The organism is Janthinobacterium rivuli (assembly GCF_009208735.1).
In the GTDB taxonomy this organism is placed as follows: domain Bacteria; phylum Pseudomonadota; class Gammaproteobacteria; order Burkholderiales; family Burkholderiaceae_D; genus Janthinobacterium.
In genome coordinates this window covers 1-115,058 of sequence record NZ_WFLJ01000003.1, presented here as the reverse complement: position 1 = coordinate 115,058, position 115,058 = coordinate 1, and the positions used below count along the sequence as shown (strand labels likewise).

The 115,058-nt window shown below is 62.9% G+C and carries 100 protein-coding genes and 2 rRNA genes (1 of these 102 running past the window's edge); 35 read left to right on the top strand and 67 right to left on the bottom strand.

From position 1 onward, the window contains the following. From rsmA to GCN78_RS04800, 4 genes are all read right to left on the bottom strand, one after another. Positions 1-601, bottom strand: partial view of a 16S rRNA (adenine(1518)-N(6)/adenine(1519)-N(6))-dimethyltransferase RsmA gene (gene rsmA / locus GCN78_RS04815; RefSeq protein ID WP_152250684.1) — the 5' portion only. It extends 179 nt beyond the left edge of the window; the window shows 601 of its 780 coding nt (coding positions 1-601); the start codon lies at positions 599-601; its stop codon lies beyond the left edge, outside the window. A 51-nt stretch (positions 602-652) separates the two neighbouring features. Beyond that, positions 653-1,702 (bottom strand): 4-hydroxythreonine-4-phosphate dehydrogenase PdxA, encoded by a 1,050-nt coding sequence (gene pdxA / locus GCN78_RS04810; RefSeq protein WP_152250683.1) that lies wholly within the window; start codon positions 1,700-1,702, stop codon positions 653-655. A 19-nt stretch (positions 1,703-1,721) separates the two neighbouring features. Then, positions 1,722-3,125, bottom strand: a complete 1,404-nt coding sequence (locus tag GCN78_RS04805; protein ID WP_226939467.1) for a peptidylprolyl isomerase — start codon at positions 3,123-3,125, stop codon at positions 1,722-1,724. Between the two features lie 103 nt (positions 3,126-3,228). Further along, a complete protein-coding gene (locus GCN78_RS04800) occupies positions 3,229-5,466 on the bottom strand; it encodes an LPS-assembly protein LptD (RefSeq protein ID WP_152250681.1) in 2,238 nt (745 codons plus the stop codon). A gap of 98 nt (positions 5,467-5,564) precedes the next feature. Here GCN78_RS04800 and GCN78_RS04795 point away from each other — a divergent pair, with 98 nt between their 5' ends. From GCN78_RS04795 to GCN78_RS04775, 5 genes are all read left to right on the top strand, one after another. Then, a complete protein-coding gene (locus GCN78_RS04795) occupies positions 5,565-6,632 on the top strand; it encodes an aminoglycoside phosphotransferase family protein (protein WP_152250680.1) in 1,068 nt (355 codons plus the stop codon). Between the two features lie 74 nt (positions 6,633-6,706). Then, positions 6,707-7,426 (top strand): N-acetylmuramate alpha-1-phosphate uridylyltransferase MurU, encoded by a 720-nt coding sequence (murU, locus tag GCN78_RS04790; protein WP_152250679.1) that lies wholly within the window; start codon positions 6,707-6,709, stop codon positions 7,424-7,426. After that, the gene (locus tag GCN78_RS04785; protein WP_193316625.1) at positions 7,426-8,748 is read left to right on the top strand and encodes an aminopeptidase P N-terminal domain-containing protein; all 1,323 of its coding nucleotides are present in this window, start codon (positions 7,426-7,428) and stop codon (positions 8,746-8,748) included. Before murU ends, GCN78_RS04785 begins: the two co-directional genes overlap by 1 nt. A 9-nt stretch (positions 8,749-8,757) precedes the next feature. After that, entirely contained in the window at positions 8,758-9,900 is a 1,143-nt protein-coding gene (locus GCN78_RS04780; RefSeq protein WP_152250677.1) for a UbiH/UbiF/VisC/COQ6 family ubiquinone biosynthesis hydroxylase, read from the top strand. Positions 9,901-10,010: 110 nt separating this feature from the next. After that, the gene (locus GCN78_RS04775; RefSeq protein WP_152250676.1) at positions 10,011-10,964 is read left to right on the top strand and encodes a GGDEF domain-containing protein; all 954 of its coding nucleotides are present in this window, start codon (positions 10,011-10,013) and stop codon (positions 10,962-10,964) included. A 45-nt stretch (positions 10,965-11,009) separates the two neighbouring features. On the opposite strand, the gene GCN78_RS04770 is transcribed toward GCN78_RS04775, so the two are convergent. Genes GCN78_RS04770 through GCN78_RS04760 form a run of 3 tightly spaced genes read right to left on the bottom strand, consistent with a single transcriptional unit; the run spans position 11,010 to position 13,924 of the window. After that, positions 11,010-12,464 carry an NAD(P)(+) transhydrogenase (Re/Si-specific) subunit beta gene (locus tag GCN78_RS04770; protein WP_152250887.1) on the bottom strand — a complete coding sequence of 485 codons (1,455 nt, stop codon included), beginning with the start codon at positions 12,462-12,464 and terminating at the stop codon, positions 11,010-11,012. 8 nt (positions 12,465-12,472) lie between these two features. Next, a complete protein-coding gene (locus GCN78_RS04765; protein ID WP_035822749.1) occupies positions 12,473-12,787 on the bottom strand; it encodes an NAD(P) transhydrogenase subunit alpha part 2 in 315 nt (104 codons plus the stop codon). Between the two features lie 24 nt (positions 12,788-12,811). Further along, positions 12,812-13,924, bottom strand: coding sequence for a Re/Si-specific NAD(P)(+) transhydrogenase subunit alpha (locus GCN78_RS04760; protein ID WP_099389220.1), 1,113 nt, complete (start codon positions 13,922-13,924; stop codon positions 12,812-12,814). Between the two features lie 412 nt (positions 13,925-14,336). Between GCN78_RS04760 and GCN78_RS04755 the strand changes: the two genes are divergently transcribed. Together GCN78_RS04755 and mnmA are read left to right on the top strand one after the other, a co-directional pair. Further along, positions 14,337-14,816 carry an NUDIX hydrolase gene (locus tag GCN78_RS04755; protein WP_152250675.1) on the top strand — a complete coding sequence of 160 codons (480 nt, stop codon included), beginning with the start codon at positions 14,337-14,339 and terminating at the stop codon, positions 14,814-14,816. A 30-nt stretch (positions 14,817-14,846) separates the two neighbouring features. After that, on the top strand, positions 14,847-15,962 hold the full coding sequence (mnmA, locus tag GCN78_RS04750; RefSeq protein ID WP_152250674.1) for a tRNA 2-thiouridine(34) synthase MnmA: 1,116 nt from the start codon (positions 14,847-14,849) through the stop codon (positions 15,960-15,962). Between the two features lie 164 nt (positions 15,963-16,126). Here mnmA and GCN78_RS04745 read toward each other — a convergent pair whose 3' ends face one another. From GCN78_RS04745 to GCN78_RS04735, 3 genes are all read right to left on the bottom strand, one after another. After that, positions 16,127-16,534 carry a response regulator gene (locus GCN78_RS04745; RefSeq protein WP_152250886.1) on the bottom strand — a complete coding sequence of 136 codons (408 nt, stop codon included), beginning with the start codon at positions 16,532-16,534 and terminating at the stop codon, positions 16,127-16,129. 45 nt (positions 16,535-16,579) lie between these two features. Beyond that, positions 16,580-17,353, bottom strand: a complete 774-nt coding sequence (locus GCN78_RS04740; protein ID WP_070220600.1) for a 5'-3' exonuclease — start codon at positions 17,351-17,353, stop codon at positions 16,580-16,582. A 71-nt stretch (positions 17,354-17,424) separates the two neighbouring features. Next, on the bottom strand, positions 17,425-18,096 hold the full coding sequence (locus tag GCN78_RS04735; RefSeq protein ID WP_152250673.1) for a glutathione S-transferase: 672 nt from the start codon (positions 18,094-18,096) through the stop codon (positions 17,425-17,427). Between the two features lie 164 nt (positions 18,097-18,260). Here GCN78_RS04735 and GCN78_RS04730 point away from each other — a divergent pair, with 164 nt between their 5' ends. The 4 genes from GCN78_RS04730 to nagZ all read left to right on the top strand — a co-directional run bounded on the left by GCN78_RS04730 (position 18,261) and on the right by nagZ (position 23,882). After that, positions 18,261-19,313 carry a YjgN family protein gene (locus GCN78_RS04730; protein WP_152250672.1) on the top strand — a complete coding sequence of 351 codons (1,053 nt, stop codon included), beginning with the start codon at positions 18,261-18,263 and terminating at the stop codon, positions 19,311-19,313. A 2-nt stretch (positions 19,314-19,315) separates the two neighbouring features. Beyond that, on the top strand, positions 19,316-20,326 hold the full coding sequence (locus GCN78_RS04725) for a M48 family metallopeptidase (protein ID WP_152250671.1): 1,011 nt from the start codon (positions 19,316-19,318) through the stop codon (positions 20,324-20,326). Positions 20,327-20,549: 223 nt separating this feature from the next. Further along, positions 20,550-22,160: an FMN-binding glutamate synthase family protein gene (locus GCN78_RS04720; protein WP_152250670.1), complete on the top strand. Its 1,611-nt coding sequence runs from the start codon at positions 20,550-20,552 to the stop codon at positions 22,158-22,160. A gap of 180 nt (positions 22,161-22,340) precedes the next feature. Further along, positions 22,341-23,882, top strand: coding sequence for a beta-N-acetylhexosaminidase (gene nagZ, locus GCN78_RS04715; protein WP_152250669.1), 1,542 nt, complete (start codon positions 22,341-22,343; stop codon positions 23,880-23,882). Positions 23,883-23,927: 45 nt separating this feature from the next. Here the strand turns inward: nagZ and GCN78_RS04710 are convergent, their stop codons facing one another. Continuing rightward, the gene (locus GCN78_RS04710) at positions 23,928-24,908 is read right to left on the bottom strand and encodes an oxidoreductase (protein ID WP_152250885.1); all 981 of its coding nucleotides are present in this window, start codon (positions 24,906-24,908) and stop codon (positions 23,928-23,930) included. Between the two features lie 138 nt (positions 24,909-25,046). Between GCN78_RS04710 and GCN78_RS04705 the strand changes: the two genes are divergently transcribed. Then, complete coding sequence (locus GCN78_RS04705; protein WP_152250668.1) at positions 25,047-25,967, top strand: AraC family transcriptional regulator; 921 nt, start codon at positions 25,047-25,049, stop codon at positions 25,965-25,967. Positions 25,968-26,002: 35 nt separating this feature from the next. Here the strand turns inward: GCN78_RS04705 and GCN78_RS29230 are convergent, their stop codons facing one another. The 4 genes from GCN78_RS29230 to GCN78_RS04690 all read right to left on the bottom strand — a co-directional run bounded on the left by GCN78_RS29230 (position 26,003) and on the right by GCN78_RS04690 (position 28,708). Further along, positions 26,003-26,164, bottom strand: coding sequence for a hypothetical protein (locus tag GCN78_RS29230; RefSeq protein WP_193316615.1), 162 nt, complete (start codon positions 26,162-26,164; stop codon positions 26,003-26,005). Between the two features lie 64 nt (positions 26,165-26,228). Continuing rightward, the gene (locus tag GCN78_RS04700; protein ID WP_152250667.1) at positions 26,229-26,510 is read right to left on the bottom strand and encodes a hypothetical protein; all 282 of its coding nucleotides are present in this window, start codon (positions 26,508-26,510) and stop codon (positions 26,229-26,231) included. A gap of 9 nt (positions 26,511-26,519) precedes the next feature. Next, positions 26,520-28,421 (bottom strand): ferrous iron transporter B, encoded by a 1,902-nt coding sequence (feoB, locus tag GCN78_RS04695; RefSeq protein ID WP_152250666.1) that lies wholly within the window; start codon positions 28,419-28,421, stop codon positions 26,520-26,522. A 2-nt stretch (positions 28,422-28,423) separates the two neighbouring features. Beyond that, complete coding sequence (locus tag GCN78_RS04690; protein WP_152250665.1) at positions 28,424-28,708, bottom strand: FeoA family protein; 285 nt, start codon at positions 28,706-28,708, stop codon at positions 28,424-28,426. Between the two features lie 414 nt (positions 28,709-29,122). Here GCN78_RS04690 and GCN78_RS04685 point away from each other — a divergent pair, with 414 nt between their 5' ends. Then, positions 29,123-29,338 carry a (2Fe-2S)-binding protein gene (locus GCN78_RS04685; RefSeq protein WP_152250664.1) on the top strand — a complete coding sequence of 72 codons (216 nt, stop codon included), beginning with the start codon at positions 29,123-29,125 and terminating at the stop codon, positions 29,336-29,338. A gap of 17 nt (positions 29,339-29,355) precedes the next feature. Then, positions 29,356-30,060, top strand: coding sequence for an energy transducer TonB (locus GCN78_RS04680; protein ID WP_152250663.1), 705 nt, complete (start codon positions 29,356-29,358; stop codon positions 30,058-30,060). 241 nt (positions 30,061-30,301) lie between these two features. Here GCN78_RS04680 and GCN78_RS04675 read toward each other — a convergent pair whose 3' ends face one another. Next, positions 30,302-30,982 (bottom strand): Fe2+-dependent dioxygenase, encoded by a 681-nt coding sequence (locus GCN78_RS04675; protein ID WP_152250662.1) that lies wholly within the window; start codon positions 30,980-30,982, stop codon positions 30,302-30,304. Positions 30,983-31,404: 422 nt separating this feature from the next. Between GCN78_RS04675 and bfr the strand changes: the two genes are divergently transcribed. Next, on the top strand, positions 31,405-31,881 hold the full coding sequence (gene bfr, locus GCN78_RS04670) for a bacterioferritin (protein WP_152250661.1): 477 nt from the start codon (positions 31,405-31,407) through the stop codon (positions 31,879-31,881). Between the two features lie 58 nt (positions 31,882-31,939). Here bfr and GCN78_RS04665 read toward each other — a convergent pair whose 3' ends face one another. Genes GCN78_RS04665 through GCN78_RS04655 form a run of 3 tightly spaced genes read right to left on the bottom strand, consistent with a single transcriptional unit; the run spans position 31,940 to position 37,446 of the window. Beyond that, positions 31,940-33,271: an MFS transporter gene (locus GCN78_RS04665; protein ID WP_152250660.1), complete on the bottom strand. Its 1,332-nt coding sequence runs from the start codon at positions 33,269-33,271 to the stop codon at positions 31,940-31,942. Next, complete coding sequence (locus tag GCN78_RS04660; RefSeq protein WP_226939466.1) at positions 33,268-35,136, bottom strand: alpha-amylase family glycosyl hydrolase; 1,869 nt, start codon at positions 35,134-35,136, stop codon at positions 33,268-33,270. The genes GCN78_RS04665 and GCN78_RS04660 overlap by 4 nt, the downstream gene beginning before the upstream one ends. Positions 35,137-35,151: 15 nt before the next feature. After that, positions 35,152-37,446: a TonB-dependent receptor gene (locus GCN78_RS04655; protein WP_152250659.1), complete on the bottom strand. Its 2,295-nt coding sequence runs from the start codon at positions 37,444-37,446 to the stop codon at positions 35,152-35,154. Positions 37,447-37,487: 41 nt separating this feature from the next. On the opposite strand from GCN78_RS04655, the gene GCN78_RS04650 reads away from it, so the two are divergent. Continuing rightward, complete coding sequence (locus GCN78_RS04650) at positions 37,488-37,718, top strand: hypothetical protein (protein WP_152250658.1); 231 nt, start codon at positions 37,488-37,490, stop codon at positions 37,716-37,718. A gap of 28 nt (positions 37,719-37,746) precedes the next feature. Here the strand turns inward: GCN78_RS04650 and GCN78_RS04645 are convergent, their stop codons facing one another. Then, entirely contained in the window at positions 37,747-38,775 is a 1,029-nt protein-coding gene (locus GCN78_RS04645; RefSeq protein WP_226939465.1) for a LacI family DNA-binding transcriptional regulator, read from the bottom strand. Between the two features lie 7 nt (positions 38,776-38,782). Further along, on the bottom strand, positions 38,783-39,397 hold the full coding sequence (locus tag GCN78_RS04640; RefSeq protein ID WP_152250657.1) for a glutathione S-transferase N-terminal domain-containing protein: 615 nt from the start codon (positions 39,395-39,397) through the stop codon (positions 38,783-38,785). Positions 39,398-39,674: 277 nt separating this feature from the next. Between GCN78_RS04640 and purB the strand changes: the two genes are divergently transcribed. From purB to GCN78_RS04615, 5 genes are all read left to right on the top strand, one after another. Beyond that, positions 39,675-41,054, top strand: a complete 1,380-nt coding sequence (purB, locus tag GCN78_RS04635) for an adenylosuccinate lyase (protein WP_152250656.1) — start codon at positions 39,675-39,677, stop codon at positions 41,052-41,054. A 185-nt stretch (positions 41,055-41,239) separates the two neighbouring features. Then, positions 41,240-41,764, top strand: a complete 525-nt coding sequence (locus tag GCN78_RS04630; protein ID WP_152250655.1) for a cytochrome b — start codon at positions 41,240-41,242, stop codon at positions 41,762-41,764. Positions 41,765-41,807: 43 nt separating this feature from the next. Then, positions 41,808-42,362 (top strand): YceI family protein, encoded by a 555-nt coding sequence (locus tag GCN78_RS04625; protein WP_152250654.1) that lies wholly within the window; start codon positions 41,808-41,810, stop codon positions 42,360-42,362. Positions 42,363-42,510: 148 nt separating this feature from the next. Then, positions 42,511-43,086: a YceI family protein gene (locus GCN78_RS04620; protein ID WP_152250653.1), complete on the top strand. Its 576-nt coding sequence runs from the start codon at positions 42,511-42,513 to the stop codon at positions 43,084-43,086. 165 nt (positions 43,087-43,251) lie between these two features. Next, positions 43,252-43,521 (top strand): GlsB/YeaQ/YmgE family stress response membrane protein, encoded by a 270-nt coding sequence (locus tag GCN78_RS04615; protein ID WP_152250652.1) that lies wholly within the window; start codon positions 43,252-43,254, stop codon positions 43,519-43,521. A gap of 63 nt (positions 43,522-43,584) precedes the next feature. Here GCN78_RS04615 and GCN78_RS04610 read toward each other — a convergent pair whose 3' ends face one another. Beyond that, positions 43,585-44,553 carry an IS1595 family transposase gene (locus GCN78_RS04610; protein WP_152250651.1) on the bottom strand — a complete coding sequence of 323 codons (969 nt, stop codon included), beginning with the start codon at positions 44,551-44,553 and terminating at the stop codon, positions 43,585-43,587. Positions 44,554-44,896: 343 nt separating this feature from the next. Here GCN78_RS04610 and GCN78_RS04605 point away from each other — a divergent pair, with 343 nt between their 5' ends. After that, positions 44,897-47,050: a S46 family peptidase gene (locus GCN78_RS04605; RefSeq protein ID WP_152250650.1), complete on the top strand. Its 2,154-nt coding sequence runs from the start codon at positions 44,897-44,899 to the stop codon at positions 47,048-47,050. A 68-nt stretch (positions 47,051-47,118) separates the two neighbouring features. Here the strand turns inward: GCN78_RS04605 and GCN78_RS04600 are convergent, their stop codons facing one another. Beyond that, positions 47,119-47,691: a hypothetical protein gene (locus GCN78_RS04600; protein WP_152250649.1), complete on the bottom strand. Its 573-nt coding sequence runs from the start codon at positions 47,689-47,691 to the stop codon at positions 47,119-47,121. A 150-nt stretch (positions 47,692-47,841) separates the two neighbouring features. Between GCN78_RS04600 and GCN78_RS04595 the strand changes: the two genes are divergently transcribed. The 3 genes from GCN78_RS04595 (at position 47,842) to GCN78_RS04585 (ending at position 52,815) form a co-directional block, all read left to right on the top strand. Beyond that, positions 47,842-49,530 carry a M14 family zinc carboxypeptidase gene (locus tag GCN78_RS04595; protein ID WP_152250648.1) on the top strand — a complete coding sequence of 563 codons (1,689 nt, stop codon included), beginning with the start codon at positions 47,842-47,844 and terminating at the stop codon, positions 49,528-49,530. Positions 49,531-49,620: 90 nt separating this feature from the next. Further along, entirely contained in the window at positions 49,621-51,771 is a 2,151-nt protein-coding gene (locus GCN78_RS04590) for an FUSC family protein (RefSeq protein ID WP_152250647.1), read from the top strand. Positions 51,772-52,236: 465 nt separating this feature from the next. Then, positions 52,237-52,815, top strand: coding sequence for a YniB family protein (locus GCN78_RS04585; RefSeq protein ID WP_152250646.1), 579 nt, complete (start codon positions 52,237-52,239; stop codon positions 52,813-52,815). Positions 52,816-52,956: 141 nt separating this feature from the next. On the opposite strand, the gene GCN78_RS04580 is transcribed toward GCN78_RS04585, so the two are convergent. From GCN78_RS04580 to GCN78_RS04560, 5 genes are all read right to left on the bottom strand, one after another. After that, positions 52,957-54,423 (bottom strand): amino acid permease, encoded by a 1,467-nt coding sequence (locus tag GCN78_RS04580; protein WP_152250645.1) that lies wholly within the window; start codon positions 54,421-54,423, stop codon positions 52,957-52,959. 418 nt (positions 54,424-54,841) lie between these two features. Continuing rightward, on the bottom strand, positions 54,842-56,272 hold the full coding sequence (locus GCN78_RS04575; protein ID WP_152250644.1) for an amino acid permease: 1,431 nt from the start codon (positions 56,270-56,272) through the stop codon (positions 54,842-54,844). Positions 56,273-56,388: 116 nt separating this feature from the next. After that, positions 56,389-56,847, bottom strand: a complete 459-nt coding sequence (locus tag GCN78_RS04570) for a RidA family protein (RefSeq protein WP_070254760.1) — start codon at positions 56,845-56,847, stop codon at positions 56,389-56,391. 254 nt (positions 56,848-57,101) lie between these two features. Next, the gene (locus GCN78_RS04565) at positions 57,102-58,685 is read right to left on the bottom strand and encodes an ATP-binding cassette domain-containing protein (RefSeq protein ID WP_152250643.1); all 1,584 of its coding nucleotides are present in this window, start codon (positions 58,683-58,685) and stop codon (positions 57,102-57,104) included. 152 nt (positions 58,686-58,837) lie between these two features. Further along, positions 58,838-59,950, bottom strand: a complete 1,113-nt coding sequence (locus GCN78_RS04560) for an NADH:flavin oxidoreductase/NADH oxidase (RefSeq protein WP_152250642.1) — start codon at positions 59,948-59,950, stop codon at positions 58,838-58,840. 160 nt (positions 59,951-60,110) lie between these two features. On the opposite strand from GCN78_RS04560, the gene GCN78_RS04555 reads away from it, so the two are divergent. Further along, positions 60,111-60,683: a glycine zipper 2TM domain-containing protein gene (locus GCN78_RS04555; RefSeq protein ID WP_152250641.1), complete on the top strand. Its 573-nt coding sequence runs from the start codon at positions 60,111-60,113 to the stop codon at positions 60,681-60,683. Here the strand turns inward: GCN78_RS04555 and GCN78_RS04550 are convergent. The 10 genes from GCN78_RS04550 to GCN78_RS04505 all read right to left on the bottom strand — a co-directional run bounded on the left by GCN78_RS04550 (position 60,680) and on the right by GCN78_RS04505 (position 75,663). Beyond that, positions 60,680-61,189 (bottom strand): DUF1993 domain-containing protein, encoded by a 510-nt coding sequence (locus tag GCN78_RS04550; protein WP_086138669.1) that lies wholly within the window; start codon positions 61,187-61,189, stop codon positions 60,680-60,682. The two genes, GCN78_RS04555 and GCN78_RS04550, sit on opposite strands and share 4 nt — an antisense overlap. Before the next feature lie 109 nt (positions 61,190-61,298). After that, entirely contained in the window at positions 61,299-62,273 is a 975-nt protein-coding gene (locus GCN78_RS04545; RefSeq protein ID WP_152250640.1) for a DUF2167 domain-containing protein, read from the bottom strand. Between the two features lie 148 nt (positions 62,274-62,421). Next, positions 62,422-63,435 (bottom strand): succinylglutamate desuccinylase, encoded by a 1,014-nt coding sequence (locus tag GCN78_RS04540; RefSeq protein ID WP_152250639.1) that lies wholly within the window; start codon positions 63,433-63,435, stop codon positions 62,422-62,424. Next, positions 63,435-68,162 carry an NAD-glutamate dehydrogenase domain-containing protein gene (locus GCN78_RS04535; RefSeq protein WP_152250638.1) on the bottom strand — a complete coding sequence of 1,576 codons (4,728 nt, stop codon included), beginning with the start codon at positions 68,160-68,162 and terminating at the stop codon, positions 63,435-63,437. The genes GCN78_RS04540 and GCN78_RS04535 overlap by 1 nt, the downstream gene beginning before the upstream one ends. A gap of 149 nt (positions 68,163-68,311) precedes the next feature. Then, positions 68,312-69,652 carry an N-succinylarginine dihydrolase gene (gene astB, locus GCN78_RS04530; RefSeq protein ID WP_152250637.1) on the bottom strand — a complete coding sequence of 447 codons (1,341 nt, stop codon included), beginning with the start codon at positions 69,650-69,652 and terminating at the stop codon, positions 68,312-68,314. A 9-nt stretch (positions 69,653-69,661) separates the two neighbouring features. After that, a complete protein-coding gene (astD, locus tag GCN78_RS04525; RefSeq protein ID WP_152250636.1) occupies positions 69,662-71,152 on the bottom strand; it encodes a succinylglutamate-semialdehyde dehydrogenase in 1,491 nt (496 codons plus the stop codon). Further along, positions 71,145-72,197 (bottom strand): arginine N-succinyltransferase, encoded by a 1,053-nt coding sequence (gene astA, locus GCN78_RS04520; protein WP_152250635.1) that lies wholly within the window; start codon positions 72,195-72,197, stop codon positions 71,145-71,147. Before astA ends, astD begins: the two co-directional genes overlap by 8 nt. Positions 72,198-72,210: 13 nt before the next feature. Next, positions 72,211-73,242, bottom strand: coding sequence for an arginine N-succinyltransferase (locus GCN78_RS04515; protein WP_152250634.1), 1,032 nt, complete (start codon positions 73,240-73,242; stop codon positions 72,211-72,213). Positions 73,243-73,336: 94 nt separating this feature from the next. After that, complete coding sequence (gene astC / locus GCN78_RS04510) at positions 73,337-74,578, bottom strand: acetylornithine/succinylornithine family transaminase (RefSeq protein ID WP_152250633.1); 1,242 nt, start codon at positions 74,576-74,578, stop codon at positions 73,337-73,339. A 140-nt stretch (positions 74,579-74,718) separates the two neighbouring features. Then, positions 74,719-75,663 (bottom strand): GlxA family transcriptional regulator, encoded by a 945-nt coding sequence (locus tag GCN78_RS04505; RefSeq protein ID WP_152250632.1) that lies wholly within the window; start codon positions 75,661-75,663, stop codon positions 74,719-74,721. A gap of 131 nt (positions 75,664-75,794) precedes the next feature. Between GCN78_RS04505 and GCN78_RS04500 the strand changes: the two genes are divergently transcribed. From GCN78_RS04500 to GCN78_RS04490, 3 genes are all read left to right on the top strand, one after another. After that, entirely contained in the window at positions 75,795-76,229 is a 435-nt protein-coding gene (locus GCN78_RS04500) for a MarR family winged helix-turn-helix transcriptional regulator (RefSeq protein ID WP_193316614.1), read from the top strand. A 45-nt stretch (positions 76,230-76,274) separates the two neighbouring features. Continuing rightward, positions 76,275-76,559: a hypothetical protein gene (locus tag GCN78_RS04495; RefSeq protein ID WP_034778933.1), complete on the top strand. Its 285-nt coding sequence runs from the start codon at positions 76,275-76,277 to the stop codon at positions 76,557-76,559. Between the two features lie 161 nt (positions 76,560-76,720). Continuing rightward, the gene (locus GCN78_RS04490) at positions 76,721-77,566 is read left to right on the top strand and encodes an HDOD domain-containing protein (RefSeq protein WP_152250631.1); all 846 of its coding nucleotides are present in this window, start codon (positions 76,721-76,723) and stop codon (positions 77,564-77,566) included. Here GCN78_RS04490 and GCN78_RS29225 read toward each other — a convergent pair. From GCN78_RS29225 to queA, 9 genes are all read right to left on the bottom strand, one after another. Continuing rightward, entirely contained in the window at positions 77,563-77,727 is a 165-nt protein-coding gene (locus GCN78_RS29225; protein WP_193316613.1) for a hypothetical protein, read from the bottom strand. The two genes, GCN78_RS04490 and GCN78_RS29225, sit on opposite strands and share 4 nt — an antisense overlap. Positions 77,728-77,923: 196 nt before the next feature. After that, positions 77,924-78,550, bottom strand: a complete 627-nt coding sequence (locus tag GCN78_RS04485; RefSeq protein WP_152250630.1) for a glutathione S-transferase family protein — start codon at positions 78,548-78,550, stop codon at positions 77,924-77,926. Positions 78,551-78,624: 74 nt separating this feature from the next. Continuing rightward, positions 78,625-79,326, bottom strand: coding sequence for a helix-turn-helix transcriptional regulator (locus GCN78_RS04480; RefSeq protein WP_193316612.1), 702 nt, complete (start codon positions 79,324-79,326; stop codon positions 78,625-78,627). Then, entirely contained in the window at positions 79,323-80,072 is a 750-nt protein-coding gene (locus GCN78_RS04475; RefSeq protein WP_152250629.1) for a hypothetical protein, read from the bottom strand. The genes GCN78_RS04480 and GCN78_RS04475 overlap by 4 nt, the downstream gene beginning before the upstream one ends. Before the next feature lie 74 nt (positions 80,073-80,146). Then, the gene (gene secF, locus GCN78_RS04470; protein ID WP_152250628.1) at positions 80,147-81,169 is read right to left on the bottom strand and encodes a protein translocase subunit SecF; all 1,023 of its coding nucleotides are present in this window, start codon (positions 81,167-81,169) and stop codon (positions 80,147-80,149) included. Positions 81,170-81,259: 90 nt separating this feature from the next. Continuing rightward, positions 81,260-83,125 (bottom strand): protein translocase subunit SecD, encoded by a 1,866-nt coding sequence (gene secD / locus GCN78_RS04465; RefSeq protein ID WP_152250627.1) that lies wholly within the window; start codon positions 83,123-83,125, stop codon positions 81,260-81,262. Between the two features lie 97 nt (positions 83,126-83,222). Beyond that, the gene (yajC, locus tag GCN78_RS04460; protein ID WP_152250626.1) at positions 83,223-83,555 is read right to left on the bottom strand and encodes a preprotein translocase subunit YajC; all 333 of its coding nucleotides are present in this window, start codon (positions 83,553-83,555) and stop codon (positions 83,223-83,225) included. Positions 83,556-83,751: 196 nt separating this feature from the next. Continuing rightward, complete coding sequence (gene tgt, locus GCN78_RS04455; RefSeq protein ID WP_034745502.1) at positions 83,752-84,891, bottom strand: tRNA guanosine(34) transglycosylase Tgt; 1,140 nt, start codon at positions 84,889-84,891, stop codon at positions 83,752-83,754. Position 84,892: 1 nt separating this feature from the next. Further along, complete coding sequence (gene queA, locus GCN78_RS04450; protein ID WP_152250625.1) at positions 84,893-85,948, bottom strand: tRNA preQ1(34) S-adenosylmethionine ribosyltransferase-isomerase QueA; 1,056 nt, start codon at positions 85,946-85,948, stop codon at positions 84,893-84,895. A gap of 178 nt (positions 85,949-86,126) precedes the next feature. On the opposite strand from queA, the gene recG reads away from it, so the two are divergent. Then, a complete protein-coding gene (gene recG, locus GCN78_RS04445) occupies positions 86,127-88,229 on the top strand; it encodes an ATP-dependent DNA helicase RecG (protein ID WP_152250624.1) in 2,103 nt (700 codons plus the stop codon). A gap of 11 nt (positions 88,230-88,240) precedes the next feature. On the opposite strand, the gene GCN78_RS29870 is transcribed toward recG, so the two are convergent. From GCN78_RS29870 to GCN78_RS04390, 12 genes are all read right to left on the bottom strand, one after another. Next, positions 88,241-88,366: a hypothetical protein gene (locus GCN78_RS29870; protein WP_257620246.1), complete on the bottom strand. Its 126-nt coding sequence runs from the start codon at positions 88,364-88,366 to the stop codon at positions 88,241-88,243. Continuing rightward, positions 88,366-89,580, bottom strand: coding sequence for an MFS transporter (locus GCN78_RS04440; protein ID WP_152250623.1), 1,215 nt, complete (start codon positions 89,578-89,580; stop codon positions 88,366-88,368). The genes GCN78_RS29870 and GCN78_RS04440 overlap by 1 nt, the downstream gene beginning before the upstream one ends. 11 nt (positions 89,581-89,591) lie before the next feature. Next, positions 89,592-90,593 carry a Gfo/Idh/MocA family protein gene (locus GCN78_RS04435; protein ID WP_152250622.1) on the bottom strand — a complete coding sequence of 334 codons (1,002 nt, stop codon included), beginning with the start codon at positions 90,591-90,593 and terminating at the stop codon, positions 89,592-89,594. 3 nt (positions 90,594-90,596) lie between these two features. Then, complete coding sequence (locus GCN78_RS04430; protein ID WP_152250621.1) at positions 90,597-91,412, bottom strand: DUF3025 domain-containing protein; 816 nt, start codon at positions 91,410-91,412, stop codon at positions 90,597-90,599. Between the two features lie 7 nt (positions 91,413-91,419). After that, positions 91,420-92,484, bottom strand: coding sequence for a dihydroorotase (gene pyrC / locus GCN78_RS04425; protein WP_152250620.1), 1,065 nt, complete (start codon positions 92,482-92,484; stop codon positions 91,420-91,422). A gap of 151 nt (positions 92,485-92,635) precedes the next feature. Further along, complete coding sequence (locus tag GCN78_RS04420; protein ID WP_226939464.1) at positions 92,636-94,084, bottom strand: amidohydrolase family protein; 1,449 nt, start codon at positions 94,082-94,084, stop codon at positions 92,636-92,638. A gap of 37 nt (positions 94,085-94,121) precedes the next feature. Next, a complete protein-coding gene (locus GCN78_RS04415; protein ID WP_152250618.1) occupies positions 94,122-94,847 on the bottom strand; it encodes an amino acid ABC transporter ATP-binding protein in 726 nt (241 codons plus the stop codon). A 19-nt stretch (positions 94,848-94,866) separates the two neighbouring features. Next, positions 94,867-95,559 (bottom strand): amino acid ABC transporter permease, encoded by a 693-nt coding sequence (locus tag GCN78_RS04410; protein WP_152250617.1) that lies wholly within the window; start codon positions 95,557-95,559, stop codon positions 94,867-94,869. Between the two features lies 1 nt (position 95,560). After that, positions 95,561-96,310, bottom strand: a complete 750-nt coding sequence (locus GCN78_RS04405; protein ID WP_152250616.1) for an amino acid ABC transporter permease — start codon at positions 96,308-96,310, stop codon at positions 95,561-95,563. A 98-nt stretch (positions 96,311-96,408) separates the two neighbouring features. Next, positions 96,409-97,365, bottom strand: coding sequence for an amino acid ABC transporter substrate-binding protein (locus GCN78_RS04400; RefSeq protein ID WP_152250615.1), 957 nt, complete (start codon positions 97,363-97,365; stop codon positions 96,409-96,411). A gap of 203 nt (positions 97,366-97,568) precedes the next feature. Continuing rightward, entirely contained in the window at positions 97,569-98,537 is a 969-nt protein-coding gene (locus tag GCN78_RS04395) for an IS1595 family transposase (RefSeq protein ID WP_152250614.1), read from the bottom strand. Positions 98,538-98,629: 92 nt separating this feature from the next. Next, positions 98,630-100,480: an ABCB family ABC transporter ATP-binding protein/permease gene (locus GCN78_RS04390; RefSeq protein WP_152250613.1), complete on the bottom strand. Its 1,851-nt coding sequence runs from the start codon at positions 100,478-100,480 to the stop codon at positions 98,630-98,632. Positions 100,481-100,616: 136 nt separating this feature from the next. On the opposite strand from GCN78_RS04390, the gene GCN78_RS04385 reads away from it, so the two are divergent. Together GCN78_RS04385 and GCN78_RS04380 are read left to right on the top strand one after the other, a co-directional pair. Next, positions 100,617-100,982: an acyl-CoA thioesterase gene (locus GCN78_RS04385; RefSeq protein WP_226939493.1), complete on the top strand. Its 366-nt coding sequence runs from the start codon at positions 100,617-100,619 to the stop codon at positions 100,980-100,982. 21 nt (positions 100,983-101,003) lie between these two features. After that, positions 101,004-102,596, top strand: coding sequence for an alkaline phosphatase D family protein (locus GCN78_RS04380; protein ID WP_152250611.1), 1,593 nt, complete (start codon positions 101,004-101,006; stop codon positions 102,594-102,596). Here GCN78_RS04380 and GCN78_RS04375 read toward each other — a convergent pair. Next, the gene (locus GCN78_RS04375) at positions 102,593-103,459 is read right to left on the bottom strand and encodes a LytTR family DNA-binding domain-containing protein (RefSeq protein ID WP_152250610.1); all 867 of its coding nucleotides are present in this window, start codon (positions 103,457-103,459) and stop codon (positions 102,593-102,595) included. The two genes, GCN78_RS04380 and GCN78_RS04375, sit on opposite strands and share 4 nt — an antisense overlap. A gap of 155 nt (positions 103,460-103,614) precedes the next feature. Between GCN78_RS04375 and GCN78_RS04370 the strand changes: the two genes are divergently transcribed. Further along, positions 103,615-104,787 carry an acyltransferase family protein gene (locus tag GCN78_RS04370; protein WP_152250609.1) on the top strand — a complete coding sequence of 391 codons (1,173 nt, stop codon included), beginning with the start codon at positions 103,615-103,617 and terminating at the stop codon, positions 104,785-104,787. Here GCN78_RS04370 and GCN78_RS04365 read toward each other — a convergent pair. From GCN78_RS04365 to GCN78_RS04350, 4 genes are all read right to left on the bottom strand, one after another. Next, positions 104,784-106,466, bottom strand: coding sequence for a long-chain-fatty-acid--CoA ligase (locus GCN78_RS04365; protein ID WP_152250608.1), 1,683 nt, complete (start codon positions 106,464-106,466; stop codon positions 104,784-104,786). The two genes, GCN78_RS04370 and GCN78_RS04365, sit on opposite strands and share 4 nt — an antisense overlap. Before the next feature lie 60 nt (positions 106,467-106,526). Then, complete coding sequence (locus GCN78_RS04360; protein ID WP_152250607.1) at positions 106,527-108,209, bottom strand: long-chain fatty acid--CoA ligase; 1,683 nt, start codon at positions 108,207-108,209, stop codon at positions 106,527-106,529. 276 nt (positions 108,210-108,485) lie between these two features. After that, a complete protein-coding gene (locus GCN78_RS04355) occupies positions 108,486-109,541 on the bottom strand; it encodes an aminopeptidase (RefSeq protein WP_152250606.1) in 1,056 nt (351 codons plus the stop codon). A gap of 2 nt (positions 109,542-109,543) precedes the next feature. Continuing rightward, positions 109,544-111,619: a molybdopterin-containing oxidoreductase family protein gene (locus tag GCN78_RS04350; protein ID WP_152250605.1), complete on the bottom strand. Its 2,076-nt coding sequence runs from the start codon at positions 111,617-111,619 to the stop codon at positions 109,544-109,546. Positions 111,620-111,825: 206 nt separating this feature from the next. Here GCN78_RS04350 and GCN78_RS04345 point away from each other — a divergent pair, with 206 nt between their 5' ends. Further along, a complete protein-coding gene (locus GCN78_RS04345; RefSeq protein ID WP_152250604.1) occupies positions 111,826-113,019 on the top strand; it encodes a M20 aminoacylase family protein in 1,194 nt (397 codons plus the stop codon). A gap of 1 nt (position 113,020) precedes the next feature. Here GCN78_RS04345 and GCN78_RS04340 read toward each other — a convergent pair whose 3' ends face one another. Continuing rightward, the gene (locus GCN78_RS04340; protein ID WP_226939463.1) at positions 113,021-113,923 is read right to left on the bottom strand and encodes an NAD(P)-dependent oxidoreductase; all 903 of its coding nucleotides are present in this window, start codon (positions 113,921-113,923) and stop codon (positions 113,021-113,023) included. Between the two features lie 84 nt (positions 113,924-114,007). Here GCN78_RS04340 and GCN78_RS04335 point away from each other — a divergent pair, with 84 nt between their 5' ends. Further along, positions 114,008-114,580 carry an acyloxyacyl hydrolase gene (locus GCN78_RS04335; protein ID WP_226939462.1) on the top strand — a complete coding sequence of 191 codons (573 nt, stop codon included), beginning with the start codon at positions 114,008-114,010 and terminating at the stop codon, positions 114,578-114,580. A 128-nt stretch (positions 114,581-114,708) separates the two neighbouring features. On the opposite strand, the gene rrf is transcribed toward GCN78_RS04335, so the two are convergent. Beyond that, a 5S ribosomal RNA gene (rrf, locus tag GCN78_RS04330) occupies positions 114,709-114,821 on the bottom strand. A 138-nt stretch (positions 114,822-114,959) separates the two neighbouring features. Continuing rightward, positions 114,960-115,058: ribosomal RNA gene (locus GCN78_RS04325) — 23S ribosomal RNA — on the bottom strand; the annotation flags it as partial.

Below are 115,058 nucleotides of genomic sequence, written 5' to 3'. Positions count from 1 at the left end.
GCGTTGCCTGGTCGCACGCCAGGCGCTCGGCCACGGGGATCATGCGCACGATGGCCGACTCCACTTTCGGCGGCGGATCAAACGCCGTCGGCGGCACGATGAACAGCAGCGACATGTCATAGCGCCATTGCAGCATCACGGACAGGCGGCCATACGCCTTGCTGCCCGGTTCGGCCACCATGCGTTCGACGACTTCCTTTTGCAGCATGAAATGCTGGTCTTTCACCAGCGGCGCGAAGTCCGCCAGGTGGAACAGCAGCGGGCTGGAAATGTTGTATGGCAAGTTGCCCACGATGCGCAGCTTCTGGCCGGCCGGCACGGGAATTTGCGCGAAATCGAATTTCAGCGCGTCGCCCGAGTGGATCGTCAGCTTGGCCGGATTGAAGGTCTTTTCCAGGCGCACGATCAGGTCGCGGTCCAGCTCGACCACATGCATCTGCTTCAGGTGGCGCAGCAGCTGCTCCGTCATGGCGCCCAGGCCGGGGCCGATCTCGACCATGGCATCGTCCGCCTGCGGCGCGATGGCAGCCGTGATGTCGTCGAGGACGAAGCGGTCATGCAGGAAGTTCTGGCCAAAGCGTTTGCGGGCAACGTGTTTCATATTCTGTTTTTCTATTCTAGAGGCGGTGTAGCGGGGTGAAACCGGTGGGTATCAGGCGGCGGTGCTGGCGCGCAGCATGTCGAGCGCCGTTTGCAGCGCGTGTTCCATGCTGTGGCAATCGGCCAGGCCCAGCCCTTGCGCGGCCAGGTCCAGCGCCGTGCCGTGGTCGACCGAGGTGCGGATCAGCGGCAAGCCCAGGGTGATATTGATGCCGCGCCCGAAGGTCGCGTATTTCAGCACGGGCAAGCCCTGGTCGTGGTACATGGCCAGCACACAGTCGGCGTCCGCCAGGTACTTGTGCTGGAACAAGGTGTCGGCCGGATATGGCCCGCGCGCATCGATGCCGCGCGCCTGCGCCGCGGCAATCGCCGGAGCGATGACATCGATTTCCTCGCGTCCCAAATACCCGCCCTCGCCCGCGTGCGGGTTCAGGCCGGTGACCAGGATGCGCGGCGCGGCGATGCCGAATTTCTGTTGCAGGTCGCGCTGGAGTATGTCCAGGGTGACGGCCAGGCTGTCCAGGGTAATGGCGGCGGACACGTCCTTCAATGGCAGATGCGTGGTGGCCAGCGCCACGCGCAGGGTCGGTTCGCCATGGCCGGGTTCGCCGGCCAGCATCATCACCACCTGCGGTGTATTGGTTTTTTCTGCCAGGTATTCCGTATGGCCGGAAAAGGCCACGCCCGCGTCGTTGATCGTGCTCTTTTGCAAGGGTGCCGTGACCATGGCGCCAAACCAGCCGGCGGCGACGCCTTCCACGGCCGCGTCCAGGGTCGCGAGCACGGAACGCCCGTTTTCCTTGTCCAACACGCCAGGAATGACATTGTTGACGGTGGGAATATCGATCACGGCCAGGCGGCCGGGGCCGAACTGGGGCAGGCCGCTGTTGCGCACGGCTTGCAGCGACAGCGCCGCCAGGCGGATGTCCGGATCAATCAGGCTGGCCGTCAGCGCCAGGAAGGCGGCGTCACCCAGCAGGATGCAGTTCACCTCATGCCGCATGGCCCAGGCGGCGCGGATCGAAATTTCCGGGCCGACACCGGCCGGTTCGCCACACGTGATGGCGATGGCCGGGCGGCGGGCAAGGGGCAAGTTACTCATACGCAATGAATCAGCGGCATTACTGGTCATCCGCACGGAATTCGACGTAGGCACGGTCGCGCACTTCGCGCGCCCAGTTTTCCGTCGCTTCTTCCAGCTTGCGTTCGCGCAAGGCGTTGCGCGCGGCGGCGCGCTGTTTCTCTTTGGAGACGTCGTCGCTCTTGCGTTCCAGCACTTCGATCAGGTGGAAGCCAAAGCTCGATTCGATCGGCTGGCTCACTTCGCCCGGTTTCAGCGCATTCATCGCCGTTTCAAATTCCGGCACGGTGTCGCCCGGATACAGCCAGCCCAGGTCGCCGCCTTTGGCCGCGGAACCGTCGTTCGAGAACAAACGGGCCAGGTCTTCGAACTTGGCGGCCTTGTTATCGAGACGCTCTTTCAGTTCCAGCAATTTCCGCTTGGCTTCGGCCGCCGACAGGGTCGGCGTCACTTTCAGCAGGATGTGGCGGGCATGCGTCTGCTGCACGGCGGCCACGGCTTGCGCCTCGGCGGCGCTGCGGCGGTCCACCAGCTTGAGGATGTGGAAACCGGTGTTGCTCTTGATGATGGGCGTGATCTGGCCCGGCTTCAATTTCAGCAACTGTTCCGTGAACAGGGGCGGCAGACGGTCGCTGTTGCGCCAGCCGATATCGCCGCCGCTCAGCGCATCGCTGGCGTCGGAATAGGTGGCGGCCATCTTGGCGAAATCGGCGCCCGTGCGCAACTGGCGGCTGACTTCTTCGGCGCGTGCGCGGCGCGCGGCGATCTGTTCCGGGCTGGAGTTTTCCGGAATGCGCACGAGAATCTGCGCCAGGTTCAGTTCCACCTGTTCGCTGGCGGCCGCTTTTTCCGCTTCCAGGAAGTTATCCACTTCGGAATCGGAAATCTGGATCTTGGCGTCGACTTCATGCTCGCGCAGACGCTGCATGATGATTTCATCGCGGATTTCTTCGCGGAAGGTCGCAAACGGCGTGCCTTCTTTTTCCATCTGGTTACGCATCTCTTGCACCGTCATTTTTTGCTGTTCAGCAATACGACCAATCGCACGGTCCAGGGTCAGGTCATCCACGCGCACGCCCATTTCCTTGGCCAACTGCATTTGTGCGCGCTCGACAATCATGCGCTCCAGCAATTGACGACGCAGGTCGGCGGGGTCGGGCAAGGGCACGTTCTGCGCCTTCATGCGCTGCTCCACGCTCTTGATGCGGGCCGCCACCTCATTGCGCGTAATCACATCGTCATTGACGACGACGGCGATGGAGTCGATGGTCTGGCCACTGCTCGAGGCCGGTGGCGTGAACCCCTTGACTGGTGCAGCTGCCGCAGGCGCGGCAGTTGCCGGCTTGGCGGCAGGCGCTGGCGCAGCCTGTTGCGCCCAGACACTACTGGTCGCGGCGCCGGAAATGGCGCACAACAAAACCGTTGCAATTTTGAGTTGGTGCATACTGGCATTACGCATAATGTGTAGAGCGCTCATGAGTTCAGGTGAATAAAAAAACCGGTTTGTGCCAGCGCCGGGAACACCGGCGGCGGCAACGGTGCCTATCTTAACGGAGTGGCTGGCTCAGTGTCTGGTAACCAGGGATGGTTTTTGTAAAAGTTTCCAAGCCATTCGCGCCCAGACCCAGGCCATTCGACAAGCCCGTCAATTCCAGCTGGAAGAAAATCGGCGTCGAAACAGTCTTGGCCGTCGTCACGAAACGCTGCGCGCCCATGCGGAACACCCAGCAGTCGCCCTTGTATTCCAGGCCGACCAGGCTTTCCAGCATGCTGCGATCCTTGATGGAGTAACTGATGCGTCCCACGCCATACAGGCGGTCCGTCAACGGCCATTGCGTCGACACTTCCGCATTGCGCAAACTGCCGCGCTGGAAACGATTACTAAAATTCAATACTTTTTTGGCGCCTGGCTGATATTGCAAGGTGTAGTTATAGCTCATCAAGCGGCGATCGCTGGGATTGTACTGCACCAGGCTGTCGGCGGTCCAAGTCTCGGACACGCGGCCCGTCGCGGCCAGCAGGATATCCGAGCGCGACTGGTTCACGGGCGTCGTCGAATTGAGTTGCACGCGCTGGTCGACAAAATAAAAACGCTGGCCGAAGGTCAGGCGCATGCGCTCCGTGCCGTCCGACTGCAGGAAGCGCGAGACGACGGCGGCCGTGACCTGGTTTGCGTCGCCGATGCGGTCGCTGCCGACAAAACGGTTTTCCGTGAAGATCTGCGTCAGGTTGAAGGTGCCATCGGCCGTGTCGAAATTCGGAAACTGCGACTGGTCGCGGTACGGCGTATAGACATAGAACAGGCGCGGCTCCAGCGTTTGCGTGCCGCCCTTGGCGCCAAACAGATTCGTGTCGCGTTCAAACACCAGGCCGCTGTCGACCGAGAAGGTCGGCACGGCGCGCGTAAACGAGGTGGTTTTAAACAGCGCCTTGGTCCGAGCGTCATTGTCGAGCTGATACGCGCTGGCATTGAGCATCAGCTTGGGCGTGATGAAGTAGCCAGGGCGCATGATGGGGAAACTCACTTGCGGCACGGCCACGAGACGCGACCCTTGCACCAGGGTCGGGTGGGCGAAACGCGTCGCTTCCGCGTCGAAGGTCCAGTCGAAGCCGCCCCAGACGTCGTATTTGCCGGCATGGAAGTTCACCGCCGGCAAACGGTCATACGGGCGTGGCACGACCACGTTGGGATCGGGATCCTGCAGCACCTGGTAATTCTGCACGCGCGCGGTCAGGCTCCAGTCCTCGGTACGGTAATCGGTGCGCAATTCGCGCAGCAACTGCCGCTCGGTGGCGGTGGCGACGGTTTTCGAAAAATCGTTCGGGTAATTATTGTCGGACGCCTCGCGCAGATCCCAGCTGTAGCTCCAGCCCTTGGCCAGCGCCTGCTCATGCTTGGACTTGATCATGTAGCGGTTGGTCTTGGTCTGCTTGTCGTTCGGCAAAAACTCAAACGACGTTTCACCGCTGTACAGGCCGGCATCCGTCTCGCCCATGTAGCGGCCCGTCGCACCGAGCTGGATGCCGCGCCGCTGGATGTAGCGCGGGTACAAGGTCAGGTCGCGGTTCGGCGCGATGTTCACGTAATACGGCATCAGCAGCTCGAAACCGTTCTTCGAGGCAAAGCCCGGCGTGGGCGCCAGCCAGCCCGAGCGGCGCGCGCCCGACAGCGAAAACGAAATGCCCGGCGTACCCAGGATCGGCACGTCCTTGAAATAGATGATGGTCTTGCTGCCGGTACCCACGTCGCGGCCCGTATCGAGGTTCAAGGTGCTCGATTTCAGGTACCAGTCCGGATTCGGCCCTTCGCAGGTACTGTAGGTGCCGTCGATGACATTGGCTTCGTCGGGATTGATGAAGTCGACGCGCTCGGCCTTGCCCTGGCCGCCACCCACTTCGAAGCGGTACGTCGGGTTGAGCAGGAAACCCTTGCCGGTCTCCATGTTCAGCTTCAGGACGTCGCCCGTGTAGTAATCGCCGAAACGCCACATCTTGATATGGCCCTCGGCGTCGAACTCATCTTCAACTTGTTTGTAACAAGCTGTATCGGCGGTCATTTTTGTGGTTTTTCCGCGCTCGATCACGACATTTTTGTCGAGATTGAGCTCCCTTTCGGGGCGTCCGTTCATGCTGTTCGCCGTCATGACGGTGGGCGCGTCGGGATCTTCCACATGCACCGGGCGTGGCGCTTTCTGGGCGTGGACAGGCACCGTCGTGGCGGCGACGAGCGCGCTGATGGCGAAAGCCCAGCGCTGCGAAGGGGGGGAGGCCGAAAACCAGCTCATGAATTGGAAGGGGCAAGCACCATGACAGGCGATTTTTTGATTTGAATCCCTTATTATATGGGAATCTGCACCATCAACCCGATTCCACAGGCCGCTTAATGTCATTCTCCCCCAATTCCCCTGCCGCGCCGGCCTCCGCCGACGCTCGCCTGACCCTGTTGAAAGCCTGGTTGGCCCCGCTTAACCTCGTCGCGCCCGAATCCGCCCGCCCCGCTTCCAGCGATGCGAGCTTCCGCCGCTACTACCGTCTCGATGTACTGCCAGGCAACACAAGCTTGCCAGGAAAGACACTGATCGCCATGGATGCACCGCCCGAGCGCGAAAACGTGCCCGCCTTCGTCAAGGTGGCCGGCTTGCTGAAAGACGCCGGCGTGTCCGTGCCCGAGATCATCGCGCAAGACCTGGACAGCGGCTTCCTGCTGCTCTCCGACCTGGGCACGACCACCTACCTCGACGCCCTGAACCACGACAATGCCAGCGTGCTGTACGCCGAAGCGCTGGAATCCTTGATGAAAATCCAGCTGGCCAGCCAGCCGGACGTCTTGCCCGAATTCGACCGCGCCTTCATCCTGCGCGAAATGCATCTGTTCCCGGAATGGTTTATTGGCAAGCACCTGGGCGCCACCTTGACGGATGTGCAACAAACCCAGTTGGACAAAGTCTTCGACGCCATCACGGCGAACATCTTGTCGCAGCAACAAGTATTCATGCACCGCGACTACCATTCGCGCAATTTGATGCACATCAACGATGGCTCGATTCCCAATCCCGGCATCCTCGACTTCCAGGACGCCGTCTTCGGTCCCGTCACCTACGACATCGCCTCGCTGCTGCGCGACGCGTATATTCAATGGGATGAGGAACTGGTGCTCGACTGGGTGATCCGCTACTGGCAGCGCGCCAAGCAGCTGGGCTTACCCGTGAATCCCGACATCGACGCCTTCTACCGCGATTTCGAATTCACGGCCCTGCAGCGCCACCTGAAAATTCTCGGCCTGTTCGCGCGCTTGAATTACCGCGACGGCAAGGATCTGTACATGGGCGATCTGCCGACCGTGCTCGATTACGTGCGCAAGACAGCCAACCGCTATACGGAACTCAAGCCGCTGGTGCGTCTGCTCGACGCGCTGGAAAACAAGACGCCGCAAGTCGGCTACACTTTTTAATCGGCGCACCTGACCCGTCCGCTGCGGGGCCACGGCCCCGCCTTTCACTTATTGCACAGAAAACGAGTTCCACCATGAAAGCCATGATCTTTGCCGCAGGCCGCGGTGAACGGATGCGTCCGCTTACCGATACCTGTCCCAAACCGCTGCTGAAAGTGCGCGGCCGTCCACTGATCGTCTGGCATGTGCTGAACCTGGTGCGCGCCGGCATCACGGACATCGTCATCAACCATTCCCACCTTGGCCATCTGATCGAGGAGACCCTTGGCGACGGCAGCGCGTATGGCGCGCGCATCGCGTATTCGCCCGAGACCACGCCGCTGGAAACGGCGGGCGGCATCGCCCAGGCGCGCCATTTGCTGGGCGAGGAACCTTTCCTCGCCATTTCCGGCGACATCTATTGCCCGTATTTCGACTTCAAGCAGGTACTCGACGTGCTGGCCGACAAGGATGTGCTGGGCACGCCGTATCCGGCCGACCAGCGCGACATCGCCTGGACGTACCTGGTGCCCAATCCCGACTTCCATCCCAAGGGCGACTTCGGCCTGACCTTGTTCGCGATCAACAATACGGACGACACCAAGTGGACGTTCGCCAATATCGGCGTGTATCGTCCCGAGATGTTCGACGGCATCGCGCCCGGCAGCCACGCCAAACTGGGCGATCTGCTGCGCCAGTACGCGGACCAGGGCCGCGTGGGCGGCGAAGTCTATCCGGGCGAGTGGACCAATGTGGGCACCCCACAGCAGCTCGACGCGCTCAATGGCGTCACGGCCAAGGCCAGCGCGACATGATGGCCAATTTCGCGGCACGGCGCGCGGCGCTGCTGGCGCAGATGTTGCCGGGCAGCGTGGCCATCCTCGTCACGGCGCCCGAAGTGCCGCGCAACAGCGATTGCGATTATCCGTACCGCCACGACAGCTATTTCTATTACCTGAGCGGCTTTACGGAACCCGACAGCGCCGTGGCCCTGGTGGCCGCCAGCGCCACGGCGCCGGCGCGCGCCATCCTGTTTTGCCGCGCCAAGAACACGGAGCGCGAAATCTGGGACGGTTTCCGCCACGGTCCCGAGGCGGCGCGCGCCAGCTTCGGCTTCGACAGCGCCTTCCCCATCGAGGAACTCGACGTGGAAATGACGCGCCTGCTGGCCGACGCCCCCGCCATTTACTATGCGCTGGGCGGCGGCCTCGATGCACAAGTCAAGGTCTGGCTGCACAACGTGCGGCAAAAGGCCCGCAGCGGCGTCACGGCGCCCGCCATCGCGCACGACGTCCATGGCATGCTCGACGCCATGCGCCTGCTGAAAGACACGCAGGAACAGCAACTGATGCGCCGCGCGGCCGCCATTTCCAGCGCGGCCCACGTGCGCGCCATGCGCGCCACGCTGCCCGGCATGCACGAATATGCGCTCGAAGCGGAGCTGCTGTACGAATTCCGGCGCAGCGGCGCGCAGTTCCCCGCGTATTCCTCCATCGTGGCCGGCGGCGGCAACGCCTGCATCCTGCATTACAACGCCAACGACGCGGCATTGAACGACGGCCAGCTGGTGCTGATCGACGCCGGCTGCGAACTCGATGGCTACGCCTCCGACATCACGCGCACCTGGCCCGTCAACGGCCGTTTCAGCGGCCCGCAGCGGGCGTTGTATGAACTGGTGCTGGCCGCGCAACAGGCGTCGCTGGACATGGTGCGCCCCGGTTTGCCGCACAGCGCCATCCACGAGGCGGCCGTGCAGGTGCTGGCGCAGGGCATGCTGGACCTGGGCCTGCTGAACCGGCAAAAAAGCGGCAGCGCGCAGGACGTCATCGCCGACAAGGCGTATATGCCCTTCTATATGCACGGCACCAGCCACTGGCTGGGCATGGACGTGCACGACGTGGGCGCCTACCGCGACACCGCCGCGCCGGGCAAGCCGTGGCGCGCTTTGGCACCAGGCATGGTGCTGACGGTGGAACCGGGTATTTACGTGCGCCCCGGCGCGGGCGTGCCGGAGCAGTTCTGGCATACCGGCATCCGCATCGAAGACGATGTGCTGGTCACGCCGCAAGGCCATGAAGTCTTCAGCACGGCGCCAAAAGGTGTCGCTGAAATCGAACAACTGATGTCACAGGATTAACGCCGCCGCATGCAAACACCGTCCACTTTCGATCTCGCCATCTGCGGCGCCGGCCCCGTCGGCATGGCGCTGGCCGCCCTGCTGGTGCAGCGGGGCAGCCGCGCCGCCGGCATCGCCCTGCTCGACGCCAAATCTCTCGACCACGCCAGGCGCGACCCGCGCACCATCGCCCTGTCGCACGGCAGCCGCCAGATTCTCGAGGAAGCGGGCGCCTGGCCCGTGGCAGCGACGCCTATCCACCAGATTCACGTCTCGCGCCGCGGCCAGTTCGGGCGCAGCCTGATGGATCGCGGCGAGCATGGCGTCGAGGCGCTCGGTTATGTGGCCCGTTACGGCGCCGTCGTCAGCGCGCTGGCCGACGTGTGCGAACGCCTGGGCGTGGCCAGCCTGCGCCCGGCCCTGGTGACTGCTAGCTGCGAAGACGCCGATGGCGTGTGCGTGCAGATCGAGCAGACCGGCGCCGCGTCCAGCTTGCGCGCCAGCCTGCTGGTGCAGGCCGAGGGCGGCCTGTTCGGCCAGCAGCAGGAACGCGCCGTCAGCCGCGACTATGGCCAAAGCGCCATCATCGCCCACGTGCACACGACTAGCCCCATCGCGCACCGCGCGTACGAGCGCTTCACCGACGAAGGCCCGCTGGCCCTGCTGCCGCAGGACGACGGCTACGCGCTGGTGTGGTGCGTGCCGCCCACGCGCGCGGAACAATTGCTGGCGCTGGACGACGCGGCCTTCCTGGCGCGCCTGGGCGCCGCCTTCGGCAGCCGTCTGGGACGCTTTAGCCACACGACGGCGCGCCTGGCCTATCCGCTGGGCCTGAACGCGCAGGCGAACGGCACGGCGCGCACGGTCGCCATCGGCAATGCGGCGCAAACCCTGCACCCGGTGGCGGGACAAGGCTTGAACCTGGGCTTGCGCGACGCCGCCGTGCTGGCCCGCGTGCTGGCGCAGGACAGCAGCCCGGCCGGGCTGGAACGCTACGCCAGCCTGCGCCAGGCCGACCGCGGACTGACCGTGCGCGTCACCGACACCATGGCGCGCATCTTCACGGGCAGCGCGCCCACGCAAGGCTTGCTGGGACTGTCGCTGGGTTTGCTGGACCTTGTCAGCCCGGCGCGCAAGACGCTCGCCGAGCTGATGATGTACGGCCGGCGCTGAACCTCGGTGATCAGGGCACGGGCGAAAAAGAAACAGGCGAAAGATCCGGCATGGAGTAAACGGCCCGCGGATGCGACAATGGCTGTCACCTGGCTTTCGGCGACCGTTCCATGACAGATGCTTTGACCGCAGCACCGCCTGCCGCTCTTCCCGAAGTACTCTTTTCCCGCCTGCTGGAAGATTCCCTCGACGCCGTCATCATCATCGATGAACAGTGCCGCATCCGCTATATCAACGGCGCCATGCAGGCGTTGTCGGGCTATGCCAGCGGGGAGTTGCTGGGCCAGACCCTGAATGGCCTGCTGCCCGACGCCGTCGGCGCGCAGCACGACAACCACGTGATCAACTACATCCGCAGCTCGCGCACTTCCAGCGTGCTGGGGAAGATACGCGAATTCGCCATCCGCCACCGCGACACGCAGATGATCCCCATCGAAATGAAGGCGCTGGACCTGGGCGTGGTCGACGGCATGCGCTATTTCGGCGCCTTCCTGCTCGACGTGCGCGAACGGCGCGAACTGGCGGCAAAAAACGCCAGTCTGCTGGCGCAGCTGGAACAGCAGGCGCTGCACGATGCGCTGACGTCGCTGCCCAACCGGCGCGCCTATGAAGCGCAGGCCGCGCAGGCGATGGCGCGCGCGGCGCGCAACGGCGCCGCCCTGAGCGTGGGCGTGGCCGACCTCGATCACTTCAAGAAGATCAACGACCGCTATGGCCATGCCGTGGGCGACGCCGTGCTGCGCACGGTGGCGCAGGCGCTGCGCGACACGGGACGCATCACCGACGTGGCGGCGCGCCTCGGCGGCGAGGAGTTCGGCCTGCTCTTCCCCGACGCCAGTCTGCAGCAGGCGCACCAGGTGGCCGAACGCATCCGCGCGGCCGTGGCGGCGGCCGTCACCGTGCTGCCCGACGGCGGCCCGCTGCACGTCACCATCAGCATCGGCGTGGCGCAACTGGTGCAAGGCGCCAGCCTGGACGCGGCCATATCGGATGCCGACAAGGCCCTGTATGTGGCCAAGCATCAGGGACGCAACCAGGTCGTCGCGGCGGCGGCCGCCCCATAAAAACGGCCCGCGCAAGGCGGGCCGTCCGGTCGCTGCCAGCGGCGTTTAGTCGATGGCTTTGAGCATATCCTCGATTACCTTCTTCGCGTCGCCAAACACCATCATCGTGTTCGGCTGGTAGAACAGGTCGTTGTCCAGGCCCGCATAGCCGGACGCCATCGAGCGCTTGTTGACGATGATGCTCTTGGCTTTGTAGGCTTCCAGGATCGGCATGCCGGCGATCGGCGATTTCGGATCTTTCGCCGCCGGATTGACGACGTCGTTCGCGCCCAGCACCAGCACCACGTCCGTCTGGCCGAATTCGCCGTTGATGTCTTCCATCTCGAAGACCTGGTCGTACGGCACTTCCGCCTCGGCCAGCAGCACGTTCATGTGGCCCGGCATGCGTCCCGCCACGGGGTGGATCGCATACTTGACGGTGATGCCCTTGTGCGTGAGCTTTTCCACCAGTTCTTTCAAGGAGTGCTGCGCGCGCGCCACGGCCAGGCCGTAGCCGGGCACGATGATGACGGTTTCCGCATTGCCCATGATGAAGGCGGCGTCGTCGGCCGAACCCGATTTCACGGGACGCTGTTCCTGCGCGCCCGCCACGCCAGCGGCCGGCGCATCGCCGCCGAAGCCGCCGAGGATGACGTTAAAGAACGAACGGTTCATGGCCTTGCACATGATGTACGACAGGATCGCGCCGGACGAACCGACCAATGAGCCGGCGATGATCAGCATCGAGTTATTCAGCGAAAAGCCGATGCCGGCCGCGGCCCAGCCAGAATAGCTGTTGAGCATCGACACCACCACCGGCATGTCGGCGCCGCCGATGGGAATGATGATCAAGACGCCCAGCGCAAAGGCGATGATGGCCATCACGATAAACGGCGTCCAGGCTGGCTCGACGCCGTCGGCGAAGCAGAACACCAGGCCCAGGCCCACCATCACCAGCGCCAGCACGAGGTTGAGCATGTGCTGGCCCTTGAAGCTGACGGGCGCGCCCTGGAACAGCCGGAACTTGTATTTGCCCGACAGCTTGCCGAAGGCGATCACCGAACCGGAGAAGGTGATGGCGCCGACAAAGGTGCCGATGAACAGTTCGAAGCGGTTACCGATGGGCAGCGCCTCGCCCTGCTTGGCGATATTGAAGGCCCACGGCTCGGACACGGCCGCCACGGCGATGCAGACGGCCGCCAGGCCGATCAGCGAATGCATGGCCGCCACCAGTTCCGGCATCTTCGTCATTTCCACGGTTTTCGCCAGGTAGGCGCCGATGGCGCCGCCCGTGACGATGCCGATGATGACGAGGGTCAGGCCCATGCCGCCCGTTTGCTGTTCCTTCAGTTTCAGGATCAGCGCCACGGTGGTGACGGCGGCAATGGCCATGCCGCTCATGCCGAAGGCATTGCCGCGGCGCGCCGTCGAGGGCGACGACAGGCCTTTCAAGGCCTGGATGAAGCACACCGAGGCGATCAGGTACATCATCGTCACCAGGTTCATGGTGACGAAGCTCATGGCGAGACTCATTCTTTTGCTCCTTGCTTGGCCTTCGGTTCTTTTTTACGGAACATCTCGAGCATGCGCTGCGTGACGAGGAAGCCGCCAAACACGTTGACGGCGGCCAGGGCCACGGCCAGGGTGCCGGCCGCCTGCGCCAGCGGGCCTTGCGTCAGGCCCGCCGCCAGCATGGCGCCGACGATGATGATGGCGGAAATGGCGTTGGTGACGGCCATCAGCGGCGTATGCAGCGCCGGCGTGACGGTCCAGACGACGTGGTAGCCGACATAAATGGCCAGCACGAAGATGATCAGGTTGGTGATGGTATGACTGATTTCCATGATGTTGTTCTCTCCGGCGCCGCGTTATTTACGTAAGATTTCACTGCCTGCACACACCAGGCTGGCCTTGATGATTTCATCCTCGCGGTCGATCAGCAATTGGTCGTCCTTGTCGATGATGAGCTTTAAAAAGTCCAGCACGTTGCGCGCATACAGGGCCGAGGCGTCGGCCGCCACCAGGGTCGCCAGGTTCGGCTCGCCCACGATGTAGACGCCGTGTTTCAGCACCGTCTTGCCCAGTTCCGAGAGCGGGCAGTTGCCGCCCTGTTCCACGGCCAGGTCGACGATGACGGAACCGGGCTTCATGGCTTTCACCGTCTCTTCGGAGATCAGCACGGGCGCGGCGCGACCGGGGATCAGGGCGGTGGTGATGATGATGTCGGCCAGTTTCGCCCGTTCATGCACCAACTCGGCCTGGCGGCGCATCCAGTCGGCCGGCATGGCGCGCGCATAGCCGCCCGAGCCCTTGGCGATTTCCTTTTCTTCGTCCGTGAGGAAAGGCACGTCGAGGAACTTGGCGCCCAGCGACTCCACTTGTTCCTTGACGGGCGGGCGCACGTCGGACGCCTCAATGACGGCGCCCAGCCGCTTGGCCGTGGCGATCGCCTGCAGCCCAGCCACGCCCACGCCCATGATCAGCACGCGGGCCGCCTTGACGGTGCCGGCCGCCGTCATTAGCATCGGCATGAAGCGCTGGTAGGTATTGGCGGCCACCAGCACGGCCTTGTAGCCGGCGATGTTCGCCTGCGACGACAGCACGTCCATCGATTGCGCGCGCGTGATGCGCGGCACGGCTTCCAGCGCGAAGGCGGACAGGCCGGCCGTGGCCATGGCGGCGATATTGTCCGCGTCAAACGGGTTCAACATGCCGATCAACACCGTGCCGCTGGCCATCAGGGCCCGTTCATCGGCATCGGGCGCGCGCACCTTGAGCACGATGGCGCAGCCATAGGCTTCCTGGGCCGTGCCGATCTGCGCGCCGGCGGCGGCATACGCGTCGTCGGGAATCGACGCCTGCAAGCCCGCTCCCGATTGCACGACGATCTGATGTTTGGCTGCCAGCTTCTTGACTGTCTCGGGCGTTGCTGCCACCCGTGTTTCACCAGGCCGTGTTTCGGCCGGTATGCCTATCCTCATGATGCCTCCGCTAATTGATAAACTGACTAGAATCTAACACGGAAAGCAGCGCGTTAAACGTTTGTGAACCAGCAACTTTTAGTCGTACGACACTAATTCCACCAGCATCCCACGATTCGTTTCACCATGCGGCGCGGCGCCCATATTGTGAGAAAGGTGTGTCAATCTCACCACAGTCGAGCAAGCGTGCGTGCTTGTTTTGACCACAGGGAAAGCCTATATTAGCGGGCGCTTCCTGCCATCTTGCCGCCAAAGCCCCCATGCTAGTGCGCTCCCAGGGAAAGACGTAAGTACCTCCCACCGCTATTTGCTAAAACGTTGTCATTTATCAATATGTCCGCGCAACAAAAGGCCGGCTTCAAACCGCGCGCGCAGAACAAGATAAAATGTCGGCTCTTTCAAGGATGGAATCATGCCGAGAATCTGGAAACCCTCTGTCACCGTTGCCGCCATCGTCGAGCGCGACGGCCTGTTTTTACTGATTGAAGAAGAGACCAGCGAAGGCATCAAGCTCAACCAGCCGGCCGGCCACCTCGACCCGTTCGAGTCGCTGGAGCAGGCGGTGATCCGCGAAACGCTGGAAGAAGCGGCCTTCGATTTCATCCCCACGGCACTGGTCGGCATGTATATGTCGCGCTACCAGTCACAGCGCACGGGCGAGGACGTGACCTATCTGCGCTTCACCTTTTGCGGCACGGCCGGCGCCGAGCATGACCGCCCGCTGGACGAAGGCATCATCCGCACCCTGTGGATGACGCGCGACGAGCTGGCGGCGTGCCAGGAACGCCACCGCAGCCCGCTGGTGCTGCAGTGCGTGGACGAATACCTGGCGGGCCGGCGCGCGCCGCTGGCCCTGCTGCACACGCATGCGTCCGTTTTCAATAGCGCATAGCAATATTATTAAAAGTAACTGGAAAGCAAGATGAGCAAGAAGAAAGTCGTGATCGGCATGTCGGGCGGGGTCGATTCCTCGGTCGCGGCATGGATGCTGAAGGAACAAGGCTATGAAGTCATCGGCCTGTTCATGAAAAACTGGGAAGATGACGACGATTCGGAATACTGCTCCACGCGCCAGGACTGGATCGACGCGGCCAGCGTGGCCGACGTCATCGGCGTCGATATCGAAGCCGTCAATTTCGCCTCCGAATACAAGGACCGCGTGTTCGCCGATTTCCTGCGCGAATACCAGGCCGGCCGCACGCCGAATCCGGACGTGCTGTGCAACGCCGAAATCAAGTTCAAGGCCTTCCTCGACCACGCCATGACCCTGGGCGCCGACCTGATCGCCACCGGCCATTACGCGCGCGTGCGCCAGGCGCCCACCGATGCCGGCCGTTATGAACTGCTGAAAGCCGTCGACGCCAGCAAGGACCAGAGCTACTTCCTGCACCGCCTGAACCAGGCGCAATTGTCGAAGACCCTGTTCCCGCTCGGTGAAATCCCGAAGACGCAAGTGCGCCAGATCGCCGAGAAACTGGCCCTGCCGAACGCGCAAAAGAAGGATTCCACGGGCATCTGCTTCATCGGCGAACGCCCGTTCCGCGAATTCTTGAACCGCTACCTGTCGTACAAGCCGGGCCCGATGAAGACGGCCGACGGCAAGACCGTGGGCGAACACGTGGGTCTGAGTTTTTATACCCTGGGCCAGCGCAAGGGCATCGGCATCGGCGGCGTGAAGTCGTACCAGAACGCCGACGGCAGCAGCGACGCCTGGTATGTGGCGCGCAAGGATATCGTCAACAATACCCTGTGGGTGGTGCAGGGCCATGACCACCCGTGGCTGCTGTCGCCCGCCTTGACGGCCGACCAGGCCAGCTGGGTCGCCGGCACGGCGCCGCAGGCGGGCGCCTTGAGCGCCAAGACGCGCTACCGCCAGGCCGACGTGGCGTGCCAGCTGCTGCCCGATGGTGTGGAGAACTTCTCGCTGGCGTTCGACCAGGCGCAATGGGCCGTCACGCCGGGCCAGTCGGCCGTGCTGTACGACGGCGACGTGTGCCTGGGCGGCGGCATCATCGCCAGTTCAACCGGGGTGCTGTAGTAATTGTATGCGTAAAGTTCAGGATCAACGCCTGAGAAAATCGTAGCGAGCGGCAGTGAGGCTCGGCGCCCCCGTTGGCCCGAGAAGCGCAGCTGTACTTTAGTACGGGGGCGCCGAGCCAGTGAGCATCGCCGGCCGCAAATCGCGACGCGCAGTAGATTTAATCAGGCGTCCTTCTGAGCGGCGGCCAAGGCCTGCTGCTGCTTGCGCACCATCGCAATGACGGTATTGCGCACGGTTTTCAGGACCGTGTCGGCCATGAACGGTTTCACGATGAAGCCCGACACGCCCATCGCGTGGGCCGCCTGCAGCGAGGCCGCGTCGATGCCGCCCGAGACCATGAAAATGAGCGTCTTCGGATACTGGGCGCGGATGGTTTGCACCACATTGCTCCCGTCTTCCACCTGTTCGCGCGCGATGCAGACGAAATGCGGGTGGTGCTTGACCAGCAACGCCAGTCCCAGCGCGCTGGTATGCGTCTGTCCGCAGACATCGTAGCCGCCATCGGTCAGGACCGTGTTCAGCAGGCCGCGCGCCACGGCGCTGCTATCGATCAGGACTGTCTTTAACATCATGATTACATCCCTTGCTTGATTGTTCTTGTGTTACGCCGGCGCTTACTTTTCCCACGCCAGCTTGTTCCAGGTCACGCCTAAGGTCACGTCGGTCTTAAGTTCTACCAACTTTCTTGAAAGATACAGTATTTCCCGCTCTTTTCGCAGGCTTTCGCCCAGCGCGCCGGGCAAAATGCCCGCGCCGGCCATCACGGCGTCGATATTGCCGTAAGCGCGCAACAGTTTCGCGCCCGTCTTCAGGCCGATCTTCGACACGCCGGGGATGCTGTCGGTGACGTCGCCCATCAGCGCCAGCAGGTCGGGCAGCAGTTCCGGCGGTACGCCGAACTTTTTCTCGACCCAGGCGTGGTCGTGCCAGACACCCTTGAAGTGGTCCCACACCAGCGCGCCGTGGGCGATCAAGCCGTGCAAATCCTTGTCGGTGGTGGCGATGACGGCCGCGCCGCGCCCCTCGTGCAGCCAGCGCATGACGGCCGTGCCGATCACGTCGTCGGCTTCGACCTCGGGAATACTGACGACGTGCATGCCGAAGCTGGCCAGGGTGGCGTAAAAGCCGGGCAAGGCGTCGCGCAGCACCTGCGGCATGGGCTGGCGCCCCTCGCGGTAGCCCGCATACAGGGCGTGGCGCCAGGTCGGACCGCCGAAATCGAAGGCCGGCAGGATGTGCGTCGGCTCGTGGTCATTGATGAGGGTACGGAACGACGACAGCGCATGGCGCAGCGCGATCTCCGCCTTCAGGTCGGAATCGGGTTCAGGACTGGCTTCGTAGACGCGGCGTACGATATTCAAGCCGTCGATAGCGAGGAGTCTGGCCATGCGGTAAGTGGATGCTGGTTGAATCGGGCATTTTACCGTATGGTTCCCCGCACATCGGGCTTGCATGCGCCTTATTTGGCGAAATCGTAGGGCCCGCCTTTTTCCAGCGCGCGCTGGTAGGCCGGGCGTGCATGGATGCGCTGCAGGAACGCCGTCAGCTTCGGCAGACGCTCGTCGAGTCCGCCGCGCATGGCGGCCGCTTCCAGCGGAAAGCTCATCTGGATGTCGGCCGCCGTGAATTCATTGCCGGCAAACCATTTGGTTTTTTCCAGCTCCGCTTCCATGTAGGCCAGTTGGCTGTTGATATTGGGCATGATGAAGCTACTCTTGACCTTGCCGGCGATGCCGCGCGCGATCGGCTTGACGAAAAACGGCATCGGCGACGACTCGACCTTGTCGAACACCAGTTTCAGCAGCAGCGGCGGCATGGCCGAGCCTTCCGCAAAATGCAGCCAGTAGGTCCAGCGCAGCTTGTCCGGCGTGCCGGCCGCCGGGATCAAGCGGCCATTGCCGTAGCGCTCGACCAGGTAGTCGATGATGGCGCCCGATTCGGCGATGGTGTTGGCGCCATCCGTGATCACGGGCGACTTGCCCAGCGGATGCACGGCCCGCAGCGAGGCGGGCGCCAGCATGGTTTTCGGGTCGCGCTGGTAGCGCTTGACCTCGTAGTCGAGGCCCAGTTCCTCGAGCAGCCAGAGCACGCGCTGCGAGCGCGAATTATTCAGATGGTGGACGACGATCATGGTTTTCCCGTTAGGCGATGGTTGAGTTCCAGTATAGCCGGGACGGCTGGATCGGGCAGCGCATGAAGATATGCAAAAAAAAATATGAAAAACAGTATTTTCAATTGATAACTTTTCAATCTTCCCTTATCTTGTTTTGTTTCCAATAAGTAAGGAAACCCCCTGTGGATTTCGACACAAACAACACCGCGCCCAAGCGCGAAGCCATCACCTTCAGCGCCACCGGCAGCGAATACTTCCGTATCTGGATCGTCAACCTGCTGCTGAGCATCGTTACCCTGGGCATTTATTCCGCCTGGGCCAAGGTGCGCCGCAACCGCTATTTCTATTCCAGTACCCACCTGGCCGGCAGCAGCTTCGAATACCACGGCAATGCCGTCGCCATCCTGAAGGGCCGCATCGTGGCCGTCGTGCTGATTGGCGGTTACAACATCGCCCTGAAAGTTGCGCCCCTCGTGGGCCTGCTGATGTTCGTGCTGCTGGCAGCCATCCTGCCCTGGCTGATATGGAAAAGCCTGCAGTTCAAGCTGTACAACACCAGTTACCGCGGCATCCGCTTCGGTTTCGGCGGCAGCGCCAGGGAAGCCTACAAATACTTCCTGTGGCTGCCCATCCTGAATACCTTCACGGCAGGCTTGATGACGCCGTTCCTGCACCAGCGCCTGAAGCGCTTCCAGCACACGCAAAGCCGTTTCGGCGCCAGCCATTTCAGCTTTGACGCCACGGTCGGCAGCTTTTACAAGACCTATTTGCTGTTCTTCGCGCTGCTGCTGGGCGGCCTGCTGGTCCTGATATTCGTCGTCTTCGGCAGCGTGTTCGCCTCGTTCGCGGCCAATGCGAATGACAGGACCAAGATTGGCAGCCTGCTGTTTGCCATCGGCGCCTTGTACCTGTGGGCGTTTACCGTGCTGCCGCTGTTCCTGACCATGATCCAGAACCTGATCTGGAACCATACGCGCTTGCAGCAGCACCAGTTCCAGTCGCAGCTGACGTGGGGCCGCACCACCTTCGTCATGCTGACCAACCTGCTGGGAGTCGTCGTCACCCTGGGCCTGTTTACGCCGTTCGCCCACGTGCGCTGGCTGAAGTACCGCCTGGAGGCGACCTCGATGCTGGTGCATGGCAGCCTGGACGAGTTTGTCGCCGCCACGGGCCAGCAAGTGTCGGCCACGGGCGAAGGCATGGCCGACCTGCTGGACTTCGACCTGTCGATGTAAGCATGAACGCCACCACGCAAGAAGACCACGCCGCGCTGGCCGCCCGCTATTTCGACGGCCAGACCTCGCGCCTGTACCACGTCACGCTCAGCGTGCGCGATGGCCAGGCCATGCTGGCCGGCGACATCGAGCGCAGTTGCCCGCTGGGCGAACTGCACGTGTCAGAACGCAGCCGCCACGCCGTGCGCAAGGTCAGCTTTGCCGATGGCGCCTACCTGGAGATCGCCGACCAGGCGGCCTTCAACGACATGCTGCACGACACGGGCCACCGCGACGGCTGGGTGGTGCGGCTGCAGCAAAGCTGGCGCGGCGCCCTGCTGGCCACGGTGGCCACCATCGTAGCCCTGTGGCTCAGCTATCAATACCTGCTGCCCGTGGTGGCGAAGGGGATCGCGTATGCGATTCCCCAGTCCGTCGAGCGCCAGCTGGGCCAGGGCGTGCTCGATTTCCTCGACAGCCACATGTTTGCGCCAAGTAAACTTGATGCTGCGCGCCAGCAAGCCTTGCGCGCCCAGTTCGCGCGCCTGGCCACGCCTGGCGACAGCACGCCCGTGCACCGCATCGTTTTCCGCAAGAGCAAGATCGGCCCGAACGCGTTTGCCCTGCCGTCCGGCGACATCGTGCTGACCGATGAGATGATCGAACTGCTGCCGGACGACCAGGCCATCATGGGCGTGCTGGCGCACGAGCTGGGGCATTTGCAGCAGCGTCACCTGACGCGGCGCATCATCCAGACTTCGGCCGTGGGCGCCGGCGCGGCGCTGCTGTTCGGCGACGTGTCGACGGTGGTGGCGACCGTGCCGCCGCTGCTGCTGGACTTGAAGTACTCGCGCGACGTCGAGCGCGACGCGGACGACTACGCGATCGCCATGCTGCGCCAGAACGACATTCCCCTGGAACACCTGGCGCAAGTGTTTGTCGCCCTGGGCAAGCTGGACCACGGCACGCCGTACCTGTCGAGCCATCCGGCCAGCGCCGAACGGGTCGAGCGCATCCGCGCGGCACAACGGTAAACACCTGACCAAACCTACTGCGCGTCGCGCTTTGCGGCCGGCGATGCTCACCGTACTAAAGTACGGTTGCGCTTCTCGGCCACAAATCGCTGCCGCTCGCTACGGTTTTGTCAGGTGTCGCACGTATGGATAGCGTCACTCTGACAGTACACTTTGCCAGTCAGCAAGATCTACAAATCACCGGTACACTCAGCAATATCAGTCTGACTTCCCCGGAGTGCCCATGCACCTAGTACCATTTCGCTACCTGACCTTCATTGCGACGGCCGCCATCTTTGTCCTGTCCCTGTTTTATTACGATCATTACTGGCTGCCCCTGCTGGCCGGTGCGCTGACCCTGGTCGGCATCAGCGACCTGCTGCAAACCAAGCGCGCCCTGCGCCGCAACTACCCCATCCTCGCGCACTTCCGCTTCTTTTTTGAGAGTATCCGCCCCGAGATCCGCCAGTATTTCCTGGAAAGCGACAGCGAGGCGACGCCGTTCTCGCGCAGCCAGCGCAGCATCGTCTACCAGCGCGCCAAGGAGCAGACGGACAAGCGCCCGTTCGGCACCCAGCTCGACGTGTACGAAGCGGGCTATGAATGGATCAACCATTCCATCGCCCCCGCCAAGGTCACGGGCCACGACTTCCGCATCGAGATCGGCAACCACCCGGACTGCCCGCGCGCCAAACCGTATTCGGCCAGCGTCTTCAATATCTCGGCGATGAGCTTTGGCGCCCTGTCGGCCAACGCCATCCTGGCCTTGAACGGCGGCGCGCGCAGCGGCGGCTTCATGCACGACACGGGCGAAGGCAGCATCAGCCCTTACCACCGCGAAAATGGCGGCGACCTGGTGTGGGAAATCGGTTCCGGCTACTTCGGCTGCCGCAACCAGGATGGCACGTTTTCGGAAGAGCGCTTCATCGCCAACGCCAGCTCGGAGCAGGTGAAAATGATCGAGCTGAAAATGTCGCAGGGCGCCAAGCCGGGCCACGGCGGCGTGCTGCCCGGGCCGAAAGTGACGATCGAGATCGCCACCACGCGCGGCGTGATGGCGGGCGAGGATTGCGTCTCGCCGGCCGCGCACAGCGCCTTTTCCACGCCACTGGAAATGCTGCACTTCATCGACCGCCTGCGCACGCTCTCCGGCGGCAAGCCGACGGGCTTCAAGCTGGCAATCGGCCACCCGTGGGAATTCTTCGCCATCGTCAAGGCCATGCTGGAAACGGGCATCACGCCCGACTTCATCGTCGTCGACGGCAGCGAAGGGGGCACGGGCGCCGCCCCCCTGGAATTCACGGACCACGTGGGCACGCCGCTGCAGGAAGCGCTGGTGCTCGTGCATAACACTCTCGTGGGCGCCAACCTGCGCGAGCGCATCAAGATCGGCTGCTCGGGCAAGATCATCACGGCCTTCGACATCGCCCGCCTGCTGGCGCTGGGCGCCGACTGGTGCAATTCGGCGCGCGGCTTCATGTTCGCGCTGGGCTGCATCCAGTCGCAAAGCTGCCACACGGACCGCTGCCCCACCGGCGTGGCCACGCAAGACCCGCAGCGCCAGCGCGCGCTGGTGGTGCCCGACAAGATCGCCCGCGTGGCGCACTTCCACCAGAACACCATGAAGGCGCTGGCCGAACTGATCGCCGCCGCCGGCCTGGCGCATCCGCAGGAACTGCGCCCGCACCACCTGGTGCGGCGCATCTCGCCCAACCAGGTGAAACTGGCGTCGGCCCTGCTTCCCTTCCTGGAAGCGGGCCAGCTACTCGACCCGAGCCAGCTGCCGCAGCTGCCGCCCGTGTTCGGCCTGTACTGGCCCAAGGCGCAATCGGCATCGTTCCAGCGCCTGGATTGAAGCCAGGCTTGCGCAAGTGGAGCAATACCACTTAATAACCACTTGCGCAAAAACCCAAATCCAATACAATACCAAAACAAGTACAAAACCAAGGCAGCTTTCCGGTGACCGCCACGATGCGCCACCACGGTGCCAGAATACGTATGCCGTCGTCACAATACATACCGGAGGAGTTGCAGCATGGAGCAGGGTTTGCGCGAGAAAGTAGGACAGTTGTTCATGGTGGGCTTCGACGCCCTGCAGGCGGACGAGCATATCAAGACCTTGATACGCGAAAAGAAGGTGGGCGGCGTGATCCTGTTCCGCCGCAACGTGCACACGCCCGCGCAAGTATCGGCCCTGTGCCGCGAACTGCAGGAAATCAACGCGGAAGTATCCGACATTCCGCTGCTCATCTCCATCGACCAGGAAGGCGGCATGGTGATGCGCATCGAGCAGGGCATCACGCCGATTCCGGCAGCGATGGCCTTCCAGGCGGCCGGCTCCATCGAAGACTGCGAGCGCATGAACGAGATCAGCGGCGATGAAATGCGCCAGGTGGGCATCAACCTGCTGCTGGCGCCCGTGCTGGACGTGAACAACAACCGCAACAATCCCGTCATCGGCGTGCGCGCGTACGGCGAGGATGCCGCCACCGTCATCGACTACGGCATGGCCGCCATGCGCGGCCAGCGCGCCAGCGGCATGGCCGTCACCGCCAAGCACTTCCCCGGCCACGGCGACACGGCCACCGACACGCATTACGCCATGGCGCTCGTCCCGCACGACAAGGAACGCCTGCGCGCCGTGGAACTGGCGCCCTTCCGCGCGGCGATCGCCGGCGGCGTGGACGCCATCATGACGGCGCACGTGGTCTTCCCCGCCTTCGAGGCCGACACCAGCGTGCCGGCCACCCTGTCGAAAGGCGTGCTGACGGACCTGCTGCGCGGAGAGATGGGCTACAAGGGCGTCGTCATCACCGATTGCCTGGAAATGGCGGCCATCGCCGACGGCATCGGCATCGCCCAGGGCGCCATCGCCACCTTGCAGGCGGGCGCCGACATCGTCCTCATCTCGCACCGCGAAGCGCAGCAGACGGCGGCCATCGACGCCGTCCTCGCCGCCGTGGAGCGCGGCGACATCGCGCTCTCCCGCATCGACGCCGCTTGCGCCCGCGTGGCGGAACTCAAGCGCAACCGCGCCGTGCGCGACTGGCGCGCGCGCCCGCTCACGCCGCCGGCGCTGATGCAGCCGGCCGCCATGGCCCTGTCGCAGTTGCTGCAAAAGGCGGCATTGCGCGTGCAAGGCGACTACCGCGCGCTCGACCCCAGTCTGCCCGTGACCCTGCTGACGGTGGAAGTGCGCTCGCGCAGCGAAATCGACGAAGTGGCGCTGGGCCGCAACAAGGAAGCGCGCAGCTCGATGCTGCCGGCGCTGCTGGCAGCGGGCCTCGACGTGCGCGAACATGCCTTGTCGGCCGAGGCGCTGGACGACGAAGTCGACGCCGCCATCGCCTTCGCGCAAGGTGCACGGCAGATCGTGCTGCAAACGTATAACGCCATGTTCGTCGCCGGCCAGCGCCGCCTGATCGAGGCCCTGCCGCAGGATAAACTGTGGCTGGTGGCGGGCCGTTTGCCGTACGACCTGGACCTGGCGCCCCACGCGCAAGGCCGCCTGGCCGCCTTCGGCTGCCGCCCGGCCGCGCTGGTGCCGGTGGTCGACAAGCTGGCGGGCAAGGCGTAAGTTCACGCCGCCCTCCTGCACATGCCGGGCCTTGCCCGGCATTTTTTATGCCGCGTCGCAATCGAAACGCACGCCCGTCATCCGTTCGCTCAGCGCCCATAGCCGGCGCGCCTGCTCGGGATCGATGGCCCAGCGCCGCACGCCCGGCCCCATGCTGTCGTCCGCCACCAGGGCGGCAATGTCGCCATCCTCGCAATACACGCCGCCCATACCCTCAAGCTGCGCGCTGGCAGCGCACCAGACGGCCGTGGCCGCGCCCTGCGCCACATTCTTGAAAGCCGATTGCGGCGGCGGATTCACCTGGCCGGCCTCATCGAGCGCGCCCACACGGCGCAAGTCGTCGAGGTCCAGGTGGCGCACCAGCGGCGTCAGGATGGCGCCCGGATGCAGCGAAAAGGCGCGCACGCCGTGCGCCGCAGCGCGCCGGTCCAGTTCCACGGCAAACAGGGCATTGGCGCTTTTCGACTGCGCATACGCGCGCCATTTATCGTACGGCTGGCGCAGGAAATGCGGGTCGTCCAGGTCGACGCCCGCCTGCCGGTGTCCCAGCGACGACACGCACACGACGCGCGCGCCCTGCGCCTGCCGCAAGGCGGGCCACAGGCGCGCCGTCAGCTGGAAATGCCCCAGGTGATTCGTCGCGAACTGCGCCTCGTAGCCGCGCGCATCGCGCAGCAAGGGCGTGGCCATGATGCCGGCGCCGTTGACCAGCACGTGCAGGGCGCGGCCGGTGGCCAGAAAAGCGGCGGCAAAGGCATCGATCGATCGCGGATCGAGCAGGTCGAGCGCGGCGACCTCCACGCCGGCCTTGCCGTCCAGGGCCGCTTGCGCCTGATGCGGGTCGCGCGCCGGCACCAGTACGCGGGCGCCGGCACCGGCCAGCACGCGCACCGTTTCCAGCCCCAGGCCCGACGCGCCGCCCGTGACGATGGCCTGCATGCCGGACAGGTCGCGGCCGGCCAGCGCCTCGGTGGCGGTCGTGCTGGCGTTGAAGCCGGTGTGCAGGGGAGTTTGTTTGTTGTCGATGCTGTCCATGGGGTCTGCCTTTGCAAGTGGCGCCAGTCCGAATCGCTGGCGAGATGGACATTGTGTGTGCCAGGAACAGGACTGTGAATGGCGTAAAATCCGCAATACTGTCGCCATCGTCCAGAATTGCACCCCGCCATGGATTTGCTCTCCGATGTACTCTCGCTGCTCGATACGCGCAGCTCCTATTTTGCCGGCCTGAAGGCGGGTGGCGACTGGGCCATCGACTTCCCGCCGCCGGACGGCATCAAGTTCAACGCTGTGATCGAAGGTACTTGCTGGCTGACGGTCGCGGGCATCGACGCGCCCGTACCGCTGCAGACGGGCGACTGCTTCCTGCTGGCGCCCGGGCGCGCATTCACCCTGGCCAGCGCACCCGGCTTGCCGGCCGCGCCGGCGCTGGAAGTGTACCGGCACGCGCAGCAAGGCGTGGCCCGTCACGGCGCGCCGGAACACGATTTCTTCCTCATCGGTGGACGCTTCAGCTTTGGCGACGAGGCGTCCATCCTGCTCGACTGCCTGCCACCGCTGCTGCACGTGCGCGGCGATACGGACCAGGCCAGCGTGCTGCACTGGGCCTTGCAACGGCTGGCGCAGGAATTGCAGGCGACGGCGCCCGGTGCGGCGCTGATGACGCGCCACCTGGGCCACATGATGCTGCTGCAGATGCTGCGCCAGTACCTGGCAGCACAGGCGTCGCATCCGGTGGGCTGGCTGTTCGCGCTGGCCGATCCGCGGCTGCGCGCCGCCATCGAGGCCATGCATGCGCAGCCGGCGCGGCGCTGGACCTTGCTGCAGCTGGCCGCCGTCGCGGGGCAGTCGCGCTCGGCCTTTGCCCTGCACTTCAAGAACCGGGTGGGCGTGACGCCGCTCGATTACCTGCTGCGCTGGCGCATGCGCCTGGCCACCCGGCGCCTGAGGGACAGTGACGCGACAGTGACGTCGATCGCGCAGGCGCTGGGCTACGATTCGGACAGCGCCTTCAGCCACGCCTTCAAGCGCGTCATGGCCTGCTCGCCGCGCCAGTACCGGCTGCGCCACGCGGACGCGCAGGCGTAAAAAAACCCGCGATGGCGGGTTGTAACAATACAGGGTCAGCGCGTCGGCACGGGCGGCAAGGCCGCCACCGCCAGCAAGGCGAACGGCCCGAGCAACAGGCCGATGCCGAACCAGAGTCCCCCGTGGCGGCCGCGCCGGCTGGCCAGCAGCCAGGTGGCGACCGCAAACAAAAACATGAAGATCAACAGTATCGCCATTGCCACTCCTTGCCATGCGGAAAGCCCAGTGTAGCCCACGGGTGGGCCCGTGGCCAGACATACATCAATCCTGGCGCTGCACCTGCATCAGGATCACGCGCTTGCTGCTGCCGTCGGCCGGCGGCGTGTTGGACGGCGGCGGCGGGCTGTCGCAGGAGCCGCAGGAACCGCAGCCGCTGCCGCAACCGGGCGCCACCTTGAAGAAGGTCGACAGCTTGGCCTCATCGAGGCCGCAGCGCACCAGGCCGCGCACGATGGCGCGGCGCACGCCCGCCGGCAGGTACTTGGTCGAGAAATGCAGCAGCGCGGCTGCGACGATCAGGGCGACGATGAGGGTTTGCCACATGGTGTTCTCCTAAGCGCCCAGCAACAGGGCGAGGCGGTACGTGATGAACGAGGCGGCGTAAGCGAGGGCGAACATGTAGCCGGCCATCAGCAACGGATAGCGCCAGCCGCCCGTCTCGCGTTTCACCACGGAGAGGGTCGACAGGCACTGCGGCGCGAACACATACCAGGCCAGCAAGGACAGCGCGGTGGCCATCGACCACGAATGGGCGATCAGCGGTTCCAGCGTCAAGGCCAGCGCGTCGCCCGTCTGCGACAGCGCGTACACGGTGCCCAGGGCGCCGACGGCCACTTCGCGCGCCGCCATGCCCGGCACCAGCGCGATGCAGATCTGCCAGTTGAAACCGATGGGCGCGAAGATCACTTCCAGGCCGCGGCCCAGGATGCCGGCCAGGCTGTAGTAGATCGGCGGGTGGATCGCGTTGTCCGGCGGGCCGGGGAAGGTGCTGAGGAACCACAGGATGATCATCAGGCTCAGGATGATGGTACCGACGCGCGTGAGGAAAATCTTCGCGCGCTCCCACAGGCTGACGGCCAGGTTGCGCAGATGCGGCCAGTGATAGGCCGGCAGTTCCAGCATCAGCGGCTGGTTGCCGCGCACGCCCATGCCGCGCTTCATGACCCAGGCCACGGCCATGGCCGAGATGATGCCGGCGAAGTACAGCACGAACAGCACCAGGCCTTGCAGGCTCAGATAGCCCCATACTTCGCGCTGCGGGATGAAGGCGGCGATGATCAGCGCATACACGGGCAGGCGCGCCGAGCACGTCATCAGCGGCGCGATCATGATGGTGACCAGGCGGTCACGCGGGTTCTGGATGGTGCGCGCCGCCATCACGCCGGGAATGGCGCAGGCAAAGCTCGACAGCAGCGGGATGAAGGCGCGGCCCGACAGGCCCACGCCGCCCATCAGGCGGTCCAGCAGGAAGGCCGCGCGCGGCAGATAGCCGCAGTCTTCCAGGCTCAGGATAAAGAAGAACAGGATCAGAATTTGCGGCAGGAATACCAGCACGCTGCCGACGCCGCCGATGATGCCTTCCACCAGCAGGCTTTTCAGGTGACCATCGGGCATGTTCGCCGTCAGCACGGCGCCCAGATGGCCCACGCCATCGGTGATCATTTCCATCGGCGTGGCGGCCCACGCAAACACGGCCTGGAAGATCAGGAACATCAGCACGGCCAGGATGAGGGGGCCGAACACGGGGTGCAGCACCACGTCGTCGATCTTTTCTGTCAGGTTGCCGCTGTCGCCCGTGTCATTGCTGACGGCGGCCAGGATGCGGCGCACTTCGCGCTGGGTTTCCTCGACGCTGACGGCATCGATGGCCGCCAGCGGTTTCGCGTCCACGGCCGGCAGCGGCAGCATGGCGTCGATGGCATTCAGCAGGGCTTTTTCGCCGTCGTGCTGCACCGCGACGGTTTCCACCACGGGCATGCCCAGTTCCTGCGCCAGCTTGGCCGTGTCGATCAGCATGCCGCGCTTGCGCGCCACGTCCGTCATGTTCAGCGCCAGCAGCATGGGCAGGCCCAGGCGTTTGACTTCCAGCACCAGGCGCAAGTTCAGGCGCAAGTTGGTGGCGTCGACGACGCAGATGATGGCGTCCGGGCGCGGGTCGCCCTGGCGCAATCCCCCCACCACGTCGCGCGTGATGGCTTCATCGGGCGTGGTGGCCGACAGGCTGTAGGCGCCCGGCAGATCGAGCAGGCGCACGGGCGTGCCGGCGGGCGACGTGAAATGCCCTTCCTTGCGCTCGATGGTCACGCCGGCGTAGTTCGCCACTTTCTGGCGCGCGCCCGTCAAACGGTTGAACAGCGCGGTCTTGCCGCAGTTCGGATTGCCCAGCAAGGCAATTTGTGGCTGATGCGGCGGCTTGTGCACGCCCGCATCGACGATCGTTTCGACAGCACCCATGGTCATTCCGATTGAAGCAGCGGTTGAATCGTGATCAGCGCCGCTTCGAAGCGGCGCAGCGCGAACGTGGCATTGCCAACCTTGATGGCCAGCGGATCGCCGCCGGGTATGCCGCGCTTGAGCATGCGGATGCGTTCACCGGGAACGAATCCCAGCTCCATCAGGCGGCGGGCCAGGTCGACCCCGTCCTCCGTCTGTCCTGCCGCGTGGGGCGTGATATGCAATACCGTGCCGCTCTGGCCGACTGCCAGCGCGTCGAGCGTCATCAGGGGTGGAACTAGGGTCATGAGCAAATTCCGTTCAAATTAAGAACACCGGGGACAGACTGCTGCGCGTGGCGCATCGCGTTTGACGTGGGTGTTGTGAGGTAAAACGCAACTGTTGCGCATTACCGACAAGCGGCCTTTCAATGTGTCCAGACGGCGGCCGTCCGAGACAATACCAGTATTATAAACATGAATGCGAATTGTTTTTATTTGGCCCGGAGAGCCGCCCCCCGTCAAGGGCTACGCCATTCGTACGAAGGGCATATCGGCACGCCGCGCCAGGCCGCCAACTGCCGCACACTTGATCAAAATCGCTTGCATTGTCCCGCACTTTGCGCGACAATGAAACGTAATGATAATGATTCTCATTAAAACACTAGCAACAATGCTTCATAGCACTAGTGTCTGTTCATCCTCCAGCCAGAAGGTGTATCAATGATTGTATGTGTCTGCAACAACATATCTGATCGTGAAATCCGTCAAGCCGTCGATCTTGGCCTGTCCAGCATGGCCGAACTGCGCCGCGACCTGGGCGTGGCCACCTGCTGCGGCAAATGCCACACCTGCGCGCGGGAAGTGCTGAACGATCACCTGACCGCCACCGTGGCGCTGCAAGAAACCGTATTGATGCGAGCCGTACTGACAAACTAAAGAAAGCGAACTACGCCATGACGATGATGCCCCCGCCCGTAACGGTGCAGGCCGTGCCGCAATTTGCCGACTTCGACAAGAAGCAGCGCAGCAAATTCGCGCCGCTGATGGCCATCGTCGTGCTGCACATCGCCGGCTTTTACGCCATCCAGAGCGGCCTGTTGAGCCGCGTCGTCACGGCGGCCATGCCGACCATCACCACCATCAGCATCATCGCCCCGCCGGCGCCACCCAAGCCGCCGGCGCCGTCCGTGCCGAAAACCGTGGAATTGAGCGCCCCCGTGCCGCGCGCCGTGATCCCGCCGCTGCCGCTGATCGCCGTGGCGCCGAGCGAACCGACGATCACGCCGCCGCAGCCGACGCGCGCCGAAGCGGCGCCTGTCGCCACCGCCGCGCCGACGGCCCCTGCGGCACCATCGCCGACGCCGCCGGCGCCATCGACGCCGCGCACCGTCAGCAGCGTCGAATACATCAAGGCGCCGCAACTGGTCTACCCGAATCTGTCGCGCCGTCTGGGCGAAAGCGGCACCGTGGTGTTGCGCATCCTGATCAATGAAAAGGGCTTGCCGGAACAAATCCTGATCCATAAATCGACCGGCTACGGCAACCTCGATGAAGCGGGCCGCCAGGCCGCGCAGCGCGCGCTGTTCAAGCCGATGATCGAAAACGGCAAGCCCGTACCCGTCTACGTTTTAGTACCGCTGACCTTCCAGCTGAGCTAGCCTTCCGGCGGCCTGCGCGCCGCTGCCAGCCCGCAAGCACCGCACCCCGTGCCCTGCTTGCTTTTTTGCGCCCTGTTTTCTGTACCAGTCAAGCAACTGCTTGTTTCAGTCTGCCAGCCTACATCCCCGGGCCAGGCAGACTTTTTTTTGCCCGCTATGGGGTCAGACCCTCAACACCGCCAACGCCCAGTTCAGCGCCAACTTCACCGGGGGTCTGACCCCACGCAGCGACTGACCCTTTTTACATCTCCGCCCACATGCGCAGCAGATTGTGATAATGCCCCGTCAATCCCACCGTCGCCGGCGAGTCGCCGTGTTCCGCGCGCACGCTCTGGATGTTCTGATCGAGCTCGAACAGCATGCCGCGCTTCCAGTCCTCGCGCACCATGCTTTGCGTCCACAGGAAGGAGCAGATACGCTCGCCGCTGGTGACGGGCAGCACCTGGTGCACGCTGCTCGACGGGTACACGATCACGTCGCCGGCCGGCAGTTTCACTTCATGCGTGCCGTACGCATCGACCACCACCAGCTCGCCGCCCTCGTACTCGTCCGGCTCGCTCAGGAACACGGTCGACGAGACGTCGGCGCGCATCGACTGCATGCCGTTTTTCGGCGTGCGGATGGCGCCGTCGATATGCAGGCCATAGTGCTCGCCGCCCGCATAGCTGTTGAAGAACGGCGGCAGGATGCGCAGCGGCAGCACGGCGGCGAAGAACAGCGGATTGGCCATCAGCGCGCGGCTGACGATCTCGCCCAATTCCAGCGCCAGCGGCGAGCCCTCGGCCAGCTGACGGTTGCGCTTGACTTGCGCGCCTTGCGCCCCGACGCTGGCGCGCCCGTCGACCCAGTCCGTCTGCGCCAGGCGCTGGCGAAACTGCGTGACCTGTTCCGGCGTCAGCACGCCGGGTATATGCAGCATCATCTTGCTATCCTTTTTCAGTAAACATCGCTGCCTGATTATCGCATCGCGGGCAACGGCCAAGAAGACACAAAAGCAAGAACCGCCGAAGATTTCCCGCCTTTTCAGCGCGGCCAGGCAGGCGCGCCGGCGGCGGCAGAATCACGACGGGAACACGAATGAGAATGGCCTGCATTTTCCTTAACAAATAAAAAACGGCGCAATGGGGAAATCCACTTGAGAATGGGTTTTATTCGCACGATATTTACGTTAAAAAGACGGAAAAATGCCGTTTGGCACCGGAAATCGCCGACATTTTGCGCTATCATGCGGGCATAGCGAAACCGGCAACCTGCGCGCCACCAGGCAGCCATGCGCCACCCGGCAGTGAACGCCAGCAGCCTGCGGTTTCATCATCGAACGCGACACAGAACAAAGGACATCCCATGAAGGGCGATAAAGAAGTCATCCGCATGCTCAACGCACAGCTCACCAACGAACTGTCGGCCATCAACCAGTACTTCCTGCATGCGCGCATGTACAAGCACTGGGGCCTGGAAAAGCTGGGCAAGAAGGAATACGAAGAATCGATCGGCGAAATGAAACACGCCGACAAGCTGATCGACCGCATCCTGATGCTCGACGGCCTGCCCAACCTGCAAGCGCTGCACAAGCTGCTGATCGGCGAGAACACGCCGGAAATGCTGGAATGCGATCTGAAGCTGGAACGCGCCGCGCATACCACCGTCAAGGAAGGCATCGCCATCAGCGAAAAAGCGGGCGACTACGTCTCGCGCGACCTGTTCCTGATGATCCTGGAAGACACGGAAGAGCATATCGACTGGCTGGAAACGCAGATCGACCTGATCGACAAGGTCGGCATTCAGAATTACCTGCAAAGTCAGATGGCGATTGAGGAGTAATCTTTTTCGCAGCATCAAAAAAAAAACCGGCAGCTTGCCGGTTTTTTTACGCCTGTCATCAAGGGCGGCCAGTGCCCTGGCGCCCGTTCAATTTCACGAATAAAACCGCCACCGCCGCGCACAGCAACAGGGCGCCGGCCAGCCGGATGACGTTCTCCGGATTGCCGCCCAGCCAGCTGCGGTAATACAGTGGCAGAGTAAATATCTGGATGATCATCGGGATGACGATGAACATATTGAAAATGCCCATGTAGACCCCCGTGCGCTCGGGCGGAATGCAGCCGGCCAGCATGATGTAGGGATTGCCCATGATGCTGGCCCAGGCCAGGCCCACGCCCAGCATGGGCAGCAACAGCAGTGCCGGGCTGTGGATCAGCGGGATGCTCAGCATGCCCACGCCGGCCGCGCACAGGCACAGGCTGTGCATGCGCTTGGGGCCGAAGCGGCGCGTGAACGGCACCAGCGCAAAGGCGGCGACAAAGGCGACGAAATTGTAGAAGGCGCCCACCTGCCCGTTCAGCAGGCCCGCGTCGCGAAAGCCTTGCGACGCGGGGTCCGTCGTGTGAAACAGCGTGGCCGACAGCGACAGGGCGATGTACTGCCAGTAGCAGAACAGGGCGTACCACTGGAACAGGTTGACGATGGCCAGCTGCTTCATCGTCGGCGGCATGTCGCGCAGCGCCGCGCCGATATCGGCCAGCGTGTGCCGCCAGCCCGGCGGACGGCTGCGGATGGCCGCCAGCTCGCTGGCCGTGAGCGGATTTTCCGGCGTCGTCTTCAGGGTCCACAGCACCGAGGCGAGCGAAAACACGGCGCCGATCAGGAAGGCGGCGATGACGATGTGCGGGATATGGCTGCCATTGACGGCATCCTTGTTCATGCCCAGCATGACCAGCAGCGACGGCGTCAGGTAGGCCAGCGTTTGCCCCAGCCCCGTAAACGCGCTTTGCGTGAGAAAACCCAGCGAGTGCTGCTTCTTGTCGAGCTTATCGCTGACAAAGGCGCGGTACGGCTCCATCGTCACATTGTTGGCCGCGTCGAGTATCCACAGCAGGCTGGCGGCCATCCACAGGGTGGGGCTGAACGGCATGGCCAGCAGGCCCAGGCTGCACAGGATGGCGCCGATCAGGAAGTACGGCGTGCGGCGGCCCCAGCGCGTCACCGTGCGGTCGCTCATGGCGCCGATCAGCGGTTGCACGAGCAAGCCCGTCATGGGGCCGGCCAGCCACAGGTACGGCAGGCTCGCTTCATCGGCGCCCAGGTATTTGTAGATGGGACTCATGCTGCTTTGCTGCAGGCCAAAGCTGAACTGGATGCCGAAAAAACCGACGTTCATGTTGACGATCTGCCAGAACGACAGATGCGGACGGTGTGCGCTGGCCTCGCTCATGACTGTTCCCTTTCCAGCCACAGCATATGCCATGGCTGCAGGCCCACCGTGCCGGCCAGCACGCTGCCATCGAGGCTGTTGCGCCATTCGCCTGCGGGCAAGGTGTAGCGCTGGCTGGCGCCGCTGAAATTGCTCAGATTGAGGAACGCGTCGCCGCGCAGCAGCGCCAGCACGGCCGGCGTGTCGGCCGGCAGCACGCTGCGCGGCGCGGCAGCGGCCAGAGCCGGCAAGCGCCTGCGCGCGTCGATCAGCTGGCGCAGCGCCAGGTACAGCCGGCCGCTGGCGCTCACGCCATCGTGGCGCCATGCCAGCAGGCTGTCGTCGAACACGGGGCGCTGCAGCCAGCGGCTGTCCATCGCCCGGTCGGCCCGCTGCGTGTAGCTGTCATCATTGGTCATGCCCAGTTCGTCGCCCATGTACAACACGGGCAAGGCGCCGAAACTCAAGGCCAGGCCATGCAGCAGCAGCAGGCGCCGCAACGCGTATTCCTGCTCCTGCACCGTGGTGGCGCTTTCCAGGCCGGCCAGCGAGGCGGCCATGCCGTTGCTGCCATGCGCCTTGTCGGCGCTGCTGCTCTGGAAGGCGGCGCCGCGCGCATAGCTGCCGGTGCCCGGTGTGCCGGCAAAGAACTGCGCGATGCGCGCCAGGCGCGCCGGTCCGTCCGCGCCCGCTTCATGGAGCAGCACGTTCCAGCCGATGTCGTCGTGGCAGCGCACATAACTGAGCCAGCTTGCGGCAGGCGGCAACGGCGGCGTGGCGGCGATCACCTGCCGCAACAAATCCGTGCCTTCCTCCGCCAGCGCGCCCCAGCCGGCGGCCATCAGGCTGCTGTGATAAGCGATATGGCATTCGGGCGCGGCATCGCTGCCAAAGTAGGCGGGCAGCTTGGGCGTGGGCACGATGGCTTCGGCCTTGAGCAGCACGCCCGGCGCGACGATGGCGGCAATCGCCCGCAAGGCTTGCAGCAGGCTGTGGGCTTCGGGCTGGTTCATGCAGTCCGTGCCTTCGCGCTTCCACAGGAAGGCCGTCGAATCGAGGCGGAATACCTCGACACCCTTGTTGGCCAGGCCCAGCATGGCGCCGGCCATGGCCGCGAAGACGGCCGGATTGGCATAGTTCAAGTCCCACTGATACGGGTAAAACGTGGTCCAGACCCAGCGCTGCAGCTCCGGCACGAAGGTGAAGTTACCGGGCGCCGCCTGCGGGAAGACCTGGCCCACGGTCTGCTCGTAGCGGTCCGGCTGCGCGCGGTCGGGATAGGTATGGAAAAAGTCGCGCAGCAGCGGATCGCCCGCCTTGGCACCCAGCGCCCACGCATGGTCGTCGGCCACGTGATTGAGGATCAGGTCCGAGCACAGGCTGATGCCGGCCGCGCGGAGCTGCGCCGTCAACGCCAGCAAGTCGGCATTGCTGCCCAGCGCGGGGTCGACTTCCTCGAAGCTGGCGACGGCAAAGCCGCCATCGCTTTCGCCGGCGCGCGCACGCAGGAACGGCAGCAGGTGCAGATACGTCACGCCCAGTTCGCGCAAGTGGGCTATGCGCGCCGCCACGCCCTGCAAATTGCCGCCGAAGCGCTGCACGTAGGCGCTGTAGCCCAGCATGGACTGGCTGGCAAACCAGTCCGGCTGCGCTTCGCGCTGCGCATCCTGGCGCAGCAGCGCCGGCGCGCGCGCCGCGTACAGGCGCCCCACGCTTTCCATCAGATCGCCCAGCCAGGGCAGGAAGTCCGGCTGCTGGCCATACAGGCTGCCCAGGCGGTCGAGCAAGACCGCCTCCTGGCGCGCATAGCGGCGCGCCGCATCGTCGCGCAAGTGCGTGGGGAGCGGCGCCAGCAGGCGCACCAGGGGGCTGCGTATCGACATCATGAATCCTATCCGTTCTTAAAATGCGTATTTCAGGCTGACCTTGACGGCGCGCCCCGTGATCGAGCGGGCCGCATGGCCATCGCCCTCGACTTCCGTATAGCCGATCTTGTTGAGCAGATTGTTCGCCGTCAGCGCCACCTGCATCTGCGGCGTGAGCTGGTAATTGACGAAGGCATTGAGCACCTGGTACGCGGGCAAGGTGATCGTGTGCGCATCGTCGCCCCACGACTTGCCCGTGCCGACCAGGCTGGCGCCCAGGGTGGCGGGGCCCCATTCATAGGTGGGCGCGATCTGGTACACGACGCGCGCCTGGCGCCGCGGCGTATTGCCGATCAGCGCCACGTCGGCCGGCGCCGTGCCCGTGATCTCGGCATCCGTGAATGTCAATCCGCCATTGATGCGGAAGTCGCCGGCGCTGTAGGCCGCTTCCAGTTCCACGCCTTTGGCTTCATAGCTGTTGGCCGTGCGCAGCTGGGTCGTCGCTTCGTAATTGCTTTCCTTCGTCTTGGCCTGGAACACGGTGACGAAGGTGCTCAGGGGGCCTTGCCGCCATTTCACGCCCCCTTCGAGCTGGCGCACGGTATTGATCGCCACCGGCATGCTGCCATCCAACGGCGTGCCGAACAGGATGCGGTCGGCATTGAAGGCCACGCCTTCGCTGACGCGGGCAAACACGGCCAGATTCGCTTGCAGCTTGTAGTTCGCGCCCAGCGAGTACGAGGTGTGGCCCACGGTGTAGTCGACCCGCTGCACCGTCGACGGCAGATACGCTTGCGCGCCGGTGGCTTGATTGGCCGTGCCGCTGGCATGCTGGCGGTCGCGCCGCAGGCCGCCGTCAAGATTCAGCGCGCCGCTTTCCCAGGCCAGGTTCAGGTACGGTGACGTCGTGCGGTATTCCATGTCGACGGCGCGCGAGCAGCAGGCGCCGAAGGCCGGGCCGATGTAGCCCGGCGTGCCGCTGGCCGTTTGCAGCAGCGCCGGCTGGTCGCCCGTGGCCTGCATCAGGTATTCGTTGAAGTTCCATGTCAGCCCCAGCTTTTGCTGCGACAGGTACAGGCCGGCCGTCGTGGTCAGCTTGCCGCTATCGAGCACAAACGTCTTGGCCAGCTTGGTGTCGCTCAGGGTATTGCTGGCGTCGTCGATCGACGTGTTGAACACCACGGCGGAAAATGCGCGGCCCGCGTACGGCTTGCCCCGGTTCGGGCCGCTGGCAAACACATAGCTGCCGTCGCTGCCGTTATTCGACGGGAAGACGCCGATGAAGCGGCCGGAATTGTCGGCGTAGCGGAAGTTTTCGCTCGCGCTCCAGCCCTGCCCCAGCTTGAACGACGCTTCCAGGCCCACGGTGTCGCTCTTGACGTGCAAGCCGTCGTTGACATTCGTGGCCACGCGCTGGTTGTCCTTGTTCAGCACCATGTCGGGCACCCAGTACGGCGAATAGAAACTGGCCTTGCGCGGGTCGATGCCGGCGATTTCCGTGATGCGGCCATTGCGCACGCTGACCGGCACCGGCAGGGCCGTGGGCGACTGGTCATCGAGGTGCTTGAACGACAGGCGCACGAAACCGCTGTCGAATTCGTGCGTGACATTGCCGCGGAGCTGGCCGCCCTTTTCGCTGTTGACGCCACTGTGGCGGATGCCTTCGCCCGTGCGCCAGGAGCCGCCGATGAAAAAGCGCGTGCGCTCGGAAATCGGCGCGCCGTAATCGAAGTCCACGCGCGTCTGGTCGTAGCCCAGGCCGCGGCTGATGGCCACGCTGCCGCCCTTCTCCTTGCCATTCTTGCTGATGAAATTGATGATGCCGCCCGGCGAATTGGTGGCCAGCGTGGAGGCCGAACCGCCGCGCACCACTTCCAGGTGGTCGAGCGTGGAATCGATCTTGACGAAGCTGTCGGGCGTGGTGAAGTTGAAGTCGCCGAACTGCAGCACCGGCAGGCCGTCTTCCTGGATCTGCACATAGCGCGCGCCGCCAGCGGAAATGGGCAGGCCGCGCACGGTGATGTTGGCATTGCCTTCGCCGCCCGAGGACTCGGCCCGCAAGCCCGGAACCGAGCGCAGGACTTCGGCGGCGCTGGTCGGCGCGTTGTGCAGGATGGTGTCGAGTTCCATGCTGCTGACGGAATTGCTCGACTTCATTTTGGACGTGCCGCCGGTGGTGCCCGTGACCACGATGCGTTCCAGATTCAGGCCATCGGCGGGGGTGGCGCTGGCGCTGTCGCCGGCAGATTGCGCCTGGGCGGCGCCCCATTGCAGCAGGGCCAGGGTGACGGCTGCGGCCATGCAGCCGCGTTGAGCAGTACGTGTCTTCATCTTGTCTCCAGTGTTGTGTGCCGATACATCGAGGTATCCGCTTGTTATGTGTCCTGGCCGCTGCATGCCGTGGCGCGCTGGCTGAGCCGGTACGTCATTATTCAACGAATAAGAATTTATTGCAATCGATTGCAATCGAGCACTGCAACATGGAAATGTTGTTGTTTTTAAGCGAACGCTACGGGTATAAAAGAGCGAAACAGGCGGGTCTTGATGCGGAAGCAGGGCTTTTCATGCTGCAGTGCAACAAGAAAAAAAGCAGGAAATACTGAAATTTTTGCAATCGGTTGCAACCGCGCTTTACCGGCCCGAGGCGCGCACGATCAGCTCGGTTGGCAATTGCTGCGATGGCGCAGGCGCGCCATCGACCAGCGCCAGCAGCGAGGCCACCAGCGCGCGTCCGGCGGCGCGGATCGGCTGGCGCACGGTGGTCAAAGGCGGATGGAAATACGCGGCCAGTTCGATATCGTCGTAGCCGACCACGGCCACCTGTTCCGGCACGGCCACGCCGCGCGCGCGCAGGGCGTTGATGGCGCTCATGGCCAGCAAGTCGCTGCAGGCAAAGATGGCGTCGAACGGGATGTGGCGGTCCAGCAGTTCCTGCACGTCCGTCGCGCCGCCCTGCGGCAGGAAGGAGCCGGCCACGTACAGTTGCGGGTCGGGCGCCAGGCCCTGCGCGGCCAGCGCCTGCGCATAGCCCTGGTGGCGCTGCGCCACTTCGGGCAGCTTGGCGTCGCCAAAGAAGGCGATGCGCCGGCGGCCCGCCGCCAGCAAGTGTTCCGTGGCCAGCCGGCCACCGGCGACGTTGTCGCCGCCGACGGTGCAATACAGCTGCTGCGGCAATTGCGCGCCCCACACGACGATGGGCACCTGGCGCGCGGCCAGCTGGTTCAGTTGTTCATGGTGGCGCCACTGACCGATCAGGATGATGCCGATCACGCGGCCGCTATCGAAGGACTGGGCGGCCGCATCGAGCGTCTCGGCATCCACGCGTGAAATGAGCATGTCGAAGCCCTGCTCCGTCAGCGCATCGGCCAGGCTGCCCAGCATGCTGAGGAAAAACGGATCGGACAGATGCTGGCGCGTGGCCGCGTCATACGGCACCACCACGCCCACCGTGCGGTTCTGTTTCAGGCGCAGGTTTTGCGCGCCGATATTGATGGAATACTTGAGCGAACGGGCCAGCGCGATGACGCGCGCGCGCGTCTCTTCGTTGACCAGCGAACTGCCGCTCAGCGCGCGCGACACGGTGGACGTCGACACGCCGGCCAGGCGCGCGATATCGGCCATCTGCAGGCGTTGCTGCGCCTTCGAATCAGTCCCGGTCATCGTACGCTCACTGCGGCGCGGTGTCCTTGAACGATGGCCGCTCGGACAGTTTGTCGAACAGGCGGGCCAGCGCCGGATGGTCCGCGCGCCAGTCGATTTCCGGGAAGCGGAAGCTGAGCCAGCCCAGCGCGCAACCGACGGCCACGTCGGCCAGGGTGTAGTTCTTGCCGGCGCAATACGCGCTCTCGCCCAGGCGTGCTTCCAGCGCCGCCAGGCCCAGGGTGACTTTTTCCAGCTGGCGCGCGATCCAGGCCGCGCTTTGCTGCTCGGGCGGACGCTGCGTGCGCTCCAGGCGCACCAGCACGCCCGCGTCGAGGATGCCGTCGGCCAGCGCTTCCCAGTTCTTGATGTCGGCCCGCTCGCGGCCATTGCCGCCGGCCGGCAGCAGCTTGCACACAGGCGTGAGCGTGTCGAGGTATTCGACGATGACTTTCGAATCGATCAAGGTGCTGCCATCCTCCATCACCAGGCAGGGCACCTTGCCCAGGGGATTGGCCTGCGCGATGCGGGTTTCCGGCACCCACACGTTTTCCAGCTCGAAGACATAGTCGAGCTTTTTTTCCGCCAGCACGATACGGGCTTTGCGGACATACGGGCTGGCGAGGGAACCGATCAGTTTCATAGGTACTTTAAGGTGAGGGAGCAGCAAGCAGTATAGCATCGGCGGCAGCCGTGTTTGGCGGCACGCGCCCGGCGGCCCGGCGGGTGTGGCAGGCACGCCGCATCGGCGCCGGATTCGCTCCAAAAGCGGCGTGCCGGCGGCCGATGGACGGCTGGCCAGCGGCCAGCGGTGGTAAAATCGCTCTTTACTGTGGCGCCGTCAGTGTTGCTTTATTGCAATAGCCCTGCCCTCCCCGCGCGCCACACGCCAACCGTTTCTTTAACTTGCGTCCGCTCTCATGACTTCTACTACTCCGTATTCCACGCTGTCGGCCCTGTCTCCGCTCGATGGCCGCTACGCCAGCAAGACCGATCTGCTGCGCCCGATCCTGTCCGAAGCCGGTTTCATGCACCACCGCGTGAAAGTGGAAATCTCCTGGCTGCAAGCGCTGTCGCAAGCCGGCTTCGCTGAAATCAAGCCTTTCTCGGCCGAAGCGAACGCCCTGCTCGACAAGATGGCGGCCGACTTTTCGGAAGCCGACGCGGCCCGCATCAAGGCCATCGAAGCGGTCACCAACCATGACGTCAAGGCAGTCGAGTACTGGCTGAAGGAACAAGTGGCGGACGTGCCGGAACTGGTGGCGGCGTCGGAATTCATCCATTTCGCCTGCACCTCGGAAGACATCAACAACACCTCGCACGGCATGATGCTCAAAGCCGCGCGCGACGGCGTGATGCTGCCGGCCCTGCAAGGCTTGGTGACCAGGCTGACGCAGATCGCGCACGACAACGCCGACGTGCCGATGCTGTCGCGCACGCACGGCCAGACGGCCAGCCCGACCACCCTGGGCAAGGAATTCGCCAACGTCGTAGCCCGCCTGCAGCGCGCCGTGAAACGCATCGAACAAGTGGAAATCCTCGGCAAGATGAATGGCGCCGTCGGCAACTACAACGCCCACCTGTCGGCCTACCCAGGCTTCGACTGGCCGGCATTCTCGCAGGCCGTCATCGAACAGCGCCTGGGCCTGGTGTTCAACCCGTACACCATCCAGATCGAACCGCACGACTACATGGCCGAACTGTTCGACGCCTTCGCGCGCGCCAACACGATCCTGCTGGACTTGAACCGCGACATCTGGACGTATGTGTCGCTGGGCTACTTCAAGCAAAAACTGAAAGCGGGCGAAATCGGTTCGTCGACCATGCCGCACAAGGTCAACCCGATCGACTTCGAAAACTCGGAAGGCAACCTGGGCCTGGCCAACGCCGTGCTGAAACACCTGTCGGAAAAACTGCCCGTCTCGCGCATGCAGCGCGACCTGACCGATTCGACCGTGCTGCGCAACATCGGCGTGGGCCTGGGCTACACCCTGCTGGCCTATGACAGCTGCCTGCGCGGCTTGAACAAGCTGGAAGTGAACCATGCGCGCCTGGCGCAAGACCTGGACGCGACGTGGGAAGTGCTGGCCGAGCCCGTACAAACCGTGATGCGCCGCTATGGCATCGAAAACCCGTACGAGCAGTTGAAAGAGCTGACGCGCGGCAAGGGCATCTCAAAAGAAGCGCTGCAAACCTTTGTCAATGGCCTGGCCATTCCGCAGGATGCCAAGGACGTGCTCTTGACCATGACGCCGGGTAACTACATCGGTATCGCGGCGCAATTGGCCAAAGCCATCTAAGCAGTTTCCACACGGGGATCATGCTATCCCACTCCCGCGGGGCGGCCAGCACACAAATGCTGCCCGCCCCGCAGTTTTTCCGACAATCTTTCTTGTAGAATCTGCAGCACGCAGCGCAATTTGCTTTTCTTTGGTATATTAGGCCGAACTAGTCCTAATACGTACTACTTTCAAGAAAGCCGTCGATGCAACGCTACACCACCACCGCCATCATCCTGCACTGGCTGACCGCCCTGCTGATCATCAGCGCCTTCGTCATGGGCCTGGTCATGACCGATATTCCCGGCCTGACGCCCACCAAGCTCAAATATTTCTCCTGGCATAAATGGCTGGGCGTGACCGTGCTGGCCATCGCCGCCATCCGCCTGCTGTGGCGCAAGGCCAATGTGCCGCCGCCGCACCCGGCCAGCATGGTCGCGTGGCAAAAGAAAGCGGCCGACGCCATGCACGTGCTGCTGTACATCCTGATCTTCGCCGTGCCCGTCTCCGGCTACCTGTACACCTTGGCCGCCGGCGTGCCGGTGGTCTACCTGGGCCTGTTCCAGCTGCCCGTCATCATGGCGCCAAACCCGGAACTTAAGCCACTTTTAAAAGAGATTCATTATGTTCTGAACATGACGATGGCCGCCGCCGTGGCCGCCCATGTGCTGGCGGCGCTCAAGCATCAATTTATCGACAAAGATGGCGTGCTTAAACGCATGCTGCCGTAACACCGATTTCACCCTTGCTCACTGAAACTCCAGGAAAAATAAGATGAAAACCACCCAACGCATCGTCCTCGCTTCCCTGCTGGGCCTGTCCGTGGCCGCCACCGCCGCCACCCTGCTGAAAGTCGATCCCGCCAAGACCAGCGTGTCGGCCGTGTTCAAGCAAATGAACGTGCCCGTGGAAGCGAAGTTCAAGAAATTCAATATCGCCATCGATTACAACCCGGCCACGCCCGACGCATCGAAAGCGTCGGTGGACATCGAGACGGCCAGCATCGATATCGGCGACCCCGAGTACAACAAGGAAGTGGCCAAGAAAGAATGGTTCAACTCGGCCCAGTTCCCGAAAGCCACCTTTGTCTCGAGCAGCATCAAGGCGGCCGGCGCGGGTAAGCTGACGGTCAGCGGCAAGCTGAGCATCAAAGGCAAGACCACCGACGTGACCTTCCCCCTGACGGTGAAAACCGACGGCGGCAAATACGCGTTCGACGGCGCCCTGCCGATCAAGCGCCTGACCTACAACATCGGCGAAGGCGAGTGGAAAGACACGAGCATGGTTGCCGACGAGGTCACGATTAAATTCCACGTTTCTGCTCAGTAACACCTGAGAAAACGTCCATGGCTGCGTTGCTCTTGCCTGGTTTTCCACCTTGTGCTTTTCGGACTGCACCAGGCAAGGCGCCTTGCCCTGAACGTTTTTCAGGCGTTACCAAAAACAACCCCAAAACCTGTTCAACTATAGGATCTGCATGAAATTTTCGCACTTGATGATCGCCATGCTGGCAGCCGCCGGCGCGGGTTCGGCCATGGCCGCCACCGACACCTACAACCTCGACCCGACGCATACTTTCCCCAGCTTTGAAGCCGATCACATGGGCATGTCGGTGTGGCGCGGCAAGTTCAACAAGACCAAGGGGACGGTCACCCTGGACCGCGCCGCCAAGAGCGGCAGCCTGGACCTGGTCATCGATGCCGATTCGATCGACTTCGGCCTCGACGCCATGAACACGCACGCGAAAAAAGCGGACATGTTCAACGTCGAAAAATTCCCGCAGATCACCTACAAGAGCAAGTCGTTCAAGTACAACGGCGAGCAGCTGGTGGAAGTCGATGGCGAACTGACCTTGCTGGGCGTGACCAAGCCCGTCAAGCTGAACGTGAGCAAGTTCAAGTGCATCATGCACCCGCGCTACAAGCGTGAAGTGTGCGGCGCCGACGCCACGGCAGAATTCAAGCGCAGCGACTTTGGCCTGAACTACGGCATGCCGGCGTTCTCGCCGGAAGTCAAGCTGGCCATCCAGGTGGAAGCCATCAAGGCAGACTAACCACGGCCTTGCCGCATGACCAGCCCGCCTCGCTGCCCGCAGCCAGGCGGGCTTTTGCATGCGCAGCGCAAATCCGCTGGACTTTTCTATCGTGCGGCATCACTATCCGTTGGCATGATGTTGTTCTGACATGGCACCCCACTCACCCATCGCGCGGAGGATTACATGAATTTCATTATCTGGATCGTTATTGGCGGCGTCATCGGCTGGCTGGCCAGCATGGTCATGAAAACCAATGCACAGCAGGGCATCTTCCTCAATATCATCGTCGGCATCGTGGGCGCCTTCCTGGGCGGCTGGCTGCTGGCGCCCCTGTTCGGCACGGGCACCATCAATAGCGACAATTTCAGCCTGTCTTCGCTGCTGGTCTCGTTCCTGGGCGCCGTGATCCTGCTGGGCATCGTGAATCTTTTGCGCCGCGGCAAAATACGCTAGGCAGGAAAAAAGCAGCGCCGAGCAAGTGGCCGGGCCGCGCAAGCGCCCGGCCATTTTTTATGGCTATGTCACCGTCAGATGTGGGAATGCGCCCAATGTTGCTTTCAATAACGTTTCGGGTGAGCGGATGCGTCTGGCGTCGAGTATCCAGCGCCAGCCTAGGTAGTTTGGCAGGTAGCGCGTGGCCACGCCGTGAAACGGCCTTAACCATTCGCGCAGGCGGCTGTGATATGCATTGACGTTCTGCACATGCGCGGCGCCGCGCACACGGATGCCGGCGCGCAAGTTGCCGGCCTGGTGGCTGAGGCCCGCTTCCCGCGCAAATGCCCGGTAGGCGGCATGGCCATCCGTGACGAGCAGGATATCCTTGTCGATGACAGGCAACAAACAGCGGTGCAGCTGCGCCTTCGTCAGTTGCCCTTTGCCGGTGACAAAATCGAGGGTCTGGCCCGTGCGGTCGCGCGCCACCAGGATGCAGACTTGCTCGTTGGATATGCCGCGCCGTTGCGCATGGCCACCCCGGCGGCGGGCCGGACGCGTCATCTGCCTGGATCCCTTTTCCGATTCCAGCACGTATAGCTCGTCGGCCTCGGCGATGCCATGCAGGCCATGCGGCCGGTCCGTTTTTGCCAACGATAAAAATCGGTGGCGCCAGCGAAACGTGGTGTTGCGGTGCACGCCCAATTGGCTGGCCGCCTGGCGTACCGACCGGGAATCGAGCAGACAATCGGCGTAGTCGAGCCACAGCGACTTATGGCGCAGGCGGGCCAGCGGCGTGCCGGTGAGCGCATTGAAGGTGCGCCCGCAAGGCACGCAGCGGTAGCGCTGCAAGCCGTGCACATGGCCATGCCGATGCAGATGGGGCGAGTGGCAGGCGGGACAGGCCAAGCGCGGCTGCGCCACGCCCTCCAGCAGCGCGACGGTCGCGTCGCGTGGCGTCTTGCCACGCAGCAAGGCCATGCCCGCCTGCCGCTGGCGCCGGTTCAACTGAGCAAACTGGGCGATAAAGCTGATCCATTCGGCTGGCTGCATGATCTTCTCCCTGTGCGGTGGGTATGCAGAGTCAGACAGCACCGCCAGCGGAAGATTCCGGCATTTCCCCTATTTGCCGATGACAGAGCCTTTTTTATTGCCGGTAGGATAATTGTATGGACAATACCACAGCTGCCGCACGGAAAAATGCGCCTTGGCAGCCGGTTCCAGCCCCTGCATCAGCGAAAATATTACCTTTCGAGCAAGCACGCGCGAACATGCTGCCCGGAAAATGTGATTGACTAGTGCGAGTTCGATACGGATACTCTATGTCGCCCGCTGCACAATCAGCGGGTACTCCGCTGATTCCGACTTCCCTACAATGTAAAAGAACAGAACTCGAATGAAAAAATCTCTCATCGCGCTCGCCATCCTGAGCAACTTCGCACACGCCGACGAAGGCATGTGGATGCCCCAACAGCTGCCACAAGTAGCCAAGGAATTGAAAGCGGCCGGACTGAAACTCGATCCGACCAACCTGACCAAACTGACTGAATTCCCGATGGGCGCCATCGTCAGCCTGGGCGGCTGCTCGGCCTCGTTCGTCTCGCCGCAAGGCCTCGTTGCCACCAACCACCATTGCGTCTACAACAGCGTGGCGGTCAATTCGACCAAAGAGCGCGATTTGCTGGCCAACGGTTTCCTGGCCAAGACGTTCGCTGAAGAATTGCCGGCCGCCCCAGGCAGCCGCATCTTCGTCACCTCGGCCGTGACCAATGTCAGCGACAAGATCATCACCGCCGACGTGGCCAAGCTGCAAGGCAAGGCACGCATCGATGCGATCGAGAAAAACCAGAAGAAACTGGTCGCCGAATGCGAAAAAGAAGCTGGCTTCCGCTGCACCGTGTCGAGCTACTACGGTGGCCTGGAGTTCTACCTGATCAAGCAACTGGAAATCCGCGACGTGCGCCTCGTGCACGCGCCTCCAGCGGGCGTGGGTAAATTCGGCGGCGACACCGACAACTGGATGTGGCCACGCCACACGGGCGACTACGGTTTCTACCGCGCCTATGTGAGCAAGGATGGCAAGGCTGCCGACTTCAGCAAGGACAACGTGCCGTACCAGCCAAAACACGTGCTGAAACTGGCCAAGGATGGCTTGAAGGAAGGCGATTTCGTGATGGCACTGGGCTACCCTGGCCGCACCAACCGTCACCGCCTGCCATCGGAAGTGGCGTTCACGTTTGACTGGAACTACCCTGCCTTCGTCAAAGCGTCGGGCGAAACCCTGGCCATCATCGCGCGCGAAACCAAGGACAACAAGGATGTGGCCCTGAAATACGCGGGCCAGGTCGCTGGCGTGAACAATTACTACAAGAACCGCCAAGGCATGCTGGACTCGTACGCCGGTAGCGACTTCCTGGCGCGCAAGACGACGGAACACGAAGCCCTGAAAGCGTGGGTCAACGCGAATGCTGCCCGCAAGACCGAATTTGCCGGCGATATCGAGCAAGTGGAAAAGCTGATCGCCGAGCGCGATGCCGACACCAAGCGCGATTTCTTCCTCAGCTACGCACAGCCACGCCTGCTGAACACGGCACGCAGCCTGTACCGCCTGTCGAACGAAGGCACCAAGGCTGATACGGAACGCAAGTCCGGCTACCAGACGCGCGATTTGCCGCGCCTGGAAGCGGGCATCACCTCGGTCGAGCGCACCTACGATGAAAAAGTCGACAAGGCGCTGGTACTGAACAGCCTGACCAAGTACGCCGCGCAACCGACAGCCCAACGCCGCGCCAGCTTCGACGCCGCCATCGGCATCAAGGACGGCATGTCGCCAGCCGACCTGTCGGCCGCCCTGGACAAACTGTATGCGGGCAGCAAGCTGGCCGACAAGGCCGAGCGCGCAGCATGGCTGAAACGCACGCCAGCCGAATTCCAGGCCAGCAAGGACAGCTTCATCCAGGCCGCCGTCGCCATGTATCCGGATTCGCTGAAAAACGAAGCGGAAGACGAAGAACTGGCAGGCAAGATCCAGCAAGCCTACGCCAACTACATGAAAGCAAAGATCGCCTTCATGAAGAGCAAGGGCCAAGCCGTCTACCCTGACGCCAACAGCACCCTGCGCGTGACATTCGGCAAAGTTGCCGGCCGCGACCATGGCGCCGACGGCACCACCTGGACCGCCTTCACCACCGTCAATGGCGTCGCCGCCAAAGCCACGGGCGAAGGCGAATTCAATGCACCAGCGAAACAACTGGCCGCGATCAAAGCCAAGGACTTCGGTAAATATGTCGATCCGAAGCTGAAAACCGTGCCGGTCGACTACCTGGCGACCCTGGACATCACCGGCGGCAACTCCGGTTCGGCTGCCCTGAACGCCAAAGGCGAATTCATCGGCCTGGCCTTCGATGGCACCCTGGACTCGATCATTTCCGATTGGGACTACAACAAGGCCAACACCCGTTCGATCCAGGTCGACCTGCGCTACATGCTGTGGAACATGAAACACATCGACCACGCAGACAACCTGCTGAAAGAAATGGGCGCTGAATAACAAGAAGCAATAACCCGGCAACGGGCGCTTTAGCCTGAGCCACTCCTGCGGGAGTGGCTTTTTTTCGCCTAGCGTTTTCTTACTTTGGCAAAGCGGTACGGCACGGCTTGCTCCTCGCCAAATACCTGTGCTCGGACATTTCCCAGCGGCAGCATCACGCGCCGGCCATCCTGCAGCAGCAAGGCCAGGTCGGCGCCGGGAAAGCGCTGCGCCAGTAAGGGATAGGCTTGCCGCTCGATGGGGGTGGCGGGAATCACGATACGGTAGTCGGCATCGCCAAAGTCCAGCAGCAGCGCGGGAACCTCATCCGGGCCCGGCAGCGCCGTGATGCGCAGGCGCGTGCTTCCCTTGACGAGCTCGAAGGCTGACCACAGGGGCAAGCGGCGCTGCGTGGCGCCGATCCGCAGCTGCGGCGCCTCGCGCACACCGGCCGACGTCAGCGCGAGGTCAGGCCGCTCTTCCGGCACTGCCCCATCGATGGCCAGCAACCAGCCCTGGTAACGTATCAGCGCGCCCTGTGCGGTAGCCGTGACGGACCCGCCCTGCGCCACCGGCCCTTTGTCTGCCGGCAAGCGCAGCGGCGCCGCCTGCGCCGCCAGGCAAGCCCACCACGCCAGCGCTGCCATCACTGCCTTGCCCATGCCGCCTCCCCTTGCGCGTGAAACGTATTCATAACACAAGTATGGCAACAAGCCCCTGCGGCGCCTCAAGGCGGGGGCGCCGGTGCTACAATTGGCCCCTAGCGGGCGTACTTACCCAGCGCGCCTTCCCCCTCCCAGACTCAGACCGCTATGCCACCAGACTTGCGCACGACCTACGAACTCGGTAACCACAACCAAACCACGACCTGGCTGGAATGCATCACCTTCTATCAAGATCTTGCAGCACGCTATCCGCAGGTGCTGCATTTCGAACAGATCGGCCTGTCCGACTCGGGCGTGCCCATCCACGCTGGCGTCGTCAGCGCGGACGGCGTGTTTGAGCGCGAGCAAATCAAGCGCGCAGGCCGCACCGTATTCTTCAACAATAACGGCATCCACCCGGGCGAACCGGAAGGCATCGACGCCTGCATGGCCATCGTGCGCGACCTCTGCACGCAGCCGGAACGCCTGGCGGCGCTGGGCAGCACGGTATTGCTGTTCATTCCGATCTACAACGTCGATGGCAGCCTGAACCGCGCCAACACGTCGCGCGTGAACCAGGATGGCCCGGAGCAATTCGGTTTCCGTGGCAACAGCCGCCACCTGGACTTGAACCGCGACTTCATCAAGTGCGACAGCCTGAATGCACAAGTGTTCAACCGCCTGCTGGCCAGCTGGGACCCGGACGTGATGGTCGACACGCACACGTCGAACGGCGCCGACTACCCGTACACGATGACCCTGATCCACACGCAGACGGATAAGCTGGGCAATGGCCTCGGTCCCTTCCTGCAAGACACCATGCTGCCGCACATCTTTGCGCAGATGGAACAAGCCGGCTGGCCCACCTGCCCGTACGTGAACCCCGTCAAGGATAGCCCCGACCACGGCATCGCCGAATTCCTCGAAGTGCCCCGTTTCTCGACCGGTTTTGCGGCCCTGCATCACGTCATCGGCTTCATGCCGGAAACGCATATGTTGAAACCGTTTGCCGACCGCTACGCCTCCATGCGCGCCCTGCTCGACATCACCATGGCGTTCACGGTCGAACATGGCGCACAGATCCAGCAGCTGCGCGCACAGGCCAAGGCGGCGGGCCGCACGCAAGCCGCATGGCCGATCCACTGGGCCATGAATGAAGAGCAAGCATCGACCTTCCCCTTCAAGGGCTATGCGGCGCAATACACGCCTAGCATCCTGGGCAACTACCAGCGCCTGTCCTACGACCGCTCGCAGCCGTGGGAACGCGATATCGCGTATTACAACCGCTTCGATGCGGACGTTACCGTGGCCGCGCCGAAAGCCTACGTCGTGCCGCAAGCATGGCGCGAAGTGATCGAACGGCTGCGCTGGAACGGCGTCGAAATGAGCCGCATCACCACCGAACAGACGCTAACGGCGCGCTACTACCACATCACCAATGTCGGCACGCGCGCCACCGCCTACGAAGGCCACATGTTCCACGACACGGTGGAACTGGAAGCACGCACGGGCGAATTCACCGTGCAGGCGGGCGACTATGTGATCAGCCTGGACCAGGACAACGCGCGTTATGCCGTGGAAACCCTGGAACCGCAGGCACACGACAGCTTCTTCCGCTGGGGTTTCTTCAACAGCGTGCTGGAAAAGAAGGAAGCGTTTTCCGATTACGTGTTCGAAGACATGGCCTCCGAGTTGCTGCGCGATGAGCCGGCGCTGGCGGCCAAATTCGCCGACTGGAAAGCGGCCAATCCGGCCTTGCTGAGCAATCAGGAAGCCGTGCTGGACTTCATCTTTGCACACTGCCAGCGCTTTGCCGAGCCGGAATGGCGGCGCTATCCAGTGATCGCCCTGATGTAAATCAAGGCTGTAGCGACTGCAACATCCTGGCGCCGCATCGGAGATCCCGGTGCGGCGCCTCTTTCTGTGCCCTGCCCACAAGGTAATCCCATGCACTACGCACTGAACCTGCGCACCTTTATTTACAGCCATTATTTTTACCTGGGCTTGCGCGTGGCCATCGGGCTCGTCGGCCTGGCCTTGCTGGTCCAGGAAATCAGCGACAGCGCCACCGCCATGACGGTGTGTATCGGCGCCCTGTGCACGACCCTGATGGACATGCCCAGCCCGCTGCGCCACAAGTTCAATGAAATGCTCGCTTCCGTGCTGCTGTGCAGCGCCGTCACCTTACTCATCAGCCTGTGCGGCCCGGTGCAGTGGCTGTTGATGACGGTGCTGGTCCTCGTCAGTTTTCTCGCCAGCATGATGGTGGTGTACGGCAAGAAATCCATGCCCCTGCAACTGGCCGCCCTGTTCATCATGACCATGTCGATGGAGCATCAGATGACGTGGCAGCAATCATTCCACCACGCAGGCCTGTTCATGCTCGGTGGCTTGATTTATCTGGCCTATGCCATGGCCATCGCCTGGGTCTTGCGCCACCGCATCAAGCAGCAAGTGCTGGCCGAAGCCCTGTTCGAACTGGCCGCCTACATCGACATCAAGGCCGATTTCTACGACACGCGCTTTAATTTGACGGAACAGTTCAACAAGCTGGTGCGCCATCAAAGCATCCTGGCCGACCGCCAGCAGGCGTCGCGCGACTTGATTTTGCGCAGCCACAAGAACAGCAAGGACGCCATCGTCGTGCAGGTGCACGTGTGCATGCTGGATCTGTATGAACTGATCCTGTCCACACACACGGATTACGCGCTGCTGCGCCAGCACCTGGCCGACTCCGACGTCTTGAAATCCTTGCACGACCTGGCTTACAAGGCGGCGCGCGACATCGAAGCCGTGGCGTATGCCGTCACGCGCAAGCGCGCCTCGTATGCGCAGATCAACTATGACAAGGAATGGGCCGATATCGAAGCGGAAATTGCCCGCCTGCACGCAAAAGGCGACGGCGCGCAAGAAGCGCTGGCGACATTGCGCGCGCAGCGCAACAAGATCCGCGCGATTCTCAAGATGATCGGTGAACTGCATCTGGCGACGCAAAAAGTCTCTGCCGACGTACCATTCTGGAGCGGCGCCGACATGGCACCGTTCCTGTCGCAGCAGAAATACGAACTGAAGACCCTGCTGGCTAACCTACGCCTGGACTCGCCCGTGTTCCGTTTCGCCCTGCGCGTGTCGATGGCCATTTCGGTGGGATTACTGATCGGCCACTGGCTGCCGTATGCCGCGCACAGCTACTGGATCGTGCTGACCATCGTCATCATCCTGCGTCCCACCTTCAGCATGACGCGCCAGCGCCGCGCCGACCGCATCATCGGCACCGTCATCGGCTGCGTGGTCACGGCCATCGTGATCCGCTTCGTGCACAGCAATATCGTGCTGATGGCCATCCTCTTCCTCTCCATCGTGGCCACGCCCACCTTCATCTATTTGCGCTACCGCTACACGGCCATCGCCGTGAGCCTGATGATCTTGCTGCAAATGCATCTGGTGGCGCCCAGCAATCCGAACCTCGTCAGCGAACGCCTGATCGATACCCTGATCGGCGCGTTTGTGGCCACCGTGTTCAGCTTCGTGCTGGCCAACTGGGAATACCAGAGCCTGCCTCGCCTCGTGCGCCAGGTGCTGAATGTGAATCTCAGCTATATGCAGGCCAGCTTCGCGCTGCTGCAGGGAAAAGGCTTCGATGATTTCGCCTACCGCATCGAGCGCAAGCGCCTGATGGACAGCCTGGCCGCGCTCAGTTCGGCGCTGGTGCGCATGCTCGATGAACCGGCCAGCAAGCAGCGGGCCGTGGAAGACATCAACCTGTTCATCGTGCAAAATTATTTATTGGTCGCCCACGTGGCGGCGCTGCGCTCGATCCTCGGGCGCCATGCCAGCCAGCTGCCCGTCGCGCCCGTCAACGCCTTGCTTGGCCATAGCCATACGCAAGTGTGTTTGACCCTGTCGCGCGCGCTGGATCAGCTCGACAACAAGGCCGCCATCAGCGCGCCGCTGGCGCCCCCAGCAGCGCCGCCCGTCAGCGACGTGGCCTGGTCGGGCTGGCCGCTGGTGCAGCGCCGCATTCGCCTGTTACAGGCGGATGCCGACAAGATCGTCATACATAGCGCGGCGATCGTGCACATTGTTTCGCCACGCTAAACATTCACGATTGATTTCAGATACCATTCAAACCTGCGACGGTGCTCTCCGGCACCTCGCGCTCGTATCCGGTTTCCAGAAGAACAGGTACGATACATCGTCGTCAATGTCCTGACTAGCCGACACGCTAGGGGCGCGCAAACCGCACCAGCATTCCAGCGATAATTCAACCGGCGTTCGCACATCGCGCTCGCCAACCTAGGCCAGGATCTCCGATTCGCGCCGCCATGATCGATGAGATGGATGAGATGGACAAGGCCTTGCGAAAAATCATACTCGCAACCACCAAAATACGCCACCATCCCTGAAAAACCCGGGTAGTTATTATCCAAATATCAATCATCAATGTAATTCCTCGCGCACATGATTTCCCCACAAACTGAATTATCAATTCTAATAGCGGACAGTTCAGCACGACCTTAAAAAATTAATGCAATATTAATATTTAAAAACAAACACAATAAAATGCAAAAAAGTTTAAAAATATCTCAAGCTAAAAATAGAGTGGCAATCCAAAAAATATTTGCTGCACTCATAATGACGATATCACTACTATTCACAATCTGCTCAACATTAAAAAGTATTTACTTTTCCACCCAAGGAATTACGGGTCCATTTTCGTCCATTTTTCTGACGATACAAAATTCCATATATACCATTTACGCCCATACTCAATTTATCCTAAATATCTGGAAATATGCACCTGTCATCCATTTGCAAACACTCATAGCATACGAAAATCTTATTTTTTTACTTATCTTGGTATCAGGGGGTATCGGGCGAGCCATATGGGATAGCGCCTCTCATCTTTCAAAAAGGATTGCAAATACAATTTTGAAAGTTGAGGAATTAAAATGGGAACAAGAATTGATGGGCAAGGGCCGGTCACAGAAGAATTTTAAGGCTGATGCACTACAAATCAATATAAATCTTCATGAAGAAGAACAATGGCATAAACGTCCACTTGGCATGTTTCTAATTGGAACAGCGACCATTATCATAGGCCAACTATTAAATCTGAAATTTGGTTTTATCAAGTTGTGAATTGGCAATGAAAAAAGAGATTTGACATATTTACATACAAATCCATTGAGAAAATCGGATCAAGATTTCTTACACATGTGCATGTGTAGGCAAAAAAAACCGCCGCAAGTGCGGCGGTTTCCATGCGATGCAGTCCGGTATTTACTGCTTGCCCAGGTGCGAATGCCGCATGCTGTACAAGAAGTAAATGGCCACCGTCACCGCCATCCACACGCTGAACACGACAAACGTCGTATGCGGCAAATCGCGCATGATGTACAGGCAAGCCAGCACACTCAAGCCAGGAATCGCATACGGTCCGAACGGCACGCTGAAGCCTTCGATGCGGTTGGCGCCCTGCTTGTGGCGCAGCACGGGCACGGCGATCGAGACCACCATGAAAGCCGTCAGGGTGCCGATACTGACCATGTCCCACAGGTAAGTGGCATCGACGGAGCCAGCCACCACGGCCACCACCAGGCAAACGATGATGGTATTGCTAACCGGCACCAGGGTGCGCGGGTGGATCTTCTGGAACGACTTCGGGATCAGGCCGTCGCGACTGACGGCAAACAGGATGCGCGTCTGGCCGTAGATCGTCACCAGGGTCACGCTGAAGACGGAAATGACGGCGCCGGCCGACAGCACCAGCGCGGGCCAGGTCTTGCCCGTGACGTTTTGCAGAATCACCGCCAGGCCCGCTTCCTGGCCTTCGAACAATTTCGCCTGTTGCGCGCCCAGGGCCGCCACGGCCACCAGCAGATAAAACACGGTGACGATGAGCAAGGCGCCAAGGATGCCGCGCGGCACATTGCGCGTGGGATTTTTCACTTCGTCGCCCGCCGTCGCCACCGTATCGAGGCCGATGAAGGAGAAGAAAACGGTGCCGGCGGCCGCCGTGACGCCCGTCATGCCGGCAAAGCCCTTGCTGTTGTCGGTATTAAAGAAGGGGAAGAAATTGTCGGCATTGAAACCGGAAAACGCGATGACGATGAAAAACACGAGGATCGCCAGCTTGATGATGACCATGATGGCGTTCATCAGGGCCGATTCCTTGGCGCCGCGCAGCAGCAGGAAGCCGCACATGCAGATCAAAAAGATCGGCGGCAGGTTGATATGGCCGGCATGAAACTCCATGCCATGCGGGCCGGAAACGATCATCGGCGTGCGCAACATCTCGGGGATGTGCCAGCCGAAGGCATTTTCCAGGAAGTTGTTCAGGTAGGACGACCAGCCGATGGCCACGGCACTGCCCGCCAAGCCGTATTCGAGCAGCAGGCAGGCGGCCATGATGAAGGCAAGGAACTCGCCCACGGTGGCGTAGGCAAACGAATACGAGGAGCCGGAGGCGGGAATGCGGAACGACAGCTCCGCATAGCACAGGGCCGTCAGGCCGGCCGTGATGGCGGCGATCAGGAAAGACAGGACAACCGATGGGCCCGCCTTGGGGACGGCTTCGACCATGGTAAAGAAAATGCCCGTGCCGATGGTGGCGCCCACGCCGATCATGGTGAGGGAAAACAGGCCGATGGACCGGCTCAAGCCGCTGCTGCTGAGGCCTTCACCATATTCGACCGTGGTATCGATCGGCTTGGTGCGGCAAATTTTCTGGACCAGGGTTTGGCTCACTAGCATTCCTTTATGAGGCATGCACTTGAACACCTGCCATAACCTACTGCGCGTCGTGATTTGCGGCCTGCGATGCTCACTGTGCATTCGCACAGCTGCGCTTCTTAGCCACAACTTACATCCGCTCGCTACGGTTTTGGCAAGTGTCGTTCGAAACATGACGGGTAAAAACACTTAAAAACGGCGCTCCGGCCCCACCTGGAAAAAACCGGAAAGATCGCGTCCATTTTCAAAACTAAGCGATTATAGGGCTTTCATCGGCTCAACTAAACAGAACTTTGATGCAAGGAAACAACGCCAGGCGTGCGCCATCAAACGCGCACTGGCGCTAGCGCTGCATGGAATTGCCAATATGAAAGAAAAAGCGCGCCGCTGCAAGAGCAGGGGCGCGCTTTTGATTCAGCTCAACTACGCTGGATTACTTTTTACCGTGTGGCACGTCAGCCGGCGGCCAGCCCGCTTCGTAGCCTTGCGGCACGTCGTCGCGGCGCTCTTTCGGCGCCAGGCCCAGCGCGTAGTACAGCACCGTCAGCAGGATCAGCCAGGCCGGTCCCACCATCAGGGCGATGCGCGTATCGGGGAAATACGCCATCAGGCCGATCACCAGCGCCAGGAACGCCAGGGAAATCCAGGAACCGTAGGGCGCGAACGGCATGCGGAAGGCCAGGTTCTTGATTTCCAATGGCGTCAAGGTCTTGCGGAACTGGATCTGCGTGACCAGGATCACGCCCCAGGTCCAGACGGCGCCGAAGGTGGAAATCGAGGTGACCCAGATAAACACTTTTTCCGGTACCAGGTAGTTCAGCAGCACGCCCAGCAGCAGGGCAAACACGGACACCAGGATGGCGCGGCGCGGCACGCCGCTGGCCGTCGTTTCCGCAAATGCCTTTGGCGCCTGGCCTTGCAGCGCCAGGTTGTACAGCATGCGGCCCGTGCTGAAGATACCGCCATTGCACGACGACAAGGCTGCCGTCAGCACGACGAAGTTGATGATGCCGGCGGCCGTCTTGATGCCGAGGCGTTCGAACGTCATCACGAACGGGCTGCCGGTGGTGCCGATTTCATTCCATGGGTAGATCGACAGGATGACGAACAGTGCGCCGACATAGAAAATCAGGATGCGCCAGAACACGGAATTGATGGCGTCGGGAATCGATTTCTTCGGATTCGCCGCTTCGCCGGCCGTCAGGCCGATCATTTCCACGCCCAGGTAGGCAAACATCACCATCTGCAAGGACATCAGCACGCCCTGCGCGCCATTCGGGAAGAAGCCGCCATGCGTCCACAGGTTCGAGATACCCACGGCCACGCCGTTGTTGCCGAGACCGAAGATGATCATGCCCGTGCCGCCGACGATCATCAGGATGATGGTGACCACCTTGATCAGGGCGAACCAGAACTCGAACTCGCCGTAGGCTTTCACGGCCAGCAGGTTGATCGCGCCCATGGAGCCGAGGGCCGCCAGGGCCCAGATCCAGCGCGGCACGTCGGGGAACCAGATGCCCATGTAGATGGCGACGGCGGTAATTTCCGCCACGCAGGTGACCAGCCACAGGAACCAGTAGTTCCAGCCCGTCAGATAGCCTTGCAGGGGGCCCAGGTAATCCTGGGCATAGCGGCTGAAGGAACCGGCCACGGGGTTGTGCACGGCCATTTCGCCCAGCGCGCGCATGATCATGAAGATGACCGCGCCACCGATGATGTACGACAGCATGATGCCGGGACCGGCCATCTTGATGGCGTTGCCGGAACCCAAAAACAGGCCCACGCCAATCGCGGCGCCCAGCGCCATCAGGCGGATCTGCCGCTCGCCCAGGCCGCGGTGCAAGCCTTGTTCACTCGTTTCCATTACGTGTCTCCGTTTTTTTCTTGAATACACCGATCCCTCCACCCCAATGGCGGTTCCGCTCTTACTGGAAAGGAGGAAAAGGCGAGCCGGCGGCAATCGCCGGCATGCTCAGATGATCAGGCCAGTTCGGCGATCAGCTCGATCTCGACGCAAGCGCCCAGCGGGATTTGCGCCACGCCAAAGGCGGAGCGGGCGTGCTTGCCGCTGTCGCCAAAGACTTCGACGAACAGTTCCGAGGCGCCATTGGTCACCAGGTGCTGTTCCGTGAATGTGGAGGTGGAGTTGACCAGGCTCATGACCTTGACAATGCGTTTGACCTTGTTCAAGTCGCCGCCGCAGGCGTCTTGCAGGGTGGCAATCAGCTCGATGGCGATGCCGCGCGCGGCGATCTTGCCTTCTTCCGTGGTGACGTCCTTGCCCAGTTGGCCTACCCAGACCTTGCCATCCTTCTTGGCCAGGTGGCCGGACAGGAAGACGGTGTTGCCCGTGCGGGCATGCATCACGTAGGCGGCAGCTGGCGCGGCAACGACTGGCAGTTCAATGTTGAGGGCTTTGAGTTTTTCGTAAAACGACATGCTATTTCTCCAAGAAAACAATATAAGCGAAACCAAAATTCATGCACGGCAGGGCACGGAGGATGACGCCCTGGCAGCGCGGCAGTGACCGACAACAGTGCCAGATTAAACGTCATCATATTGGTGAACCAGCAGTTTTAGTTCACAAATAGGCCCGGTTATTCAGTGGATTATACCGACAATCAAACAAAATTCAGCATCGGTTCATGAAGCATGCTCTACAGGCATCGAGCGTGACTTTTTTCATTAAATTGTCACTTGTGCAATGTCAAGCCCTCCGGGTCAAGGTTTATCGCCTGCAAAAATGCCTGGTCGTGCGAAACCACAAGTAACGCCCCCTGATATTGCAGCAGCATCTGCTCGAGCGCCAGCAGGCTGGCCAGATCCAGGTGATTGTCGGGTTCATCGAGCAGCAACAGTTGCGGCGGCGCCTGCGCATACAGTTCGGCCGCCAGCGCCACCTTCATGCGCTCGCCCCCGCTGAGCAAACGGCTGGGCATGGTGGCGCGCGCGCCGGCGATGCCCAGCAGCGCCAGCCGCGTGCGCAAGTCCCCTTCCGCCATCGTGCCATGGCGTGCCTGCAAGCGTTGCACGGCGCTCCACTCGCCGTCTTGCAATCCCGCATGCTGGTCCAGCCAAGCCAGCTGCGCGTGGCAGCGCAGCACGCCGCTGGCGGGCGCCAGCTGTCCGGCGATCACGCGCAGCAGGGTCGACTTGCCGCTGCCATTGTCACCCGTCACGGCCAGGCGGCGCGGCCCGCTGAGTACCAGGTTCAATGGTTGCGCCTGTCCATGCGGCAAGACCACGTCACGCAGTTCCAGGATCAGCTTGCCGTTCGGCACACCACTCTCGGGCGCCAGCAGCAGCCGTTCGGCGTCGGGCGCGCAGCGGGCGCCGGCGTCCACCACGCGCTGCTGGCGCGCCTGCTGCGCCTCTTGCGCGCGCACGCGCAGCTTGCCCTGGCTATCCTGGCTTTTCTCCTTTTTCGCGTCCAGCAGCAGCTTGCTCTGGTTGCCTTCGCGGCCCTCGCGCTCGCCACGTCCCACGCGGCGCTGCTGGCGTTCGGCCTGTTGCTGCGCCTCGCGCTGTTCGCGCCTGGCGCCGGCCTTTTCCGCCTGCAAGGCCGCCGCAAACCCCGCCTGTTCCTGCGCGCGCTGCAGCGCATACATCGCGTAATTGCCGCCGTAGCTGCGCAAGCCCTGCGGCGACAGCTCGACGATGGCATCGACGTGCGCCAGCAAGCCGCGGTCATGGCTGACCAGCAGCAGGCCGCCAGTCCAGCGCGCCATCTGCGCCACCAGGCGTGCGCGTTGATGGGCGTCAAGATGGTTGCTCGGCTCATCGAGCACCAGCCAGTCCGCCTGCGACAGCCAGGCGCCCTGCAGCGCGATGCGCTGGCGCTCGCCACCGCTCAGGCCAGCCGTCGGCGTGTCGGCGTCCACATGGCGCAAATCGAGCGCGTCGAGCGCCTGGCGCAAGCGCACGTGGGCATCCCAGCGTTCACCCACCAGGGCATAGTCGGCCTCGTCGACGCTGCCGGCGCCGATGCGCTCGAGCGCCGCCAGCAAGCTGTCCATGCCCGCAAGCGCCGCCACGTTGGGATAGCGTTGCGAGTCGAGCTCCTGCGCCACGTAATGGACGCTGCCGTCACGGCGCACGGCGCCGGAAGACGGCTGCACCTGGCCCGCCAGCAGGCGCGCCAGCACGCTCTTGCCCACGCCGTTATCGCCGACGAGGCCGATACGTTGCGGGGCAAAGGAAAATTGCAAATCGGAAAACAGGGCGCGGCCATCGGGCAGCACATAGGAAAGACGGTCGAGTTGTAGTAAGGCGGGCATGGATACTCCTTGAGCAAGGCTGGCGAACCCGCGCGGCGCAAGGCGCTGTGGCGGGATGGGCGAGGCCGTGCACAGCACGGCAGTATCAATGGCGCATGTCGAAGCGTCCTGGAGAAATGGGGAAGAAGCGTCAGTGTAGCAGACGAGGTCCGTCAGCGCTGACCCAGGGTCGTGTCGCCGAACAGGTGCTTGTACTCGCGCGGCTGTGAGCGCCAGTACTGCGGTGGCGCCGACACTTGCGCGCCCAGCTGGGCCGCCGCATGCCAGGGCCAGCGCGGGTCGAACAGGATGGCGCGCGCCAGCGCCACCATGTCGGACTGGCCGCCCGCAATGATGTCTTCCGCCTGCTGCGCCTCCGTGATCAAGCCCACGCTGATGGTGGGCAAGCCGCTGTCGCGCTTGATGCGTTCGGCAAACGCCACCTGGTAGCCGGGTCCCACGGGAATCTGCTGCTGCGGCGAAATGCCGCCGCTGGAGACGTGGATGAAGTCGGCGCCCAGTTGCTTGAGTTCCTGCGCGAAGCGCACGCTTTGCTCGATTTCCCAGCCGCCCTCGACCCAGTCGGTGGCGGAAATACGCACGCCCACGGCCACCGTGGCCGGCACGGCGGCGCGCACGGCTTCATAGACTTCCAGCGGAAAACGCATGCGGTTGTCCAGGCTGCCGCCATACGCATCGGTGCGCTGATTCGACAGGGGAGACAGGAACTGGTGCAGCAGATAGCCGTGCGCCGCATGCAGTTCGATGCCTTCAATACCGAGCGCATGCACACGCTGCGCGGCCGCGACAAAGGCCGCCTTGATTTGCAGCAGACCCATCTCGTCGAGGGCGATCGGCACCGTTTCGCCTGGCGCGTGGGCAATGGCCGATGGCGCCACCGTTTGCCAGCCGCCGTCGGCCAGGTGCACGCAGGCGCCGCCCTGCCACGGCGCGCGGCTCGACGCCTTGCGTCCCGCATGGCCCAGCTGCACCACCAGTGGAATCGGCGCATGGCGGCGGATCGCCTGCACCACGCTGGCCAGCGCAGTTTGATTCGCGTCCGACCACAGGCCCAGGTCTTCGGCCGAGATGCGTCCCTCGGGCGAAACGGCCGTCGCTTCCGTCATCAGCAAGCCCGCGCCGGACAGGGCCAGGTGGCCCAGGTGGATCATGTGCCAGTCGGTGGCGTTGCCGTTGTCGGCCGAGTACTGGCACATGGGCGCGATGGCGATGCGGTTGGCCACCTGCAATGGGCCAAGGGCAAATGGCGTGAATAACTGGCTCATGGCGGACTCCGGAAAAGGGGATGCACCGATTCTACTGTGCTTTGGAAAGCGCGGCTTACACCTGCTTACGTTTGATACAGCGCAAGGGCTAGCCTTGCGCAGACGAGGCCGCTAATCTGGACACATCGACAAGACACGCATTACCACCCCAGGAGAACACATGAACACGACGACTACCGCCAGCCGCATCCACCCCTTGATGGCCGGCGCCGCCATTTCCGTGACGGTCCTGTGCCTGGTCGGCGCGGCGTCCATCGCCGGCATCCTGCCCAATTCGCGGGCGAATGTGCCGGCCACGCCAGCCATCCCTGCCGACGTGGCCGCCATGACGCCGGCGAACGCCGCGACCCTGGCAGCGCCCGTGGCTGCCCCGCTCACCGCGCCTGTCGTCGCGCAAGCGGCCCCAGCACCAGCCCCGGCACCCGTCGTGCACAAGCGCGTCGTGCACCACACGCAAGTGGCGCAGGCGCGCCCCGCCTACAACGATAACAACGATGGCTACCGCGAGAGCGCCTACCGCGAACCCGTGCGCCAGTCGCAGCCAGTGCCTGCACCGGCACCGGCACAACCGAACTACGTGGGCATCGGCACGGGCGCCGTCATCGGCGGCTTGATCGGCAATCAGGTCGGCGGCGGCCGCGGCAAGGCGCTGGCGACGGTGGCTGGCGTGATCGGCGGCGGCATGCTGGGCAATGCGGTGCAGAACCAGGTCCAACAGCAGCCACAGCGTTAATCGTACGGGCCCAGATAATCGAGCTTGCCCACGGCCACGCCATTGTTTCTGAGGATGGCGTGGACCATGGAGACGTGGAAATAAAAGTTCGGCAAGGCAAAGCTGAGCAGGTAATTGTCACCCGAGAATTTCTTGCCTTCATCGGTCCAGTTCAGCACGACTTCCTTCTGCGCGCTGCCCGCCATCTGGCCCGCGTTGACGCTGTCGATGTAGGCGATGGTGTTGGCGATGCGCTCTTGTAACTGTTCGAACGACGCTTCGTTATCCTCGAACTTCGGCGCCGGCACGCCGCTCAGGCGCTCGACCGACATCTTCGACGTGTCGCTGGCGCGCTGCACCTGCGCCGTCAAGTCCAGCATGTCGGGCGCCAGCTGCGCGCCCAGTAAAATCTCGGGCACGATGCCATCCTCTTCCACATGGGCTTGCGCTTTTTCCAGCAAGGCCGAGACGACCCGCAAGCCACGGATGAAGACGGGAATGGTTGCCTGATACATGGACACGGACATGGCGAACTCCTGATAGTGAACGATGAGCCAGTGTACCCGAGGCGCCGTCTTCCGGCACCGCGCACGATGCCACTGCCGTGCGCCAGCGCACCGAGCGGCACCGTTGCCCTTACTTGTCCAGGTTCACCTTGCCGTCAGGCGTATGGCCGGGCTGTTCCAGCGGTTCCGGCTGCAGTTCTGGCTGCGGTGCCGGCTTGTCCTTGCGCTTGCCGCCGAAGAACTTGACGATGGCAGCACCGCCGCCCACGACGGCCAGGATCAGCACTTTCTTGAAGGCCAGCAGCAGCGCCAGCAGTTTGCCAAACAGGCCCAGCTTGCTGGCCACGCCGCCCGCCACCAGAGCTGCCAGGCCGTATTCGGCCACCTTGTCCGTCTTGCTGTCGAAATCCGTGTAGCGGTTACCGTCGGTAAATTCCGTGAACGCCGTCACTTGCTGCATCTCTTTCTTGATCGCCTCGATCTGCTGCATGCTGGCGATCGCGTTCAGGTTCAGCACGCCTTCGCGGCCCAGCACGCGCACGTTGTAGTTCAGCGAGTGCTCGCCGCCATCGACCATCAGATCCTTGGCCCAGTACAGCTTGTGCGTATCCTTGGCATAGCTGGGTTTTTCCGCCCAGCCCATCAAATGGATGCCGGGATAGCCCTGCTTCTTGCGCTCCGCATTGTTTTCCAGCACGGACGCCTGCATATCCTTGAGCAATTCGTCGTACTTGATGCTGTCCGCGTCGTCATCCTTGATATGCCCTTCCTTTTCATACGTGACGATGACGCCCCAGCTATCGCGCTCGAGCACGCTGGTTTTGGCGGGCACGATCATGCCCAGCGATTCCATGCCCGGCGGGTTGCCCCAGGCATCGACCAGCACGCGCTCGGCGTCCGCCGGCGACAGATAGCGGAAGTTGACGGGCAAATCCAGGGTGGCGATACCACCCGGCAAAGTGATCTTGCCGCGCTGCAGGTGCAACTGGGCGAGGAATTGCTCGGCCGTCATTTCCGGCGCGGCGGCCTTCTCTTCGGCAGGGGCGGCAGCCGTCAGGCCGGAGAGGGTCAGGCACAGCAAGGCTGTCAGCAGGCGTTTCAACATGATCGGTCCAAAAAATTGCAAAGGGTAAATATTTTAAATCAATTGATTGCCTAATGGATAATTATTTCTGTGCGGCATCTTTTTGAACAAAAAAAACGCCAGGCGGGTTTCCCCGGCTGGCGCCTGATGCTGCGTGATGGCTGGACGATCAGGCGGTACGCACCACCATCAATCCCGCGCGCAAGCCCACGCGCACGTCCGGGTTCGGGAACACCACCAGCTCTTCCGCGTGCCGCACCGTGTAGACATGGTCGCCATCGCTGGCGATCACCGCATGCTGCGGCAGCGAGGTGAAATTCTGCGTGCTGCGGTCGAACGCCATGCGGAATTCATCGCTGTGCTTGATGATTTCCTGCGCCACCTTGAACACGTGCGGTTGCGCCTTGACGGCTTGCGCGGGCGAGCCGCGCAGCAAGCCGTCCAGCGCGCGCGACACGTCATCGAACAGCGACAAATCGTTCTGTCCCAGGGTGCCCACGCGGCCCAGTTCCACCGTACTGGCGGCCGCGCCGAAATGCTCGGCCGAATAATAACTGTAGGTGCCTGCCGACTGCGGGTTCATGATGATGGCGCCGATGGCCGCCTGGCCCAGCCAGGCGATCAGCTGCGCCTTGGCGTCGTCGGCCACCAGGTCGGGCACGATGGCAAACGTGGGGTACACGGAAGGCCGGATGGCCGTGTGCAAATCCAGGTGCCAGCGCACGGGACCCGCCGCGTCAAAGAACGCCTTGGTCGCGGCGATCATTTCATCGGCGCGCGCGCTTTCCGCCGCTTGCGCCAGGCTCCCCCGCACGGGGCGGAACATGCGATTGAGGTCGGCGTCGATGAAACGCTTGCCGGCCCGGATCGCATCGACATTGCCCACGCAAACGAGCAAGTCGACGGCCAGGGCCGACGCATCGCGCGACAGCGCGTCGAGCAGATGCGCCAGCACTTCGATCGGCCCCGTTTCGTCGCCATGCACGCCCACCGAGACGGCCACGCTGGCGCGCCCTTCTCCCGGCTTGACGACCTGCAGCATGCCGGGCGCCGGCAAGGCCACCGTGAAACCGGCGTTGGCGAACAGCTGCGCCACGCCGCTGAAATCGGCCTGCGCCAGCGCCTGCACGGCTGGCGGCAAGCCGCCAGCGCCCTGTGCAACTTGTGCTACTTCCTGCGTCATTACACCGCCGCTTCCGCTGGGGTTTTCGCCGTGATTTTATTCACGGCTTCCGACAAGGTCCACACGTCCAGCATGGCTTGCTCCAGTTCCGTCGCCGCCACATAGGCCGACAAGCCCAGCGCGCCCGTCACCGCATTGACGGCCTGGCCCGCATTGCCTTGCTCGGCGCGCGCCAGCACCTGCGTCAGCAGACGTTGTTGCGTGCGGCGCAGCGCCTGCTGCGCGTAATTGCGCAACTGCTCCTGCGACTTGCCTTGCGCGGCCAGCTTCAGGCCACGCTCCAGCGTGTCGATGCCCGCCTGGCTGCGCAGGGCCAGGCCCACTTGCAGGAAGGCGGCCAGGTCCATCGAGGCAGGACGGGGCACGGACAGGGCCGGGAACAGAAAGCCGGCGACGACTTCCAGCGCGTCGACCGCATCCCACGCCTGCACGAAGGCCGGCGTCAAGCCAGGCACCAGCGCCGCTTCCGACTTGATGCCGACGGCTTGCAGCAGCTCGCGCTTCGATTCCGCGCCAAACAAACGCGTCAGTTCGGCCAGGCCGGCGCCGCGCAATTGCTCGGCCGGCACCGACAGGACGCCGGCGATCATCGTCTGCTGCAGCACGCGCGTTTGCGCGTCGACCTTGATCGACACCTCACGCGGCACCGTCAGGGCATCCGCATCGAGCGCGTCGAACACGGGCGCCAGGTTCAGCGCCACCCAGGCCTGGCCCCAGGCCAGGATCACGGTCGATTCATCCACACCGTGTTCCGCCGCCAGGTTGCGGATCATCAGCGGGCCGCAGCGGTTGATCACTTCATTGGCCAGCACGGTCGCCAGGATGGCGTTGGCCAGCGGGTGGTCGAGCGCCGAACGGGTTTCCACCAGCAGGGATGGGAAGTACGGTTTGAGCACCGGCTCGGCCCACGTTTCGTCCGTCAGCGGCAGGGCCGAGAGGATGCGCTTGAAGCGGTTCTTCACGTTGGCGATCACCACCGCCAGTTCCGGCGTGGTCAAGCCACGACCGTCGCTCTTCCTGCGCGCCAGTTCGGCCACCGACGGCAGTTGCTCCAGTTCGCGCGACAGGGCGCCTTCTTCTTCCAGGCTGGCGATCAGGGCGGCATAGCCATCCTGCACGGCGCTCTCGCCTTGCGCCTGCAATTCGCGCACCAGCAAATGCGTCTGCTGCGTGTTGTCGCGCAAGACCAGGCGCTCGACGTCGTCCGTCATCGCATACAGTTCGCGGTTGCGTTCCGCTTCCGTCAGCTTGCCGGCGTTGACTTCCACGTCCAGCCAGATTTTCACGTTCACTTCATGGTCCGAGCAATCCACGCCGGCCGAGTTATCGATCGCATCAGTGAAGATGCGTCCGCCCGCCAGCGCGAACTCGATGCGGCCGGCCTGCGTCGCACCCAAATTCCCCCCTTCGGCCACGACCTTGACGCGCAGCTCATTGCCGCTGACGCGGATATGGTCATTCGCGCGGTCCTTCACCTGTGCGTGGGTTTCCGTCGACGCCTTGATGTAGGTGCCGATGCCGCCGTTGTAGAACAGGTCCACGGGCGCCTTCAGGATGCGGTGCATCAGTTCTTCCGGCGCCAGCGACGTTTCCGCGATATCGAGGGCGGCGCGGATTTGCGGCGACAGTTCGATCGTGCGGCTTGAACGCGGATACACGCCGCCGCCGGCCGAGATCAAGTCCTTGTTGTAGTCGTCCCACGAGGAACGCGGCAAGGCGAACAGACGCGCGCGTTCGTCGAACGACACGGCGACGTCCGGTGTCGGATCGAGGAAGATGTGACGGTGGTCGAAGGCGGCCACCAGTTTCAACTGGCGCGACAGCAGCACGCCGTTGCCGAACACGTCGCCCGACATGTCGCCCACGCCGACCATGGTGATCGGGGTGGTATTGAGGTCGTGGTCCATTTCATAGAAGTGGCGCTTCACGGCTTCAAACGCGCCCTTGGCGGTGATGCCCAGTTTCTTGTGATCGTAGCCGTTCGAGCCGCCCGAGGCGAACGCGTCGCCGAGCCAGAAACCGCGCTGCACGGCGATGCCATTGGCGATGTCCGAGAACGTGGCCGTGCCCTTGTCGGCGGCGACCACCAGATACGGGTCAGCGTCATCGAAGCAGACGGTATCGACTGGCGGGACGATGTTGCCCAGCGAGCGGTTGTCCGTCACTTCCAGCAGGCTGGAAATGAACAGGCGGTAGACGGCTTCGCCTTCGGCCGCGATGGTTTCACGCACGGCGTCCTTCGGCATCATCTTGCAGACGAAACCACCCTTCGCGCCGGCCGGCACGATGACGGCGTTTTTGACCATCTGCGCCTTGACGAGGCCCAGCACTTCGGTGCGGTAGTCTTCCATGCGGTCCGACCAGCGCAAACCGCCGCGGGCGACCGGGCCGCCACGCAGGTGCACGCCTTCAAAGCGGCGCGAGAAGACAAAGATCTCGCGGTACGGACGCGGTTCCGGCACCAGCGCCAGGCTGCTGGTGTCGAACTTGAAGATGATCTTGTCGCCAGCTTGATTGTTCTGGAAGTAGCTGGTGCGCAGGGTGGCGGCCATCAGGTCGGCCAGCGCGCCGAGGATTTCCTCGGTATCGGCGTGGTTCACGGATGGCAGGCCGGCCTTGACGGCGGCAATCGCCTCCAGGGCGGCCGCGTGCTGCGCGTCCGACAGCGACGGATCGAAGCGCTGCAGGAAGGCGTCGACCAGGGCTTTCACGTGGGCCGGCTGCTTGCGCAGGCTCTCGGCGATGTAGCGCACCGAGAAGCGGCTGCCCGTCTGGCGCCAGTAGCTGGTGTAGGCGCGCACCAGCTGCACTTCGCGCGTCGACAGACCGCCTTCGATGACGAGGCCATTCAGGCGACCATCTTCGGCCGTGTCGTTGAACAGGGCCGCAAACAGCTCCTGCGCCACGGCGACGACGGATGGCTGCGCCAGTTTCGTCGCGCTGTCGGCATCGACCGTCAGGCTGGTGACGAAATAGCGCGTGCCGTCGGACAGCGAAACCGAATACGCCTGTTCGCGGTCGATGGCCACGCCCGCATTGTGCAGGGCCGGCAGGATGGTCGACAGCGGCGGCACCTTGTTGGCCGAGTACAGGCGGATGGTGGTCACAACGCCCGTCTCGATGCGCACGGCCACGTGCGATGGGTCGGTGTTGCGCAGGATGGTGTCGAGGTCGCGCAAGGCGACGGCCGGCGCGGTGGCGGCCACGTAATCGAGCGGCAAAGTAGCGCAGAGTTTGCGCAGGCTGGCGCGCAGGGCCACGTCGGGCACGGCGTCGGCCACGGCGGCAAAGCCGTTATGCCAGCCATCGAGCACGCCCAGCAGCGGTTGTTCGATATCCGTTTCCAGGTCCAGCGGGTAGCGCGCGGCGTGGGCGATCAGGTAGACGCGCGCCAGCGGGCCGTCGGCCACCAGGGTCTGCGTGCTCACATGCGTGGCGCCGGAACTGGCTTGCAGGGCTTTTGCGAGGCTCGACGCCACGCTGGCGCTGTAGCGCTCGCGCGGCAGGTAGACCAGCACGTTCAGGTGGCGCGCATACACGTCGCGGCGCGCGAAGACCTTGGTGCGCGGCTGCTTGTACAGCGAGACGACGGCGCCGCACACTTGCGCCAGCCAGTCGAGGTCCGCTTCCAGCGCTTCGGTGCGCGGCAGCGATTCAAGGATTTCGCGGAACTTCTCGGCGCGGAAGCCTTGCTGGCGCACGCCGGCCAGGCTCAATACCTTGGCCACGCGGCCGCGCGCGAACGGCAGCGCCGCCAGCGGGGTGGAATTGCCGGCGCGGGTGAACAGGCCGACGAAGCAATGCTCGCCCAGGATCGCGCCTTGCGCATCCATGTCGCGCACGCCGATGAAATCGAGCTGCTGGTCGCGGTGCAAGGTACCGGCCACGTCGGCCTTGACGATGGACAGCGCCGAGTCGCGCTTGGCCAGGGTGTCGAAGTCGCCCGGGATATTCGCCAGGCAGGTGCCGTAAACCGGGTGCGCCGTATCCTGCAGCACGCCGACGCGGCTCGGGATGTCGCGTTCGAGTTCGCGCACGCCCGGCTTGACGCGGTAGTAGGCATAGCCGAACACTTCAAAGCCGCCGTTGCGGGCCCATTCCAGGAAGGCGGCCACTTCCGCGCCTTCTTCGCCATGCTGCGCTGCGGCCGTGGCGACGGTGGCCAGGCGTTCGCTCATGGCGGCGGCATCGCGACGCACGGTGGCGGCGTCACGCGCCACCATGTCGATGGCGGCGACCAGCGCGGCCAGGGCTTCCGGCGCCAGCTCTTCGTCGAGCAGCACCAGCACATACGATTCGAGCGGGTCGCCCGGCTGGCGCACCGCTTCGACGCTGCCGTCGGCGGCACGGCGCACGGGCAGCACGGTATTCATCACGCCGCGCACGGCCAGGTGCTGGCGGCGCATGGCCATGACGATGGAGTCGACCAGGTAGGGCATGTCTTCGTTCAGGATCAGCAAGGCGCTCGCCATGCCGCCACGGCCATCCGCATAGCGCAGGGTGGCGATCTGGCAGCCGTTGCCGGCACGCTTGGCCGCTTGCGTGAAACCGTCGACCAGCACGGGCGCCAGGCTGTCGGGCGCGATGTCGGCCAGGTCTTCGGCGTCGAGCGAATCGAGCCATGCCTGCACCAGTTGCACGACAGGCGCTGCCGCCTTGCCCGCATTGCCAGCCGCGTTAATCAGCTCCAGCGTTTGTGTACGCAAATCTTGTGGCGTGTGATTCATCTTGCATCTCCATTACGGTAATGTGAATGTCCAACGCTGTCGTTCGGGCTTGTGGCTGGGCGGCAGCGGTGTCAAGAGACGGGGGTCGCCCGTCCAATTCTGTGTTGCGGATAGTCTGTCTCGGATTTTTTCTGTGTATTTTCTATCGCCTACAAGTCGTACAATCCTGGTAAGTTGAGGATGATCGTCAATTCTTCAAGCGCCGCATGCACTTCCAGCGCCAGTTGCGGATCGGCCAGATCGCCCGGCTCCAGATGGTCGCGGTAGTGTTTTTCCACCCACTGCACCAGCCGATGGTACAGCGTTTCCGTCATGATCACGCTCTGGTGCATGGCGCGCGCTTCGGTTTGCGTCAGCGCCACGCGCAAACGCAGGCAGGCTGGCCCGCCGCCGTTGCGCATGCTCTGACGCAGGTCGAAATGAATCAGTTCATCGATGGGGCCACCGCCCGCCACCAGGCCTTCCAGGTAGCGCGACACGGCGCGGTTTTCCTGGCATTCCTGCGGGATCACCAGCGCCATCTTGCCGCCCTCTTTCGTCAGCAGCTGGCTGTTGAACAGATAGCTGGTCACCGCATCCTGGATCGGCACCTGGCCCGTGTCCACGCGCAGCGCGTCCAGTTGCGCGCCCGTGGCGGCGACGGCGCGGCGCAACTGCGACAGGCTTTCCTCTTCATCGGCAAACGCCTGCTCGTGATAGAACAGCACATTGCCATTGCCGACGGCGATGACGTCGTTATGGAACACGCCCTGGTCGATCACGTCCGGATTCTGCTGCACGTACACGGTGCGTTTCGCATCGAGGCCATGCAGGCGCGCCACAGCTTGCGACGCCTCCAGGGTCTGGCGCGCGGGATAGCGCTTCGGCGACGGCGCCGATGGATCGAACTCCACCCGACCATACACGAACATCTCGACCGATGGCGCGCCGTGGTGCGCGCCCAATCGCGTATGGTTGGCCGCGCCCTCGTCGCCAAAGGCGGGCGTCGACGGCAGCGCGTCATGCACGGCGAAGTGCTGGTCGTCGCTGAAAATGGCGCGCAAGCTGCGCGCCGACTGCGCGTGCTCGAAGGCGCGGTGCAGCTTGTTATTCAGGTTGGCGGCCGTGAAATGCACGCGGCCGTCCTGCGTATCGGCCGACGGGCTGACCGTGGCGGCATTCGCCGTCCACATGGGCGAGGCGGAATAGGCGCAGGCCAGGATGACGGGCGACTCCTTGTAGGCGCGCGCCAGCACTTCGGCGTCCGTACCCGTGAAACCGATGGAGCGGAGCAGGCGGAAATTCGGCCGGTCCTGCGGCGGCAGCAAGGCTTGCGCAAAGCCGCGCGCGGCCAGCGCGCGCATCTTGGCCAGGCCCTGCAAGGCGGCCTGCTTCGGATTCGAGGCGCTTTTCACATTGCTGAACGAGGCCACGTTGCCGAACGACAGTCCGGCATAGTTATGCGATGGGCCGACCAGGCCGTCAAAATTGTATTCGCGCGTGCTGTGCATGGGATTTCCTTAAAAATTCAGGCCGGGCGACAGCTTGGCCGGCAGTTCCAATACGCTGTTCTCGATCGAGGCGACCGGGTAGGCGCAGTAGTCGGCCGCGTAATAGGCGCTTGGACGGTGGTTGCCCGACTTACCGATGCCGCCGAACGGCGCCGTGCTGGCCGCGCCCGTGGTCGGACGGTTCCAATTGATGATGCCGGCGCGCGCGCGTGCCTGGAAGGTTTGCCACAGGGCCGGATCGTCGGACAGGAGCGCGGCGGCCAGGCCGAATTCCGTGGCGTTGGCGACCTTCAGGGCCGCATTGAAATCGGCCACGCGGATCACCTGCAGCAGGGGGCCGAACCATTCTTCATCGGGGATGCCGGCGGCATCGGTGACGTCGACGATGCCGGCCGTGACAAAGCCCGCCTCGGGATTCAACTGGCGCATCTGCAGCAGGGTCGTACCGCCCTTGGCGACCATGTCCGCCTGCGCCTGCACCAGGCGCGCGGCCACGGCGCTCGACACGACTGGCCCCATGAATGGCTGCGGCTGGGCATCGGAAGCGCCGATGCCCAGTTTCGCGGCCACTTCCACCAGGCGCGCCACAAACGCGGCACCAAAGGCGTTGTCTTGCACCACCAGGCGGCGCGCGCAGGTGCAGCGCTGGCCGGCCGAGACAAAGGCGGAGAAGATCGCGTGGTGCACGGCCGCGTCCACGTCCTTCACATCCCACACGACGAGGGCGTTGTTGCCGCCCATTTCCAGCGCCAGCATCTTGCCCGGCTGGCCGCCGAACTGGCGGTGCAGGCTGATGCCCGTCTGGCAGGAACCCGTAAACAGCACGCCATCGAGGTGCGGATTGGCGCCCAGCGCCACGCCCGTGTCGCGCCCGCCGTTGACGAGGTTGACGACGCCATTCGGCAAGCCCGCCTGCTGCCACAGCTGCACGGTTTTGACGGCCGTGCGCGGCGCATATTCGCTGGGCTTGAAGACGATGGTGTTACCGGCGATCAGGGCGGGCACGATGTGGCCATTCGGCAGGTGGCCAGGGAAATTGTAGGGGCCGAAGACGCCGAACACGCCATGCGGGCGGTGGCGCAGCACGGCGTCGCCGTCGGCGATCTTGCTTTGCGTAATGCCCGTGCGCGCGTGGTAGGACTGCACCGAGATATCGATCTTGTTGGCCATGGTGGCCACTTCCGTGCGCGACTCCCACAGCGGTTTGCCCACTTCTTCCGAGATCAGGAGCGCCAGCGCTTCCGCATGTTCCTTCAGCAGTTCGCGAAAGCGCACGCAGATGGCGATGCGTTCCTCGACGGGCGTCTCGGCCCAGCTTTCGAAGGCGGCGCGGGCGGACTGGCAAGCCTGTTCGACTTCGCGTTCCGTCGCTTCCAGGCTGGCCCAGGTCTGCTTGCCGTTCGACGGGTCGATGGTGACCAGTTCGCGGCCCGTACCCGGCAGCCAGGCGCCGTTGATGAAGTTCGATGCTGCGGTAGACGAATGAAATACGTTAGACATGGGGATGCTTCCTCGGGTTGAGTGACAAGGTGCGCACGGTATCGCCGTGATGGCAGCGCAGCAGATGCAGTTCAGCGTCGTCGAGCGCGATCTTGCCGCCGTGCGGATTGGCGCTGGTGACGATCATGCGGAAATCTTTCAGGTCGGTGTTCGACACCAGGTAAGGCTCGGCCTGGACGGCGTCGCCGCCCACTTCAGGCGCAGCGTCGGCGTCGAGCACGGCCGGCATGCTGTCGCGCATGGCGCGCAACTCGGACACGCGCGCCTGCAGCACGGGACCGGCGTCGAAAATGTCGACATAGCCTTCGAAGTGCAAGCCTTCCTGTTCCAGCAGGCGGCGCGCGGGCGCCGTGCTCAGATGCACCTTGCCGATGACTTCCTGCGCTTCGTCGGGCAGGTAGGCCACGTACATGGGCTGGCGCGGCATCAGTTCGGCGATGAAGGATTTCTTGCCCAGGCTCGTCAAGTCGTCGACGTGGTGGAAATCCATTTTGAAGAAGTGCCGGCCCAGGCCTTCATAGAACGGCGAGCTGCCGTCCGGCGCCTGGTAGCCGCGCATTTCGGCGATCAGCTTTTCCGTAAACAGGTGCGGGAACTGGGCGATGAACAGGAAGCGGCTTTTCGACAGCAGCTTGCCGTTGTTGCCGCTGCGGTAGTCGGGGTGCAAAAACAGCGAGCACAGTTCCGTGCTGCCCGTCAGGTCGTTCGACAGGTACAAGGTTTCCATGCGCGTAAACACGTCGAGCTCCCGGCTCGAATGGACCAGGGTGCCGATGCGGTAGTTATAGAACGGCTCTTCCAGGCCCACGGCGCCCTTGATGGCGCACACGCCGGCCAGGCGGCCCGTGTCGGTATCCTCCATGACGAACATGTAGTCGCGCTTTTCGGGCGGGATGGTTTCGGCGAACGAAGCGCAGGCGATGGCCAGGCGGTCGCCCAGCATTTTCATGTCCGGCTTGAGGGTGGTCATGCCGGTGCCGACCTGGCTGGCCAAGCCGTACAGGGCGTCCAGGTCAGAAGCGTTGATGGCGCGTACTACTAGCATAATGTTCTCTCGGTTAGATGCGCACGCAGATGACGCTGTCGCCTTCGGCCACGGCCAGCGCTTCGAGCAGCTCGGGCGGCAAGCCGACGGTGTCCTGCGCTTCGAGCGCATCGCAGGTGAAGGTGACGGCGCGGAAGTTGCGCTCCGCGCCAGAAGCGACCGCGTAATGCACTTTCAGGCCCGTGCGGCTGGGCGTGACGCCGGCGACGACGCGGCGCGTGAGCGAGCCCGTAAACGAGCGCAGGGCATGCTTGTGCGCCTGCAAAATGGGGCCGCCATCGAAGATGTCGATGTAATCGTCGGCTTCAAAGCCTTCTTCCGTCAGCAAATTGAACGCCAGTTCGCCGCTCGGGTGGATCTGGCCCATGGCCGCCTGCGCGTCGCCGGGCAGCAGCGGCACGTACACGGGATAGTGCGGCATCAGCTCGACGATCAGGGTGCGGTTGCGGGCGCCGCCGATGACTTTTTCGGCATCGAGGAAATCCATCTGGAAGAACTTGCGGCCCAGCGCATCCCAGAATGGCGACTGGCCGTCGGCGTCCGTGATGCCGGCCAGCGGCACGAAGAAACGGTCGCCGAAACGGTGCGGCGCCAGCACGGCGAACAGCAGCCGCGCGCGCGACAGCAGGGCCGCTTCCAGGCCCGCCTGCTCCATGTTGCGCACATAGAAGCCGGACAGCTGCGAATACGCCGTCAGTTCCGAACACAGGGTCAGCGCATGCACGCTGTGGCTGATGTTCAGGTCACGCGAGACTTGCTGGATGACGTCGTTGCGAAAGGAAAAATAGGTGCCGTTCGAGCCGGCCGAGGCGAAGATGGCGGCCGTACCGGCAATGCTCTTGTCGAGCAGGGATTCAAGCACGAAGAGATACGACTCTTCGCTGGGGATGTCGACATGGGCGGCAAACGAGGCGATGGAGCGCTCGACGGAGGCGGCGATTTTCTCGCGCGTCCTCGGCAGGGTATGGACACCCGGCATGGTTACCGCGGCCAACGCTTCGAGGGCTGCAATATCCGCAATTTCTACCGGACGGACAACATACATGGGTACTCCTTCAATGCTGACAATGCTGGGGTAGAACCAAGCCGGCCCGCAGCAAAGCGGCGGGCCGGTGATCAAACAGGGAGCGAGGCTAGCCTCAGGCTTTCAGCATGCCGTCGATGGCGGCGCGCAGCAGACGGCCCGCTTCGGCAATCTGTTCGTCCGAGACGATCAGGGCCGGCGCCAGGCGCACCACGTCCATGCCGGCGATCAGCACCATCAAGCCTTGCGCTTCGGCCGCTTTCTGGATGTCCTTCGCGCGGCCCTTGTAGGCCTCGCTGACGACCAGGCCCAGCAGCAAACCGCTGCCGCGCACGATGGAGAACACTTGCGGGTAATCCGTGATCAAGCCTTGCAGCATGGCGATGGTGTTGACGCTCGCTTCTTTCACGCGCGCCAGGAAGGCCGGCGTGTTGATCGTTTCCAGCACGCTCAGGGCCACGGTGGCGGCCAGCGGGTTGCCGCCGTAGGTGGTGCCGTGGGTGCCGACGGCCAGGGTTTGCGCCAGTTCATTGGTGGTCAGCATGGCGCCGATCGGGTAGCCATTGCCCAGCGCCTTGGCGGCCGTCAGGATGTCCGGCGTGACGCCATAGCCCATGTAGGCGAACAACGCGCCAGTGCGGCCCATGCCGCTCTGGACTTCGTCGAAAATCAGCAGGGCGCCCGTCTTGTCGCACAGGGCGCGCAGCTCCTTGAGGAATTCCGGATTGCCCGGCACCACGCCGCCTTCGCCTTGTACCGGCTCGACGATCACGGCGCACACGTCATCGCCGATGGCGGCGCGCGCCGCTTCGATGTCGTTGTAGGCGATGTGGTCGATCGACGGCGGCAGCGGCTCGAAGCCTTCCGTGTACTTGGACTGGCCGCCGACGGACACCGTAAACAGGGTGCGGCCGTGGAAGGAGCTGAAGCACGAGATGATGCGCGACTTGTGCGCGCCGAACTTGGTGTGCGCATACTTGCGCGCCAGTTTCAGGGCCGCTTCGTTGGCTTCCGCGCCCGAGTTGCAGAAGAAGGCGCGGTCGGCGAAGGTCGCTTCCGTCAGGGCCAGCGCCAGGCGCAGGACAGGCTCGTTGGTGTAGCCGTTGCCCAAATGCCACAAATTATTGATTTGCTTGGTCAACACGTCGACCAGCACCGGATGGCAGTGGCCCAGGCTGTTGACGGCGATGCCGGAGGTGAAATCGAGGTAATGCTTGCCTGCTTGGTCCCACAGATCCAGTCCGGAACCGCGCACGGGCACCATGGCTGCAGGGGCGTAGGTAGGAACGAGGACCTGGTCAAAGGTTTCCCGGGTGACTGGACGAGCCGTTACGGTCGAATCAAGCTTGGCATTCATAGCATTTCCCCATCAATATGTTAGGTACTCCGCAGCTACGACAGCTACGTGTGTACTGCATTATAAAAAGCGGGATGCTAAAACTCTTTTGAATCTGCGACAAGGATTTTCACAATTCATCACAGCCGGACTTGCCTTGATCAAGCTGGGGGCATCAGCTTGCGCTGCCGCTCTTCGCGCGGCGTATTGCCAAACAGGGTGCCAAACGCCGTGGAAAAGTGCGAGCCGGAGGAAAAGCCGCACATCAGGCCCACTTGCACGATGGAATAATGTGTATCAAGCAATAGTTGCCGTGAGCGCTGCAGGCGCAGTTCCAGGTAGTAGCGCGACGGCAGGCTGCCCAGGTATTGCTTGAACAGCCGCTCCAGCTGGCGCCGCGACAGGCCAACCAGGCTGGCGATGTCGTCCGTCGACAGCGGCTCCTCGATATTGGCTTCCATCAAGGTCACCGCTTCGGAAAGCTTCGGCTGCAGCACGCCGAAGCGCGCCTGCAGGGCCACGCGCTGGCGCTCTTCCTTGCCGCGCACCTTGTCCACGCACAACGCCTCCTTGACGAGCGCCTGCACGTCGGCGCCAAAGATGGTCTCGATCAGGGTCAGCGAAAAATCGATGCTGGCCGCGCCGCCGCAGCAGGTGATGTGCGGGCCGTCGATGTCGAACAGGTGCGGCGTCAGGATGGCCCTTTCGGCCTTCGCTTCCGCATCGGCGTACAGGGCCCACGGCAAGGCGATGCGCACGCCATCCATGACGCCCGCGTCGGCCAGCCACAGCACGGCCGCGCCCACGCCGCCCCAGAATGGCGCCGAACGACAGCGCTCGATCACGGCCCGGCACAGCTCGGGGCGCAGCGGCGCCTGCGTTTCGTCAGCCACCAGCAGCGCGATATGCCAGTTGCCGCCCTGCGCGGCCACCTGTTCCGGCGTGCGCACGTCCATTTGCAGGGCATCGGGCCCCAGCGCCCGCGCGCACAGGCGCAGCGGCTGCACCAGGCCGGCCCAGGTGATCGACTCGGCATCGCCGGCATGGACCAGCAGCAAACGCAACGGTTTGTCGAGGCCGATACGGGAAAGATTAGCGAAGGACATCGGCGAGGCGGACCAAAGGCAAGGGCTGAGTTGCCCACATGATACCGGACTTCCGCCCCATCGCGCCCCTCATGCAAGGGCGCATCCTGGCGCGGCGGAAAAAAGCGGAGCGGAAGGATATAATCACTGCCATGGGTGAACGATATTTAAAAAGTATCCGGCTGCTGGCCGAATGCATGCAGGGCTTCGAGCGGTTTTCTAGCGACTTCGTGCGCCAGTACGGCTTGACGCATGCGCAATTCGACATCATTGCCACGCTCGGCAACACCTGCGGCATGTCCTACAAGGAACTGGGCCAGAAAACCCTGATCACCAAGGGTACCTTGACGGGCGTGGTGGACCGGCTGGAACAAAAGGGGTTGGTGATACGCGAACGTTGTCCACGCGACAAGCGCTCCTATTACGTGCGCCTGAGCTGCGCGGGCGAACAGGTGTTCCATGACGTGTTCCCCAAGCTGACAAAACAGGGCCAGCACCTGTTCGACGGCTATACCGAAGACGATTTCATGCGGTTGGAAACCACGCTGGCGGGCTTGAAGCACGCCATCGCCAACGGCCACGGCTGACCATTCACCAAGCACAGACATTCAAACAAGACAAAGGAAACCAAGTTGAAAACCTCACTGCTCGAAGGCAAAAAGCCCGCTCATTTCGATAAACACATCATCGGCAACCTGCTGCTCAACGCCAGCACGCCGGAACTGGTACGCCAGGAAAAACTGATCATCGGCGTGCGCAACGAAGACGGCGAAATCTACCGCCTGATCGGCGCTACCAAGCACAACAGCTTCATGAACGCCGTCGAGGAATTGTTCGACCTGGGCTTGACGGATGAACTGGAAGACAGCGATGAGCTCGTTGAAGGCTGTGACGCGATATTTAGCGAATCGCTGTAATAACGCTGAACGATCGCTGTCGTTAGAAAAAAGGCATGCCACCTGCATAGGGCATGCCTTTTTTCGTTTCCGGGGCATTTGCTTGCCCTTTGCCAAGCTGTTTGCGAAAAGATCACGGTTAAAAAGTTCCGCACGGAAATATTGCGAGTATAATTTTTTCAATGAACAGACTCGACGCCTTTAAAAGCATCGCCGCACAAGCCGCTCGTGGCGAGCTGACCTTTCCTGCCAATGTGGACGCTTCGCTCAAGCTGCAAGAGGCGCTGGCCGATCCCGACTGCCATATCGAGGCCGCCGCCAAGCTGGTGCAGGCTGACCCGCTGCTGGCGGCGCGCACGGTGGCCATCGCCAATTCCGCCGCGTTCAACCGCTCCGGCAATGAAATCACCAGCGTGCGCAATGCCGTGCAACGGCTTGGCGTGCGTACCCTGCAGTCGGTGGTGGCATCGCTGATCGTGCGCCAGCTGGGCAGCACCATCACCGATCCCGTACTGCAGGCGAAGGCCAACCAGTTGTGGGAGCATACGGCCCACGTGGCGGCCCTGTCGCAGGTGCTGGCCCGCCGCGTCACCCGGGTCGACCCCGACACGGCCCTGTTTGCCGGCATCATGCATGAAGTGGGCGGCTTTTATCTGCTGTCGCGCGCGGCCGAATTCCCCGGCATCCTCGACGGTGAACCGGAGGACTGGGTCGAACATGGCGAACAGGCGATCGGTCATGGCGTCCTGACCAAACTGAAGGTGCCGGAAGCGGTGATGGGCGCCATCGATGCGCTGTGGGAAGGCTTGCGCGCCATCCCGCCCGAATCGCTGGGCGACACCCTGCTGCTGGCGAATGACCTGGCGCCCGTCTCGTCCCCCCTCAACGAAAGCCCGGCCGCCATCGCCGTGCGGGCCGCCCGCGCCGCCGGCAGCATCGACTGCGTGATCGGAGACGCGACCCTGTCGAGCATCATGGAAGAATCGGACGATGAAGTGCAGTCGTTGCTGAAGGTGCTCGTGCACTAGCCTGCCGGCTTGCTGGCCGCTGGCGGCGGTGCCGCCGGCTTGACCGTGTCGACGATCAGCACATGCTTGTCCATGGCCGGCGTTCCCTGCTTTTGCTGGGCGACCTGCGTGGCGACCGCCCTGGTGCTCAACAGGGGTTTCGGATGGCGTGGCATGAACATGGCGTACCTGCTGGAAGTGAGATGTACCCCATATGTGCAGCGATGAGCAATTTATCAAGCCACCTTCAAACGCCGGACAAAAAAAACCCGCTCGAAAGCGGGTCAAGTCCAAAGCTAGGGATGTCCTGAAAGAGACAGCCCTATCTTATGCGGTGCGTCGCACCCGCTCCGTGCGCTGGCTCACTTAGCGCGCAGATTATCCCGGCGATAGCTGCACGTCCGTTTCCCGCCAGGCCCGTAGCTGCCGCACGCGGGCGAACCACGCCTGGATATGCTGGTATTGCGCCAGCGGCAACCGCACGGCCTCGCTGTACATCAGCGGCGCGGCCACGGCGAAATCGGCCAGGGTCACGTCATCTCCGCTGAGCCAGCTGCGCGCCGCCAGATGCGCGTCCAGCACCACGGCACACTCGTGCAGATCGCGCTCGCCGCGCGCCTCTTCCAGCGGGTCCGCCGGACCATTGCCCGTCATGCCCTTCCAGGCCCGTTCCCAGGCCAGCACGCTGATGGCGGGCGCGAAGTGCTGCGCGGCCCAGAACAGCCAGCGGTTGACGTCGGCGCGGGCTTGCGGCGCCTGCGGATAAATCGTCTGGCCCGGCACCTGCTCGGCCAGGTATTGCATGATGGCGCACGATTCCCACAGCAGGAAAGCGCCATCGGCCAGCACGGGCACCTTGCCATTTGGATTGAGCTCGGCCAGGCGACGGCGGTCATCCGCATTCATCAGGTCGACTTCAGCCAGTTCCAGCGGCAGGCCGAGGTGGATCGCCGTCATCAGGGCACGGCGGGCATTCGAGGACATGGGGTGGTGGTACAGGCGCATGGTGCGTAACTCCGGTGAGTGAGGAAGCCACCATCGTAGTCGCCGTCACTGACAGTTTTTGTCAGGAGCGAACCTCACGATTCCGGATCAATATCGTGCGCCTTGCGCCAGGTATCCAACAGCACATGGCGCCGCGTGGGATAGCGTTCCTCATGCTGCTGCACACCGGCGATGCGGTCGATGCGGAAATGCCGGTAATCGCCGCGCAGCTCGCACCATGCGGCCAACAGGCGCTTGCCTTCGAAAAACGCCAGGGCGAACGGCCACACCGTGCGCGAGGTGGCGCTGCCCTGCTCATCCTGATAGGCGAGCGTGAGTTTCTGTTCGTAGCGGATCGCCTCGCGCACGGGCTGCACGTAACGGTCGGCCGGCTGCGTGCCGTCGGCGGGACGCCCCAGCGGCACCCACAAGCTGGTCTCGGCCATGCTGTCGCGCAGGTCGCGCGGCGAGGCTGCCGCGATCTTCGCCAGGGCATTGCTGGCCGCCTGCGCCAGGCCCGCATCGCCCTGGCGGCGCACCCAGCGCGCGCCCAGCACCAGCGCTTCCAGTTCATCGGCGCCGAACATCAGCGGCGGCAGGAAGGCGCCGCGGCGCAGCACATAGCCGATGCCCGCTTCGCCCTGCAGGGGCGCGCCCAGTTCGGCCAGGGTCTGGATATCGCGGTAAATCGTGCGCTCGGAAACTCCCAGCTGCTGCGCCAGTTGGGCCGCGGTGACGGGCACGCGCCTGGCGCGCATGGCGTCCATCAGCAGGAACAAACGGCCGCTGCGGCTCATGGACAGGCCTGCAAAGCCTGGTCGCCCATGACGAGGGCGGACAGGGCCGGCACATACAGATAACCGTCAGGCGCCAGGCGCGCCGCGCGCGTGCCCTCTTGCACGCCGGCGATGCCGTAGCAGCGCTGCAGCCTTGCCGCCCCCGGCCACCAGTGGACGGCCGCCTCCTGGTCGGGGAAGCGCTGGCGCACGCCATCGGCCTGCGCCGCCACTTGCCGGAAGTCGCGGTAAAAGGCGGGGGCAATGCCCAGCTCGGCGGCAAACGCCGCTTCCAGCGCCGCCGTGTGCGCCAATTGGGCCGCCAGCGCCATTGTTTCGCCGTCCAGGTCCTCGGGCGCCACGCCCGCCTCGACCAGGCTGCGGCGCATGTGCACCCGATCCGCCTGCGCGCGCAGGAACGCCGACTCCTGCAGCGCCAGCACGGCGCCGTCGGATACGCTTTTATGCCGCGCGGCCGGGAAGACATACAGGGCGCAGCTGCCCGCGCACACCGTGTCGACGACGAGACGCCATGGCTGTTCGCGCAGGTAGCGGCCCAGCTGCATCGCCGCCTGCGGGTCGCCACCGTCGCTATTGACGCGCAACAGCGCGGTGCCCGGCGCGACCAACCCTTGCAGCTTGGTCACGTCCCCCGCGGCGATCGGGCCGCGCAGAGCGATGCTGTCACTGCCAGTGCGGCTGACATCCGCCGCGCCGGCCAGCGCCGTCACGCCCGCCATCACACCTGCCCATAAAAAACGCTTCATCGTCATCCACCATAAAAAAAACGACCACCGCAAACGGTGATCGTTCTTCATTCGACCTGCAAAAAACCCTGCGCTTACACCACGGCGCCGTCGGTTTCGTCTTTTTCCTTGACCGGCTTGATCAAGTCTTCGCGCTTGACGCCCAGCCACATGGCGATCGAGGCCGCGACGAACACGGACGAGTAAATACCGAAGCAGATACCGATGGTCAGCGCCAGTGCGAAGTGGTGCAGGGTCTGGCCGCCGAAAACCAGCATCGACAGCACCATCATCTGGGTGGAACCGTGGGTGATGATGGTACGCGAAATGGTGCTGGTGATCGCGCTGTCGATCACTTCATGCACGGAAGCCTTGCGCTGCTTGCGGAAGTTTTCGCGGATACGGTCAAAGATCACCACCGATTCGTTGACCGAGTAGCCGAGCACCGCCAGGATGGCCGCCAGCACCGTCAGCGAGAATTCCCACTGGAAGAAGGCGAAGAAGCCCAAGATGATCACCACGTCATGCAAGTTGGCGATAATGGCCGAGACAGCGTATTTCCACTCGAAGCGCACGGCCAGGTAAGCCATCACGCCCAGGATCACCATCACCAGCGCGTTCAAGCCGTTCTGCGTCAGTTCGTCGCCCACCTGCGGGCCGACGAATTCGACTTTCTGCAAGACGACCGCTTCATTGCCGGCGGCATCCATGCAGGCGTTCTTGAGCACGTGCTCGCCCTTCTCGGTGACGGTGTCGATGGCCTTGGTCGTGCCCTGCTCGGCCTTGCACAACGCGTCAAACACGCGCTGCGAGGTGTTCGCGGCGGTCACGCCCTTTTCCACCGGCAGGCGGATCATCACGTCGCGCGCCGTATCGAAGCTGGTCACGCCCGGCTCTTCATAGCCCATGGCGATGAGGGTGCCGCGTATGCCTTCAAGGTGGGCCGCTTTCGGGTACTTCACCTCCATCAGGGTGCCGCCCTTGAATTCCACGGACAGGTGCAAGCCCTTGTGGAACAGGAAGAAGACGGCGGCAAGGAAGGTCACGGCCGAAATGACGTTGAAAATCAACGCATGGCGCATGAAGGGAATATCTTTTTTGATCCGGAAAAATTCCATGAAATCCTCTGAGTTCTGTTCTGTGCATCCGGCGGCGGGGCCGCCGGACGCTATCGCTGTTGACGCTATTCGGTAAGTCGGAGCCCTGGCTTATTTGCTCGCGCCCGGTACCCAGACCGTGCCGATCGACAAGGTCGTCAGCTTTTTCTTGCGGCCATACCAGAGGTTGACCACACCGCGCGAGACGAAGACGGAGGAGAACATCGAGGTCAGGATGCCCAGGCAATGCACGACGGCGAAGCCGCGCACCGGGCCGCTGCCGAAGGCCAGCAGCGCCAGGCCGACGATCAGGGTGGTCACGTTCGAGTCGAGAATCGTGGCCCATGCGCGGTCGAAACCGGCGGCGATCGCCGCTTGTGGCGTATTGCCTGCACGCAGCTCTTCACGGATACGTTCGTTGATCAAGACGTTGGCGTCAATCGCCATGCCCAGCGCCAGCGCGATCGCGGCGATACCGGGCAGTGTCAGCGTGACCTGGATCATCGACAGCAAGGCGATCAGCAACAGCAGGTTGGAGGCCAGTGCCAGCACGCTGAAGGCGCCGAACAGCATGTAGTAGGCAATCATGAAGATGGCGATGGCGATGAAGCCATACAGGGTCGAGTGGAAGCCCTTGGCGATGTTTTCCGCGCCCAGCTGCGGTCCGATCGTGCGTTCCTCGATGACGGTCATCGGTGCGGACAAGGCGCCCGAGCGCAGCAGCAGCGCCAGTTCGGTGGCGTTTTCCGCGCCGCCCATGCCGGTGATCTGGAAGCGCGAGCCGAGTTCCTGCTGGATGGTGGCGACCGACAGCACTTCCGGCTTGCCCTTTTCAAACAGCACGATGGCCATGCGCTTGCCCACGCGGTCGCGCGTCGCTTCGCGCATCTTGCGTCCGCCGTCGCCATTCAGGTCGATCGACACGGCCGCTTGCTGGTTCTGGTCGAAGCTGGCCGTGGCGCTGGAAATATAGTCGCCCGTCAGGATCACGTCTTTCGCCAGCACGACAGGGACGCCCTTGCCGACGGTGAACAGTTCCGAGTTGAACGGGATGGCGCTCGACAGTTCCGTGCCAGGCACGATGGTTTCATCGACCAGGCGCACTTCCAGGGTGGCCGTGCGGCCAATGATGGCTTTCGCGCGGGCCACGTCCTGCACGCCAGGCAATTGCACCACGATGCGGTCAGGACCTTGCTGCTGGATCAGCGGTTCGGCCACGCCCAGCTCGTTGACCCGCTTGGACAGGGTGGAGATATTCTGTTTCACGCCTTCATCGATGGTCGCCTTCAGGGCCGCCGGTTTCAGGGTGATGTTGAGTTTCAAATCGCTGCCTTCGCCCGCATCGGCAAAGGCCAGTTCCGACATCTGGTCGGACAGCACATTCTTGGCCTTCAGGCGCGTTTCCGCGTCGCGGAAGTTGATCTGCACGCTGTCGCCCACGCGCTCGATGCCGGCGTGGCGGATATTCTTGTCGCGCAGCACGCTACGCGCGGCGGACTGGACACCCTGGACTTTCTTGTTGAGTACGGCTTTCGCATCGACCTGCATCAGGAAGTGCACGCCGCCGCGCAAGTCCAGGCCCAGGTACATGGGCAAGGCATGTAATTTTTGCATCCACATCGGGGTGTTGGCTTGCAGGTTGACCGTCACGATGTACGCGGGGTCGCTGGCATCCGCATTCAAATCCTTTTCCAGCGCCAGTTTTGCCTTGAACTGGGTATCGGGATCGGCGAAACGCACGCGCACGGAGGCAAGGTTGCCGGCGCCATCCATGGTGACACCTTCCGACTTGACGTTCTCTTTCGTCAATATTTCCGCGACTTGCGCCATCAGCTCGCCCGTCACTTTGACGGTCGATTTGCCGCTGGTTACTTGCAGCGCCGGTGATTCACCGAAATAATTGGGCGCCGTATAGAGTGCGCCCAGCAATAAGGCGACGACGATGATGATGTATTTCCAGGCAGGATAGCGATTCATAGTGATTCAGCGTTCAGTGTTGAGCGTCGGAGGCGTCGCGAGGGGCGGCCGATAGCCGCCCCGGATCTATCATTGCCAAGGCAATGACAGCGAGGAATTACAGTGCCTTCAGGGTGCCTTTAGGCAGCAAGGTGGTAATGGAGCTCTTTTGCACCGTGATTTCGGTGCCGGCCGCCACTTCGATGGTGACGTAAGCGTCCACTACCTTGACAACACGGCCCAGCATGCCGCCGGCGGTGACGACTTCGTCACCCTTGGCCAGCGCGTCCATCATCGCCCGTTGTTCTTTGGCGCGTTTTTGCTGTGGGCGGATCATCAGGAAATACATGACCACGAACATCAATACCAGCGGCAGGAAGCTGGTCAGGTTGCCGCCGAGGCCCAGGGCGTCGGTTGGGGCTTGCGCATAAGCGTTGGAAATGAAAAACACGGTGACTCCAGTTCTAATCAGTTTGAAAAAATAGCGCTGTATTCTAGCATTGGCTATACGTCATAACCCGAATTGCAGCCATGGCAACTTTAAATGGGGCTAAAAAAGCATTATGCAATGCTTTATCGCCCCAGTCCAAGCACCAATACACAAAACTTCCGGCCATGCCGCCGCCAGGGCGCAAGCTAAGCTTTTCTTAAGTTCCGCGTGCGCGTTCCGCATGGAATTGCAGGGTAAACGCGTGGAAACGGTCTTCGTCCAGCGCCTCGCGCATCTGGCGCATCAAGTCCAGGTAGTAATGCAGGTTGTGGATGGTGTTCAGGCGCGCGCCGAGGATTTCCTTGGAACGGTGCAAATGGTGCAGGTAGGCGCGCGAGAAATTGCGGCAGGCGTAGCAGCTGCACGTCTCGTCCAGCGGCGCCTGGTCTTCCTTGTACTTGGCGTTCTTGATCTTGATGTCGCCAAAACGGGTAAACAGCCAGCCATTGCGGGCGTTACGCGTCGGCATGACGCAGTCGAACATGTCGATGCCGTTCGATACGCCCGCCACCAGGTCTTCCGGCGTGCCCACGCCCATCAGGTAATGCGGCTTGTTGGCCGGCAGGCGCGGACCCACGTGGGCCAGCATGCGCATCATGTCTTCCTTCGGCTCGCCGACGGACAGGCCGCCGATGGCGATACCGGGGAAATCGATCTCTTCCAGCTTGGCCAGCGACTCGTCGCGCAGCATTTCAAACATGCCGCCCTGCACGATGCCGAACAGCGCATTCGGGTTCTCGCCGCGGTGGAACTCGTCCTTCGAGCGCTGCGCCCAGCGCAGGGACATGCGCATGGACTTGGCCGCTTCCTCGATGGTGGCCGGACGGCCCTGAATTTCGTACGGCGTGCATTCGTCGAACTGCATGACGATGTCGGAATTCAGCACGCGCTGCACCTGCATCGACACTTCCGGCGAGAGGAACAGTTTATCGCCGTTGATGGGCGAATTGAAATGCACGCCCTCTTCCGTGATCTTGCGCATGGCGCCCAGCGAAAACACTTGGAAGCCGCCCGAATCCGTCAGGATCGGCTTGTTCCAGCCCATGAAACCGTGCAAGCCGCCGAATTTCTCCATGACGGTGTTGCCAGGACGCAACCACAGGTGAAACGTGTTGCCCAAAATAATCTGCGCGTCGATCTCGTTGAGTTCCAGCGGCGACATGGCTTTTACGGAGCCGTAAGTGCCCACTGGCATGAAGATCGGCGTCTGCACGACGCCATGGTTGAGTTTCAAGGTGCCGCGGCGCGCCTTGGTCAGGCCGCTCGTGTCGGTCTTGAGTAATGTAAATTCCAGCATGTCAGTCTTTCACGGGAGTATCAAGGTTCAGCGCAGCGCGCGATCGCGTGGTGAGCAGCATCGCATCGCCATAGCTGAAGAAACGGTAGTTCTGCGCGATCGCATGCGCGTAGGCGCTGCGGATCGGCTCATAGCCGGCAAAGGCCGACACCAGCATCAGCAGGGTCGACTTCGGCAAATGGAAGTTGGTGATCAGGCGCGTCACCGTCTTGAAGGCATAGCCGGGCGTGATGAACAGGGCCGTATCGGCGCTGCCCGCCACCAACTGGCCGCTTTGCGAGGCCGATTCCAGCGCGCGCAGGCTGGTCGTGCCGACGGCCACCACGTCGCGCCCGGCAAGTTGGGCGGCACGCACGGCGTCGACGGTTTCCTGCGGCATGGTGTACCACTCGGTATGCATCTTGTGTTCGGCCAGCACTTCCGTGCGCACGGGCTGGAAGGTGCCGGCGCCCACGTGCAGGGTCACATAGGCGAAGTTGACGCCCTTCGCCTTCAGTTGATCGAGCAGGGCCTGGTCGAAATGCAGGCCGGCCGTCGGTGCGGCGACGGCGCCCGGCACCTTGTTGAACACGGTCTGGTAGCGCGTTTCATCGAACTCATCCGCGTCATGCTCGATGTAGGGCGGCAGCGGCAAGCGGCCATGCGCCTCGATCAGCTCGAACACGTCGGCCTCGAAGTGCAAAGTGAAGAATTCGCCGGCGCGCTGGCCGACCGTGACGTCGAACGCGTCGGCCAGGCGGATGCGGCAGCCGGGCGGCGGCGACTTCGAGGCGCGCACCTGGGCCAGCACGGTGCGGTCATCGAGCACGCGCTCGACGAGCGCCTCGATCTTGCCGCCGCTTTCCTTGACGCCGAAGAAGCGCGCTTTCAGCACGCGCGTATCGTTCATCACCAGCAGGTCGCCCGCTTGCAGCAAGCCTACGATGTCGGCGAACTGGCGGTCCAGCAGGGCGTCGCCGTCCAGATGCAACAGGCGCGAGGCGCTGCGCTCGGCCAACGGAGTTTGCGCAATGTTTTCTTGCGGCAAATTAAAATCGAAATCGGAAAGCGAATACATGCGTTTTGCTTCAAAAGTACGTCAAAAATGATTAGGAGTGCGCAATGGAACATCTGGCACTATACTGTGCGCCTATACAGGCATTACAATAATCCGCCGCAACAATTTACGACTGCGGTACGCACAGGGTGTGCCGGACAACCCTCTATTTTACGCTAGCGGCACAAAAATCTCCGATATGTCCGAACCCAAGCCCGATCTTCCCCCCGCAGCCAAGCCGGCCGCGAAGCCGAAAGCCGCCAAAAAAGTGGTCAGCACGGAAAGCCGGCTGGCCAAACTGGGCTTGCGCACGGATATGGACCTGGTGCTGCACCTGCCGATGCGCTACGAGGACGAAACCAAGGTCTACACGATACGCGACGCCTGCCTGCGCGGCGGCGAGTCGTGGCAGGTGGAAGGCGTCGTCACCAAATGCGAAGTCAATTTCAAGCCGCGCAAGCAATTGCTGGTGACGATCGCCGACGAAACGGGCAATTTGCTGCTGCGCTTCATGAATTTCTATGGCAGCCAGGTCAAGCAACTGGCCGAAGGCACGCGGGTGCGCGCGCGCGCCGAACTCAAACACGGTTTTTTCGGCGCCGAGATGGTGCATCCGACGTATAAGGTGGTCAACGAGGGCGCGCCCCTGCCCACGGCCCTGACACCCGTGTACCCGTCCGGCGAAGGCCTGTCGCAGCACGTGCTGCGGCGCGAAATCGCCGACGCCATGCGCCGCATCGACTGGCAAGACACCTTGCCCGATCAACTGCTGCGCGAGATGCAGCTGTCGCCGTTCCGCGCCGCCGTGCATCTGCTGCACTATCCGCCGCAGGACATCGATGAAAGCGCGCTGATGGACCGCTCGCACCCGGCCTGGGTGCGCATGAAGTTCGATGAACTGCTGGCGCAGCAGCTGTCGCTCAAACGCGCCCAGCGCGCGCGCCGCTCGAAAGGCGCCGCCTCGCTGCCCATCGTCGGGACCTTATCGCAGGCCTTCGGCGCCGCCCTGCCCTTCAAGCTGACGGGCGCGCAGGCGCGCGTGCTCGAGGAAATCCGCGCCGACCTGCGCCAGCCGTATCCGATGCAGCGCCTGCTGCAGGGCGACGTCGGCAGCGGCAAGACGGTGGTCGCGGCCCTGTCGGCCACGCAAGCCATCGACAGCGGCTACCAGGCCGCGCTGATGGCGCCCACGGAGATCCTGGCCGAGCAGCACTTCCGCAAGATCGCCGCCTGGATGGAGCCGCTGGGCGTGAAGGTGGCCTGGCTGACGGGCAGCCTGAAGAAAAAGGAAAAGACGGCGGCGCTGGCCCTGATCGAATCGGGCGAGGCGCAGCTGGTGATCGGCACGCATGCGCTGATCCAGGACAACGTGCTGTTCGCCAAACTGGGCCTGGTGATCGTCGACGAGCAGCACCGCTTCGGCGTGGGCCAGCGCCTGACCCTGCGCAACAAGGGCGACAGCGCGGCCGTGCCGCACCAGCTGATGATGTCGGCCACGCCGATCCCGCGCACCCTGGCCATGACGTATTACGCCGACCTGGAAGTGTCCGTGATCGACGAGCTGCCGCCCGGTCGCAGCCCCATCGTCACGCGCGCCATCGACCAGAACCGGCGCGACGAGGTCATCGCCCGCGTGTACGCGGCCGCGCTGGAAGGCCGGCAGGTGTACTGGGTCTGTCCGCTGATCGAGGAATCGGAAGCGCTGCAGCTGCAGACGGCCACCGATACCTACATGATGCTGGCCGAAGCCTTGCCCGCGCTGCAGGTGGGCCTCGTGCACGGCCGCCTGAAGCCGGCGGAAAAGCAGGAAGTGATGGATGCCTTCATCGCCGGCCATATCCACGTGCTGGTGGCCACCACCGTCATCGAGGTGGGCGTCGACGTGCCGAACGCCTCGCTGATGGTGATCGAACACGCCGAGCGCTTCGGTTTGTCGCAGCTGCACCAGCTGCGCGGCCGCGTGGGCCGCGGCTCGGCGGCCAGCGTCTGCCTGCTGCTGTACCAGGGCCCGCTGGGCGGCGTGGCGCGCCAGCGCCTGATGACCATGCGCGAAACCACGGACGGTTTTGAAATTGCCCGGCGCGACCTGGAAATCCGCGGCCCCGGCGAGTTCCTCGGCGCGCGCCAGTCCGGCCAGGCCATGCTGCGCTTCGCCGACCTGGAAACGGATCAATGGCTGGTCGACCAGGCGCGCGACGTGGCGCACGATCTGCTGCACGCCACCACGGCGGCCGCCGCAGCCACCGTGGAAGCGCACCTGGCGCGCTGGCTGGGCGGGAAAGAGGAATTTTTGAAGGTGTAAGGTCCTGCGCCCTACATGCACATCCAGAAGCGGTTCGCCAGGTCGAGCATGAAGTCGGGCCGCAGATAGGCCAGGAAGACGATGGCCAGCAGCGCGGCGCCAGCCAGGCGCCATAGCCATGTGCGCCAGCTGGCCATTACGCGGCCACCGCCACGCGCTTGACGGCGCGCTCGTCGATGGGCAGGTTGATCAGCGCGGCCATGAGCCCCAAGCCGATGGTGATCATCCACACGACGTGGTAACTGCCCTGGTGCTCGTACAGATAGCCGCCCAACCACGCGCCGAGAAAACTGCCCACCTGATGCGAGAAGAACACCATCCCGGCCAGCATCGACAGGTGCTTCACGCCGAAGATGCCGGCGATGATGCCGTTCGTCAGCGGCACGGTCGACAGCCACAGCAGGCCCATGCCGGCGGCGAACAGGTACACGGACCACGCCGACAAGGGCGCCAGCAGGAACACGGTGATGACCACGGCGCGCGTCACGTAGATGGCCGACAACAGGTAGCGCTTGGCGATCTTGCCACCGAGTTTGCCCGCGTAATAGGAGCCGACGATGTTGAACAGGCCGATCAGCGCCAGCGCCGTGACGGCGATGTTCGGATTCATCAGACCCTGGTCCTTCAGGTAGGCCGGCAGGTGCACGCCGATGAAAACCAGCTGGAAACCGCAGACGAAATACCCGGCCAGCAGCAGCCAGAACGAGCGGCTGGCGATCGCTTCGCTGAAGGCGGCGCCGACGCTTTGCTGCGGGCCGCTGGCGTGCGAGACGGGCGGTTCACGCAGGTAGAAGGCCATCGGGATCATCGCCAGCAGCACCAGCGCGGCCAGCACGTAAAAGGCGTTTTGCCAGCCCACGGCGGAGATCAATTGCTGTTCCACCGGCATCATCAGGAACTGGCCGAAGGAGCCGGCCGCCGACGAGATGCCGAAGGCCCACGAGCGCTGCTCGGGCGGCGCGCTGCGGCCGATGATGCCGCTGATGGCGCCAAAGGCCGTGCAGGCCAGCGCCAGGCCGATAAAGATGCCGGAGCCGACGATGAACAGGGTGGGCTGCGTGACGAGCGCCATCCACACCAGGCCAGCCATATAGCTGATGGCGCCGATGATGACGACGCGCATGGTGCCGAAACGGTCGGCCGCCATGCCGGCGAACGGACCGAAGACACCCCACATCAGGTTTTGCATGGCCAGCGCCAGCGAATACGTTTCGCGCGTCCAGCCATTCGCTTGCGAGATCGGCTGCATCCAGAAACCCAGGCCGTGGCGCACGCCCATCGCCAGGGTCAGGACGACGCCGCTGGCGATGAGGACGGTTTTCAGGCTGGGACGGGAGGAGTGCAGTGTCATGGGGTTCCTGTTCACGCCTGTTCGGCGCCGTGGTCAGCGCGATACACGAGACCGATCTGGCCGCGCATGGTGTCAAGATTGCGCATCAGCGCCACGCTGTCGGCGTGCGGCATGACGGGGCTTTCCAGCAGGCCGGCGCGGATGCAGCGCATCGCTTCGATCGCCTCGTGCGCGTAGCCGTTGCCCAGGTGCGGCGCGGCGACGACGCGGCGCGCGCCATCCATCGCTTCGACGATCAGGTGGTCGGGCTTGTAAAATCGGTTCGGCAGGCGGATGCGTCCCAGGCTGCCGGAAATGGTCATTTCCGTCGGCGTTTGCGCGCGCAGGCTGCAGGCGCAGGATGACGTGCCGCCACCCGCATGCAGCAGCGAGAACACGACCTGCTCATCGACGCCGGTGGCACCCATCTCGGCCAGCGCCTGCACCTGCGATACGGGGCCGAGGAAGAAGGCCGCCATCGATAGCGGATAGATGCCCACGTCGAGCAGCGCGCCGCCGCCCAGGTCAGGATTGAACATGCGGTGCTCGGGCGGGAAATTGGCGACAAAGCCGATATCGGCCTGCACCTGCCGCAGCATGCCGATCTCGCCGCTGGCGATGATGCGTTGGGCTTCCTGCACGGCGGGCAGGAAGCGGCTCCACATGGCTTCCATCAGGAACAGCTTTTTCTCGCGTGCCAGGTCGACCACGGCCTGCGCTTCGCGCGCATGCATGGTGAACGGTTTTTCGCACACGACGTGCTTGCCGGCGGCCAGGCACATCAGGGCATTTTCCGCATGCAGGGTGTGCGGCGTGGCGATGTAGATCACGTCCACGCCAGGATCGTCAGCCAGCGCCTGGTAGGAGCCGTGGCAATGTGCGATGCCGAATTCGGCGCCGAAGGCCTGCGCGCTGGCGCTGCTGCGCGAGGCGACCGCCAGCAGTTGCGCACCGGGCGCATCGCGCAAGCCAAGGGCCATCGCGCGGGCGATCTTGCCGGTGCCGAGGATGCCCCAGCGGACGTTGTTTTCCATGCTCTACTCTCTTTCTGCGCCAGCGACCTTGCGCTTCGGGCGGAACACCGCCGCGTCATTGTAAAAATCGTCGTCCTGTCTTTCGCACCAGCCGGGCAAGCCAAGCACTGGCAACGGCGTGAAGTCGGCGGTCGTCAAGCCATCACTGGCCAGGTCTTGCGCCACCCGCGCGTCGAGCCAGGCGCGCCGCGCCGCATCGTCCAGGGTGAAATAAGCGTCGCCGGCGAAGATCACGCGCGTGTGCGCCGTGATGGCCTTGCGCGGCGCCACCAGTTTTTCCATCAGCGCGTGGCCGAACAACCAGACCTCGGCGTCGCCGTCCGCGCCAAATTTCTCGCGCTGCGCAAGGAAGGCGCCGCGCCAGTCGTGTCCGCGCAAGGCCGCTTCCAGCGCGCGCCCGGCGTCGCTGTCGCGCAGCACCAGCAAGGCGGAATTTTCATCGAAAATCGTCGCGCCATCGCGCGCGGGACCGCGCGATTTGCCGACGCCGGACAGCGCGATCTGCGCCGCCTGCAGCGCGTTCAATTGCCGCTTGATGCGGGGGAAGGTGAGCCAGACGAGCGCGTTGAAAAAATCGTGCAGATTGTCGCGCGTAGGCACGCCGCCCGTCGCACCGATGAACTCTTCATAGGCGACGCCTTCGGGCAGGTCCGCTTGCGGCACGAAGGCCAGCGGCAAGCCGGAGGGATTGCGCAAGTCCAGCGCCCGCGCCCGCCCGTTCAGCGCGGCAATCACCGTGTCGCGCTGCAGGTCCAGCTGCCGTCGCGCCGGCAGCACCGTGGCAAACCAGGGGCGGGTCCAGTCTATCGATGGCAGCATGGCGTGATTACACCATTTTCCAGTTGATCTGCTCGCCCGCGTTGAGCGGAATCACGTGGCTGTCGCCCAGCGGCAGCGAAGCCGGCAAGGTCCAGCTTTCGCGGCGCAAGGTGATGGTGTCCGTGTTGCGCGGCACGCCGTAGAAGGCCGGGCCGTGGAAGCTGGCGAACGCTTCCAGTTTATCGAGCGCGCCGGCCCGTTCGAACGCTTCCGCATACATTTCCATCGCGTGCAGGGCCGTGTAGCAGCCGGCGCAGCCGCAGGCCATTTCCTTGGCGCCTTGCGCGTGCGGCGCCGAGTCCGTGCCGAGGAAGAAGCGCTCGTCGCCGCTGGCGGCGGCCGTCATCAGGGCCAGGCGGTGCTCTTCGCGCTTGAGGATGGGCAGGCAGTAGTAATGGGGGCGGATGCCGCCCTTGAAAATCTCGTTGCGGTTGTACAGCAGATGGTGCGCCGTGATGGTGGCGGCGATCGGTCCTTCCGCTTCGGCCACGTACTGCGCCGCATCCTTGGTGGTGATGTGCTCGAACACGACGGACAGGGCCGGGAAGGCGCTGCGCAGCGGACGCATCACGCGCTCGATGAAGACGGCTTCGCGGTCGAAAATGTCGATTTCCGGATCCGTCACTTCGCCATGCACGAGGAAGGGCATGCCCACTTCCTGCATCACTTCGAGCACCTTGTAGCAATTCTTCAAGTCCGTCACGCCCAGGTCGGAGTTCGTCGTGGCGCCGGCCGGATACAGTTTCACGGCTTGCACGATGCCGCTGTCCTGCGCGCGGCGGATTTCGTCGGGCGAGGTGTTGTTCGTCAGGTACAGCACCATCAACGGATCGAAGTTCACGCCTTCGGGCACGGCGGCCAGGATGCGTTCGCGGTAGGCGGCGGCATCGGCCGTGGTGGTGACGGGCGGCTTCAGGTTCGGCATGACGATGGCGCGGCCGAACTGGCGCGCGCTGTGCGGCAGCACGCTGGCCATGACGGCGCCGTCGCGCAGGTGCAAATGCCAGTCATCCGGACGGGTGATGGTGATGGAGGATGGAACGGCGGCTGGGGTGTGATCGGGTGTGGACATGGCGGCTGCTCTCAGGCGGTCATTGCGAATAGCGCCATTTTACCAGCCGCGGGGCCGTCCCGCCGGCCAGGATCACCTGTATGCGCGGCCTCCCGGACGGCAAAACGGCCGGTATGCGCCGGCCGTTTTCAATATCAAGCGTACACGCGAATCAGGATTTGGCCTGCGGCTCTTCCTGCTTCGCCACCCAGGCGCGAATATCGGCCAGCATCCGGTCCAGCGCGGCGCGGTCGTACACCTGGCCACGGCTGACCACCAGGCGGATCTGGCGCGTGGCGCCGATATCCTGCAGCGGGTTCGCGTCCAACACCAGCAGGTCGGCCGCCTTGCCGGCCGCCACGCTGCCGTAGCGATCCAGCTTGCCCAGGAAGCGGGGACCGTTGATGACGGCAGACTGCAAGGCTTGCTGCGGCGTCAGGCCATACTGCACGTACAGGCCGATTTCATCGTGCAAGGCCTGGCCCGGGTAGTCGAAGGAATTCAGGAAGCCCGCATCCGTGCCGGCGATGATGCTCATGCCCTGCTGCTGCAAAATCGGCAGCAGCTTCGCCGATTGCTCGAACTGCGCGTGACGCAGGGCGATCGCTTCCGGGCCATCCTTGGCGGCGCGCTGCACGCGCCAGTCGTAGGTGGCGCGCAAGCCCTTGCCGATGTATTGCAGGGCCGGATCGTGCGTGTGGTCTTCGCGGTCCAGGTAAGCCGTCACGCGCGAACCCCACAGGGTCGGCACGATGGCCGTGCCGCGCGCGGCCAGGTAGCTGAAGGCCTTGCGCGCCGTCGGCTCGTCGTAGCTTTGCACGCTTGCATGCATGGCTTCCTTGCCCGTCATCGCGCCGGCGGCCACCTTGTCCGTCAGCTCCTGCTCGCGCGGCGTGGCGGCGCGCAGCAAATACGATTGATGTTCGATCGTGCCCAGGCCCGCATCGGCCATCTGCTCCAATGTCAGCTGCACGGGGATATGGCCCGAGGTGCGCATGCCCCGTTCGCGCGCCTGGCGCAGCGCTTCGAGGTACAGCTCAGGCTTCAGCGTGTTTTCCGTGATCTTCACGAAGTCCACTCGTTGCGCCTGCAGGCCGTCCAGCGCGCGCGTGACTTCCTGCGGCGTGCCCACTTCGATGGTGCCCTTCCACAGCGGCTTGATGCCTTCCAGCTTGGCGCCGGACGTGAAGATGGTCGGGCCTTGCAGCTGGCCCGCGTTGATCTGCCGGCGCCATGCCAGCACCGTGTCGGGCAAGTCGCCCGAGCAGTCGCGCACCGTGGTGATGCCATGCGCCAGGTACAAGGGCAGCAACTGCTTGTTCTCGTCGATCAGCTCGGGGCCGCCGCCGAAATGCACGTGCGTATCCCACAGGCCCGGCATCAGGTATTTGCCGGGCAGGCGGATGGTACGCTTCGGTGCGTAGTTGCGCAGCTGCGCCTCATCGACGACGGCGACGATGCTGTCGCCCTTGAGCAGCACGGTCTTGCCGTTGACGGCGCGGCCGCCAGCAACATCGATCAGGGTGGCGTCGCGCAGGACGATGTCGACGGCGATCTTGTCCGCCGCGTGGGCATGGGCAAGCAGGCCCAGCGCCAGCATCGCGCCGGCTGTTTTTTTCATGACAGGCATTGGTACTCTACTTCAAAGTGATGGAAATTTAATGGATGATCTTGGCGAGGAAATCGCGCGCGCGGTCCGAGCGCGTCGTATTGAAGAAGTCATCCTTGCTGCAATCCTCGATGATCTTGCCCTGGTCCATGAAGACGATGCGGTTGGCCACGCGCTTGGCAAAGCCCATTTCGTGCGTGACCACCATCATTGTCATGCCTTCCTGCGCCAGGCCCACCATCACGTCGAGCACTTCGTTGATCATTTCCGGGTCGAGCGCCGATGTCGGCTCGTCGAACAGCATGGCGATCGGGTCCATCGACAGCGCGCGGGCGATGGCCACGCGCTGCTGCTGGCCGCCCGACAGCTGGCCGGGGAATTTATCCTGCTGCGACAGCAAACCCACGCGGTCCAGGTACTTCAAGCCCTTGGCGTTGGCTTCGTCGGCGCTGCGGCCCAGCACCTTGATCTGGCCGATGGTGAGGTTTTCGCGGATGGACAGGTGCGGGAACAGCTCGAAATTCTGGAACACCATGCCGATGCGCGCGCGCAGTTTCGACAGGTTCGTTTTCGGATCGTTGACGGCGATGCCGTCGACGAATATCTGCCCTTGCTGGATGGGTTCGAGGCCGTTGACGGTCTTGATCAGGGTCGACTTGCCGGAGCCGGACGGGCCGCAAATGACCATCACGTCGCCCTTGGCGACCTGGGTGGTGCAGTCGGTCAGTACCTGGAACTGGCCATACCATTTGCTGACGTTATTGAGTTCGATCATCTTGTTCTTTCTTTTACGGTTAGCGAATGATGGCGACGCGTTTCTGCAGGCGTTTTACCAGGAACGACAAGGCATAGCACAGCACGAAATACACGACGGCGACAAACACGTACATCTCCACCAGGCGGCCGTCGCGCTGGGCGATCTTTGAGGCGGCGCCGACGAAATCGGGGATCGACAGCACGTACACGAGCGACACGTCCTGGAACAGCACGATGGTTTGCGTCAGCAGCACGGGGATCATGTTGCGGAACGCTTGCGGCAGCACGATGAAGGCCATGGTCTGCGAGTAGTTCATGCCCAGCGCCTGACCGGCCCATACCTGGCCGCGCGGGATCGACTGTATGCCGCTGCGCATGATCTCGCAATAGTAGGCCGCCTCGAACATGATGAAGGTGATCAGCGCGGAGGAAAACGCGCCCACTTTCACGGGTTCGTTCGCGCCGATGACCCAGGCGGCAATGTACGGCACCAGGAAGTAGAACCAGAAGATCACCAGCACCAGCGGAATCGAGCGTATCAGGTTGACGTAGCTCGACGCCACGCCCGAGATGAGGCGGCTGCCGGACAGGCGCATCAAGGCCAGCAGGGTGCCCAGCACGATGCCGCCCACCATGGCCAGCGCCGTCAGTTTCAGGGTGAAGAGCATGCCGGTCTGGAACAGGTAGACCCACGAGCGGGAGATGACATCGAAGTCGAAATTGCCGAACATATCAATGTCCTCCCGTCTTGGCGCCGGCGACGATGAAGCCCGGGATGGCGACCTTTTTCTCGATCAGGTGCATCAGCACCACCACCAGCAGGTTGACGACGACGTAGATGATGGTGGCGGCCGAAAACGCCTCGAACACCTGGAAGGAAAACTCCTGGATGGCGCGCGCGCTGGCCGTCAGTTCGATCAGGCCGATGGTCAGCGCCACGGAACTGTTCTTGATGATGTTTAAGAATTCGCTGGTCAACGGCGGCATGATGACGCGCGCGGCCATCGGCAGCAAGATGAAGCGGTAGGTTTGCGGCAGGGTCAGACCCAGCGCCGTGCCGGCCAGTTTCTGCCCGCGCGGCAGCGCCTCGATACCCGTCGTCACCTGCACGGCCACGCGCGAGGAGGTAAAGAATCCCAGGCACAGCACGGCCGTGACGAACGGCGCATTCGGCAGCGACTTGACCCAGGCGCCCAGGTCGGGCGGCAGCAATTCCGGCATGACGAAGTACCAGAGGAACATCTGCACCAGCAGCGGCACGTTGCGGAACAATTCGACGTAGGCATTGGCCACGCCCACCAGCCATTTGTTCGGCAGGGTGCGCACGGTGCCGATCACCAGGCCCAATAGCAAGGCCATGATCCAGGCCGTGCCGGCCGTGGCCAGGGTCCAGACCAGGCCGGACCACAGGGTGTCCATATACGTGCCCACGCCATCGGGAGAGATCTCCCAGAAGATGCGCCAATTCCAGTTGTAATTCATGATCATCCTTCCGATGCAGCCCAAGGGCAGCGGCCAACCGGCCGCCCGCCCCGCAATTGAAACGGGAGGCTTGCGCCTCCCGATTTGTTACGCCGTCTTTACTTTTTCCGTTTGTCCGAAGTCTTCTGCGCTTCGGGTACGGCCGCATACGCGGCCGGATCGCCCGAATCGGTCGGATTCGCGAACACGGCCTTCAATTGCGGCGGCATGGGGAATTTCAGGTTGATGTTTTTCGGCGGGATCGGCGAGGTAAACCATTTCGCGTAGATGCGGTTGATGTCGTCGCTCTTGTACAGGCGGATCAGCGCGTCGTCGACCACTTTCTTGAAGGCTGGATCGCCCTTGCGCAGCATGATGCCGTACGGCTCGACCGACAGCGCTTCCTTGGTGATTTCGTAGTCGTTCGGGTTTTTCGAGTTGGCCACTTGCGATGCCAGCAGGATATCGTCGTTGGCTTCAGCCACCGCGCGGCCCGTTTCCAGCATCAGGAACGACTCGGGATGGTCCTTGCCGACGGCAATGTTCATGCCCAGGTTCTTTTCCTTGTTGAGGATGGTCATCTGCTTGATGGTCGACGTGCCGGCCGTGGCGACCAGGGTCTTGCCGCGCAAGTCTTCCAGGGTCTTGATGTTCGAGGATTTTTTCGCCAGGATGCGGTTGCCGATGACGAACATGGTCGGGGCGAATGCCACCTGCTGCTGACGCTCCAGGTTGTTCGTCGTCGAGCCGCATTCGAGGTCGATGGTGCCGTTGGCCATCAGCGGGATGCGGTTGGCCGACGTGACGGGGCTCATCACCACTTTCAGTTCGCTCAAGCCCAGGTGCTTTTGCAGGGCCGTGACGACTTTCATGCACAGGTCGATCGAATAACCCTGGTATTGCTGTTTGTCATCGAGATAGGAGAAGGGCACGGAGCCGTCGCGCACGCCGAGGGTGACGGAGCCGGCTTTCTTGATCTTGGCCAAGGTGCCGGTCAATTCCTGAGCCTGGACTGGCGACATGCTGCTGATGACACCGACGCTGAGCAGCGTGGCGATGATTTTGGTCAATTTCATAAATTCTCCTGGGCGGACAAACCGGATGGACTCCGAACGAAACAACTGTGGTGCAGACGCCACCAATGGAATTAATTTTATTTCATTTTCAGCGCCGGACTAGCCGTTTTCTGCGATTGCCCTCAAATAGGCGCTATACGCGCGCCTGAATCGGCGCGGCTGTAGCATTTTTCCTACTGATTTTCCTTTCCCGATTTATTTGGCTATGTCACCATCAAGTGTGGGAACGCTCCCAGCGTTGCTTTCAATAACGTTTCGGGTGACCGGATGCGCCTGGCATCGAGTATCCAGCGCCAGCCCAGATAGTTCGGCAGGTAGCGCGTCGCCACGCCGTGAAACGGCCTTAACCATTCGCGCAGGCGGCTGTGATACGCATTGACGTTCTGCACGTGCGCGGCACCCTGCACACGGATGCCGGCGCGCAAGTTGACGGCCTGATGGCTGATGCCCGTCTCCCTGGCAAACGCCCGGTAGGCGGCATGGCCATCCGTGACGAGCAGGATATCCTGGTCGATGACGGGCAACAAGCAGCGGTGCAGCTGCGCCTTCGTCAGTTGCCCTTTGCCTGTGACGAAGTCGAGGGTCTGGCCCGTGCGGTCACGCGCCACCAGGATGCAGACTTGCTCGTTCGATATACCGCGCTTAAAGGCATGGCCACCCCGGCGGCGGGCCGGACGCGTCATCTGTCGCGCGCCTTTTTCCGATTCCAGCACATATAACTCGTCAGCCTCGGCGATGCCATGCAGGCCATGCGGCCGGTCCGTCTTCGCGACGCTGAGAAATCGGTGGCGCCAGCGAAACGTGGTGTTGCGGTGCAGTCCCAGCTGCTGAGCGGCCTTCCGCACCGTGGTGGAATCAAGTAGGCAATCGGCAAATGCGATCCATCGCGCCTTGTGGCGCAAGCGGGCCAGCGGCGTGCCCGTCAAGGCATTGAACGTGCGCCCACAAGGCACGCAGCGGTAGCGCTGCAAGCCGTGCGCATGGCCATGCCGGTGCAGGTGATGCGCGTGGCAGGCGGGACAGGACAAGCGCTGCTGCACCACGCTTTCCAGCAGCGCGACAGTCGCGTCGTGTGGCGCGTTGCCACGCAGCAAAGCCATGCCAGCCTGCCGCTGGCGCCGGTTCAGGTAAGCAAACTGGGCGATAAAACGGATCCATTCGGCTGGCTGCATGATCTGCTCCCCATGTGGTAAGTATGCAGAGTCAGACAGCGCTGCCAAAGGAAGATTCCGGCATTTCCCCTATTTGTCGGTGACAGAGCCATTTATTTTGCCGGCGCCAGCCCCGCCAACGCGTCCTCATCCTCCTCATCGTCCCTATTCGCCTGCTGGCGTTGCCACATCTGCGCGTACAGGCCATCGAGCACCAGCAATTGCGGATGCGTGCCCCGCTCGACGATGCGGCCATGGTCGAGCACCAGGATTTGCTGGGCGTCGGCCACCGTCGACAGGCGGTGCGCAATGACCAGGGTGGTGCGGTTCCTGGCGATCTCCTTCAGCTGCGACTGGATCGCCTGCTCGGCCTTCGAATCGAGCGCCGAGGTGGCTTCGTCGAAGATCAGGATGGCCGGGTCTTTCAGCAAGGTGCGGGCGATGGCCACGCGCTGCTTTTCGCCGCCCGACAGCTTCAAGCCCCGTTCGCCCACCATGGAGTTATAACCATCTGGCAAGCTTTCAATAAAATCATGGATCGACGCCGCTTTCGCCGCCGCCACGATGGCCTCCTTGCTGGCGCCCGGCTTGCCGTAGGCGATGTTGTATTCGATGGTGTCGTTGAACAAGACCGTGTCCTGCGGCACGATGCCGATGGCGGCGCGCAGCGAGTCCTGCGTGATGGCCCGCAAATCCTGGCCATCGATGGTGATGCCGCCGCCATCGACTTCATAGAAGCGGAACAGCAAACGCGACAGAGTCGACTTGCCCGAGCCGCTGTGGCCCACCACGGCCGTCGTGGTGCCGGCCGGAATCTGGAAATCCACGTCGAACAGGATTTGCCGCTTGGCTTCATAGCTGAAATCCACATGATTGAAACGCACGGCCGCGCCCCGCGTGACGAGCGGCTGGGCGTCCGGCGTATCGGCGATTTCGCGGTTCTCGTTCAGCAAGGAAAACAATCGTTCCATGTCGGCCAGGCTTTGCTTGATTTCGCGGTAAATGACGCCCAGGAAATTGAGGGGGATGTACAGCTGGATCATGAAGGCATTGACCAGCACCAGGTCGCCCAGGGTCATGCTGCCGGCGATCACGCCCACCGTGGCGCGCCAGAGTATCAATGTCACGGCCGTGGCGATGATCAGGGACTGGCCCGTATTGAGCAGGGACAGGGAAGTCTGCGATTTCACGGCCGCCGATTCATAGCGCTGCAAGCCCTCATCGTAGCGCTTCGCCTCGTAATCCTCGTTGCCGAAATACTTCACGGTTTCATAGTTGATCAGCGAATCGATGGCCTTGGTATTCGCTTTTGAATCGAGGTCGTTCATGGTGCGGCGGAAATGCGTGCGCCAGTTCGTCACCAGCACGGTAAACGCGATGTAAGACACGAGCGCCACGGCCGTGATCACGGTGAACCAGATGTCGTAATGCAAGACCAGATAGCCGAGCACGAGCGTGATTTCCACCAGGGTCGGCAGGATGTTAAACAGGGTATAGGAAATGAGCGAGCCGACGCTGCGTGTGCCCCGCTCGATGTCGCGCGTCATGCCGCCCGTCTGGCGGTTCAAATGGAAACGCAGGGACAAGGCATGCAGGTGGCGGAACACTTGCAGCGCGATGGTGCGCACGGCGCGCTGCGTGACGCGGGCGAACAGGAATTCGCGCAATTCCGTAAACAAGGTGGTCGACAGGCGCAGCAAGCCGTACGCCACCAGCAAACCGACGGGCAACACCAGCAGCGCCTGCGGATGGGCCGCCGTGATCGTCATGGCGTCGACGAGTTTTTTCAGGATCAGCGGCACGCCCACGTTGGCCAGCTTGGCGCCCACCAGACATAGCAGCGCCAGCAGCACTCGCCATTTGTAGACCCACAGGTACGGCAGCAAGGTCTTGATGGTGGCGAAATCGCTGTGGCTGGCGGAGGCTGGCGAGCGGGGCGGAGGGGGAGTCTGGGAACGGCGCATGGCGAAGGTCGGCTTTTTATGGTTCAATCGGGGCAATTGTAGCCTTTCATGAGAATAAAAGATGAGCACCTCCCCCAACCGCCCTGACAACTGCCTCGCCTCCGGCCTGCCCGCCGGAAAAATGCCGGAATTGCGCATGATGCCCGCGCCGTCCGACGCCAATGTGTATGGCGACGTCTTCGGCGGCTGGATCATGGCGCAGGTCGATATCGCCGGTTCCCTGCCGGCCACGCGGCGCGCCAACGGCCGCGTCGCCACCATCGCGGTGAACTCCTTCGTCTTCAAAAATCCCGTCTTCGTCGGCGATCTGCTGTCCTTCTACGCCGACATCGTCAAGGTTGGCAATACCTCGATCACCGTCAATGTCGAGGTATATGCCGAGCGCAACCGCCTGCAGGCATGCATCGTGAAAGTCACGGAAGCAACCCTGATCTACGTGGCGACGGACTCTGACCGCAAGCCACGCAAGGTGCCGCCGATCGAAACCTTATTGGCGTCTTGATTGTCGCAATAATTCCACACCATGGATGAGCAGCGCCGCATCTTCCTGCACAGCGCTGCGCGCATCACGGCGCTGGCCGCCGCCGGCAGCGTGCTGTCCGGCTCCAGCGCCAGCGCCGCCACGCGCATCAATGGCGCCGGCTATCCGTTCGCGCTCGGCGTCGCTTCCGGCTCACCGTTACCTGATGCGGTGGTGCTGTGGACGCGCATCTGCCACGACCCGCTGCATGCCGCCGCCACGCCCGCCATCGCCTTGAACGTGCGCTGGGAAGTGGCCGACGATGAAGGTTTTCGCCGCATCGTTGCCAAGGGCCAGGCCACGGCCATGCCCGCCCTCGCGCACAGCGTGCACGTCGACGTCGATGGTCTCGCGCCCGGACGCTGGTACTGGTACCGCTTCATGCTGGGCGACGCCGTCAGTCCCGTGGGCCGCACGCGCACGGCGCCCGAGCCCGGCTCCATGCCAGCCTCGCTGAAACTGGCCGTCGCCTCATGCCAGCATTGGGAATTCGGCGCGTATGCGGCGCACCGGCACATCGCCGCGGCCGCGCCCGACCTGGTGGCCTTCCTCGGCGATTACATTTATGAGTGGGGACCATACCAGCTGCAGCACCCGAACCGGGCCGTGCGCACGCATGAAAGTTTTACCCTGGACGAGTACCGCGCCCGCTATGCGCAATACAAGAGCGACCCGGATTTGCAGGGCGCGCACCTGGCCGCGCCGTGGATCGTCACCTGGGACGACCATGAGGTGGCCAACGATTACGGCAACGACCGCGACGAGTTGCTCACGCCTGGCTTTTTGCAGCGCCGCGCGGCCGCCTACCAGACGTTCTATGAACACATGCCGCTGCGCCTGTTACCGCTGGGACGGCGCGGCTTTGTCGACATGCGCATTTACCAGCGCTATGACTGGGGCCGGCTGGCGCGCTTCCATGTGCTGGACGACCGGCAATACCGCGCCTATCACGCGTGCGCCAGGCCAGGGCGCGGCGGCTCCAATTCCGTCACCACGCGCAACTGCCCCGACTTGCGCAAGCCCGAACGCACGATGCTGGGCGAGGAACAGCAGCGCTGGCTGCAAGCCGGTCTCGATGATTCCCCGGCGCGCTGGAATATCCTGGCCCAGCAAACCCTGATGGCGCAATCGAGCCAGGTGCCCATCCTGCGGCCCGGCGACGAACGCATCTGGACCGATGGCTGGGATGGCTATCCGCTGGCCCGCCAGCGCCTGCTCGACGCCTTGCGCAGCAGCAAGGCCAGCAACCCGCTGGTGCTGTCGGGCGACGTGCATACCTTTTACGCCACGGAACTGAGCCGTAACGCCATGCGCCCGGTCAGCAAGGATAATCCCGTGCTGGCCACGGAGTTTTGCGGGACCTCCATCACGTCGAGCTCCCGCCCGCAGGCGCGCACGGAGCAGTACGTGGCGATGAACCCGCACATCCGCTACGGACGCAGCGACAAGCGCGGCTATATGTGGATGGAGATCACGCCACATCAAACCACGACCCTGTTCCAGGGCCTGGAGAATGTGCGCGACAGCGCGTCCACCATCGCGACGCTGGCCAGTTTCACCGTGCAGGATGGCAAGGCGGGCCTGCGCCGCATCTAGCAGGCACCCTTCAAGGCATCGCGGTAGCGCCGGCTGACGGGCACTTCCCCGCCCGTGGACAGCACGGCGCGCGCATCGCCCGATTCCAGCGGTATGATTGCCTGCACAAAATCCAGGTTGACGATATAGCTGCGGTGCACGCGCACAAAGCGCTTGCCGTCCAGGCGGCGCTCGATGGCGGCCATGGTCGAGCGCAGCGGGTAATCGTGCCCGCGCACGTGCAGATTCACATAATTGCCCCAGGCCTGTATCCATTCGATGTCGCCTGCGGGCAGCAGGAAATCCTTGCCCAGCTTGCGCACCAGGAAGCGCTCCGGCTGCTGCACCGGTTCCACGGCGGGCCCTTCATCGGGCTCGCCCAGCAAGGTCGCCTCGCCTTGCCAGCGCATCAGCAGCAACTGGTAAAAGCCCACGGCCAGCAAGACGAGGAAGTAAGCACGCACATCTTTCATGTACTCATACGGCAGCTCGCGCCACCAATCACCGAAATCGTATTCGCTGCCCTGGCTCCAGTACGCCAGCTTGCGCAACGCCACCATGGCCAGCACATGCACCAGGCTGTAGACGACGGACGCCGCCAGGTGCCAGCGCAGGTTCTGGCGCTGGAACACCAGGTGCAGCGGCCGGACCTGGCCCGCCAGCACGACCACGGGCACCAGCGCCAGCAGCACCAGATTGCTGCTCCATTCCCACACGGCCACTTCCCAGAACGCCATTTCAACGCCTGTTCGTTGCAGGTCGGTCCACACCAGCCAGCTGTTCACGCTGGCCTGCAGCAGATACAGCACGATCCAGAATCCGGGCTCGGCCACGCGGCGCCAGCGTTGATAACGTTGCAACAGATCAGTGGAAGCGATGTGCATGGTCTCGGACGATGAATGAGTTACATGATTGTAAGGTCCCACGCCCGTCCCAGGCTGACTACTCGTCCCAGCCAGCCGTCCATTGATCCCATTTCACTGGCTGGCAGCCCCGCCGCTGCCTATGCTGGCGCTTCCTTGACCACTCTTCCACGATCATGACCATAGACTCCCGCCGTCACGATATCGACGCCTTGCGCTTTCTCGTCTTCAGCCTGCTGATCGTCTATCACACTGCCCTGCTATACATGGACGGCTGGCACTTTCACATGCACAGCAGCTATGCCACCGATGCCTTGAACATGCCGCTGGTCTTCCTCAACCGCTGGCGCATGGAAATCGTCTTCCTCATCTCCGGCGTGTCGTGCGCCATGATGACGCAGTCCTCGCGCGGCGCCTTCCTGTGGCGCAGGACCAGGCGATTGCTGTTGCCGCTGCTGTTCGGCATGGCCGTCATCATTCCCATCCAGCCGTATTGCGAAGGCGTCAGCAAGGGTCTGGTCGAACCTGGATATGGGCAGTTCCTGCTGCACTACTTTGGCGGTCACGCCTGGCCGGCAGGCGCCTTCGATGGCTGGCAATATGGTTTTACCTGGAACCATCTGTGGTATCTGGTGTACTTGCTGCTGTACACCATCGTGCTGGTGGCGCTGCAGCCGCTGCTGGCGGCGCTGCGTCCCCTGTTCCAGCGCTTGCGCGGATGGCAATTGCTGGTCTTGCCGGCCCTGCCGCCCTTGGCGGCAATGGTCTTGCTCAAAATGCGCTATCCGGAAACCCATGCGCTGGTGCACGACTGGTATGCGCACGCCATGTATTTCACACTGTTCGTGTATGGCTGGTGGCTGGGCAATGACAAGGGATTGTGGGCGGAACTGGCGCGCTTGCGCTGGCACACCTTGTGGCTGGGCCTGGGCGCGTTTGCCGTGTATATGTTTTTCGACCAGATATATTCGGAGAACCTGCTGACCTGGGCCTCATTCGGCTCCTGGCCCATGCGCAAGCTGTACATGTGGCTGGCCATCTGCGCCATCCTGGGCTGGTCGCACACCTTGCTGAATAAACCGTTTGCCTGGCTGCCATGGGCGCGCCAGGCCGTGTTTCCCTGGTACATACTGCACCAGAGCGCGATTATCCTGCTGGCTTACTGGCTGGTGCCGTTGAAGCTGGGCCCCCTGCTGGAACCGCTGCTGGTGCTGGCCGGTACGGTGGCGACCTGCTGGCTGGGGACCTCGTTGCTGATCAGCAAGGTGAACTGGCTTCGCCCCTGCTTCGGCCTGCCCGCCCGGCCAGGCCGGAGCCTGGCGGCGGACACGGCCCTGGTGGCGAATTAGGCGACTTTCTTTTCGTCGCGCAATTGACGGCGCAATATCTTGCCGACATTGGTCTTCGGCAATTCATCACGGAACTCGATGTATTTCGGTTTCTTGTAGGCCGTCAATTCATGCTTGCAATGCTCGCGGATCTGTTCCACCGTCAGGTTCGGATCCTTGCGCACGACAAACACTTTCACGGCTTCGCCCGCGTTGGCGTCCGGAACGCCGATGCAGGCGCATTCCAGCACGCCTGGGCACGAAGCGACCACGTCTTCGACTTCGTTCGGATACACGTTGAAGCCGGACACGATGATCATGTCTTTCTTGCGGTCCACGATCTTGACGTAGCCGCGCTCATCCATGACACCCACGTCGCCCGTCTTGAAATAGCCGTCGGCCGTCATCGACTTGGCCGTCTCGTCCGGACGCTGCCAGTAGCCGGCCATCACTTGCGGGCCGCGCACGGCGATCTCGCCCGGCTCGCCCAACGGCACTTCCACGCCGTCGTCGTTGAGAATCGCCACTTCCGTCGACGGGAAAGGCAAGCCGATGGTGCCCGTAAATTCCGTGATATCGACGCGGTTGCCCGTCACCACGGGCGACGTTTCTGACATGCCATAGCCTTCGATCAGCGGGCAGCCAGTCAATTTCAGCCAGCGTTCGGCCACGTTGCGCTGCAAGGCCATGCCGCCGCCATTGCACACTTTATAGCTGGAGAAATCGAGCTTGGCGAAGTCGGCATTGTTCAGCAGCGCGTTGTACAAGGTGTTGACGGCCGGGAAAACGACGATCTTGTGCTTGGCCAATTCCTTGACGAAACCGGGGATGTCGCGCGGGTTGGGGATCAGCACGCTCATGCCGCCCAGGCGCATGCCCATCAGGGCGCTGACCGTCAGCGAATAGATGTGATACAGAGGCAAGGCGCACATGAAGCCCATCGAGGTGGCGCGCATTTCGGGCGTCATCACGGGCGACATCCACGCCTCGTTTTGCAGCACGTTGGCGATGACGTTACGATGCAACAACATCGCGCCTTTCGACACGCCCGTCGTGCCACCCGTGTATTGCAGGAAGACGATATCGTCATGCCCCTGCTGCACCGGCGTGAGCGTCAAACGGGAACCCTCGGCCAGCATCTTGTTGAAGCTGATGGCGCCCGGCAAGGAAAACGCCGGCACCATTTTCTTGATCTTGCGCACGACGAAGTTGACGATGGCGCCCTTCAAGCCACCGAGCAAGTCGCCCATGGTGGCGACGATCACATGCTTGACCTGCGTGTGCGGCAATACCTGCTCGACCGTGGTGGCGAAGTTTTCCAGCACGATGATCGCCTCGCTGCCCGAATCGATCAGCTGGTGCTGCAACTCGCGCGGCGTGTACAGCGGGTTGACGTTGACCACCGTGTAGCCGGCGCGCAAGATCGCCGCCATGGCCACCGGATATTGCAGCACGTTCGGCAGCATGATCGCCACGCGCGCGCCCGGTTGCAGGCCACGGCTTTGCAGCCAGGCGCCCATCTGCCGCGACAGCTGGTCGAGCTCGCGGTAGGTCAGGAATTTATCCATGCACACGAAAGCATTGCGGTCCGCGTATTTCTGAAACGACTCTTCCAGCAAATGCGTGACGGAACGGTATTGCGTGCAATCAATCTCTGCGGGAACGCTGTCCGGGTACGACTTCAACCAAATCTTGTCCATCTATGCCTCATCTTTATCTGTATGAAAGGGTGCGCGGCCTTGACGCGCACCCTGCACTGTTTATGCTGCTATCTTCGTTTCGTCGCGCAGGGCGCGACGCAAAATCTTGCCGACGTTGGTTTTCGGCAGTTCATCGCGGAATTCGATGTATTTCGGCCGCTTGTAGCCCGTGAACTGTTCCTTGCAATATGCGGCCAGCACCGCCTGGGTCAGGTTCGGATCCTTGCGCACGACAAACACTTTCACGGCTTCGCCCGAGTGTTCGTCCGGCACGCCCACGCAGGCGCACTCGAGCACGCCCGGATGGGCCGCGATGACAGCCTCGACTTCGTTCGGATACACATTGAAGCCGGAGACGAGAATCATGTCTTTCTTGCGGTCCACAATCTTCACGTAGCCGCGCTCGTCCATGATGCCCACGTCGCCAGATTTAAAATAACCGTCGGGTGTCATGACCTTGGCCGTCTCGTCGGGACGATTCCAGTAGCCGCTCATCACTTGCGGGCCACGGATGGCGATCTCGCCCGTCTGGCCCAGCGGCACTTCCTTGCCGTCATCGTCGAGGATGGCGATCTCGGTCGAGGGCACGGGCAAGCCGATGGTGCCGGAGAACGCCGTGCTGTCGGCGCGGTTGCAGGTGGCGACGGGCGACGTTTCCGACAGGCCATAGCCTTCGATGATGGACACGCCCGTCACTTGCAGCCACTTGTCATTGACGGCTTGCTGCACCGCCATGCCGCCGCCATTGGCGATCTTCAAGCCCGAGAAATCGAGCTTGGCAAAATCGGGGTGGTTCACCAGCGCGTTATACAACGTATTAACCGCCGGCAACAGGTTGAACTTGTACTTGCCCAGCTCCTTGATCAGCCCCGGGATATCGCGCGGGTTCGGGATCAGGATATTCAGGGCGCCCACGCGCGTGCCCCACATCGCGCACGCCGTCAGGGCAAAGATATGGTACAGCGGCAAGGCGCAGACGACGATCATCTGTTCCTTGCTGTTCTGATCGAGCGCCGCCCCCGACCACGCTTCGCTCTGCAGCACGTTGGCGATCACATTGCGGTGGCTCAAGGTCGCGCCTTTCGACACGCCCGTCGTGCCGCCCGTGTATTGCAGGAAAGCAGCGTCATGGATGCTCAGCTCGACAGGCGTGAGTTTCATGCGCTTGCCCAGCGCCAGCGCCTGCTTGAAACGCATGGCATTCGGCAAGGAATACGCGGGCACCATCTTCTTGACGTTGCGCACGACAAAATTGACGAGCATGCCCTTCAAGCCGCCCAGCATTTCGCCCATGCTGGCAACGATGATGTGCTTGACGGCCGTCTTGCCCAGCACTTGCTCGAGCGTATGGGCAAAGTTTTCCAGCACGATGATCGCTTCGCTGCCCGAATCGTTGAGCTGGTGTTCCAGTTCCCGCGGCGTATACAAGGGGTTGACGTTGACCACCGTGTAGCCGGCGCGCAAGACGGCGGCGATGGCCACCGGATACTGGAGCACGTTCGGCATCATCAGGGCAACCCGCGCGCCCTTCTTCAGGCCACGGCTTTGCAGCCAGGCGCCCAGCTGGCGCGAATAGGTATCGAGTTCGGCATAGGTGAGAAATTTGTCCATGCAGACATAGGCATTGCGATCCGCATATTTTTGAAACGCTTCTTCCAGCAGATGCACGAGCGAACGATATTGATCAGGATCGATGTCGGCGGGGACGCCGGGAGGGTACGACTTCAGCCAAATTTTGTCCATCCTGTGCCTCTTGTCTCGAATAATCGTGGGGGAGCCAGCGCTGCTTGCCGGCGCGGATCATTGCTGCGGATTCTGTCGTCCTGCAGTCAGTTTGAGCATTCTGACGAGCAATTGCTCTATGCTACTAATGCGATGCTATCGGGCGCCGCGCTTCCATGCAAGCGCTTTCAACAGTATTCGAGCGGCAACTCTAAGGGTATTTTATGCTGCAATGCAACATGATAAATACACTGTTGCAGGATGGGTGGACCTGACGTGCGAGACAATCTTTACGGGTCAGGGGCTGGACAATTGTTCCAGCGCACGCCTGCGCTCAGGCTTCTCGATCTGGGCCATTGTGTGCACTGCAGCATAAAAAGCACGAAAGTTCTTTTTTTCTTCCAGCAATTTTTTGAAGGCAGGCAAAAATTCATTGTAGGTAGACACGGAAGCGAGGTGCGCATTGCTCAACGGCTGCTCGAACCAGCGGTCGTAACCGGCGAAACCACCCCAGTTTTGCTTCATCACCTGATACGCTTCTTTCAGTGCAGCAAACACCTGCGCCTTGCGCGCGCGCTTCTCCGCATCGCTGGCGTCGCTGGCATACACGGCTTCCAGTTCGCCGCGGTAGCGCAGCAGCAAGGTCAGGAAATCCTGGCGCCGCGCCGTGTACTGGGCGTACGCGGCACGCATCGTGTCATTGCCCTCGCGCGCCAGCCAGCGCTGCACACCCGCCTCTTCCACGGCACTGGCAAATGACTCGTTGAAGGCCGAATCGCCGGGCACGTACACCACCTGGTGCGCCAGTTCATGGAAGATCAGGCGCGCCAGTTCCGCATCGTTGTAGTGAATAAAAGTCGACAACAGGGGGTCGTCGAACCAGCCCAGGGTGGAATACGCGGGCACGCCGCCCACCTGCACGTCGTAATGCTGGGCCCGCAATTCCTCGGCATACGCGAGCGCCTCTGCCTTGTCATAGTAACCGCGGTAATTGACGCAACCGGCGATGGGGAAACACCATTGCAGCGGTTGCAGCGACAATTCCGGCGTGGCCACCACGTTCCACAGCACAAACGGGCGCCGCAGGGCCGCATAATTCTTGTAGCTGCCATTGTCGGGCAAGTCCAGCTCGCTGACGGCAAAGCGGCGGATGTGCTGCGCCTTGGCCAGGCGCACTTTCAGGCGCGGTTCGGTGGCCGGGTCATCGAGCCAGTCACCTATGGGACGCGCGCCAGACCACAGCGCATACTGCCCCTGCGCCGCCTGCGTGTAATAGCGCAACTGCGTGCAGCCGCCCAGCAGCAGGCACACCGTGCCGACAAGCAAGTGGGCCGGCCAGCGCGCCAGGGCCATGGTCAGGCGGCCTTTTCCACTTCGACCAGCGTATCGTAGAAGGTTGGCGCGCGGCCCATGTCCGTCAGGCGCTGGCTCGTCACTTCATTGGCGTTCTTGCCGTCGCTGGCGAGTTTCTTCCACCACACGGACAAGCCCACCACCAAGCCCCGCCTGGCCTTGTCCGTCACCCGGGCCTTGGCGACAAAGCTGCCGCGGTCATTAAAGATGCGCACCATGTCGCCGGCCGCGATGCCGCGCACGGCGCAGTCATCGGGATGGATATCGAGGTGCGGCTCACCCTCGGCCGCGCGCAGGCTTTTCACGTTGACGAAGGTGGAATTGAGGAAATTGCGCGCCGGCGGCGAGATCATGGCCAGCGGATAACGGGCCGCCAGCGCGGGATTGCTGGCCAGCGATTCATGCGGTGCGATATACGTGGGCAAGGGATCGAGTCCCGCCTGCGCCATGGCGCTGGAATACAACTCGCACTTGCCCGATGGCGTGGGGAAACCGCCCTCGGCAAAAGGCGCCTCCGGCATGGCCAGCTTTTGCCAGCCCGTACGTTTCAGCGATTCCCAGTCGAAATGCACGGCGCGCGCATCGGTCGCATCGAAGGCCTTGGCCGCCAGCGCATCGTCGCTTTCCTGGAAGCACGGGTCATCAAAGCCCATGTGTTGGGCCAGCAGGCGGAAGATTTCCGTATTCGCCTTCGCTTCGCCCAGCGGCGCCACGGCCGCGTTATTCGCCATCATGTACAGGTGGCCATAGGTGGAATGCGCATCGACATGTTCCAGCTGCGTCGTGGCGGGCAGCACGATGTCGGCGTAGTCGACGGTATCGGTCTGGAAGTGTTCGAGCACGACCGTAAACAAGTCTTCGCGGGCAAAACCCTGCGCCACCTTCGACGAATCGGGCGCCACGGCCAGCGGGTTCGAGTTGTAGACGATCACCGCTTCCACTTGCGGGCCGAACTCGGCGGAACTTTCTTTCAATAAATCGTCGCCGATGGTGCTCATGTTGATGGTGCGCGGCGTGCCTTTGAGCAAATCGGGGCGCTGCAGGGCCTTGCGGTTGACGGGGAAGGAACCGGAGCTCGACAGCTGCATGCCGCCGGCAGGATGGCGCCAGGCGCCCGTCAGGGCCGGCAGGCAGGCGATATTGCGCACGGCCATGCCGCCGCCGTGCACGCGCTGCACGCCGTAGTTGGCGCGGATGGCGGCGCCCTCGCCGGAACGGCAGGCCTGGCCGTACAGGCGCGCCAGTTCCACCACTTCCGCGGTCGTGATGCCGCACACCTCGGCCACGCGCTCGGGCGGCCATTCCAGGGCGCGCTGTTTCAGTTCAGCATAGCCGATGGTGTACTGCGCAATATAGTCGTGGTCGACCAGGTCTTCGGTGATCAAGACATGCATCAAGCCCAGCGCCAGGGCCGCATCGGTCCCCGGCAGCAAGGCGATATGCTGGTGGCACTTTTCGGCCGTCAGCGAACGGTAGGGGTCGATGGCGATCAGGGTGGCGCCATGGCGCTTGGCCTCTTGCGCGCGCATCCAGAAGTGCAAATTCGAGGCGATCGGGTTGCCGCCCCAGATGATAATCAACTTGGCGTTCTGGAACTGTTCCAGGTCCGTGCCGATGCTGGCGCCCACCGTGTAGCGGTAACCGGTGGCGCCGGCCGACGCGCAGATGGTGCGGTCCAGCAGGGAGGCGCCCAGCTGGTTGAAGAAACGCGAGGACATCGATTCGCCCTGCACCAGGCCCATGGTGCCGCAGTAGCTGTACGGCAAGATCGCCTGCGGATCGCGCGCGGCGATCGGTTTCAAGCGGGCCGCGATGGTCTGCAGCGCTTCTTCCCAGCTGATGCGCTCGAACTTGCCTTCCCCCTTCTTGCCCACGCGGCGCAGCGGGGTCAACAAGCGGTCCGCATGGTAGGTGCGTTCCGTGAAGCGCGACACCTTCGTGCACAGCACGCCAGCCGTGGTCGGGTGGTCGGGATCGCCCTTGACGGCGGTGGCCACCCCATCGGTCACGGTGACCAGCAAGGCGCAGGTATCGGGGCAGTCGAGCGGGCAGGCGGCGCGCACTTGGGTGGTGGTCATGGGGCAATCCAAAAACGTTGGGGGAAGGCGATACTGTAAACCATTCCGCGCGCTTGCTGTTGGCGCCGTACCAAGCGCATCCGTGCGCTGGATTTACCCGGCAAACAAGGGCTACAATGCACTATTAGCCGCGCCTGTTTTCGATCAAACAAGCGCGGTCCGGCGCGCCATACATTGCTGCGCGCCAGCATCCACAGGAGAGTCCCATGAAACTAGTTGATCCGATCTTGGCGTTTCAATCCGAGCTGCAAGGTATCCGCCGCGACCTGCATGCGCACCCCGAGCTGTGCTATGAAGAACAGCGCACCTCGGACGTGGTCGCCGCCAAATTGACGGAATGGGGCATTCCCGTGGTACGCGGCCTGGCCCGCACTGGCGTGGTCGGCATCATCAAGCATGGTACGTCGACACGCGCCATCGGCTTGCGCGCCGACATGGATGCCTTGCCGATGCAGGAAATGAATACCTTCGAGCATGCTTCGCGCCATCCGGGCAAGATGCACGCCTGCGGCCATGACGGCCACACGGCCATGCTGCTGGGCGCCGCCCATTACCTGGCGCAGCACCGCCATTTCGATGGCACCGTGTACCTGGTCTTCCAGCCGGCAGAAGAAGGCGGCGCCGGCGCGCGCGAAATGATAGCAGACGGCTTGTTTACCCGCTTTCCCATGGATGCCATCTATGGCATGCACAACTGGCCAGGCGCCGAAACGGGCACGCTGAGCGTGGTGGAAGGCCCGATGATGGCGTCCAGCAATGAATTCCATGTCACCGTCAAAGGTAAGGGCGCCCACGCGGCCCAGCCCCACAAGGGCATCGATCCCGTCATGGTGGCCGTGCAAATCGCGCAAAGCTGGCAAACCGTCATCACGCGCAACAAGAGCCCGCTCGATACGGCCGTGCTGTCGATCACGCAAATCCATGCGGGCAGCGCCACCAATGTGATCCCCGATGATGCCAGCCTGGTTGGCACCGTGCGCACCTTCACCACGCCCGTGCTGGACCTGATCGAGGAACGCATGCGCGACATCGCCGTGCACACGGCCGCCGCCTTTGGCGCGGAAGTCGATTTCCACTTCAAGCGCAACTATCCGCCGCTGGTCAACCACGCGAAAGAAACGGCGTTTGCCGTTGAAGTCATGCAAAGCGTGGTGGGCGCGGACAAGGTCAACGCAAATGTCGAACCGACCATGGGCGCGGAAGATTTCGCCTTCTTCCTGCAAGAAAAGGCCGGCTGCTACATCTTCATCGGCAATGGCGATGGCGAGCACCGCGATGGCGGCCATGGCCTGGGTCCGTGTGTCTTGCACAATGGCAGCTACGACTTCAATGACCATCTGTTGCCCATCGGCGCCAGTTTCTGGGTCAAGCTGGCCGAAGCGAGCCTGCCCGTCGCTTGAATCAGCTCAGTTGATCCGGACCTGTGCCCAGGCGCTGGCCCGGATTCAACGCTTCCAGGGCCAGCAAGGCGGCCGCGTGGTCTGCCGTCGGATAGGTGGTGGCGAGGGTTTCATAGCGCTGCGTCACCAGCTGCGTCACGGGCAAGGTGACGTGGGCCGCCTCGGCCGCCGCGAGGATGTTGTGCATGTCCTTGATCTGGCTTTTCACCTGGCCGCCCGCCACAAAGTTACGCTCCAGCATGCGCTGGCCATGCACCTCCAGAATCTTGCTCTCGGCAAAACCGCCACGGATCGCCGCCCGTACGGCAGCCGCATCAGCGCCGGCCGCCTGGGCCAGCAACAGCGCCTCGGCCACGATAGTCAATGTCGCGCCGACGATCAGCTGATTGCACAGCTTGGCGACCTGACCACTGCCGACCGGCCCGACCAGGGTCGGGCGCCCCATGGCCGTCAAAATAGTTTCCACACGCGCGTAATCGTTGGTGCTGGCGCCGGCCATGATGGCCAGCGTGCCCGCCTGCGCCCCGCCGACGCCGCCCGACACGGGCGCATCGATGAAGGCATGGCCAGCGGCGTGCAAGACGGCATGAAATTGTCGGGCTTCTGATTGTTGGGTGGAACTCATATCGATCCACAGCGCGCCGGCGGTTAATGCCGGCAGCGCCTCTTGCAACACCTGCGCCACGATGGGGCCGGCTTCCAGCATGGAGATGACCACGTCCGCGCCATTGACCGCCTCAGCGATGGAAATGACGGGCTGCGCGCCTGCCGCACGCAGGACTTGGGCCTTGCTGTGCGTGCGATTCCAAATTGTGACAGAATATCCAGCGCGTAGCAGGCACCGGACCATCGGATCCCCCATCAGACCGATACCGAGAAATGCGATTTTTGTAGAGAATGTCAATTGAACCCCTGAGATCAACAAGTGGCGAGAGCGGCATGCAATGCAAGGTGCCTGTACAACAATAGCCTATCGGCCAATTTTACGATGAAAGCCTCTATGTTCTTCAAGAAGAATCTCCTCAAATCCATCGCCGCCGTTACCGCGCTGATGGCGGCCAACGCCGGCTTTGCCGCCGACGACAAACTGATCGACTCCGTCTACGGCGAATATGCCAAGGGCGTGAAGGTACAAATGGTACGCGCCGGCGTGACCTCGAACTGGGATAAGGCCTGGTTCGTATCGAATGGTACGCAGTTGAGCGGTTACTGGGATGCCAGTATTGGCGGCTGGGATGGCAAGAGCTATCGCAACGTCCCTGGCCAGCATCAAAAGCTGTGGGACCTGGGCTTTACCCCTGTGTTCCGCTTTGAAAATACAAATAAGCTGGGTTTCTATGCGGAAGGCGGCATTGGCGTACACATGCTGTCCAAGCTGTACGATAACGATGACAATCGCCTGTCGACCCACTTCCAGTTCGGCGACCATATCGGCGTCGGCTATATCTTCAATAACAAATGGGAAGTCGCTGCGAAGATCCAGCATTTCTCGAACGGCGGTTACAAGAAACCGAATAGCGGCGTCAATTACATGAACGTCAAAGTCGCTTACCATTTTTAATGGTTATGACAAATGAACAAGGCACCGCGTAGCGGTGCCTTTTTTTACGCCGGTATGCCGGGAAACAAAACCAGCAGACGTAAAAAAACCCCAACCGGATCACCGGAAGGGGTTTTTTCGAATAACAAGCCTGACGATAACCTACTTTCACACTGGTTGCAGCACTATCATCGGCGCAAAGTTGTTTCACGGTCCTGTTCGGGATGGGAAGGGGTGGGACCAACTTGCTATGGTCATCAGGCATAACTTGTACTGGCGTTTGTCCTCGGTGGAGCGACAAAGCCTGAATCTGGAAGAAGCAAAGATTGGGGTAATGAATTGGTGTATCAACAAACTCACAACGTTGTACCGTCTTATCCTCTGTACCTGCTAAGGTTATAGGGACAAGCCGTACGGGCAATTAGTACTGGTTAGCTTAATGCATTACTGCACTTCCACACCCAGCCTATCAACGTCCTGGTCTCGAACGACCCTTCAA

Bases quoted from the DNA above. Each gene is read 5' to 3' on its own strand.
- GCN78_RS04775 (WP_152250676.1), top strand. From the start codon at position 10,011: ATGACAGATGCTTTGACCGCAGCACCGCCTGCCGCTCTTCCCGAAGTA.
- GCN78_RS04365 (WP_152250608.1), bottom strand. From the start codon at position 106,466: ATGGACAAGATTTGGTTGAAGTCGTACCCGGACAGCGTTCCCGCAGAG.
- GCN78_RS04655 (WP_152250659.1), bottom strand. From the start codon at position 37,446: ATGAAGACACGTACTGCTCAACGCGGCTGCATGGCCGCAGCCGTCACC.
- GCN78_RS04485 (WP_152250630.1), bottom strand. From the start codon at position 78,550: ATGCGCCTGTACCACCACCCCATGTCCTCGAATGCCCGCCGTGCCCTG.
- GCN78_RS04490 (WP_152250631.1), top strand. From the start codon at position 76,721: ATGAACAGACTCGACGCCTTTAAAAGCATCGCCGCACAAGCCGCTCGT.
- GCN78_RS04565 (WP_152250643.1), bottom strand. From the start codon at position 58,685: ATGCCCGCCTTACTACAACTCGACCGTCTTTCCTATGTGCTGCCCGAT.
- GCN78_RS04350 (WP_152250605.1), bottom strand. From the start codon at position 111,619: ATGACCACCACCCAAGTGCGCGCCGCCTGCCCGCTCGACTGCCCCGAT.
- GCN78_RS04625 (WP_152250654.1), top strand. From the start codon at position 41,808: ATGAAAACCACCCAACGCATCGTCCTCGCTTCCCTGCTGGGCCTGTCC.
- GCN78_RS04440 (WP_152250623.1), bottom strand. From the start codon at position 89,580: ATGACACTGCACTCCTCCCGTCCCAGCCTGAAAACCGTCCTCATCGCC.
- GCN78_RS04590 (WP_152250647.1), top strand. From the start codon at position 49,621: ATGCACTACGCACTGAACCTGCGCACCTTTATTTACAGCCATTATTTT.
- GCN78_RS04550 (WP_086138669.1), bottom strand. From the start codon at position 61,189: ATGTCCGTGTCCATGTATCAGGCAACCATTCCCGTCTTCATCCGTGGC.
- GCN78_RS04770 (WP_152250887.1), bottom strand. From the start codon at position 12,464: ATGAGCTTCGTCACCATGAACCTGGTGACGATGATGTACCTGATCGCC.
- GCN78_RS04575 (WP_152250644.1), bottom strand. From the start codon at position 56,272: ATGGAAACGAGTGAACAAGGCTTGCACCGCGGCCTGGGCGAGCGGCAG.
- GCN78_RS04370 (WP_152250609.1), top strand. From the start codon at position 103,615: ATGACCATAGACTCCCGCCGTCACGATATCGACGCCTTGCGCTTTCTC.
- pyrC (WP_152250620.1), bottom strand. From the start codon at position 92,484: ATGTCCACACCCGATCACACCCCAGCCGCCGTTCCATCCTCCATCACC.
- GCN78_RS04480 (WP_193316612.1), bottom strand. From the start codon at position 79,326: ATGAGCCGCAGCGGCCGTTTGTTCCTGCTGATGGACGCCATGCGCGCC.
- GCN78_RS04780 (WP_152250677.1), top strand. From the start codon at position 8,758: ATGCAAACACCGTCCACTTTCGATCTCGCCATCTGCGGCGCCGGCCCC.
- GCN78_RS04615 (WP_152250652.1), top strand. From the start codon at position 43,252: ATGAATTTCATTATCTGGATCGTTATTGGCGGCGTCATCGGCTGGCTG.
- nagZ (WP_152250669.1), top strand. From the start codon at position 22,341: ATGGAGCAGGGTTTGCGCGAGAAAGTAGGACAGTTGTTCATGGTGGGC.
- GCN78_RS04395 (WP_152250614.1), bottom strand. From the start codon at position 98,537: ATGCAGCCAGCCGAATGGATCCGTTTTATCGCCCAGTTTGCTTACCTG.
- GCN78_RS04760 (WP_099389220.1), bottom strand. From the start codon at position 13,924: ATGAGGATAGGCATACCGGCCGAAACACGGCCTGGTGAAACACGGGTG.
- GCN78_RS04685 (WP_152250664.1), top strand. From the start codon at position 29,123: ATGATTGTATGTGTCTGCAACAACATATCTGATCGTGAAATCCGTCAA.
- GCN78_RS04795 (WP_152250680.1), top strand. From the start codon at position 5,565: ATGTCATTCTCCCCCAATTCCCCTGCCGCGCCGGCCTCCGCCGACGCT.
- GCN78_RS04705 (WP_152250668.1), top strand. From the start codon at position 25,047: ATGGATTTGCTCTCCGATGTACTCTCGCTGCTCGATACGCGCAGCTCC.
- GCN78_RS29870 (WP_257620246.1), bottom strand. From the start codon at position 88,366: ATGGCCAGCTGGCGCACATGGCTATGGCGCCTGGCTGGCGCCGCGCTG.
- GCN78_RS04430 (WP_152250621.1), bottom strand. From the start codon at position 91,412: ATGCTGCCATCGATAGACTGGACCCGCCCCTGGTTTGCCACGGTGCTG.
- GCN78_RS04800 (WP_152250681.1), bottom strand. From the start codon at position 5,466: ATGAGCTGGTTTTCGGCCTCCCCCCCTTCGCAGCGCTGGGCTTTCGCC.
- GCN78_RS04700 (WP_152250667.1), bottom strand. From the start codon at position 26,510: ATGTGGCAAACCCTCATCGTCGCCCTGATCGTCGCAGCCGCGCTGCTG.
- GCN78_RS04415 (WP_152250618.1), bottom strand. From the start codon at position 94,847: ATGATCGAACTCAATAACGTCAGCAAATGGTATGGCCAGTTCCAGGTA.
- GCN78_RS04515 (WP_152250634.1), bottom strand. From the start codon at position 73,242: ATGTATGTTGTCCGTCCGGTAGAAATTGCGGATATTGCAGCCCTCGAA.
- purB (WP_152250656.1), top strand. From the start codon at position 39,675: ATGACTTCTACTACTCCGTATTCCACGCTGTCGGCCCTGTCTCCGCTC.
- GCN78_RS04605 (WP_152250650.1), top strand. From the start codon at position 44,897: ATGAAAAAATCTCTCATCGCGCTCGCCATCCTGAGCAACTTCGCACAC.
- astC (WP_152250633.1), bottom strand. From the start codon at position 74,578: ATGAATGCCAAGCTTGATTCGACCGTAACGGCTCGTCCAGTCACCCGG.
- GCN78_RS04345 (WP_152250604.1), top strand. From the start codon at position 111,826: ATGAAACTAGTTGATCCGATCTTGGCGTTTCAATCCGAGCTGCAAGGT.
- GCN78_RS04630 (WP_152250655.1), top strand. From the start codon at position 41,240: ATGCAACGCTACACCACCACCGCCATCATCCTGCACTGGCTGACCGCC.
- GCN78_RS04645 (WP_226939465.1), bottom strand. From the start codon at position 38,775: ATGACCGGGACTGATTCGAAGGCGCAGCAACGCCTGCAGATGGCCGAT.
- GCN78_RS04475 (WP_152250629.1), bottom strand. From the start codon at position 80,072: ATGAAGCGTTTTTTATGGGCAGGTGTGATGGCGGGCGTGACGGCGCTG.
- GCN78_RS04420 (WP_226939464.1), bottom strand. From the start codon at position 94,084: ATGAAAAAAACAGCCGGCGCGATGCTGGCGCTGGGCCTGCTTGCCCAT.
- GCN78_RS04805 (WP_226939467.1), bottom strand. From the start codon at position 3,125: ATGCACCAACTCAAAATTGCAACGGTTTTGTTGTGCGCCATTTCCGGC.
- GCN78_RS04555 (WP_152250641.1), top strand. From the start codon at position 60,111: ATGAACACGACGACTACCGCCAGCCGCATCCACCCCTTGATGGCCGGC.
- GCN78_RS04560 (WP_152250642.1), bottom strand. From the start codon at position 59,950: ATGAGCCAGTTATTCACGCCATTTGCCCTTGGCCCATTGCAGGTGGCC.
- GCN78_RS04585 (WP_152250646.1), top strand. From the start codon at position 52,237: ATGCAAAAAAGTTTAAAAATATCTCAAGCTAAAAATAGAGTGGCAATC.
- GCN78_RS04435 (WP_152250622.1), bottom strand. From the start codon at position 90,593: ATGGAAAACAACGTCCGCTGGGGCATCCTCGGCACCGGCAAGATCGCC.
- queA (WP_152250625.1), bottom strand. From the start codon at position 85,948: ATGTATTCGCTTTCCGATTTCGATTTTAATTTGCCGCAAGAAAACATT.
- GCN78_RS04690 (WP_152250665.1), bottom strand. From the start codon at position 28,708: ATGACCCTAGTTCCACCCCTGATGACGCTCGACGCGCTGGCAGTCGGC.
- GCN78_RS04540 (WP_152250639.1), bottom strand. From the start codon at position 63,435: ATGACGCAGGAAGTAGCACAAGTTGCACAGGGCGCTGGCGGCTTGCCG.
- GCN78_RS04335 (WP_226939462.1), top strand. From the start codon at position 114,008: ATGAAAGCCTCTATGTTCTTCAAGAAGAATCTCCTCAAATCCATCGCC.
- GCN78_RS04595 (WP_152250648.1), top strand. From the start codon at position 47,842: ATGCCACCAGACTTGCGCACGACCTACGAACTCGGTAACCACAACCAA.
- pdxA (WP_152250683.1), bottom strand. From the start codon at position 1,702: ATGAGTAACTTGCCCCTTGCCCGCCGCCCGGCCATCGCCATCACGTGT.
- bfr (WP_152250661.1), top strand. From the start codon at position 31,405: ATGAAGGGCGATAAAGAAGTCATCCGCATGCTCAACGCACAGCTCACC.
- recG (WP_152250624.1), top strand. From the start codon at position 86,127: ATGTCCGAACCCAAGCCCGATCTTCCCCCCGCAGCCAAGCCGGCCGCG.
- GCN78_RS04375 (WP_152250610.1), bottom strand. From the start codon at position 103,459: ATGCACATCGCTTCCACTGATCTGTTGCAACGTTATCAACGCTGGCGC.
- GCN78_RS04735 (WP_152250673.1), bottom strand. From the start codon at position 18,096: ATGATCGTCGTCCACCATCTGAATAATTCGCGCTCGCAGCGCGTGCTC.
- astB (WP_152250637.1), bottom strand. From the start codon at position 69,652: ATGCACAGCACGCGCGAATACAATTTTGACGGCCTGGTCGGCCCATCG.
- tgt (WP_034745502.1), bottom strand. From the start codon at position 84,891: ATGCTGGAATTTACATTACTCAAGACCGACACGAGCGGCCTGACCAAG.
- GCN78_RS04380 (WP_152250611.1), top strand. From the start codon at position 101,004: ATGGATGAGCAGCGCCGCATCTTCCTGCACAGCGCTGCGCGCATCACG.
- GCN78_RS04390 (WP_152250613.1), bottom strand. From the start codon at position 100,480: ATGCGCCGTTCCCAGACTCCCCCTCCGCCCCGCTCGCCAGCCTCCGCC.
- GCN78_RS04545 (WP_152250640.1), bottom strand. From the start codon at position 62,273: ATGTTGAAACGCCTGCTGACAGCCTTGCTGTGCCTGACCCTCTCCGGC.
- GCN78_RS04535 (WP_152250638.1), bottom strand. From the start codon at position 68,162: ATGAATCACACGCCACAAGATTTGCGTACACAAACGCTGGAGCTGATT.
- GCN78_RS04600 (WP_152250649.1), bottom strand. From the start codon at position 47,691: ATGGGCAAGGCAGTGATGGCAGCGCTGGCGTGGTGGGCTTGCCTGGCG.
- GCN78_RS04765 (WP_035822749.1), bottom strand. From the start codon at position 12,787: ATGGAAATCAGTCATACCATCACCAACCTGATCATCTTCGTGCTGGCC.
- GCN78_RS29225 (WP_193316613.1), bottom strand. From the start codon at position 77,727: ATGTTCATGCCACGCCATCCGAAACCCCTGTTGAGCACCAGGGCGGTC.
- GCN78_RS04610 (WP_152250651.1), bottom strand. From the start codon at position 44,553: ATGCAGCCAGCCGAATGGATCAGCTTTATCGCCCAGTTTGCTCAGTTG.
- GCN78_RS04360 (WP_152250607.1), bottom strand. From the start codon at position 108,209: ATGGACAAAATTTGGCTGAAGTCGTACCCTCCCGGCGTCCCCGCCGAC.
- GCN78_RS04720 (WP_152250670.1), top strand. From the start codon at position 20,550: ATGCACCTAGTACCATTTCGCTACCTGACCTTCATTGCGACGGCCGCC.
- GCN78_RS04725 (WP_152250671.1), top strand. From the start codon at position 19,316: ATGAACGCCACCACGCAAGAAGACCACGCCGCGCTGGCCGCCCGCTAT.
- GCN78_RS04355 (WP_152250606.1), bottom strand. From the start codon at position 109,541: ATGGCCCTGGCGCGCTGGCCGGCCCACTTGCTTGTCGGCACGGTGTGC.
- GCN78_RS04410 (WP_152250617.1), bottom strand. From the start codon at position 95,559: ATGTTCGGCAATTTCGACTTCGATGTCATCTCCCGCTCGTGGGTCTAC.
- GCN78_RS04745 (WP_152250886.1), bottom strand. From the start codon at position 16,534: ATGTTAAAGACAGTCCTGATCGATAGCAGCGCCGTGGCGCGCGGCCTG.
- GCN78_RS04740 (WP_070220600.1), bottom strand. From the start codon at position 17,353: ATGGCCAGACTCCTCGCTATCGACGGCTTGAATATCGTACGCCGCGTC.
- GCN78_RS04675 (WP_152250662.1), bottom strand. From the start codon at position 30,982: ATGATGCTGCATATACCCGGCGTGCTGACGCCGGAACAGGTCACGCAG.
- GCN78_RS04680 (WP_152250663.1), top strand. From the start codon at position 29,356: ATGACGATGATGCCCCCGCCCGTAACGGTGCAGGCCGTGCCGCAATTT.
- GCN78_RS04385 (WP_226939493.1), top strand. From the start codon at position 100,617: ATGATGCCCGCGCCGTCCGACGCCAATGTGTATGGCGACGTCTTCGGC.
- GCN78_RS04755 (WP_152250675.1), top strand. From the start codon at position 14,337: ATGCCGAGAATCTGGAAACCCTCTGTCACCGTTGCCGCCATCGTCGAG.
- GCN78_RS04785 (WP_193316625.1), top strand. From the start codon at position 7,426: ATGGCCAATTTCGCGGCACGGCGCGCGGCGCTGCTGGCGCAGATGTTG.
- GCN78_RS29230 (WP_193316615.1), bottom strand. From the start codon at position 26,164: ATGGCGATACTGTTGATCTTCATGTTTTTGTTTGCGGTCGCCACCTGG.
- GCN78_RS04640 (WP_152250657.1), bottom strand. From the start codon at position 39,397: ATGAAACTGATCGGTTCCCTCGCCAGCCCGTATGTCCGCAAAGCCCGT.
- secF (WP_152250628.1), bottom strand. From the start codon at position 81,169: ATGGAATTTTTCCGGATCAAAAAAGATATTCCCTTCATGCGCCATGCG.
- mnmA (WP_152250674.1), top strand. From the start codon at position 14,847: ATGAGCAAGAAGAAAGTCGTGATCGGCATGTCGGGCGGGGTCGATTCC.
- secD (WP_152250627.1), bottom strand. From the start codon at position 83,125: ATGAATCGCTATCCTGCCTGGAAATACATCATCATCGTCGTCGCCTTA.
- GCN78_RS04400 (WP_152250615.1), bottom strand. From the start codon at position 97,365: ATGAAATTGACCAAAATCATCGCCACGCTGCTCAGCGTCGGTGTCATC.
- astD (WP_152250636.1), bottom strand. From the start codon at position 71,152: ATGTCTAACGTATTTCATTCGTCTACCGCAGCATCGAACTTCATCAAC.
- GCN78_RS04665 (WP_152250660.1), bottom strand. From the start codon at position 33,271: ATGAGCGAGGCCAGCGCACACCGTCCGCATCTGTCGTTCTGGCAGATC.
- astA (WP_152250635.1), bottom strand. From the start codon at position 72,197: ATGCTAGTAGTACGCGCCATCAACGCTTCTGACCTGGACGCCCTGTAC.
- GCN78_RS04620 (WP_152250653.1), top strand. From the start codon at position 42,511: ATGAAATTTTCGCACTTGATGATCGCCATGCTGGCAGCCGCCGGCGCG.
- GCN78_RS04405 (WP_152250616.1), bottom strand. From the start codon at position 96,310: ATGAATTACAACTGGAATTGGCGCATCTTCTGGGAGATCTCTCCCGAT.
- GCN78_RS04660 (WP_226939466.1), bottom strand. From the start codon at position 35,136: ATGATGTCGATACGCAGCCCCCTGGTGCGCCTGCTGGCGCCGCTCCCC.
- feoB (WP_152250666.1), bottom strand. From the start codon at position 28,421: ATGGGTGCTGTCGAAACGATCGTCGATGCGGGCGTGCACAAGCCGCCG.
- GCN78_RS04505 (WP_152250632.1), bottom strand. From the start codon at position 75,663: ATGTCCTTCGCTAATCTTTCCCGTATCGGCCTCGACAAACCGTTGCGT.
- GCN78_RS04500 (WP_193316614.1), top strand. From the start codon at position 75,795: ATGGGTGAACGATATTTAAAAAGTATCCGGCTGCTGGCCGAATGCATG.
- murU (WP_152250679.1), top strand. From the start codon at position 6,707: ATGAAAGCCATGATCTTTGCCGCAGGCCGCGGTGAACGGATGCGTCCG.
- GCN78_RS04570 (WP_070254760.1), bottom strand. From the start codon at position 56,847: ATGTCGTTTTACGAAAAACTCAAAGCCCTCAACATTGAACTGCCAGTC.